Source organism: Vibrio sp. 3-2(1), assembly GCF_963887575.1.
Classification (GTDB): Bacteria; Pseudomonadota; Gammaproteobacteria; order Enterobacterales; family Vibrionaceae; genus Vibrio; species Vibrio anguillarum.
The window spans coordinates 1-85,502 of the sequence record NZ_CAWPGB010000003.1; the positions used below are offsets into that span (position 1 = coordinate 1).

Consider the following 85,502-nt stretch of genomic DNA (forward strand, 5'->3'; position numbering starts at 1 on the left):
GTATGAGGTACATAAATTCACCTAGAAAATCACTGACTATACACACAGCATAGTCAGTAATAATATATTTTCCAGATTTATTTATGTGTGTAAGATGCTTTTCCTACACTAACCTGTCATGGTAACAAACTCTTCACTACCCGTTGGATGTATTGCCACAACTGAATCAAAATCGGCTTTGGTTGCGCCCATTTTCATGGCTACGCCAAAGCCTTGAATCATTTCATCAACCGCAAAACCGATGCCGTGTAGGCCAACAACGGTTTCTTCAGGGCCAGCGCATACTAGTTTCATTTTGCATGGTTGACGGTGAGAGGTGACGGCGGTGTACATGGCCGTGAAGCTAGAGGTATACACTTTGACGTTATCTTCACCATATTGCGCTTGGGCTTCTTGCGTTGTGAGGCCAATTGTGCCGATTGGCGGATGGCTAAAGACCACGGTCGGGACCAGTTTGTAATCCATCTTCGCATTGGTTTTGCCATTAAACAGGCGCTCTGAAAGTTGACGGCCTGCTTTGACGGCAACTGGTGTGAGCTCGATACCGCCTTCCATGATATCGCCGACACAGTAAATGCCCGCGACGTTGGTTTGCTGGTACTCATCAACCTTAATATAGCCTTGTGCATTAGTTGCCACACCCGTTGCTGCTAGGTTTATCGCATCGGTTGCTGGGTGGCGGCCGATTGCCCAAATGAGCGTATCAACGTTTTGGCTTTGGCCATTTTCAAGGTGTAGAGTCAGGCTGCCATCGGCTTCTTTGATCACTTCTTTTGGCACTGAATGAGTATGTAATGTTGGGCCTTCCGCCGCCATGACTTCAGTGAGTGTTTCGATGATCATGGGATCAAAGCTGCGCAGGGGGGATTCTTTGCGCACGTAAAGGTGCGTTTCTGTGCCGAGTGCGTTGAGTACGCCCGCGATTTCAACCGCAATATAACCTGCGCCCACAACCGCGACGCGTTTAGGCTGTTCGGTCAAGTCAAAGAAACCATTGGAATCAATGCCGTATTGCGCCCCTGGGATAGCCGGAATCGTTGGGCGTCCGCCAACGGCAATCAGGATATGGTCTGCCGTGTAGTGTTCACCGTTCACTTCTACGGTTTTTGCATCAACAAAGCGTGCGAAACCGCGGATCACTTCCACTTTGTTATTGCCCAATACGCGGTCGTACGATTGATGAATACGGCCAATATACGCTTGGCGGCTCTCAATCAGTTTTGACCAATCCAATCCTTTGACATCGACATCGAAGCCGTAATCTTTGGCATAAAGGTGCATTGCTTCAGCAATTTGCGCGCCATGCCACATCACTTTTTTCGGAACACAACCGACGTTGACACAAGTGCCGCCAAGGTCTTTGGCTTCAATCAGTGCGACTTTCGCACCATACATTGCCGCGCGGTTCGCTGAAGCGATACCACCAGAGCCACCACCGATACAGATATAATCAAAATGCGTTGTCATTACTTTCTCCATTATTCTTTTTTCATCCTATTTGACCTTGGTTTTGTACAGTGTTGGCAACCATAGCAAGGCGAAAAAGGTTCTCTACTTCTTTGATAGATTGGGTCAGTTTATTCTGGTACAACCCATTCGACTTTAAAATGACCAGTTACCGGGGCAATCGCTTGCTGAAGAAACGGTAAAATTTCCTGCATTTGCCCTTCCAGTGTCCATGGTGGGTTAATCACTATCATGCCTGAAGCGGTCATGCCACGTTCATGGGTGTCTGGCGACACGCCTAATTCAATTTGTAAGATTTTGCGAATACCGAGGCTTGCCAGCCCTTCAAGCAAGTCATCAATGGTGTCGCGATTCACTACGGGATACCAAATGGCGTAGATACCCGTCGCCCAGCGCTTATAACTTTGGGCAATGGCTCTTACGACATCGCTGTACTCTTTGGCCAATTCGTAAGGGGGATCGATCAGCACTAAGCCGCGACGCTCTTTCGGTGGCAGGCTGCCGATTAAGCGTTGGAAACCATCTTCTTTGTAAATCGATACCTGACGATCTCGGTGGAACTCTTGCTCGAGCAACGGGTAATCGCTCGGATGCAATTCAGTGAGCACCATACGATCCTGCGCGCGTAGATGAGCGCGAGCCACACGTGGTGAGCCGGGGTAGTAGCGTAACTCTTCGCTTTCATTGAGCGCTTTTACTGCATCAAGGTAGCTTTGAATGGCGGGTGGCGTTACATTTTGTTGCCAAATACGAGCAATCCCTTGTTTATATTCACCAGTTTTTTCTGACCATTCATGGGTCAAGTCATAACGGCCCACACCAGAGTGTGTGTCATGATAAACAAAAGGCTTCTCTTTTTGCTGTAATGCATTGAGGATAAGGCTTTGTACGATATGCTTTAATACATCCGCGTGGTTGCCCGCGTGAAAACTGTGGCGATAACTTAGCAAAATAGGCTCTCAAAACACCCCAAATGGAGTGTGTTTCATCAATCAAACGTATTGGCTGATTATACGCCACTATTGAAAATTGCTGAACCTACCTATATTTACTATTTCAGATAAACAAAATCGACGGTTGCCGTGAAACAATCAGTGACTGTTGCAGAGAAATGCATCAACGTGCAGGCGCGTCTTAACTTAAAAGGAATGTTTTATGTCTAATCCACTTCTCACTTTCACGGATTTACCGCCGTTTTCCGCCATTAAGCCAGAGCATGTGAAGCCTGCGGTTGAGAAAGCGATAGAAGATTGCCGCACCGAAATTGAAAAACGCCTTGTTGGCAATAGCACCCCAACGTGGCAAAACTTGATTGCACCCATTGAAGAGGTGGATGATCGCTTAAGCCGCATTTGGTCGCCAGTAAGCCACCTTAATTCTGTGCTCAATAGCGATGAACTGCGTGATGCGTACGAAAGCTGTTTGCCGCTGCTGTCTGAATACGGCACTTGGGTTGGGCAACATAAAGGCCTGTTTGAAGCCTATAAGAGCATGAAAGCCAGCGATACTTTTTCCTCGCTCTCTCAAGCGCAGCAAAAAACCATCAATGATGCACTGCGTGATTTTGAGCTATCGGGTATCGGCTTGCCATTGGCAGAGCAAAAACGGTACGGCGAGATCAGTAAACGTCAATCTGAGTTGGGTTCTAAGTTCTCTAATAACGTACTGGATGCCACGATGGGCTGGACCAAGCACATTACCGACGCCAATCAATTAGCGGGCATGCCAGAATCGGCGTTGGCAGCTGCACAAGCGGCGGCGCAAGCCAAAGAGCTCGATGGTTATTTATTAACGCTCGACATTCCTTCTTATCTGCCAGTGATGACTTATTGTGATAACCAAGCTCTGCGCAAAGAGCTTTATGAAGCGTATGTTACGCGTGCCTCGGATCGCGGGCCAAATGCGGGCAAGTGGGATAACAGCGAAATCATCGCTGAGAAGCTCAAACTGCGTCATGAAATAGCCCGTATGCTCGGTTTTAATACCTACAGTGAAAAATCACTGGCGACCAAAATGGCGCAAACGCCCGATCAAGTGTTAGGGTTTTTAAATGATTTAGCCACCAAAGTGAAACCGCAAGGTGAGCGTGAAGTAGAAGAGTTGCGTCAATTTGCGCAGCAAGAGTTTGGCGTGACCATGCTAGAGTTGTGGGATATCGCTTACTACAGCGAAAAACAGAAACAGCACTTGTTTGATATTTCAGATGAAGAGCTGCGCCCTTATTTCCCAGAGTCGAAAGTGGTGAGCGGCCTATTTGAAGTGCTCCACCGCGTATTTGGCATGAGCGTCAAAGAGCGCTCTGGGGTTGATACTTGGCATCCATCGGTGCGTTTTTTCGATATTTTTGATGCGAAAGGATCACTGCGTGGCAGCTTCTATCTCGACCTGTATGCACGCGAACATAAGCGTGGCGGCGCGTGGATGGATGATTGCCGTGGCCGCCGTATCACTCAAAGTGGCGAGCTACAAACACCAGTGGCTTATTTGACCTGTAACTTTAATCGCCCAATCGGTGATAAACCTGCGTTATTTACTCATGATGAAGTGGTCACTTTGTTCCATGAGTTTGGACACGGGATCCACCACATGTTGACTCAAGTTGAAGTGGGTGCGGTATCTGGCATCAACGGTGTACCGTGGGATGCGGTTGAACTGCCCAGTCAGTTCCTTGAAAATTGGTGCTGGGAAGAAGAGGCGTTAGCGTTTATTTCAGGTCATTACGAAACGGGTGAACCGCTACCGAAAGAAATGCTCGATAAAATGCTCGCGGCGAAAAACTTCCAGTCAGCGATGTTTATTTTGCGTCAACTTGAATTTGGTTTGTTCGATTTCACCTTGCACACCACTTACGATCCCGAAGTAGGCCCGCAAGTGTTGGAAACTCTCGCCCAAGTGAAAAAGAAAGTGGCCGTGTTACCAAGCCTTGAATGGAACCGTTTCTCACACAGCTTTAGCCACATCTTTGCTGGCGGTTACAGCGCAGGTTACTACAGCTACTTATGGGCAGAAGTGCTTTCGGCGGATGCGTTTTCTCGCTTTGAGGAAGAGGGAATTTTTAACCCACAGACTGGGCAAAGTTTCTTGAATAACATCCTTGAAATGGGTGGTAGTGAAGAGCCGATGGAGCTATTTAAACGCTTTAGAGGCCGCGAGCCGCAAATTGATGCGTTGTTGCGTCATGCGGGGATCGCCGCGTAGTCACGCGCTTAAAATGCGATGAAGCTCGAATTAGCCCACCTTTGCGGTGGGCTTTTCATTTTTGAATGCCCAGAAAAATGTGATAGAGACGAGCATCTTGCCGCGATTTGAGGTTATAATCTGGGCAATTATGTATAAATAACCAGTAGCTTAGCCATGATGGATCCTTCTCTCTTACTCGACGGTCTCAACGATAAACAGCGCGAAGCGGTTGCTGCGCCTTTAGAAAACTTGCTGGTGCTTGCCGGAGCGGGGAGTGGTAAAACCCGAGTATTGGTGCATCGCATTGCTTGGCTTATCTCGGTTGAAAACGCCTCGCCTTTTTCAGTGATGTCGGTGACTTTTACCAACAAGGCGGCGGCGGAAATGCGTGGCCGAATTGAAGAGTTGATGATGGGCAGTGCATCGGGTATGTGGAATGGCACCTTCCACGGTATTTGCCACCGTATTTTACGCGCTCACTATCTTGACGCTCGCCTGCCTGAGGATTTTCAGATCCTCGATTCTGAAGATCAACTGCGTTTGCTGCGTCGCTTAATCAAAGCACAAAACCTAGATGAGAAGCAGTGGCCTACGCGCCAGGTGTGCTGGTGGATTAACGGTAAAAAAGATGAAGGTCTTCGTCCGAAGCACATCGATGCATACCGCGATCCCGTGACTCAAACCTATTTGCAGCTTTATTCCGCGTACCAAGAGGCGTGCGATCGCGCAGGTTTGGTTGATTTTGCCGAAATTTTGCTGCGTTGCCACGAGATGTTGCGTGATAAGCAGCACATTCGTGAACATTATCAAGCGCGCTTTAAACACATCTTGGTCGACGAATTTCAAGACACCAATAACATCCAATACGCGTGGCTGCGCATGATGGCTGGGCGCGATTGCCACGTGATGATCGTCGGTGATGATGATCAGTCCATTTATGGCTGGCGTGGTGCCAAAATTGAAAACCTCGACAAATTCACGCAGGAATTTCCGAGCGTTAATACCATTCGTTTAGAGCAAAACTACCGTTCAACCAAAACCATTTTGCAAGCCTCGAACGCACTGATCGCGAACAACACCGAGCGAATGGGTAAAGAGCTCTGGACAGATGGCAGCGAAGGCGAGCCAATTTCTCTCTATTCGGCCTACAACGATCTTGATGAGGCGCGTTTTACCGTCAATAAAATCAAAGAGTGGCGAGATAAAGGTGGCGCATTAGAGGATTGTGCGATGCTTTATCGCAACAACGCCCAATCTCGTGTTTTGGAAGAAGCCTTGATTCAAGCAGGCTTGCCCTACCGTATCTACGGCGGCATGCGCTTCTTCGAGCGCCAAGAGATCAAAGATGCGTTAAGTTACTTGCGTTTGATGTCTAACCGCAATGATGATTCGGCCTTTGAGCGAGTCGTAAATACGCCACCGCGTGGTTTGGGTGATAAAACGCTGGAAACCATTCGTTTTGCGGCGCGAGATCGCGGCTGTACCTTGTGGCAAGCGAGCCTTGTGCTGTTGGAAGAAAAAGTGCTCACAGGACGTGCGGCAAGCGCATTAAGCCGGTTTATTGAACTGGTCAATGCTCTTGAAGATGATAGCGCTGAGATGCCGTTACACAGTCAAACCGACCATGTAATCAAAACCTCAGGTTTGTTTGAGATGTATCAGCTTGAAAAGGGTGAAAAGTCCAAAGCCAGAATTGAAAACTTGGAAGAGCTAGTCACCGCAACACGCCAATTTGAAAAGCCAGAAGAAGCGGATGAGATGAGCATGTTGACGGCCTTTTTAACCCACGCAGCGCTGGAAGCGGGCGAAGGGCAGGCTGACGAATTTGATGATGCCGTACAGTTAATGACACTGCACAGCGCGAAAGGGTTAGAGTTCCCGTTGGTGTTTATGGTTGGCGTTGAAGAGGGCATGTTCCCTAGCCAAATGTCGGCCGAAGAAGCGGGGCGATTGGAAGAGGAGCGCCGTTTGTGCTACGTCGGAATGACGCGCGCCATGCAAAAGCTCTACATTACTTACGCTGAAATTCGCCGTTTATACGGTCAGGATAAATACCATAAGCCGTCACGCTTTATCCGTGAGCTGCCAGAAAAGTGCCTTGATGAAGTGCGCATGAAAGCGCAAGTGAGCCGACCAAGCAGTGCCGGGCGTTTTAGTCAAACAGCGGTCAAAGAGAACTTTAACGAGACAGGCTTTAGCTTGGGCGCACGCGTGAAACACCCTATTTTTGGTGAAGGCACCATCATTAATTTCGAAGGTAGTGGCCCGCAAAGTCGAGTGCAAGTCGCTTTTAACGGTGAAGGCATTAAATGGCTAGTGACTGCTTATGCCAAGCTAGAGAAACTATGATCTTCCTTGTACGAAGAAAGGGTACTTTTCTTTGCTGAGATGGTTGGATTGTTCTCCTCCCTCTTTGAGGGGGAGGCAGGGAGGGGGTGTTTATGGCGTTGTTTAAACCAAATACCTAACCTAGTTGTTCAAGATATGAAAGCTGGATAACTCATCTACTTATCCGATCCAAAAGAAAAACCCCGAGGGCTTGCGCCCTGCGGGGTTATAGTCTTACTTGCAGCAATCCAGCTACGAAAGTGCTCCATGCATCAAATCCATGATAGTGGCTGAATTCCGTCAGCTTAATCCGTTCTTCGCCTTCCTAGCGGTGTCCTTGGTGACTTCCTAGTCTGCTAACCATCCACGTTAGCGCGCTTCACTTGTTCCTTGAGCGGTGTCCTTTACATCATCCTGATGTTCAGTCCTTGCCTCGTCCAGAGGTGTCCATTGTCTTTCCTTAGTAGTAACCATCCTAGCTACTATTGCGTCCATTCAATGTCCAATTTGCTTTCCGTGCCGACCATTCATCCTGAGCAGTCGTCTCTTCATCCTGAAGATGACCAATCCGTGGTGCTTTCCTGTTCCGTGTCAGAATCCTTCCGACAAGGTTCATATTACCCATCTCTAATTTATCGGCAATGCTAGAGAAACGCTTTTTTCGCAAAGGGTTTCTCTAGTTGGTTGTTATTTTATTTAAAATCAATTAGTTAAGTTTTTTAGTGTTGATTTTCCTACTCAAAAAGCGATATTTGCTCACTCGTTTGTAAGAGATCTCGCACAAAAATGGGCGCGAATCGCTGCATCAATGGCTAAGGCTAAGCAGCGCTTGCAATAAAATAAGTCCACCGATGAGCGTAAAAATGATGCCACATACCGCATCAATATACACAGTGAGTGATTGCAAACGTTTTTGTAGGCGGGCGGTGGAGAGCATCCACGCCAAGCTTGAGAACCACATAAAAGAGAGCCCCCAAAGAATCAGCAAGGCGATACCTTTACCTGAAAAGGACATCCCCACAGGCACTAAACTCGACATTAAGCTGATAAAAAAGACCAAAGCTTTTGGATTAAAAATATTGGTGATAAAACCGCGGGAAAAGGCTTGGCGTTGATTTTCGATCAGCTTGTCGCGCTCATTGTTGACTCCGACAGCTTGTGGCGATCGCCAGGTGGTGTAGATGGATTTGAGTGCGCCCAAGCCTAAATAGAATAAATACCCCCCGCCGGCCAGTTGCACCATCGCAAACAGTGCGGGTTGTTGATGCACCAAATAGCTTATCCCTGTGAGGCTAAGCAATGAGTGAATGACAATGCCACATGATAACCCTAGCGCAATAAAAACTCCGGTTCTGCGACCGTAACGGGTGGAATTTTGTACCACCAGTGCCACATCTGGGCCGGGGCTTAATAATGCCATAAAATGTACGCCAGCCAATGTGGCCAATATGGAAAGTTCGTTCATGTATTCTCCTCATGTTTTACGGTGAGTATGCGTGGAGAAAACGTGCTTGCCTTGTAAATTTCTGACAGTTTAGTTAGTAAAGTGTGCGATTGATGGCGGAGGGTGGCAGGCCAAAGGTTGCTTTGAACGCCTTACTGAAATGGGCTTGATCATAAAAACCGACTTGATAGGCGACTTCAGTGCTAGAGGTGCCGGTTTTCAACAATTTCATCGCTTGCTCTAAACGTAAACGCAATAACCACGCATAAGGTGTGATGCCCGTTTGCGCCTTGAAATGGCGCTGAAACTGAGTGGGTGAAAGCTGGCAAAGCTGAGCGAGTTGCTCAAGGCGGATTGGTTGGTCGAGTTGACTGAGTACCCACTCTTTCAGCGTGGCGAGGTTGCGTTGGCCAAGCGGTTTAACCTCCGGCAGTTTCAAGTGGCTATAGCGTTCAAGTAAAGGTGTGAACCCTTGGTAGGGTAAGCAATCTTTAGCGAGTTGACTGAGCTTATCCTGTTTCATGGTGTGATGAAGTTGCAGCAGTGAGCAAAAAAGTGGCGCGTCATCGACTATTAACTGCTCAAAACCCAGCACTTGTTCAATCTGCTTGGCTTCTAAGGTTTGCTGTAGCCAAGTGGGCTCAATAGCAAACACTTGCACTTGGTAGCCAGAGCCATTGTGTGCTTGCCCATCGTGCAGTTCATCTGGCGACATCAGAACTACGCCGCCCCGTTGTACCTGATGCCAAGCGCCTTGGTGGTAGAAGCGCTGCGTTCCTTGAGTGATAAGGCCAATATGAATATCAAGATGGTAGTGGCGATCAAACGCAAACTGACGATAGTCTGCATCAATCAGACCGATCGCAGGATAGGCCGTTTGGCTGTAGCTCACTTTATCCATAGAGACCAAAATTTAGGGTTGAATAATGCAAGCTTAGCCAGCCATGTCGCCACTGTCTTGTAAAAAATGATCACAGTGCCCTCGATCGCTTTGACGAACGAGGGGAATAAACAATCCTAATTAAACGGATGCCCGTTGAGCGCGTCGCGCGGTCCGGCCTGTTTTTAAACCATCAAAACTGAACAGCAACAATGCAGCCCAAATAAAGGCAAAAGTAATGGCTTTATCACTAGAGAAGGCTTCACCGTAAACCAAGACAGCGAGCAAAAACATCAAGCTTGGGCCGATGTATTGAAAGAAACCCAGCGTTGAAAGTTTTAAACGCGTTGCTGCTCCTGTGAAACAAAGCAAAGGCAAGGTCGTGATGACGCCAGCTGCGATCAGCAGTAGGTTGAGGTTAAGCGGATTGAGCGCCATATCTGAAGTTGGCGAGCTGGCGATAAACAACAGATAAATCAACGCCGCGGGCAACATTACCAAGGTTTCGATAAACAAACCTGTTTGGGCATCAACCGCCACTTTTTTACGCAGTAAGCCATACAAGCCAAAAGTGGTAGCCAAAGCGATGGCGACCACAGGAATCGAACCAAACACAATTAACTGAATGGCCACACCAATGGTGGCTAGCGCTACCGCGACCCACTGCAGTTTGCGTAATCGCTCACCAAGAAAAAGCATGCCGAGCACCACATTGAGCAGTGGGTTAATGTAATAGCCTAAACTGGCATCTAACATATGATTAGCATTGATCGCCCAGATGAAAATTAACCAGTTCACCGCAACCAGACAAGCGGTGGTCATTAGATAGATCATCTTTGATTTATGAGTAATCACACTGCGTACACTACGCCAGTTGCGGCCAAAATGAAGTAGTGCTGCTAACAAGAAAAACGACCACACTACGCGGTGAGTGAGGATCTCAAGTGCAGGAACATTGTTGATTGCTTTAAAATAGATCGGTGCGATGCCCCACATAGTGTAAGCACCAATAGCGAGTAAAACGCCTTGTCTGGAGCGTTGTTGTTCTTCTGCGGTCATGATGAATTCTCAAAGGAGTGAAGTGCTGAGCCAGCGAAACGATTCGACAGTATATACTGTTCCTCAAGTAAGTTGCAGCTTTGTTAATCAACCGCCTACTCGGGAGTTTGAGTGGCGAATAATGGCCGAGAATCAAGTGATTCGCTTTACCGCTACATTTTGCGGTTTTATTCACCATCGAACCCCACTACAATAAGACGCTTTGCGGTATAGCGGTTGCTCTACCCCTTTTGTTCACCCTTGGAAATTTCATGACCGCAACGTTAATGGCTCAACAAACCGATCCTCAACCTGAGACACCGCACAGTATTTTACAGACTGTGTTCGGTTATCAGTCGTTTCGTGTCGGCCAGCAAGAGGTGATTGACGCTTCGTTAGCGGGGCAAGATAGCTTAGTTATCATGCCAACGGGTGGGGGGAAATCGCTCTGTTATCAGATCCCTGCGTTAGTCAAAGAGGGCATCACTTTAGTCATCTCGCCGCTCATTTCGTTGATGAAAGACCAAGTGGATCAGCTCAAAGCCAACGGTGTCGCGGCTGAGTGTATTAATTCAAGTATGTCACGTGAGATGCTGATGTCGGTGTATAACCGAATGAATGCGGGGCAACTGAAGCTGATTTACGCGTCGCCTGAGCGCGTTTTGATGCCCGATTTCATCGAACGCTTGCAGCAGTTGCCATTGGCGATGATTGCCGTGGATGAAGCACACTGTATTTCTCAATGGGGGCACGATTTCCGCCCTGAGTATGCGGCGTTAGGCCAACTTAAACAGCATTTTTCACACGTGCCTTTTATGGCACTGACGGCAACGGCCGATGACGCCACGCGCGTGGATATTTTGCACCGTTTGCAGTTGCAAGAACCGCATGTCTATCTGGGCAGCTTTGATCGCCCTAATATCCGCTATACCTTGGTCGAAAAGCACAAACCGGTTTCACAGGTGATCCGCTATCTTGATACGCAAAGAGGACATTGCGGCATCATTTACTGTGGCAGTCGCAAAAAAGTAGAAATGCTGACAGAAAAACTGTGCAACAACCATTTACGAGCAGCCAGTTACCATGCGGGTATGGACGCCGATGAGCGCGCTTATGTGCAAGAAGCATTTCAGCGCGATGACATTCAGATAGTGGTTGCTACCGTCGCATTTGGAATGGGGATTAATAAACCCAACGTGCGTTTTGTGGTGCATTTTGATATTCCGCGCAACATCGAATCTTACTATCAAGAGACCGGGCGCGCAGGGCGAGACGGTTTGCCAGCCGAAGCGATGATGCTCTATGATCCGGCCGACATCAGTTGGCTGCGTCGAATGTTAGATGAGAAGCCGGAAGGGCCACAAAAACAGGTGGAAAGCCATAAGTTGGGCGCGATGAGTGCTTTTGCTGAAGCACAAACTTGCCGCCGCCAAGTGTTGCTCAATTATTTTGGTGAATATCGAGATAAACCTTGCGGCAACTGCGATATCTGCCTTGATCCCCCCAAGCATTTCGATGCCACGCAAGAGGCGCAAAAAGCATTATCGTGCGTTTATCGCGTCAACCAAAGTTTCGGTATTGGTTATGTGGTGGAAGTGATGCGCGGTATGCAAAATATCCGTATTCGTGAAAATGGCCACGACAAGCTCACTACTTACGGCATTGGTCGCGATCATAGCCATGATTATTGGGTGAGTATTTTCCGTCAGTTGATCCATAAAGGGTTGTTGCAGCAAAACATTACTCGCAATTCGACCTTGCAGTTGACGGAAGAGGCGCGACCGCTGCTGCGTGGAGAAATGCCATTAGAGTTAGCTATTCCACGCTTAGACACAGCCGCTCGTGCGGCGAAATCAGATAAGTTATCCAACAAAAACTACGACAAACCACTGTTTGCCAAATTGCGTAAATTGCGTAAATCGATTGCTGATGAAGATGGCCTGCCGCCTTACGTGGTCTTTAGTGATGCGACCTTAATTGATATGGCGGAAATATTGCCCACTTCGTACGGAGAAATGTTGGCCGTTAACGGCGTTGGGCAACGCAAGCTTGAAAAATACGCCGACCCATTTTTAGACCTGATTCAGGAGCACTTAACCCACCATGGCTGAGTTCGGTTTAGCTCACAATTTACAAGATGAAGGGCGACTCGTCCTGAGTACACCGCGTTTTGATGTCGATACTTTTCCTGCACTAGGCGAGCGTTTGGTCAAGCAGCTTTCGGCTACAGTGATAGAAAAACAGTGGGATGCGGACATTCACTCATGGTTGATTGATTTTGAAGGTTGCTTACTTTTTCTCAAAGCCGAGCATTACAGCGAGTCGGTTTGGCTTGAAGCACTTGCCATCAAAGAGAGCCAAGAAGAGTTGGCGTTTCTCGCGCAATTATTAGCGCGAGGTTTCTAAGCGTGTAGATCAACTCTGCATATCCGCCTTTTGGTCCTTCATTATTAAGCCACCATTGCTTATGATGAGGCAAACATCAAGGAGGCTGGCGTGAAATTTGAGTCGATTCATCAAGAAGTTATCTCCGTTGAGCGTTTTACATGGCGCTGCTTACGCTATGCGGTGATCGCTGCGTTACTGCTGTTGACTGGCCTCATTCCCGGAGTGGTGGGTTTTGTCTACCTAGCTGATCTCCCGGCGGCGCAAGCGTGGTTGAATGCGCTTTCGATGGTCAGTGGTCTCGAGCTTCCCTACCCGATAATCAATCTGCATCTTGCGCCGAGCTTGCATCTCTTTTTAGCCTTTTACAGCTTATTTATCGAAACTGTCTTTTTCGTTTCATTGGCTACCCTATTTGCACCGATCATTCATCGCGTTTTTCATCGCATGCACCGCATTGAAGAGAGCGATTAGTTCCGTTAAAAGATTTGACGAATATCAGATGAAATGTCTTGGATCAATTGACGCGCCGACTCGTCTCTTTGCTGTACAAGAGTAATAAACAACAGGTCGGTTAGAACATTCTGCGCGGTGCGAGAGGCGATGGATGAGCTGCGATGTTCATTTTCATCGGCAATCGTATCAAAAGAGAGATCGGCTAATTCACGTAATCGATTTTTCTTCGGAGAGGTGAGCGCGATAACGCTTGCTCCTTGCTGCTTGGCCGCTTCGGCGGCAATCAAAATCTCTTTTCTCTCTCCTGAAAATGAAATCACAATTTGAACATCTTGCGCACCCAGCGTGCGTGCGGTGGCGATTTGTACGTGGCTATCTTGTTCTGTGAGCGCTGTGATGCCTAATTTCAGGAGCTTAAAAGCCAAATCTTTTGCGGTGAGCGCCGAGCCGCCGATGCCGATAATTTGCACGCGGTTGGCGAAGTTTATCCACTGTACTGCTTGGTTGAAATGGGGAAATGAAAGCGCGTTGGTGGTGTGAAACATCGCCTCTGTTTTCGCTTGCACCAATTTTTGTGCGATCACCGCCAGTGGGTCGTCAGCCAGAATATTGCTGTGCAGTGGCGTGGTCTGAAACGCCAATTTACGGCCAAGCTCTTCGGCCAGCGCTAACTTAAACTCACTGTAGCCCCTAAAGCCAATTTTCTGGGTAAATTTGACAATGCTCGATTGGCTGACTTTTGCGTGTTCGGCCAATGCTTGGCTGGTGGCGAGCGCGGCTTTTTCTGGATGAGCGATGATCCAATCGGCGATTTGTAATTCACTGCGAGAGAGTTGAGTGCGGCGGCTGACGATTTTATGCATCACAGACATGCGCGATCCTTGTATTTTTTAGAATAAATTATTCCAAATTTAAAATAACGAACATTAGTGTAGTGGCTTGTATTAACTAGCCTTTTGTTCAGGGGCTTAAAAGATGTCGGTGCATTGTAGGCCATTATTCCATGTAGTGACTGGTCAAAGAATAACCTTTGTTGTGATTTTTGTCACTAAAGTGGAATATTTTATTCCATAGAATCGCCCTCAGTTCCGAATTCAAACCGAGAAATAGACGATGAACCTAGACCTAACCCAGTTGGTTACCGAAAGCCGCAACCCTGCCAGTGCTGACATTGACACCCTTTCCACCTTAGAGATGTTGCAAGTCATTAACCATGAAGATCAACTGGTCGCGTTGGCGGTTGAAAAAACCTTACCGCAGATAGCGCAAGCGGTGGATGCCATTACCTTGGCATTTCAAGCGGGTGGACGTTTGATCTACATGGGAGCGGGAACCTCCGGTCGCTTGGGGATTTTAGATGCTAGCGAGTGCCCACCCACCTACGGCTCTGATCCTAAACAAGTGGTTGGGCTTATTGCGGGCGGACACCCAGCAATTCTTAAAGCGGTTGAAAATGCCGAAGACAATGTTGAGCTTGGGCAAAGCGATCTGAAAAATATTAATTTGACCCGCAACGATGTGGTGGTGGGTATCGCCGCCAGTGGTCGTACACCCTATGCGCTAGGCGGCATGGCTTACGCTAAATCACTGGGTGCAACGGTTGTGGCAGTAGTGTGCAACCCAGATTGCGCGATGCAGCACGCGGCTGACATTGCCATTGTGCCTGTGGTGGGCGCGGAAGTGGTCACGGGCTCTTCACGTATGAAAGCGGGCACGGCGCAAAAACTGGTGCTTAACATGTTAACCAGCGGCGCGATGATTCGTTGCGGTAAAGTGTTTGGCAACCTCATGGTCGATGTCGAGGCGACCAACGCTAAGTTGATTCAGCGCCAAAATAACATTGTGGTCGAAGCGACTGGTTGCAGTAAAGAGGAAGCAGAACAAGCACTGAGCGCCTGCCATCGTCACTGTAAAACCGCCATTGTAATGATTCTTGCGGGGCTAAGCGCCGAGCAAGCGACGCAAAAACTGGCCAAGCATAATGGTTTTATTCGCGCGGCACTGAATGATCAATAACCCGACTGGATCTATCCAAGGATGTCCCAATGGCAAAAATAACCTCAAATATGATCGCCAAGCTGCTTAGTGCAGTCGGTGGTAGTGGCAATATCGGTAAGTGTGGCAACTGCATGACGCGCTTACGTTTAACATTAAATAATACGGCATTGGCCGATCAGGCTCTGCTGAAAACCCTTCCAGGCGTAATGGGCGTGGTGGAGAGTGACCAACAACTGCAGATCATTTTAGGCCCAGGCAAAGCGCAAACGGCGGCCGATATGATGAATGAGATGATCGCCAACGGTGACGGTACTGAGACGGATATGGCCGTAACTGCCGATCTATCCGCGATTGCTGCTGAGCAGAAAAAGCAGATGAAGAGTAAACAGACCAGCGGCGTACAACGTTTTTTAAGCAAATTTGCGACCATTTTTACGCCGCTGATCCCCGGTTTCATTGCTGCGGGTTTGTTGCTTGGTTTTGCCACTTTGCTGGAGCAAATGTTCGTTATCGATCAATCGCCTAGCCAGTTTATGCTCGATCTCATTACTTATATGAAAGTGTTTGGTAAAGGGCTATTTGCTTTCTTGAGTATTTTAATTGGTTATAACGCGCAGCAAGCTTTCGGTGGCTCGGGTGTTAATGGTGCCATTTTAGCTTCGCTGTTTGTGCTGGGGTATAACCCAGAGGCGACAACGGGTATCTACTCGGGTATGAGTGAATTCTTTGGCTTCGCCATTGACCCGCGCGGCAACATCATCGGGGTACTTTTAGCCTCTATTTTGGGCGCGCAAGTAGAACGTAAAGTGCGCCAATACATGCCTGATGATTTGGATATGATCTTAACCTCTGTGGTGACGTTACTCATCATGGGCGCGGTGACTTTCTTGGTGATCATGCCGATTGGTGGTGAGCTGTTTAAAGGCATGTCATGGTTGTTTTTGAACCTCAATGATAACCCGTTGGGCGCGGCGTTACTGTCGGGTTTGTTCTTAATTTCGGTGGTGTTTGGTATTCACCAAGGGTTTGTGCCAGTCTATTTTGCGCTGATGGATGTACAAGGGTTTAACTCTCTGTTTCCTATTTTGGCGATGGCGGGCGGCGGCCAAGTGGGCGCTTCGCTGGCACTCTATTTCAAAGCGAATAAAGATGCGTTGCTGCGCACGCAAGTGAAAGGGGCGATCATTCCCGGTATTTTGGGGATTGGCGAACCACTGATTTATGGCGTGACCTTGCCGCGGGTTAAACCGTTTGTCACCGCTTGCATTGGTGGGGCGGCGGGCGGTTTCTTTGTCGGCTTAGTTTCTTACCTTGGTTTGCCAGTAGGATTAAATACGGTGTTTGGCCCGTCAGGCATTGTCGCCATTCCATTGATGACTTCCGAGCAAGGAATTTTTGCTGGGATGATGGTGTTTGTTGGCGGTCTTTTAATCTCCTACACTGTTGGCTTTCTCGCGACCTACTTTTTTGGCTGCAAAGATGTCGATTTAAGCTAATTCACCCCCCCTATGTATGGTATGCAAAATAGTATGCAAAATACCCAAACTCAGAAGTGAGGGTATTGGGTGAAATAGCGCGGCCTTTAGCACATCTTCTTTCTCTGTTGGATGTGTCTAAAGGCCTTTTCTTTGGCCTAAAGAGCATCCACTACGCAAGTTCGCCTATAAAACCACCTGTTTGATGCGCCCATAGCTGAGCATAAACGCCTTGTTGTTGCAGCAACTCTTGGTGTGATCCTTGTTCAATGATTCGTCCTTCATCCAGCACGATTAAGCGATCCATGGCGGCAATGGTTGATAAACGGTGCGCAATGGCGATCACGGTTTTGTTTTCCATCAGCGTTTCAAAATTTTCTTGAATAGCCGCTTCTACTTCTGAATCTAGGGCCGAGGTGGCTTCATCCATGATCAGAATCGGCGCATTTTTTAATAGCACTCTGGCAATCGCAATGCGTTGGCGTTGGCCGCCAGAGAGTTTGACACCGCGTTCTCCCACTTGAACATCGTAGCCAAGGTTGCCATTCTCATCCTGCAACTGCGCGATAAAATCATGAGCATGCGCTTGACGGCTTGCTTCTATCAGCGCCTCTTCCCCGGCATCTGGGTTGCCATACAGAATGTTGTCGCGGATTGAGCGGTGCAACAGAGAAGTATCTTGCGTGATCATACCAATGTGTTGGCGCAGTGAATCTTGGCTGACCTGCGAAATATCTTGCCCATCAATGCAGATTTTGCCGCCATTCAAATCGTAAAATCGCAGCAGCAAGTTAACCAGTGTCGATTTTCCCGCGCCCGAACGACCCACTAACCCCACTTTTTCGCCCGCTTTTAACTCAAAGTTAAGCGCCTCAAACACAGTGTTCTCTTGTCCATAGTGAAAGTGAACGTTATGGAAGCTGATTTGCCCTTGCGTTACTTGCAGCGGCGGCGCATTGGCTACATCCGTTATGGTCACTGGTTGTGACAAGGTATTCATTCCATCCACCACAGTACCGATATTTTCAAATAGTGCGCTCACTTCCCACATGATCCATTTCGACATGCCTTGTACGCGCAGCGCTAATCGCAATCGCAATGACACCGACAGTCACTGAGGCATCGAGCCACAAATTGATTGATAAAGCGGCGATAGAAAACAGCAGTAAATAGTTGATGGCGTCAACACTCCATAACAGGCACGTCACCATGCGCATCTGTTGGTACACGGTGTTCAAAAACCGTTTCATGCTGCTTTTGGCGTACTGCATTTCTCGTTGCGAATGGGAAAACAGTTTCACGGTGGCAATGTTGGTGTAACTGTCGACTATGCTGCCCGTCATAGTTGAGCGAGCATCGGCTTGATCGGTCGCCACTTTTTTCATCTTGGGAATGAAATACAATTGAATGATGATGTAGGCCACGAGCCAAATCAGAATCGGGATCATCAAGATGCGGTCAGATTCGCCCATCATCCAAATCATCGAGACGAAGTAGACCGCGATGTAAACCAGTACATCGACCAGTTTCATCACTGTTTCTCGCACGGCGAGTGAACTTTGCATCACTTTGGTGGCGATCCGCCCCGCGAAATCGCGTTGGAAAAAACTGACGCTCTGTTTGAGTAAGTAGCGGTGGATCATCCAACGTATCGACATCGGGTAATTACCCAGTAGCGTTTGGTGCATGATCATGGAGTGGAAGAAAGCCAGCAGCGGCATAATGACCACCACCAGCGCAGCCATTACCCACAAGCGGTCACTCTGATCAGCCCAGAATGTCGCACGTTGTTGGCTGCCAAGCATATCAACCAATTCACCCATATAGCGAATGAGGGTGACTTCGGCAATCGCCACACAAGCACTGAGCAGTGACATGACCAATAACGGTACTTCAAAACCCCGCGTGTAATGACGGCAGAAGGCTAATAAGGAGTTAGGCGGTTGTTGCGGCTCTTCTTTAGGAAACGCCGTTGTGAGATTTTCAAACCATTGAAACATAGGTGATCAACTTATGGTGATGTGCGAGTGAGATTCATTCTTATTTTTATCTGTTAAATATTGAATTTATCAGTAAAATGACGGGCAATAATAATGATAATAAAAACGTTTCTCAAACTAATTAAAGCAGGAGGTATCCTTTAATGGATCTCATTCGCCCAAGCTTGCTGGGGACAGCAATTCACAACATATTAAAAATCAGCGCATTACCTTGTCTGTTCATGGTTTCGGCTACGGCACAAGCTGAGCAAATACCGCCACCAGTTTTAGACACGATCGTGGTAACGGCATCGGCATTGAAAGTCGATACCCCGACACAAGAAACCGCAAAGTCGGTCACTGTCATTGAACGTGATGAACTGGACCAGCATAACGTACAAAAACTGGATGAAGCATTGCGCTATACGCCGGGGTACACCTCACCTTATGGCGCGGATAACGACGCCGAATGGATGTTTGTGCGTGGTTTTGAACCGAGTGTCTATCTCGATGGTAACCGTCTTTATAAAGAAGGTTTCTTTGCTTGGACGGTTGAACCCTTTGGTTTAGAGCGAGTTGAATTGGTGAAAGGCCCGTCTTCGGTGCTGTATGGTGAGTCCATGCCGGGCGGTATTGCCAACGTGGTGCAGAAAAAGCCGACTGATGGCGCGCAGCATTCCGTATCTCTGTCGGTGGGGAATAAAAATTACCAGCAGTTGGGTGTCGATATTGCCGATTGGGCCAACCAAGATGGCAGCCAGCGCTACCGCTTGGTGGCGATGGTTAATCAAAAAGAGGGTGAATTGGATGGCATTGAGAGCCAGCGCGTTTATGTTGCGCCAAGCTACGCTATCGATTTATCAGATCAAACCACGCTAACGCTGATGGCCACTTTCTTGAAAGATAACGGCGTGCCACAAAACGGTTTCTTCCCAAGCGATGGCACATTAGTGGCGCTGCCCAATGGCGAGACGATTGCGCCTAACCGCAACTTTGGCGAGCCGGATCACGATGATTTCGATAAAACACAACTGTCCTTCGGCTACCAACTCTCTCATCAACTGAACGACACTTGGAGCCTCAAGCAAAACTTCAACTACGCCTATGTTGATCTGTACCTACGAAGCTCTTCGGCCTATCAAAATGCTTGGCAAGACAGCGACCCATACACATTGGCACGTTATACCTTGATCAATGATGGTGATGCACACAGCGTAACCTTAGATAACAACGCCCAAGCACAGTGGCAAAGTAGCCAATTTGAGCACCGCTTACTGACCGGGTTTGACATTCAGTATCACCAAAATAAATGGCTGGGTAATGGCACTGGTTCACAGGTGGGCGTGATCAACAGCCTTAATCCGACCTACGGCAATGTGCCTGATCTCTCAAGCAGCTTGTATGACAATGAGATTGTCAAACAGCAACTGGGTGTGTACGCGCAATATCAAACGAAGTGGCAACAGAAATGGGTTCTGAATTTAGGTGGCCGCTACGACAAAATTGATGTTGAAAGCAAAGGTTTGAATAAAGATGAGCTTGATGATGGCCAACTGTCATTAAACAGCGGTTTGATCTATTTAGCCGATAACGGTTTGTCACCTTATGTGAGCTACTCTGAATCTTTCTATGTGATCAGCAGCTTAGATTTCACCACCAACAAACTCTACAAACCCGTCGAGAGCAACCAAACCGAGGTGGGTGTGAAATACATGCCAAGCTGGCTCGATGGCTATGTCAATCTGGCGTGGTTTGATATCGACCAGAAAAACGCAACTGCCTCTACCGTCGGCAGCAATGGCGCGTTAACCACCAGTCAATCGGGCACAAAAACCAATACGCAAGGGTTCGAAGTGGAAGCTCGCATGGCTGTGACAGAGAATCTGATGCTGAATGCCAGCTACACCTATCTCGATGCTCATACGGGTGAAGGAACGAGCCAGAAGCGCAAGTCGATGATTCCGCGCCACTTAGCGACAGGCTGAGCGAGCTATGATTTTGCAGGCCTTGGGATTGAGGGGCTGACGTTGGGCTCTGGCGTGCGTTATACCGGAACGTCTGTGGATGCCTCGCTCGATAAAAAGGTGCCTGCTTATATGCTGTGGGATGCAATGGCAAGCTACGCCATCAATACACAGTGGGATGTGCAGGTTAACCTCAATAATATTTTGGATGACGAGTCCTTTGCTGGTTGTGATTTCGGAACCTGCTATTACGGCGAATCACGTCGTATGGTGGCAAGCGTGAATTACCGCTGGTAAGTCAGCATGAACTCACCTTCGCTGAAGGTGAGTTTGACGGTTTTTGAACATTCCCGCGCCGGCGGGGATGTGTGTTTTAGGTGGTTCGATTTTTGGGGGAGAGTGATGTTTACCTTATCAAATGTTCAAGTGGTACGCGATGGACGAAGCATTTTATCCATTGAATCACTGAATATTCCCACCACAGAGTTAACTGTGGTACTCGGCCATAATGGCTCTGGTAAATCCACGCTGGTGAGTTTGATTTCTGGTCAGCAAGCACCTGACCGTGGCGACGTGTTACTTAACCAGCAGCCGATTGCCGAGCTCAGCGCCAGAGCGCTGGCTAAAGCGGTGGCGTTTTTGCCACAAAAATTGCCAACTTCAGCGGGGTTAACGGTACGAGAGTTAGTGCGCCTTGGGCGTTTTCCGTGGCGTGGTCCTTTTGGTCGCTGGCAAAATCAGGATGAAGTGATCATCGATCAAGCGATCGCCCAAACCGGCGTCACTGAATTTGCCTATACCTTGGCAGATGAATTGTCTGGCGGTGAAAGGCAACGCGCTTGGGTGGCGATGCTGTTGGCGCAGCAGTCTCCGGTGCTGATTTTAGATGAGCCAACTTCAGCGTTAGATGTGCAGCACCAATATCAGTTAATGGCTCTGCTTGCGCAATTAAACCAAACACAAGGCTGCGGAATTATCGTCATTTTGCATGATCTGAACCTTGCGCTACGTTACGCGACCCACATTGTCGCGCTCAAGCAGGGCAAGGTTGCTTTTGAAGGCGATGCCTCTTTATTGGCCGATGAAGCACGTTTATCGGCGCTTTATCAAACGCCGATCCAACTGCTGGATCACCCAATGTCCAATTCAGATTCTCACACGCATAAGGTCGCGATTGTATGTGCTTAAACCTTGTAAAACGCTGGCTGGTTGTTGGCTTACTCTCTGTTTTTTCGAGTGTCGCTTTTAGCGCGCCATTGACCGTACACGACAGCCGCGGAGAGCAAACTCTACAGCAGCGGCCACAACGTGTGGTGGTGCTCAATTGGGATTTACTTGAGCAAGTGATTGAACTGGGTATCACACCCGTTGGCGCGCCAGAGCTTGCCAGTTATCAAGATTGGGTTGTCAAACCCCAAGTGCCGCAAGGGGTAGAAGATATCGGCACGCGCGTTGAACCCAATTTGGAAAAAATTGCTGCACTGAAACCAGATCTCATTCTCGTTGCTGCGCCGCAGCAAGATTTAATCACACCGTTAGAGCGCATTGCTCCGGTACTCTATTTCTCTAATTTTCAAGCCAATGATAACAGTGGCGCAGTCGCGATTGACCATTTTCGCCAATTAGCGCAGCTCTTTGACAAGCAAGCGCTCGCCGAGCAAAAACTGACCACAATGACGGAACGTTTTGCGCAGTTAAGAGCACAAATTGACATCGCATTTTCTCATCAAACACCCGCGGTGGTGGCGATGCGTTTTGCTAATCCAACCTCGGTGTTCCTTTACGGTGAAAACTCCACCACTCATTATGTGTTGAAGCAATTGGGCTTGCATGAAGCGCTGCCTCAGCCCGCCAAAGAGTGGGGGATTGTGCAACATCGGTTAACGGATCTGCAGTATGTTGAGCAAGGTTATGTGCTCTATTTCTTGCCATTTGCCCAGCAAGCACAGCTAGAAAAATCAATGCTTTGGCAAGCGATGCCGTTTGTGCGTCAAGCGCGAGTGAACTCGGTTGAGAGTGTCTGGAACTACGGCGGTGCGATGTCACTACAATACATTGCAGAAGCGCTGACACGCAGTTTGCTTGAGGTTGCGCCTAAGTCATGAACGGAAAAGTGTTTCTCGCACTGAGTAGTGCGCTGCTGCTTGCGGCGATGCTCAGTGTGCAAATTGGCAATGGCGTTGATCTAGTCACGCAATGGCAACTGTTGTGGGCGCAACGTGAAGCGAGCTCTTTTGCTGAGTTCAATTTCCTATATGGTCAATTGCCCCGTTTGGTGATGACGTTGCTGGTAGGCGCGATGTTAGGTTTGGTCGGCAATGTGATGCAACAACTGACGCAGAATAACCTCACTTCACCATTGACGCTGGGCACCTCATCTGGAGCTTGGCTGGCGCTGATTATTCTCAACATTGGTTTTCCAAGCCTAGTTGCCAGCTACAGCGCGTTGGCGGCAATGAGTGGTGCTTTGCTCGCATTTGCGTTGATCGTGGTTATTGCGGGTGTGCGTAACATGACGGGCTTGCCGTTAATTGTGGCAGGCATGGTGGTGAACCTGCTACTTGGCGCGATTGCGACGGCACTGATTCTACTCAATGAACAATACGCCAAAAACGTCTTCATGTGGGGCGCGGGCGATCTGGCGCAAAATGGCTGGGATTGGGTGCAGTGGTTGCTGCCGCGGTTATCGGTCTCCTTATTGATCTTACTGTTTGCGCCAAGGGTTCTGACGTTATTGCGTTTAGGTCATCAAGGTGCTGCGGCTCGTGGTCTGCCTGTCATTCCTGCATTTTTAATCTTAATGGTGCTCGGGATTTGGTTGGTTTCAGCCTCGATTACAGCGGTGGGCGTCATCAGTTTTATCGGGCTACTCACGCCAAACATCGCCCGTGCTATGGGGGCAAGAACGCCCAAACAAGAGCTCTATTCGAGCTTACTGCTTGGCGCGTTACTGCTTTTATTAACCGATATGCTCGCAATGTGGTTGAGCCTATGGACTACGCAAGTCATCGCCAGCGGTATCACAGCCGCGGCGATTGGCGCGCCCGCATTGATCTGGTTTAGTCGCCGTCAGCTCAAGGCGCAAGATACCTTGACTATCTCACTGCCTCAGTCGCGCGCATCATTAAGCCGTGTCGCATTATTGGGGTTGTTGTTAATGATGCTGGCAGCACTTGGGTTGCATACGTTGTTTCAAATGAACGAACTCAGTTGGCAATTGGCACTGCCAAGCAGCTATCAGTGGTCATTACGCTGGCCGCGCATGCTTACCGCATTGTGTGCCGGTATTGGTCTTGCACTAGCAGGTAGCATTTTGCAACGTTTGATATACAACCCGTTAGCCAGCCCAGATATTTTAGGGGTCTCGTCAGGGGCGACGTTTGCGTTGGTGTTTGCCAATCTCTTTTTAGGTCAAAGCTTGTTAGCCGCTCATTGGGTGACAGCGTTGTTGGGTAGTTTGCTGGTGTTGGCGGCATTAGTTGTGCTGGGTAAGCGCCATCAATACGCCGCGTCGAGTTTGATTTTAACCGGGATAGCCATCACCGCATTGCTTGAATCCTTAGTGCAATTTTGCTTGGCTAAAGGGTCAGAAGACAGTTATCGAATTTTACAGTGGTTGGCAGGCTCAACCTATCGCGTTACGCCTGACCAAGCGTTATTGCTGGCCGTTTTGGTGCTGTTGCTGGCCGCAGCCACCATTGCACTGTCGCGTTGGCTGACTTTAATCTCCATTGGTCGTCGTTTTGCCAGTGCGCGCGGCGTTAATGCGCAAAGCACCAGTTTGATTTTATTGACCATTGTGGCGCTGTTATGTGCGCTGGTGATGGCGACGATGGGGCCAGTGTCGTTTGTGGGTTTGATTGCGCCACACATGGCGATGATGCTAGGCGCGCAGCAAAGTAAAACCCAACTGCTGGTGGCAAGTTTAGTCGGTGCATCATTAATGTTGTGGGCGGATTGGCTCGGACAGGTGATCGTTTATCCGATGCAAATTGCGGCTGGCACGCTCGTGGCGATTCTCGGTGGGAGCTATTTCTTGCTGTTACTGTTGGTCAATCGTTCAAAATAAGCTCAGTCTATTTACCATTGGCATCGATAGTGTGAACGAATAGCCCTGTGTATACAGGGCTTGCGGCTATTTTTTGGTGATTTTATCTAAATAACCCATCGCAAAGGCCGATAAGACAAAGGTAATGTGCAGCAGTAAGTACCACTTGATTTTTTCACTGTCGATATTTTCAGTGTTCATGAAGACTTTCAGCAAATGAATTGAGGAGATGGCGACAATCGATGCCGAAACCTTATTTTTCAACGATCCTGTGTCTAATTTTCCGAGCCAGCCGAGCTTATCATCCTCTTCGGCGATATCAATTTTAGAGACAAAATTCTCATAGCCTGAAAACATCACCATCACAATCAACCCACCAACCAATGAAATATCAATCAAAGAAAGTGTCACTAAAATCAGGCTGACTTCATCGGTGCTCAAGATGTTAGGTAGCAGATGAAACACTTCTTGGAAAAATTTAATGCCTAATGCCAGCAGCACTAAACTTAACCCCAAATAGATAGGGGCCATAATCCAGCGCGCTGAATAGAGTAGTTTTTCGACGATATTTTCCATAATTATTCCGTTTATGATCTCCACGAAGTATGTGGAATAAGGGGTGATAATACTGTGTTTTCTTGTGATTTGGCTACGTTATTGCACAAAGTTTTTGTAGAGCAATATAAGCCAGCCAAGCTGATATTCAAGGGGGCGTGGTACGCGTTTTATCACCATTGCATGATGTTGAAAATATTGTACTGTTTTGTATGGAATTGTCTTGATGTATTTATAAATTCAATAAATGGGTGATAATAAGCGCTCAATTCGAATGAGTGTCGTTCCATACATACTGAGAATCTTAATTTGCGTAATATTCTATTTTTTCACCCATTGAGCTTATTATTGCTGCTTGTCATATCGGCCAGTTCGCTATCGACGGAGTTACCTAAAAGTCATCGCATTCACGAAGGTCAGCTTGAAAACGGCTTAAGGTACCAATTAGTCCATAACACGACACCTGCTCATGCTGTCATTATGCGTATGCGCATTGCGGGTGGTTCTTTAGTCGAGTCAGATCAAGAACAAGGCTTGATGCATCTTTTAGAACACATGGCGTTTAAAGGTTCGGACTCTGTAGCCGAAGGGGAGATGATTCGCCAACTTGAACGCTTAGGACTAAGTTTTGGATCCGATACCAATGCGGTGACTCAATTCAATCAAACCGTGTATGAGTTCAATATTGCTCAAGGAGACTCACAAAAAGTAGCAACTGGTTTGTGGCTTATGAGAGAGATTGCGGATCGCCTTAAGCTTGAGCCAAAGGCGTTGGAGCAAGAAAAACCGGTTGTTGTGGCGGAATGGAAAGAGAGAAATTCCGCTGATGTTGAGAATTATCGTCAACAACTTAGTTTCTTATATCCGAGGAGCCCTTTGTCAAAACGTTTGCCAATTGGTGATCTCGATGTAGTAAAACATGCTAGCTCAGAGCAGTTACGTTCACTCTATCAACGCTTTTACACGCCAGAGCGCACCACAATCATTGTGGTGGGAGACCTTGATGTTGCTCAGGCCGAAGAGCAGATCAAACGACTTTTTTCTAACTGGGTACCTCACCGGGATGCGGTACCGCTACGGGCTGACCATTTGATGTTGCCTGCAGTAAGGACGCACTTGCAAGCTGATGCTTTCTTTGATGCTCGTTTGCCGACCCAAATTTCGCTTGGTGTGATTGCACCACAAGAGCGACAGGCAGATAGCGTTGAAAGTCGCCATGAAATGATCCTTGAATCAATATTGTCGAACTTACTCTACCAACGGTTACTTCCCCATCTGATAGACCAAGAGGGGATAACGAATGCTTTTGTTCATATTGAACAAGATTTCGGTATCGCATCACGGATGGAATTGTCACTGGTAACCTTGCCCGAGCAGTGGCGGCATGGGCTGACATTACTTGAACAGACGGTGCGACAAGCGATTCGATACGGCTTTAATCAGAACGAAATTGATCAAGCGATCAAGGCAATGCATGCTGATTATCAGCAAAGAGAAGCAAGTAGCGATACCTTGCATAGTTTTTCGATTGCGCAAGGCCTAGTGACAAGTGATGCTCAGCAATTTGTCCCGATTGAACCGACGTTCGCGCTTGCTCTTTTTGAAGCTTATCAACCTCAAATCACCGCCGCTCGATTGCACGACCTGCTTACAGAACGTTGGCAAGGTAAGCCGTGGATTTATCTTTCTGGGCCATACCAGGTTGAGAAAATCAATCAAACGCTACTCGATGTATATGAACAAAGCCAAAAACAGCCAGTAGAGCCTTATCAAATATCATCGGTCGAGGCATTTGCCTACCGTGAATTTGGTGAGGCGGGCACGCTCGTTCACGACAAGCGAGATCCCGAAACGGGGATTCGGATGTTGAAATTTGCCAATGGCGTTAAGCTCAACATCAAGCCAACCGAGTTAGAGAAAAACGTCATCTACCTCAATCTTTCATTAGGTTTTGGCGAATATCCATTACCTAGAAAAGAGGGAATTCAGGCACTGTTTAATGATGGCTTTGTTGCTGGTGGGTTAGAGCAGCATTCGTTTCAGCAGTTAATTCATCTCTTTTCTGCTGCCAATGTGACGACGGGGTTCAATGTCGGAACGCTTGGTTTTGCGAGTCAGGATTTCACCAATCAAGCGTCGCTTGACCAACAGTTAGCACTGCAAACGGCATTTTTAACGAGCCCGGGCTGGCGAGAAGAGGGGATGAACCAATTTCGTCAACGAGTACTGGCAGCGAGTAACAGCCAGAACACGACGCCAGAAGAGGCATTTTGGACGGTGTTACCTGAATTATTGCACCCTGACGACCCACGATTTCGTAGCCATGACGAGGAACTGTTAAAGCGTCATTTTTCAGAATTAGTTTCAGTGTTTGCCTCGGCGGTAGATAAAGGCCTTTTAGAAATTGCCATTGTGGGTGATCTTGACGAAGAGAAAACGATTCGATCGGTTGCTAAAACACTGGGCGCTTTGCCGCGTCATCCAGAAAAAGAGCTGCAAGTTGAGCGCGTTGAGTTTCCATCATTGCCTGCTTCACATATTGTTGAGCATCAAGGTTCAGCCAATGCCGCGGCACTGGCTTGGCTGTGGCCAACGACTGATAAGGTGAATGCCGAACACTACGCAAAACTGATGCTGCTTGAAGAGGTTCTCAGTATTTTGTTGACGGAAGAAGTGAGAGAAAAGGCTGGCGCGAGTTACTCACCTTACCCATTTAGCAGCAATGATTTTCTTCCCACAGGATTTGGTTATTTGGGGCTGTTCAGTGTGACAGACACAACGCAACTTAAATTAGTGGAAGAGAGTTTCGATGCGGTATTGTCTCGAGTGAAAGCTGATCATGGCATTGATGCTGATATGTTGCAACGAGCGAAACAACCGCTTCTACAATGGTTAGATAGCCTGCCAGAAAAGAATGTATTTTGGCTTGATATCGCATCGCTAGCTCAAACTTATCCGCATCGCTATAGTCGTTGGCAGGAGGTTCGTCACGCCATCAATCAGGTGAGTACGAATGATCTGCGTCATGTTGCTAATCAATATTTACAAGCAGACAAACGACTGAGTGTTAAGATATTACCCAGCACTACCTCTGCAATCTCAAAATAAAATGAGCCTCCTATCGGGGGCTCATTTTTATGATGAAACTTATCACTTTGTTATATTTTTCTTGGATTAATGTCACTTATTTAAATATGGGTAATATAATGTTCATGTTTAAATTTAATTATAATAAAAACTCAAATTTATCATGTCTTTAATTTATTTAAAAATATTATCAATATAATTTAATGTATTCATGTTGATTATTTGGATTTTAAATAAACATTGATTGTCATTCCAAAAAATATTTTAATCTAAAATTGTTGATGTTAATTATTAACGGTGGTGCTAATAAATATACTGAATATTATAAATTTAATATGAGGGTATAAAATAATGTTTAATCAAAAAAACACGCCAGTCTCAATGGCCGACAAAAACTATTACCGGGTCTTAGGCCTAACCATGCTTTTTTCGGGTCTATTGCTAAACCCAATATCTCAGGCTATTGCTGTTGAGTTTAGCGCGGATGCGGTCGCTGAGTCAGAGGGGCAATGGTGGAGCACTTACACCTTAGCGATTAAAAATACAGGATCAGAGTCAGCGGATATGCGCGATGCGGTCATCGAATTTGTATTACCCGTTGCGATTAACGATATAGGTTGGCAATCATCGGCGCTATCCCATCCTACGTGGAGTTTATCTCATACTGCTCAAGCGGGCGGAATTCTCCATTCAGTGGCGCTTAAATTCCCTGAAGGTGCTTGGGTTGACAGCGTTCTGAATTCCTCAGAGTCACTCTACTTGACGATCGCTTTTGCTGGCTCATTGGAAAACCTGAGTGCTTTTGAAGATTCTGTTATTGTGAAAATGGAAGGGGGCATCACACCACCGCCCGATTTTTCGCTAGATATTCTCTCTCCAGCGCCAAATTCAGTGGTATACACGGGCACAGACGTCAGCATTATGGCTCGTATTGATGGTGAGAGTGCCGGTAAGCTTGAGTTTTGGGCTAACCAAGACAAAATTGCTCAACAACCATTGAAGCAAGGTGTCACCGAATATCAGCAAGTGTGGCAACCGCAAGAGATAGGAGCGGCCTCCATTTCAGTTATCGCGTTCAATGAGGAAGGCGATAAGCTCTCTGAGCAAAGCGTGCCTGTTTCTGTCGAGTCAGAATCGACGGCGCCTAATCCTCCGGTCGTTGAGTTCATTTCCCCAGAAGTGGGATCATCCCACCCACAAGGCACAAGTTTGACGATCTCTGCTGAAGTGACCGATGCTGATAATGATCTGGCTACCGTTAAATTTTTTGCTAATGACACCGAAGTTTGCAGTATCGATGCCAAAACAGAGCAAGTGTTCTCTTGTGACTGGACCCCTCAAACGGCCGGAAGCGCTGCATTACGTGTTGAAGCGCAAGATGATGAAGGCATGTAACACAAAAAAATCTGACGATTACGGTTACTGATGTGAGTGGTAGTTGCGGTGACGTTGCTCAGTACCAAGATGGCGTGAGCTATCAAGTGGGAGATGAGGTAACCAATATTGGCCATATCTACTCATGTAAAATCGCAGGTTGGTGTGGTAACCCAGTATGGACACCGGGTACTGGGCATCCAAATTATCCAGATGCATGGAAAGATGCATGGAATGACGTTGGTGAGTGCGATCCTAACCCTGTTCCTGAAGTGCATGTTCAATCGCCAGAAAATGGACAAAAAATAGCACCCAATCAGCCATTTGAGGTGGTCGTTGAGGCGAGCGACGATACCCAAGTGGCGCGTGTCGATGTTCAATTGAATGGCGAAGTCGTTGCAACATCCACCTCTTCTTCGGGCGATCTCTATACCATCACTGTGCCTGCTCAAGTTGAAGGACAATACACACTTACGGTTGCCGCGTATGACGATCAAGGTGCAAGTGCTCAAACTGCACCGATTTCGATTGCCATTACTGATAAAGATCTGCTGGTGTCACTCTCTTCCCCTGTAGACGGTTCAAGCTTCTTTGAAGGCCGAGCGATCTCAATCAAAGCGGATGCTAAGAGCTATGAAGGCGAGGTGGCGTCCGTGACGTTTATTGCCAACGGCAAGGTGCTGAATCAAGACACCGAAGCACCTTATGAATATGAGTGGATTGGAGCGCAAGCAGGTAACTACGCTATTTACGCAAAGGCGCTCAACAGTGCCAATCAAGAGCAAATGTCAGCCCCATCCAATATTACAGTGAAAGCGAGTACCGGTGGTGGTGGCCTTGCCGATAACCCAGACCGTGCCATTAGTTATCTCACTTCTTGGGGATTAAACGACTATGAAAAACTGTTTAATTCTGAAGGTGACGGTTATTTATTATCGTTTGGTAAATGGGATGCTAGCGGTAACATTACGATTTCTGATGACATGGTAACCCCACCAAGTTACAACCCAGATTGGATGCCATCTCAGTACTTAGCGTGGTCAACCTTAAAACACGATAATAGCAATGTCACCATGATGGTCGCGTTTGGTGGTCAAACTTATGAAAGTATTTGGTCTGCGATTGGTAGCGATGTAAATCGGGAGGCGGTGGCCAATGGCCTCGTTGAATTGGTCAACAAACCCTTCCCTGTCTATAAGAAGAACCTAAAACCAGAAGAGGTAGTGGGTGACTGCCTTGCGACGGGTGGTGATGGCCAATGTGATTACAGCAAGTACCAATTAGCGGGTTATGTGCAAATCGATGGTCTTGACTTCGACTTCGAGAAAGCCGCGCGCATTACCGATAAAGAGAACCAAGACCTAACCGCATTGATTAAACTGATACGCCAAAAAGTGGGAGACAATAAAGTGTTGTCGCTGACCACATACCATGTCGGTGCTGATCCTGTGGCATGCATGGATTCAAGTGTGTTTGAAAATTGTTCTTACGTTGAGCCATCAGGTCGCTCGTCTCACCATGGTGAAGTGATCGATCTGTTACAAGCAACCAAGAACGATTTCGACTTCTTCAACGTCATGACCTATGACGCCAGCCAAAACTTCCTCTACGATGTCGCGATGGCCAATTACGCTCAATACATTGGAGATAAGTCGAAAATTGTTTTGGGCAATACGATCAATAGCCAGTGGGGGCCAAACGGCAATTTTGTGGAGAGCCGTGAAAACAACCTCAACCGTGCCAAGTGGCAAAAAGAGAATGGTTACGGTGGTTTCTTTATCTGGGCGTTGGGTTCAAATAATCAAAGTCTGAGCATGGAACAGCAAGTCGAGTACTTCAACGAAATGATCAGTGTCAGTAAGTAGCCTACATGGTTATTTTGTGAGTTAACTAGATAACGGAAGGCCATGGTGCCTTCCGTGTTTTTATCCATCGTCATCCACTTAATCTGAATCGCCGAAGCTGAAAAACTATTCGATATTTTGGATCTGCTCTCTCATTTGCTCAATCAGAACCTTAAGTTCGACGCCGGAGGCCGTGATGTCGGTGCTGATTGATTTCGAGGCTAACGTGTTCGATTCGCGGTTAAATTCTTGCATCATGAAATCGAGCTTACGGCCACATGAACCGCCTTTCTTGAGCACATTACGTGCTTCTTTGACGTGAGAATCGAGGCGGTCTAACTCTTCGGCAACGTCTGATTTTTGTGCAAGTAAAATCAGCTCTTGCTCGACGCGTGTCGCATCAAGCTCAATCTTTGCTTCTTCAAACTTAGTCAATAGACGTTCACGTTGCCATTGCAGGATTTCTGGCATGCGTGCGCGCACTTTTACTACTTCTTCACTGATCGCCGTCAGGCGTTGTTCGATTAACGCCTTCATGTTGTCACCTTCACGACCACGTGCGTCAATGAATTCAATGATTGCGTCATCAAAGCCTGCTAATAAGGCTTTATTAATACTGTCCATGTCTTGTTCTGGTGTTTCCATTACGCCGGGCCACTGCATGATTTGAAACGGATTAATGCGGCTTAGCTCGCCTGTCATGTGCATTACTTGGTTGGCGGCTTTAATCACTTGATTGGCGAGTGCTTCATTGATATTCAGCTCACTTTTAGCCGCAGGGTTTGCTTCATAACGTAAGTGACATTCTACTTTGCCGCGCGCTAAACGTTGGCGAAAGCGTTCACGCAGTACAGGCTCAAGACCACGAAATTGTTCCGGCAGGCGGAAGTAGGTTTCAAGATAACGTTGGTTTACCGAGCGAATTTCCCATACCGCGGTACCCCAATCACCTTTAACTTCTTTACGCGCGTACGCGGTCATGCTGTAAATCATTGATTTGTCCTTTGCTCACGAAGATGAAATATCAAACGAGAGGTATGTTAGCACTAGCTTCACGCGTGTACTAGGTTCACGCCAATGCAAAGGGTGACCAACCTAGCGTCAAGGCGGCTAATCCGCTATAATCTCGCCCCAATCGATTCCGTCTCACCCGATAAAAGGTAGATGCACTATGCGTCCAAATGACCGCGCGGCCGATCAAATTCGCCCAATTAAAATCACTCGCAACTACACTGCTTATGCTGAAGGGTCAGTATTGGTGGAATTTGGTAATACCAAAGTATTGTGTAATGCCACTGTCGAAGAGGGTGTTCCTCGCTGGTTGAAAGGTCAGGGTAAAGGTTGGGTTACTGCCGAATACGGCATGCTGCCACGTGCAACCCATTCACGGACTCGTCGTGAAGCGACCAACGGTAAACAAGGTGGCCGCACCATGGAGATCCAACGTCTCATCGCTCGCAGTTTACGTGCTGTGGTGGATTTAGAGGCAATGCCAGAGGTGATGATCACGGTTGACTGTGACGTTATTCAAGCGGATGGCGGTACTCGCACTGCATCAATTACGGGCGCAAGTGTGGCACTGGCGGATGCGTTTGCTCATCTGGTTGCTAGCGGTAAATTGAAGAAGAATCCAATGAAGGGCCATGTTGCTGCTGTCTCAGTAGGCATCTTGGGTGAAAACATTTTATGTGATTTGGAATACGTGGAAGATTCTGCCGCTGATACCGATATGAATGTGGTGATGACTGAAAACGGTAAGATGATTGAAATTCAAGGCACCGCAGAGGGTGAACCGTTTAGCCATGAAGAGCTGATGGATTTACTGGCCGTTGCCAAGAAAGGCATCGCTGATATTGTTGAAGCGCAGAAAGCATCGTTATTAGATTGATCAAGTAGCTCCCAGTTGGGGGCTATTTTTTTGCCCGTTTTATTCATTGTATTGTTGTACGTGATGACCCCAACCCTAACCCTCCCCTATAAGGAGAGGGAATGAAGGAAGTGTTCCTAATATCGCCCTTGAGTGGAGGGAATTCATCATCTTAGTACCTCCCCCTTTTAGGGGGAGGCTAGGAGGGGGTTGTTCTTGTTGAGAAAGCGAAATAAACCAAAGTGTATGAGTTAAGAGAGAGAAAATCATGAAAGCATACCAGCGTGAATTTATTGAATTTGCACTAGAAAAAGAAGTCTTGAAGTTTGGCGAGTTTACTTTGAAGTCTGGCCGAAAAAGCCCTTATTTCTTTAACGCTGGCTTGTTTAATACTGGCCGTGATTTAGCGCGCTTAGGGCGTTTTTATGCCGCTGCTTTGGTCGATTCTGGGATTGAGTTTGATGTGCTATTTGGACCTGCGTACAAAGGGATCCCAATTGCGGCTACAACTGCAGTAGCGTTGGCTGATCATCATGATGTTGATACGCCGTATTGCTTTAACCGTAAAGAAGCGAAAGACCACGGTGAGGGCGGTAACTTGGTCGGTAGCGCATTAGAAGGGCGCATTATGCTGGTGGATGATGTCATTACGGCTGGTACTGCCATTCGTGAGTCGATGGAAATCATTCAAGCTAACGGTGCGGATCTTGCTGGTGTTTTGGTAGCAATTGACCGCCAAGAAAAAGGCAAAGGAGAGCTTTCTGCAATTCAAGAAGTCGAGCGTGATTTTGGTTGCGCGATCATCTCAATTGTTAGCCTGACCGATCTGGTTACTTACCTTGAAGAGAAAGGGGCAGATGCTAAGCACCTTGAGGCGGTAAAAGCGTATCGTGCTCAGTACGGAATTTAAGCATCAACTTATTTGCGAATCGTAAAGCCACTTATTGAAAAGTAAAAGCCCCGAGTTTGTCGCTCGGGGCTTATTTGTTATTAGTTTAGTTATTCTAGCGATTAACTTTGATCGCCATGGTGCGAGTTATCGTAAATTTCCGAGCCATCACGCTGCGTTTTCAACAGTGATAAATTCCACATGTACTGTTCTGGGCGTGGTGTGACTAAATCTTCAATCGCCTTATTCATAGCGCGTGCATCTTGCTCTTCATCGCCCGTTGGAAAGTTTTCTAATGCAGGCAAAATATGCACTTCGTACTTACAGGTTTTATCGTTATAAGCAGGCAAAATTGGCACGACTTTCGCCTTTGATAGGCGCGCCATTTTACCAAAACCTTTTAACGTGGCTTTTTCAGTGCCAAAGAATGGAACAAAGACCGAGTTGGCCGGGCCAAAGTCTTCATCGGGCAGCCAGTAGCCTAAGTATCCATCTTTAATTGAACGTACAAACGGTTTTACCCCAGCATCACGTGCAAAAATACGCCCGCCATATTGCATGCGTTGGACGTGCATTAACCAATCACCGATAGGATTGCGCTGTGGCTTCATGATGGTGGTTACTTTATAGCCTTTTGCCGCAAGCATTACCGCAGGGTAATCGACCGCCCAAGCGTGAGGTGCGAGGATGATCACGTTCTCGCCAGCATCTAACAATGGCAATAAGTTCTCTTCACCAATCATGATGCCGCGTTGCTGATTGTGTTTTGTGGAACGAACCAAAAACTCCGAATAACCGAGCATGTATTGTGCTGCTTTGACAAAGGTTTCTTCCAAAATAGCCTGGCGTTCTTGCGGGGATTTTTCAGGAAAGCATTTTTCCAGATTCACTCGCGTGCGGCGTACAACACGGCCGTTTTTACGTACCGCAAAGGTGGATAATTTGCGTGCTAGCCTATCTCGCCATACGGGTGGCATAAAGGCGAACAGAGCGGCAAAGAAGATCCCAATCCAAGTTCCCCAATGTTTTGGGTGTAAAAAAGACCATTGGAATGTGGGGTTGTGCAAGTGTTTGTCTGTGCTGTTTTCGTTGTTGCTCATTGAAAGCAAAACCTTTTTCTAGTTATAAATAGCGAGAGTTAGTTAACGTTTCATCTGGCAAAGATTTAAAACGCTTATGCAGCCACATCCACTGTTCTGGTGCGCGTAGAATCACTTCTTCAACGTATTTATTCATGTAAGCGGCGGCGGCGGTCATGTCATCTTTTGGATAGTCGCCATCAATGGTTTTATCGGCGATGATTTCATATTTTCCGTTGGCGTTTCGAAACCCTGAACCAGGGACAATTGCACATTGGCTAGTATAAGCCAGAATACTGGTGCCTGTGGTGGTACACGCTTCTTTGACCGCAAAAAAGGGAACAAACACCGATTTGTTATGGCCGTAATCTTGATCGGGTAGATAAAATAGGCGCTCGCCCTGTTTGAGTACGCGGATCATCTGTTTAATGTCGGTGCGGTAGATAAGTTTATTGCCATTGCGTGTGCGACCACGGTATTGGATAAATTCATACGCAGGGTTGCTGTGTGGGCGGTAAACGCCATAGCCTTCAAGGCCTATTACACCAAAAGCACGTGCCGTAATTTCTAAATTTAACGCATGTACGCAACACAGCAGTGCGCCACGTTTTTCTTGTTTGAGTTGCAAAAGGGCGCTGACATCTTTCACATCAAGTAGGCGAGCAAAACGCCAAGTCGGCCAAAACCAAGTAATTCCGGTTTCTATCAGTGCCATGCCGGTGTTTTTAAAGTTTTCGTTAACAATATGCTCAATCTCACCTGCACTTTTCTCTGGAAAAGATAGCTGTAGATTACGCGTGGCAATGTGTACTCGCTTGTTAGCAAAGCGCATTCCAAACGCGCCCATGCTGCGTCCTATTTTTAGTAACGCAGAATAAGGAAGCAGGTTGACCACTAAAGCGAGTAGCCCAAAGCTAAGCCACACGCCCCAATATTTAGGGTGCAGTAGCGAGAGGGAAAACTCAGGTTTACCGTATTTTTCTTTGCTCATTACTCTTGATTCTTTCACTGATGATGATTCTTTGTCACGACGGTGGTGGTTTGTTTTTACTGAATCTGAGCGCTTAATAATGCCCAATACTCTTCAAAATTTGCCGTCGGTTGGTATTTAAAGTCAGATCGCACAAAGCGATTTAGGCTTCCTTCCACTTGGCCAAGCAGTTGAGCGGCTAAAATGCTTTCGTCGACGGGGAAGGATTTACCTTCACGCAGTTTACGTTCGCGAAGGATTTGGCGTAGTGACGTTTCTATGCGTTCGAACAGTTGGTTGATCCGTTCACGCAGTCGCTCATTTTCAAACATTAGAGCATGGCCGGATAAAATTCGTGTCAAGCCCGGGTTACGTTCCGAAAAAGCCAAGATAAGCTGTAGCACTAAGCGGATGCGGTTGAGTGTATCTTTCTCTTCATCCAAAATGCGATTAATCCGCGACATTAAAGACTCTTCAATAAACTCAATCAAGCCTTCAAACATCCGTGCTTTACTCGGAAAATGACGGTACAAAGCCGCTTCAGAAACGCCCACTTGTTTGGCTAGCTTTGCTGTGGTGATGCGTGATGCACCATCGTTAGATTCCAGCATTTCAGCGAGTGCTTGTAGAATCTCTTCACGACGATTGATTTTCTTATTGACGGCCATGACCCGATTTCCTTTTAGTTACCACATGCTTGTGAGCAAATATTTATACCCTTCAGATGGTTTGGGTATTGTCCATTAAGCGCAGTAGTTTAACGGACAGTTTTCGGACTGCGTAGCGTAAAAATGAAAATGATTGAACTGGGTGGTGATTTTACCACCCAATAAACGCTATAAACCCTAAAAGAAGCTTAGAACGTCTGTTTGTAGCCTACAGTTGACTCGCGATCAGTTGCATCAGCGCGTGAGCTAATGCAGATTTTGAACTCAAAGGTAATGCTTGCTCTCCGCCTTGCCAATAAACGGTCAGCGCATTGTCGTTACTATTAAAGCCTTGGCCCGCAACAGAAACATCATTGGCGCAGATCATATCCAGTTTTTTGTTGAGCAGTTTAGCGCGGGCATATTTTTCAACTTGCTGCGTTTCAGCCGCAAAGCCTACCGTGAACGGGCGGTTTTCTTTCAATGCAGCTACGCTGGCGACGATGTCGGGATTTTTGACCATGGTGATGAGCATGTGATCGCTCGCATCGGTTTTTTTGATCTTTTGATCGGCGACGATCTCAGGGCGATAGTCGGCTACGGCGGCGCAACTGATGAACACATCATGTGATTGCGCTTGCGCCATCACTTGCTGATGCATATCGCAGGCACTTTCCACATCAATACGTTGTACTTGTGGCGGTGTGAGCAAATTGACCGGGCCACTGATCAGAGTCACTTTCGCGCCCAATTGAGCGGCGGCCTGCGCAATCGCATACCCCATTTTGCCTGAACTGTGGTTACTGATATAGCGAACTGGATCGAGTGCTTCACGGGTTGGGCCTGCGCTAATCAACAGTGACTTACCGGCGAGCAGTGTGTTGTTTGCCACCTCTGTTTGGAAAAAAAACTCGCAGCGCTCAACCAATTGCATTGGCTCAAGCATGCGGCCTGGGCCAACATCGCCACACGCCTGTTCACCAGCTGCAGGGCCCCAAATCATCATGCTTCGACGTTTAAGCGTGGCAATATTCTCTTGTGTGGCGATATTGCGATACATCTGCTGATTCATTGCCGGCGAGACGGCCACTGGCGCATTGGTGGCTAAAATCAAAGTGGTGAGTAAATCATTACCCATCCCTGCGGCGACGCGCGCGATGAGATCCGCAGTCGCGGGAGCCAGTAGGACTAAGTCTGCCCATTTGGCAAGTTCAATATGGCCCATAGACGCTTCGGCGGCTGGGTCTAATAAGCTATCTGAAACTGGCCTGCCAGAGACGGCTTGCATGGTCAGTGGCGTTATAAACTCTTTTGCAGCGTGGGTCATCACCACTTGTACTTGAGCGCCTCGTTCAATCAAGCGACGCGTTAGCTCAGCACATTTATACGCAGCAATACCGCCGCTAATGCCGAGCAGAATCTTTTTTCCTGCCAGTGTTTGCATTATCTTTTCCTCAAAAATTCTGCGCATTATGTTAGCACAACTCTCGCATCGAGTGACCTTATGATCCGCTCAATCCTTTCATATTGGACGAGTGTTTCTGCGTCTTTCATCACTTATCAATTACAAAAAACCATGAATCAAGCCTAAATAAAGAGAAGCAAAGTTGCAGGCTTGGCTATTTCTCTATGTTGTCTGAGTACCTTTAGCCCTAGGAGTGCTTAATGAGCCTCAAATCACTGCCCACAGAATCAATGCCACGCGAAAAATTGCTTGCTCGCGGTCCTCAGGCATTATCGGATGCTGAACTGCTGGCGATTTTCCTTCGTACTGGCACTCAAGGAATGAATGTGCTCGCTCTCTCGGATCTGCTGCTGCGCGAGTTTGGATCACTTCGAGCGCTTTTTTCGGCCAACCAGCAAGAGTTTTGCCGCCATAAAGGGTTGGGCGAAGCCAAATACGTTCAATTGCAGGCGGTGCTTGAAATGACGCAGCGCTATTTGGCCGAAACGCTCAAACGAGGTGGCGCTTTGACTAGCCCAGAGCAAACCAAGCTTTATTTATCGAGTGTGCTACGCGATCGCCATCGAGAAGCCTTCTATATTCTGTTTTTGGATAATCAACACCGAGTGATCAGTGATGAAGTATTGTTTGAGGGGACGATTGACGCGGCCAGCGTTTACCCTCGAGAGGTAGTTAAAAGAGCACTCCACCATAATGCGGCGGCATTAATATTGGCCCATAATCATCCGTCAGGCGTTGCTGAGCCTAGCCAAGCCGATCGCAGAATCACACGCCGATTAACCGATGCGCTTGCGTTAGTGGACATCCGTATTTTGGACCATTTTGTGGTGGGCGATGGCGAGGTAATTTCTTTTGCAGAAAGAGGGTGGATTTGAATCACATTTTAGGTTGTGACTTAAGATTATTCTGGTATGATTCGCGCACTAAATTATCAACCTAAATCAGCTCTGCTTAAAAAAAGATCGCCAAATCCGTAAAAAGGATCTGTTCGGGTCTTGAGCAATGCATGTCAAGTTAGTATAATACGCGACCTTTGATAGCCTTGTATGGATTTTCCATAACGGTTTTTAACCTCAAACTTCTTAATACATCGAGAACGAGGTTCGGCCACCAAGGTTGATATCGAGCTGAAACGATTTGGAGAAGACATTCATGTCCCGAGTATGCCAAGTAACTGGTAAGCGTCCAATAACGGGTAACAACCGTTCACACGCACGAAATGCTACTAAGCGTCGTTTTCTGCCGAACCTACAAACTCATCGTTTCTGGGTAGAGAGCGAAAAACGTTTTGTTAAACTACGTCTAACTGCTAAAGGCATGCGTATCATCGATAAGAAAGGCATTGATGCTGTTCTTGTTGATATCCGTGCACGTGGCGAAAACGTTTAAGAGGAATTGAGCAATGGCTAAAGGCATTCGTGAGAAAATTCGACTAATATCTTCTGCAGGTACTGGTCACTTCTACACAACTGACAAGAACAAACGCAACATGCCAGGCAAATTTGAGATCAAGAAATTTGATCCAGTAGTTCGCCAGCACGTTCTTTACAAAGAAGGCAAAATCAAGTAATTGATTTTACGCTTTGTAAGCATTGAAAGACCCGGCTTTGGCTGGGTTTTTTATTGTCTGGAATTTGTACCCTGCAATGTCAGCTCTCACAATAATGTGCTAAGTTACTCAAAGATAAACTCTTAGGGATCACTTATGCGTATCAATCGCCGCCGTTGGAATAATATTCTTATCTTGGCTGTTATTGCTTTTATTGCCATTTTGAATTTACCCACAGTCATCAAAACTTATCTTATTGAACCGCCTGCTAGCCCTTATCCTTATGTGATTAATCCAAATGCACAGCTGCAAGCACTGCATTTTACTGACTGGTCACTTGAACTGAATCAAAATCGTTGGCGATCAAGCAAAGCAATTTCAGTTGCTCCTGAAATATTGGCACAACGCTGGCAGAGTTTAGTTGGTACAGAAGTAGATGATGCCACTTACGAGTCGCTTGCGTCTCTACTACGTAACCCACAAACCGTGGAGGTGTGGTATCAGGATCGCGAAGAGCCGCAAAGGATAACCTACTACCAAACCCCCCAGTTTTGGTTATTGAAAAATTGGCAAGAGAAATGGGTGGCACTTTCGGTAGAAGAAGCTTTTCTTTTTCCGAACTGAGCCTTTATTTCTCTTTGAGCGTTGAACAAACCAAGAACGAATAACCAATACCCAATAACGACGAATGAAGAATCGAGATGTATCATGCCTGAGTTACCCGAAGTTGAAGTAAGTAAAATGGGGATTAGCCCGCATCTAGTTGGACAAACGATCCAGCAACTGACATTTCGCACGCCAAAATTACGTTGGGCCATCCCTCAAGAGCTGAAACAGTTAGAAGGGCAAGTGATTCGCACCATCTCGCGCCGAGCGAAATATTTGTTAATAGAAACGGACATTGGCAGTGCCATTGTTCATTTGGGCATGTCGGGGTCATTGCGTGTACTCGATTGCGATTTTGCTGCGGGTAAGCATGATCACGTTGATCTCAAGCTGACCAATGGTAAAGTTTTGCGCTACAACGATCCGCGTCGATTCGGTGCGTGGTTATGGTGTGAAAAAGGGCAAAGTCACTCGGTGCTCAGTAATATTGGGCCTGAACCATTAACCGAAGAATTCAGTGCCGATTATATGCTTCATAAAGCGAAGAGTAAGCGTATTGCCGTTAAACAATTTATTATGGAAAACAAAGTTGTGGTGGGGGTCGGTAATATTTATGCGAGTGAATCACTGTTTAATGCGCGAATCCACCCAACAAGACCTGCCAATTCAATCTCAGAGGGTGAGTGGGTTCGTCTCGTGAGCGAGATAAAATCAGTACTGGCGAGCGCGATACAACAAGGTGGTACCACCTTAAAAGACTTTGCTCAAGCGGATGGTAAACCGGGCTATTTTGCTCAAGAACTCAATGTGTACGGCAAAGCAAAGCAGCCTTGCCCTGTGTGTGGTGAAGCAATTGAAGAGCAAAAAATAGCTCAACGAAACACATTTTTTTGCTCTTCTTGCCAAAAGTAGGTTGGACCAATAAGTGTTAGATTTTTTTGCTATGTAGCGCTTTAGCGACGATCTCAGGGACAAATTGATCCACCTCGCCGCCATGAATAGCCACTTCACGCACAATAGTTGAAGAGATAAACGCATACTCTTCAGATGGCGTTAGGAATACGCTTTCTAGCCCTGGCATTAGGCGGCGATACATATTGGTTAAACCAAATTCATACTCGAAATCGACCGTAGTACGCAAACCTCGGATCAGCACATTGGCTTTTTCATTGCGTGCGAAATCGACCATTAACCCTGAAAACCCCTTAGCAGTAACGCTGCCTAGGTGTTGAGTCACTTGGCTGGCAAACGTGACCCGTTCTTCTAAAGTAAACATGGTATTTTTGCTTGGGCTGGCGGCAACCGCGATGATCACCTCATCAAACATGCTGGCGGCACGCTCAATAAGATCTAAATGACCATTGGTGATGGGATCAAAAGTGCCTGGGTAAATAACGCGAGAGATTCTTTTTTGACTCACAACGGAAGACTCATAACAGTTAGCTCGCATTGATAGTAACAAAAAGACTCAAAATAACCTATTGAACTCGGTATGATGTAACCCGCAATAGACAGCGAGACAAAACGAGAGAAGAGACGATGAAGAAGTTGTTGGTGATCCGTAACGACAAAATTGGTGACTTTATGCTGGCATGGCCAAGTTTTGCAATGTTGAAAGCATCGCTGCCTGATTGTCATATTACCGCATTAGTGCCCAATTATACGGTAGCTTTGGCAAAGCTTTGCCCATGGATTGATGCAGTGATGGTCGACCCAACAGATAACGCGTCCTCTGCGCAGAAAAAGCAATGTATTCAAGCGATTAAACAGCAACGCTTTGATGCTTCTATCAACCTATTCTCGACCACTTACAATGCACTATTAGTTTGGAAGTCTCGTATTCCTTATCGTTTAGCGCCAGCGACTAAATTTGCTCAAATTTTTTACAACAAACGAATTAAGCAAAAACGTTCTCAATCGGCAAAACCGGAATATGAATATAACTTGGATTTGGTGCGCGCTTTTTTACATGATATTGGTAAAGAGGTTGTCGAGCCGAGCGCACCTTATTTGCAATTTGACCAAGCGATGCTTGCTGAACAAAAAAGCAAGCTGGCAGCGCAACTTCATCTCGATACCAGTAAACCGTGGGTGTTTGTACACGCCGGAAGCGGAGGTTCGGCGAATAATTTGTCGCTAGAGCAATACACGCAGTTAGTGATGGGGCTTGATGGCGAGAAAGAAATTATCCTCACGGCAGGGCCTGGTGAAGAGGCGAAAGCGGCGCAATTAAACGCATTAATTGTAGAAAAAGGTGGAAGAGCGGCACTGTATGATAAAAATGAAGGGCTTGTTGATTTCTCACGCTCGATTGCTTGCGCTGATATTTTTATAGCAGGCTCAACTGGGCCTTTACATATTGCGGCAGCGATTGATGTACCAACCGTTGGATTTTTCCCCGCCAAACGTTCAGCCACACCACTTCGTTGGCGGCCATTGAACTCACAAGGCCGCCACATTGCATTTTGTCCACCGCAAGCAGCGGACAAAGAAACTCAGGCTGATATGAGCCGCATTGATATTAATGCAGTGTTAGCTGAGCTTAATCCTTGGGTGGCTCAGTACTGGTTCTAACCCATAAATCGGCGTATTTAACAAAGGTTGAGTGCGCCGATAATAAAGAGAGCAAGAAGCCTTGCTTACCATCTAAAAAGCCTGCTTTTACAACGTACATTTTCAAAAAACAGCCAATAGCATGCAAAAGACCTTGGCTAATACTGCTTTTTTTACCGCGTTTTTCTCGTTGTTCCGCCCAAGCTTTAGCATAACCAGCGGATTTTACCAAGTAGTGATGAATATCATTGTAGGTATAGTGAATCGCGTCTCCAGAAAGCTTAGCGACTTTCATTCCATCAGCCACTTCGACTTTTTCGTGTACTAAGGCATCATTGTATTGAGTTAATTGAGTCGGATAGAGGCGTAATACCCGATCAGGATACCAGCCACAATGACGGATATAGCGGCCAAAAACCCAACTTAAACGGGCAAATTGATACAGTGTATTGGGTTTATTAGCAGCGACCGCTTGTTGAATACTATCTTTTAACTCCTTGGTCACGCGTTCATCTGCATCTAACCACAACACATAATCAGATTCGACATAAGACTGCGCTAAGCGGCGCTGTGGGCCAAACCCAGGCCACTGCGAGTTGACAAAAAACTTGTCAGTATAACGGCGCGCAATCTCTTCGGTATTATCACTGCTACCTGAATCTAAGACGACGATTTCATCTACCCATTGATGAACAGTTTCCAAGCAAGCTTGCAGATGTTGCGCTTCATTTTTAACGATCAGCGCAACGGCTAAAGTAGGTTTGCTCACAATAATTCCTCTGAAATTGGGGCTAGCTGAAAATCAGTGACCATTTTATCGAACATTTGGATCACATTGCGCGGTTGAATGCGTTGCATCGCTTGTTTGTCTTTTACGCGGGTACGCCAACTTACTTGGTCTTTCGTTTTACCCGTTTCTGCAAGCAGTGCTTCTTCATAGGCCGACACCACATAATCGCGGTATTGATAAGGCCCAGTACGCAGTGGATTATGGTGTGCATACAACCCCAATACAGGTGTATTCATCGCATTGGCCATGTGCGTTGGGCCTGTATCTGGGGCTATCACTAAATCGGCTAAGTCGAGCAGGGCCAACATCTCTTTAAGCTGGCTTTTACCGACGAGATTAAATATCGGCTGAGTAAGTTTACTCGTTATTTCGGCCGCTAGATCAATTTCAATTTGCGCAGGGCTACCCGCCAAAATGACATGCCAACCGAGTTGTTGAGCATGAGTTATCACTTCTACATAACCTTCAGCGGTCCAATTTTTATAGGCCTTACTCGCGGCAGGAACCACGACTAAATTACGCTTTGAATCTGAAAGTTGCAGCTTAGCCCATTGATGATCAGAATCCGAGTAAGTTAGTGACCACTTAGGTTCTTGCTTTTTGACTCCAAGGCACTCTGCAAACGCGAGTAAGCCATCTAATACATGAGGTGCTTGAGGCGATGTCACTTTTACATTGGTAAATAGGTGTTGGAAATCTTGGCTGCGGGCTACATCAAAACCGAGTTTATATTTAGCCTTAATGCCAAGCGTGGCAATACTGGCGCGAAACGCATATTGCATATGCAATAGGGCATCGAATGATTGCCCTTTGAGTTCTGCCCACAGTTTTTTATACGCTTTCCACCCTTGTTTTTTGTCGAATACAATCACGCTCACATTCGGCAAGTCATTAATCAACTGTGCTTCTAGCTTTCCGGTGATCCATGTGATTTGGGTTTCAGGCCATTGATGTTGAATCGCCTGCACAGCGGCTACTGCATTGCAAACATCACCAATAGCTGACAGTCGTAATACACAAATAGAGCAAGGAGCGGAAGAAAAAAGAGCCATAAGTGACATCGGTATAGAGAAAGTTAGTAAGAATTATGCAGACAGCGCTGATAAATGTAAAATACCAAGAGAAATGGCTGGGTTTAACATCAATATCCTTGGAAGTTTATATGGTGTTTTTATTTTCTAATATAAGAGTTTTGAAATGAAAATTTATGTAATTAACTTACCTTCTTCTGTTGATAGGCGTCAGCAGATATTGGAAGCATTTAATCATATTGATGTTAAGTTTGAGTTTTTTGAAGCTGTCGATGGGCGTAAAGGGCTTCCAGATGATCTGATTGGATTACCTGATGACAAGCACAGAATTTTGTTTAGAAGTCGTCCTCTATCTCCAGGTGAAAGAGGGTGTTACGCAAGCCACTATAAACTTTGGCAAAAATGCGTAGAACTTGATAAGCCTATACTTATTTTAGAAGATGACTGCTTACCAACTGAGCATTTTAAAGAGATATTAGAGAGCCTTCCAACATTACATCAACAAGGATATGAGTACTTACGTGTTGAGAGTCAGCATCAAGAGTTTAAAGAGATTGATTCTTATAAAGATTTGAAGCTAGTGCTTTGGAAAGACAATCGAGCAGGTACTCGTGGTTACAGCATAAGTCCAGAAGGGGCAAAGAAATTGCTGAAGCATAGTGATAGATGGTTATGTGCGGTCGATAATTATATTGGTGAGTCATATAGAACGAAATTGTTGTGTGTTGGTATCCAACCTTACGCTGTTAAAAATGGTGAATCTAGCGAAGTAAGTACCATTCAAAGTGAAACACAATCAAAAGTTCCTATTTTGTATAAACTTTTTCGAGAGGTGTATCGTTTCTATCGTTTTTGTCGATTGTCTTGGTTCTACACTACTTTTCGTAAATATGAGTAGCTCGATTTAGAGGAATGCATTTGTTTAAGCAAATAAAAAGTTCCAATCAAGTTATATGGCTAAATCAGGACCTGCTGAGTGAAGATCCTCGATTATGCTTCAATATAGAATATTGGCAGTATTTAGGAAAAGTTACTGGGAGTGCTACTGGGCGTGGCACAACGTGGTTTGTACAAGCTGAAAAGATAGAGGCTGCACTACGCCATTATAAGCGTGGTGGATTGTTCGGTAAGTTAGTGAGTGACCACTACCTTTTTTCAGGTTGGCAGAAAACTCGCAGTTTTCAAGAATTCGAATTACTTAATACACTGAGAGAGGCTGGGGTGAATGTTCCACGGCCGATTGCAGCGCGAGCAGTGAAGCGCACTTTTTGTTATCAAGCAGATTTACTCAGCGAAAAAATCCCAAAGGCACGCGATCTGGTGTCTATTTTACAAGAACGCCCATTACCGACCGAAATGTATGAAACAATAGGTCGAGAAATCCGCAAAATGCACGATGTACAAGTCAATCACACCGATCTCAATATTCATAACATCTTAATTGATGATCAAGAGAAGGTATGGATTATTGATTTTGATAAATGTTATCAGCAGGGCGGGAATAGCTGGAAACAAGGAAATCTGGAACGATTGAAGCGATCGTTTGAAAAAGAAGTGGGTAAGCGAGGGATTCATTGGTCTCAAAGTGACTTTCTCATCTTATTTTCAACATACAAAGGATAGATATGAGATTTATTGTTAGCCGTTTGCAGCGCTTCCGTGATGTTGTTAGAAGACAGCTAGGCGTTTGGTTATTTGATAAAAAGAAAGTAACCAATTTTGATTTAGTTAATACTAAGAGCATTCTATTTATCCGTAATGATGCAAAACTAGGCGATGCTATTGTTTCTTCTGGGGTGCTCAAGAAACTTAAAAAGTACCGCCCAGAAATAAAAATTAAAGTGCTGACTACCTCTGCGATGGCCCCCCTGTTCGAAGAACATTTTGGTGTTGATCAAGTCGTGCATCTAAGTAAGCGACCATCATACAGTGAAATGAAAGACGTCTGTGAGCAAGTAGGGTCGGTCGATGTAGTCGTTTCTTTAAATCTTGATATGAAGATGAAGGATATTTATTTACTGAACAAGTTAAAGTCTAAAATAAATATTGGCCTAGACTCTAATTTAAATTTGATTAATTTCAATGTTTCTAATGATATTATAAATATGCATTATGCTGATAAGTTTAACTATATTGCGACTCTGTTAGGTATAACTGAACCTGCTGAGAATTATATAGTTCCTCTTGTCCCCTCTTCTATGGAAAAAGCACAAAACTTTTTGAGTGAAAATAATATTGATAAATTTGTGCTAATTAATCCTTTTGGTAGTGGTAGCGAAAGAAAGTTGAACAAGGACTCGGTAAATAAAATCATCAGTGCAATCAAAGAGTGGGATAAGTCATTGAGTGTGGTTCTATTGTCGGCTCCTGATACAAGAGAGCTTTTAGACTCTATGTCCCTTACTACTACAAGCATTAGTCACTTTGATCAGAGTGACTCTATTTATGATGCCATTGCTATTGTCGAAAAAGCGAAGTTAGTGGTTTCTGTTGATACATCAATTGTGCATATCGCATCTGGTTTTAATAAGAAGCAGATTGCAATTTATAAACAAGATAAGGTTAATTTTAGTAACTGGCACCCTAACTCTGAACATGCAAATGTTATTATTGCTATTACAGACATCAATAATTTCGGAGAGGAACAGCTAAAGCAAGCACTAATCTAATTAAATTCTTAGTTCAATGGCTGATATTGTATTCGCTAGTGATCCACGGTTTTTATCAATTACGAGTCGAGCTGATTGTGATTTAGAGTGAAGTACATTTTTATCATTGAATGCTTGAGATATAGATTTTGAGATTGCTTTCGCTGTAGTGACAACCTCTAATCCCTCAGCTTTGATTAGTTGTTCTGTTATATCCGTAAAATTATAGTAACTTGGTCCTGTTAGCACTGGTTTACCTAGGGCTGCAGGCTCAAGCATATTATGACCTCCAACTTTATCACCCAGTAAGCTTCCGCCCATAAAACAAATGTCAGCAGCTCCCATTAGTACTAGCATTTCTCCCATTGTATCACCTAGATACACCTGCACTTCTGGATCAAGTTCAGCCTCTGTTTCTGTTCGTCGCACACTAATAAATTGTGTTTTACACAACTCAAAAACAGCATTAAATCGCTCTGGATGGCGTGGGACAAGAATAAGTAATGCGTTAGATTGTTTTTTCAGAACTTTTGCATGAGCTGCTAACACTTGTTCATCTTCACCTTGGTGAGTGCTTGCGGCAATCCAAATTGGTCGTTCTTTACCTAGTTGATGCCTTAACTGCTGGCCTTTTTCTATGGTTTGTTGATCGATATTGATATCAAACTTCATCGAACCGGTGACTGTCACTTTGTCCGCAGGTAATCCGAGTCGAATGAAGCGCTTTGCATCATCTGGATATTGGCAAAGTACACGCGTTAAGTTAGATGCTAGTAAATTAAAAATCGGCTGAAATTTAGCATACCGTCGACATGAACGCTCAGATAAACGAGCATTAATGATAGTGATAGGAATACCCGCTCTTGCAACAGTATGTAGCGTATTCGGCCAAAGCTCAGTTTCCATGATGAGTAGTTGGCTAGGCTTGATAGCATTTAAAAAACCACGAATGGCAAAAGAGAAGTCAAATGGCATATAGCGATGTTCGGCGATGCCTTGTAATTTAGCTGCTTGTTCTGCGCCAGTAGGCGTTGTGGTGGTAATAACAATCGGCTGATCAGGATATTGTGATTTGAGTTTTTTTATCAATGGAGAAACGGCAAGCGTTTCTCCAACGGATACCGCGTGGATCCAAATCGGTGATTTATCAGTTTCCATTGGCGGAGTAAAGCCAAAATGTTCTTTCCAGCGATAGCCAACAGATGGCTTCCCATCTTGTTTTCTATACACTCTCCACATCAAAAAGGGAGACACAATAGTAAGCAGGAGTGTATATAGCCAACGAATTAACACAATGACCTCATTTATTTCTTAATTAAATCTTCAGGTTTCTGATGAGTCCACTTACCACGAGGTTTATCTAAATATTGAAAATATTCATTGGTAAATGTGCCTTGAATACAAACATGGCGGCGACGACGATATTGAATGGATGCATCTTTTAAAACATCATTGAATACGGCTGGTCCTGTTGTCCCGTAAACTCCTTTTTTAACATCATAGTTCTGGATGTTATATACAATCGTATCCATCACTTTTTGGAAATGAGGGTTTTGTGGTGCTGTCGCTAAAAAGTAATTAGTAATTTCGGTACCATTTTTGATCTTGATATATAACGCGTCATTGATACCTTTTAGCTGCCAACTAAGCGGCCAAACCAGTGTGGCATCAATATCCATATAGATACCACCTTGTTGGTATAAAGTGGTCACACGCCATAAATCGGCTTGAGCAGCACCATCAGTCAACTTCATATATGCATCATAAACTTCTTGTGATGCATTTTTACGTAAATATTCTTCTCGTGCTTCGGTGCTGACATAGCGATAGTCGTAGTTTAATGACATTAAGCGGTTAAATAGATAATTGAGATATACCGGTAGAGTACTGTTATTTGAGTAGTTTGTTTGCCAAATAACTTTAGGCACTCCACTGCTATTTTTTGTTTGAATTTTGGCTGGCGAATACTCGGGAATAGTGAATCGCACTTTGGGAAAAATAAAGTGAAATGGGTATGAAAGCACTTTAAAAATATTACCAATCAACTTGATGGTGCGGTTTGCAACCATAATGGGGAAGTTATTCATAGTGTCTCTTTATTTTGTGTTAATGCAGTAGCCATCTCTGCAATAATTTTTTCGTTACTAGGAGTATCACCGTTCGCATTCATGACAATGCGGTGATCACCTTCTAGTGGAGTGTATCTAAATGGCACGGTTGAGTAGAAAATACCAACGGTTGGTGTATGAGTTGACACCGCAATATTTCTCACTCCCGTATCAGGAGCCACCACTAAGCGTGCCTTGGCAATGTATTCGACTAGTTCATCTAATGGCAGACAAGGCTGAATCGTGAAATTACGGTTAACTTCTAAATGACGAAGAAAATCACCTTTTTCAAAATCATTTTTGCCTTCTAGATAGACATGTTGATGGTTTGGAAAAGTTGTAATTGCGAGTTCAATGAAACTCTTCATTTGCTCCTGAGTCAGAATTTTTGATTGAGTTGATGCGCCATTAAAATAGAGAATGTTAGGTTTGCTTTGCTCTTTATCGTAGAGTTTCAGGTGACTTGGGTACCCAAAATCTAATGGTCTTTGTGGGTTATGTCCGAGCATTTTCAGCATATCGAGCATGCATTCAAGCTCTGGCTGAAAATCGGAGCGAAATACTGCAATATTGTACAGACTTCCACATAGGTAAGGTTTATATGGGAAGCCAAATTTTAGTTTTGCTTTACTGAGCAACGTCATCCAATAAGAACGACTTGTGCCAGCTACATCAAAAATGATGTCTTGTTCTTCCAATTGCGTAAATTGCTGGATTTTCTGCTTCCAGTTCAGTTCATGCTTGCGGTGTCGACCAATCATAAAAATGGTTTCATCAGCGAGATCTGAAGGTGTTCCATATTGATAGTTAGAGACACCCACTAGCGTGATTTTCGCGTTAGGAAAAAACTTTCTCGCTTCAATAAGAAAGGGGCGAACAATGACTTGATCACCTAATGCAGCGTGACGAAAGATCGCAATCTTTTTCACTTTCTCGGGTGAAAACTCATGAGTTAAGTATTTTTTTGCTTGCTTGGATGCATAAGCACCACGTTCAAACCAAAGATGTTGCATCAAGTTTATCCAATAAATTTGTTTACGGCAGCCATTACCAAGTTTGGTGATAGCTTGTTCAAACAGTCAAGGTGCTTAAGTGGACACTCGCGTTTAAAGCAAGGGCGGCATTCTATGTCAGTGTGTATAATTTCGACATTATCTGCCAATGGTGGTGTGTATTTTGGTGAGCTTGAGCCATATATTGCAACAATATTGCACCCAACGGCGGCAGATACATGCATGAGCCCTGAGTCGTTGCAGATGACAGTATGACAAGCCGCAAGTAAATCAACGGCCTCAATTAAGGAGGTTTCACCCGCTAGATCAAAGCATGAGCTTTGTAATTCCTTCGGCAGTGAATTACGAATAGCGTTGGTTACCACTTTATCTTTAGCCGAACCAAACAACCAAACTTGTTGGCCTTTTTCAATCAAAGCGTTGGCAACTTCAGCATAGTATTTATCTGGCCATCTTTTAGCCGGGCCAAACTCAGCCCCTGGGCATAGACCGACAATCGGTTTGGTTGTCGATAAGCCTAGTCTTGACATTGCATACTGTTGAGCTGTGCTATCAATTGAGAGAGAAGGGCGAGGGCAAGTTTCTAGTTGAACTTCACTAAGCATGCTTGTCTTTGAATAGGCAAGGGCAACATAACGCTCAACCATAAACTGAAACACTTTGCGATTTGGGCGAAGATCATTGAGCAAACCATAACGAAATTCACCTTTCCACCCCGTACGAGATGGAATGCCAGCAAATAGTGGAATTAAAGCTGACTTAGCCGAGTTAGGTAAAATGTATGCGTGTGTGTAGCCATTGCGCTTTAACTCTTTGGCCAGTGCCCAGCGGCCTGCGAGGTTAAATGCACCATGCCCGATAGGCATTTCAATCGCACTGTTAATTTCTGGCATACGCTCTAAAATCGGCTTACACCACGCTGGTGCGAGAACATCAATCATCGCAGTAGGGTAGTTTTGCTTCAATGTTGCATAAAAGCTTTGCGACATGACCATGTCGCCAACCCAAGAAGGGCCGATAATCAGAATCTTCATGTTCTGCTGCTCATCAGTTTGGCTGTTGAATGGCATTGTACTTTTCTATACGGACAAGGGCAAAAAAGGTCGCAAGCATAAAGCCATAGAATGCGCTGATTAAGTTGGCTTGTAATGGTGCTTCTGTTAAGCAAAAGAGCATGAACCCAGCGACAAAAACCGCACCTGTGTAACCCCAGAGACTATTGGTTTTCCTATAGTGTTGAGTAAAGACTACAAAAGGTACTGCAAGCATCATAATAATGGCAACTATACCTAATATTCCATTACTCGCGAGCATTTCGAAATATTGGCTATGAGCATGACCACGATTTAAATCTCGAGTGTATTCATTCACTTTACCTTCAGCATACAGTTGTTTATTAAGAGCTTCCCGTTCATTATAAGGTAGACCAATGAATGGACTTTGTTTAAATGCTTCTATTGCTGCTTTCCACAAATAGAGTCGAGTGCCAGTAGATATTGCCGCTTTTATATCCCCGGAAATAATATGAGACACTTCATAAGCTGTAAAATCTATTCGTTGTTTTACTGAATCGGAGTTCCAGTAAGTTGCTAACGATAGAGCAATAAAACCTACAATGACAGTTGATGTTAATTTTAGGTTTAGTTTTTTCCAATTTAGTACGGCACAAAATATTAGAAGTATAGGAATAGCAAAAATGGCACCACGGGTTAAAGTTAACGTTGTTGAAATGATTGAGGCGATAAATGCTAAAAATAATAAGACTCTATATTTGGATTTTTTTATAGATAAACATAAAGATAGAAATGCCAATGAGCATGCCAAGTAACCAAAGTTGATACTAAAGAGAAAACCGTCAACACGGGGCATATTGAGGATGAAAAATTGATAAATTGCAAGAACTAGCGTACCAATAGAACCAACTATTATTCCAATAGATAACCACTCATAGGCTTGTGCCGAGCGGAGGATGAAAGCTTTTCTGAACATTAAATAAATAGGAATACATAGCAATAAACGACTACCGCCTTGAAAGTACCTGAATGTACTGCCATCGACTATTGTGATTGGTAGGCTGGCGAAAAAGTAAGCACCAAGACAGCAGATGATCAGTAAGTCATATTTATTAAAATCACAATGAGTTCTGTTTTTAATTAGGTAGTAAATTGAAAACAAAACAGTAAGCGCGACAACGACAACACTAAAATTATTTGTTGATAGCAGTAATGCTGGCACTAAAAATAATGATAACAATGCAAAATTATTAATGGAAAGGTATTTGTTCATTCGTGGCTAGTTCTCATTATTTCATTGATTTTCTAAACGTATAATTACCACGTACCTTTCGCCACAAGCCAAATACATCTGTCTTCGGAAAAATGGCAATACGTCGGATTTGATACGGATCGTGGTGGACAGCTAAAGGACCACTGTTGGTTGCAACGGCAAATTGATAGCCTAACTCGCGCGCTAAGAGCTTTGAATCTTGATTATGGTCACCATACGGATACGCAAATGAAGTTAACGGTTTGCCAGTGATTGACTCTAGCTCACGCTTGTTCTGCTCAATTTCATTCTTTTGTTCTTCATACGAAAGTTTACTTAAGAATGGGTGGGAGAGAGTGTGCCCACCAATCTCTATGTAGCCAGAATCAGCCATTGCTTTAATCTGCTCGTTAGTCATAAGAGGGAAGGGCTTATCTGGGTTCTCGCTTGCCTCAACATCCCAACGGTTAAATTTTTCACCAGTGACAACATAGACAACGGCTTTGAAGTTATATTTTTTTAATAAAGGAAGCAGAAGTTCGTAATTGTCTTGATACCCATCATCAACCGTTAACATGATATAGCGCTTACTTGGTTCAAGGCGGTGTATCAGCCTTTTATCTACCAAGTCTTTAAACGTCAGAGTCTCAAAGCCCATGCGCTTGAGTAACTTGAAGTGTTTTTCAAGCATATTGATATGAAGATAAGTTCCATGCACACCTTTTTCACTATCATTTTTGATAAAGCGGTGATACATGATGATTGGCATCTCTTTACGCAGTTTTTCAACGTAAACCGTTTGGTAAATATCTTCTATTTGATCGACTATATTCGATAAGCTATAGCTATGCTTAATGATCTCGCTGACCTGTGGTGAGCAGTGCTTCATTTTCAACCCTTGCTCTACGTGTCGGCTAATTTGCGTAAAGTCAATATCGAGATCTTTAGGGCCGATGTCACCGAAATTGCTTGCCATGGCTGCAGTGATATTATTGTCATCGACAATACCAACTGCGCTAGCTTCACCTATTGCTAGTGTGGGTCTTCCACACAGCAAGGATTCCATTGCAACTCTACCCGCACCTATGACTAAGTCTGACTGGGCTAGTATTGAGACAACATCTTGTGAATAACCAAGAAAATGAACGTCAGAAGTAAACTTATCAAAACGCGCTTCAATTTTAGAGCCTGATATGACCTGAATATGGTAGTTCGCTGAGTCTAAACATTCATCGAGTAATCGATAGCAAAGCTCCCCTTTGGGGCCGGTTAACCTACCAATAATACTGATAACAGGTTTGCTATTTTGAGGAGCGTTTTGCCAAGCGAACTCTTGAGTTTCAATACCATTTCGACTAACAATTAGCGAATTTTGTGGAACATCCAATTCAGTAATGAGTTGTTGTTCAATGGCTTCACAAACCGGTAGGGCTTTGTCGCCCATTGCGTGAAATTTCTTGCGAGATGCGTGCACTGGCTGACGACCATGTACTGTTGTAACCATAGGTGTTCCGGTGATTTTACACGCAATATGACAACTCCAACTCGATGCTCTTGAGTGAGCATGCACTAACTGGATGTTATGCTTTTGTATCAGATAAATAAGATAGCCAACGTGCCAAAAACGGCGAGGAATACTACGCTTATTAAAGCGGAGTTTGTAGAATAACCCTTGATGTGACTTGGTTAGGGTGTCTGAAACGTAAAATACACGATGTCCTCTATTTGTCAGTTCATCGCCAACAGTTGTTGCGTACACTTCAGCCCCTGTGACTTCCAACTGGGACAAGGCCATCAAAATATTCATACATTCTCTTTATAGCTTGGTGAACTCTAAAAATGTCCCGCAGCCTTTCCTCTGGAAAAGCGACATTTGGTAAAGAGGGAGAAATATAACGTTAATTTCTCCCTCTTAAAATCACTAAGCGTTAATAATGCTCATATATTCAGCAACACCTTCAGCGACAGTTTTAAATTTGTGATCACAACCAGTGCTTCTGAGTTTACTCAAGTCAGCTTGAGTAAATTCTTGATACGCACCTTTTAAGTGTTCAGGGAATGGAATGGTTTCCACTTCACCTTTACCATGGTGTTTGATAACGGCCTTTGCAACTTCCTGGAAAGATTCGGCATTACCCGTACCTAGGTTATAAATGCCGGATACACCACTGTACATAAACCATAAGTTCACAGCAGCGACGTCACCAACGTAAACAAAATCACGTTGGAAGGTTTCACTGCCTGCAAACAGTTTAGGGTTTTCCCCTGCATTCATTTGGTTGTTAAGGTGAAAAGCAACAGAAGCCATAGAGCCTTTATGCTGTTCACGCGGACCATAAACATTGAAATAACGAAAACCAGTGACTTGAGAAAGCTTCTCGCCATGTTGCTGTGCATCTTGCCAAACGCGGCGTACATAGTTATCAAACTGCTGTTTTGAATAACCGTAAACGTTTAATGCACCTTCGTATTGTTTTTCCTCGACGAATGTGTCGGTATCGCCGTAAGTCGCAGCTGAAGAGGCATACAAAAATGGAATCTCACGCTCTAAGCAGTAATGAAGCAACTCTTTAGAGTATTCATAGTTATTGAGCATGATGTATTTACCATCCCACTCGGTGGTCGCAGAGCAAGCACCTTCATGGAATACCGCTTCAATAGGGCCGAAATCATCACCAGCCATAACCTGAGCAAGAAAGTCATCACGGTCCATATAGTCAGCAATATCAAGGTCGACCAAGTTTTGAAACTTACGACCATTTTTAAGGTTGTCGACAACAAGAATGTCGCTAATGCCTTTTTCATTAAGTGCTTTGATTATGTTGCTGCCAATCATGCCAGCGCCGCCAGTTACGATGATCATAGATTTGTCCTGAATAAATGTTAGCTACATGGGAGTATAACATTTCAAGAAGCATTAGGAAGAGTGGCATAGATGAAGCACCAGCTGGTTGCAGAGTGAGCAATTGCTGTTGTTGATATGTCGGTTTCATCACAGTTATTTCGAGTAGTTAAAAAAATGGAGTTTAGATTGGATAAGATAACGGGCTGTAAAAATGACTTCATTCTGAGTGATTTAAGAGCTCGCTATCTGACTATCGCTACTTTGGTATGATTAAGGTACAATTTCGCCAATTAATGCAGTGACTAACTGCTACACAAGATGAAGTATTATCGTATTGGGGCCATACCCAAGGGCGGTAGCATACCTAAATGTCAGAAAAAAGGGAAATTTGTGAACAAGCATTACCAATCATCCAACCCAAATCCTTCTCACCCACAAATTCCAAGCTTTTATGAGCAGAATGATGAAATTGATCTCAAAGAGCTTTTTATCGCTCTTTGGCAAGGGAAGTGGATTATTATTTTAACTACCTTAGTGTTTGCGATTGGTACTATTACTTATGCGCTAACGGCGCAGGAATGGTGGAGCAGTAGTGCAAAAATTGCGGTACCACAGGTTCAAGATTTTAGGGAATATCAGTCTCAAGTTAAGCAATACCAACCGATTTTTGACGTTTACCAAGAAGACGGTACGATGTTGGTGAATAACTATTTAGATGGTTTAGTTATGCCTCAACAGCTATTTCAGTCATTTGTCATGGCTTTTGAGTCGAATAAAAATAAACGTGATTTTTTAGACAGCAATGCTGTCTTTCAAAATTTCAAGAATAAGTTGGATGCCGATGCCGATGCCGATGAGGCTACCCGTCGTTTATATAATGAATGGTTTAGTAAACTAACTATTTCACAACCTGATAAAAACAATAAAAATATTATTGAGCTAAAGGTTCAGGCAACAACAAAACTAGATAGTTATAATATGTTACAAAACTATATTGATTATATTAGTTATATTGTGCGCTTAGATGCTTTGCAAAACCTAAATGCCATTATTAACACTAAAAAGAATGAGTTATTACAGCAAAAAACAGCACTTTCTTTACAAGCGAAGCAAAACCTTGAAGTTGAAATTCAACGTGCTGAGTATGCACTGCAAATAGCAACAGCAGCAAAGGTTAATACACCAGTACAAAACTTAGGCGAGAAAGAGATTTTTTCAATTAACCTAGGAAGCACTGCCATTGAAGCAAAAATAAATGCGTTAAAAACGATATCAAACTTGAGCGTTATTGAACCGCGTTTACAGCAGATAGACTCAAAACTAACGCTAATTAACGACACAAAAATAAACCCTGGTATAGAATTTGCTGCATTTCAATATTTAGATGACGTGCAAATGCCATTAAACAGAGATAAACCCAAACGAGCACTTATTGCAGTGTTAGGCGCACTGTTAGGTGGAATGTTGGGTGTAGCGATTGTGTTGGTTAGGTTTGCGTTTAGAAGAGAAGAAAGTGCTTAGAGCAATAGCTCCTAGATATTTAAGATCTTTGTTATTCAGGAAAAAATATGAAAATTCTCGTTACTGGCGGTGCAGGTTTTATCGGCTCAGCTGTTATTCGTCACATCATAAATGATACATCTGACAGTGTAATCAACGTAGACAAGCTCACCTATGCTGGAAACTTAGAGTCACTTGTTGAAATCGATTCGAATGAACGTTACGCGTTCGAGCAAGTAGATATTTGCAACCGAACCGAACTTGACCGTGTTTTTGCTGAGCATAAACCAGATGCGGTAATGCACCTAGCTGCTGAATCGCATGTTGACCGTTCAATTACTGGCCCCGCGGCGTTTATCGAAACCAATATTGTCGGAACTTATACCCTGTTAGAAGCGACACGCGAGTACTGGAATACACTTGAAGAACGTGCAAAAGCAGAATTTCGCTTTCACCACATTTCTACTGATGAGGTCTACGGTGACCTTCCACATCCTGATGAAGTGGAAAGTGGGGCTGAGTTGCCAATGTTCTTAGAGACAACATCTTATGCGCCATCAAGCCCATACTCTGCGTCAAAAGCATCAAGCGATCACCTAGTTCGTGCATGGCTACGTACCTACGGCTTGCCAACCATGGTTACCAACTGTTCAAACAACTATGGTCCTTACCACTTCCCTGAAAAATTAATCCCATTAGTAATTTTAAATGCTTTGGAAGGAAAAGCTCTTCCTATCTATGGCAAAGGCGACCAGATCCGCGATTGGTTGTTTGTCGAAGACCATGCAAGAGCGCTCTATAAAGTTGTGACAGAAGGTAAAGTGGGCGAAACCTACAATATCGGAGGCCACAACGAGAAGAAAAACATCGAGGTTGTAAATACTATTTGTGAAATCTTAGACACATTAGTACCTAAAGAGTCAGCATATGCAGAGCAGATTACATATGTACAAGATCGCCCAGGTCATGACCGCCGTTACGCCATTGACTCATCGAAAATGCAACGTGAGCTAGGTTGGTCACCAGAGGAGACGTTTGAAACTGGTCTTCGTAAAACGGTGCAATGGTATTTAGATAATTCTACGTGGTGCCAAAATGTACAAGATGGCAGTTACCAACGAGAGCGATTAGGTGTAGTAACTGGTGAGGTAAAGTAATGAAAGGTATTGTTCTTGCAGGCGGTTCTGGTACGCGTTTATACCCGTTGACTCGCGGTGTTTCAAAGCAACTCTTGCCGATTTACGATAAACCAATGGTGTTTTACCCAATATCGACATTAATGCTAGCTGGCATTAAAGATATTTTGATTATTACCACACCAGAAGACAATGCTGGTTTTAAGCGTTTACTTGGTGATGGCTCTGATTTCGGTATTAACCTTGAGTACGCGATTCAGCCAAGTCCTGACGGTTTGGCACAAGCTTTCATCATTGGTGAAGAGTTCATTGGTGATGACAGTGTATGTTTAGTGCTGGGTGATAATATCTTCTATGGTCAATCTTTTTCGAAAACACTACAAAGTGCCGCTTCGAGAGAGTCGGGCGCGACTGTGTTCGGTTACCAAGTGAAAGACCCTGAGCGCTTTGGTGTCGTTGAATTTGACGAAAATATGAAGGCTGTATCTATCGAAGAGAAACCGGAAAAACCAAAATCTAATTATGCTGTCACTGGCTTATATTTCTATGATAACCGAGTGGTTGAAATGGCAAAGCAAGTGAAGCCATCTCACCGTGGTGAACTAGAAATTACCACGCTTAACGAAATGTACCTTAATGATGGTTCGCTGAACGTGGAGTTATTAGGCCGTGGCTTTGCTTGGTTAGATACAGGCACTCATGAAAGCCTTCACGAAGCATCCTCTTTTGTACAAACCATCGAGAATGTTCAAGGTTTAAAAGTTGCCTGTTTAGAAGAGATAGCTTGGCGTAATGGTTGGTTGAGTGATGAGCAAGTTCTAAAGCTTGCCAAACCGATGATGAAAAACGAATACGGGCAATATTTAACCCGCTTGATTGAAGGTACAATGAAAAAGGTGACTAACTAATGCGAGTACTTATTACCGGTAGTCATGGTCAGGTTGGGTATTGCCTGACTCAACAACTTGCCAAGCTTGAAAACACAGAAGTACTCGCACTTGATAAAGAGCGCCTTGATATCACCAATCAAGATGCGGTAAATACAACAGTGAAAGAATTTCAGCCTACCATCATCATTAACGCTGCAGCACATACAGCAGTTGATAAAGCTGAAGAGCAAGTGGAGCTTTCGTATGCGATTAATCGTGATGGTCCAAAGTTTCTAGCGCAAGCTGCGCAAGAAATAGGTGCTGTGATATTACATATCTCTACCGATTATGTGTTCGAAGGGAATAAACAGGGGGAGTACGAAGAAACTGACCACACAAACCCTCAGGGTGTTTACGGAAAAAGTAAACTTGCTGGTGAACTTGCTGTAGCGAAAGCTTGTGAGAAGCACATCATTCTTCGAACAGCTTGGGTATTTGGTGAAAATGGCAATAACTTTGTGAAAACCATGCTTCGCTTAGGAGCAACTCGTGATGCATTAAGCATTGTTGGAGACCAATTTGGTGGTCCTACGTATGCAGGTGATATTGCTGATGCACTCATTCAAATAGCAAAATGCATTATAAAAGGCGATGAAGTTGAATATGGTATCTACCATTACTCGGGTCTTCCTCATGTGAGTTGGTATGAATTTGCAGAGGCTATTTTTAATGAAGCACACGAGCAAGGTATTACGACAAAAAAACCAAGCTTAACTAGCATTTCGACTGCTCAGTACCCAACACCAGCAAAACGTCCAAGTAACTCGCGACTTAGTACTAAGAAAATCAAGCATGCATTTTCTATTAAAGCAAGTGATTGGAAGGCAGCTCTAAACAACATTAAAGCCTACACGGAATAATAATATGAAAGTAATTGATACTAAAATCCCTGATGTGAAAATTATTGAGCCAACGGTGTTCGGTGATGAGCGTGGCTTCTTTATGGAAACATGGAACCAAGCAAAATTCGAAGAATTAGTTACCGGAAAACCAACAAGTTTTGTTCAAGATAACCATTCTAAGTCGAAAAAAGGAATTTTACGAGGTTTACATTACCAAACAGAAAATACACAAGGTAAGTTAGTGCGTGTTGTTTCTGGTGAGGTGTTTGATGTAGCTGTTGATTTAAGAAAAAGTTCAGCAACCTTTGGGCAATGGGTAGGTGTTTACCTTTCAGCAGAAAACAAGTGCCAACTATGGGTGCCGGAAGGTTTTGCCCATGGTTTTTATGTAACTAGCGATGAAGCTGAGTTTGTTTATAAATGTACAGATTATTATGACCCTTCGAGTGAAGTTTCAATTCTTTGGAATGATCCTGAAATTGGGGTTGAATGGCAGTCAGTAGATGGGGGGGGGCCCCAATTATCTGATAAAGATGCAGAAGGCTTTTCTTTCAAAAATGCGCCTAAATTTGATTAATAGGCAAAATTAGTATCAGGGCTCGCGCATGTTATTGGCGCACTTTCTCTTCGATTTTCGTAATAAAATTTTAAGAAACAGGTTGAACTAGCGAACTAGGCGTGATCTTATACTGTTTATTACAAAGCAGGATAAGCCGAACATGAATTATATGGAATTTAAAGAGCATTTTAGCATATTGAGTGATACCCGGCAGGAAAGAAAAACGACTTATAACCAGGGAAAATTCACGAACATGCCCATGTTTAAAGGGTTCGTGACGTATTGAGTTCTCAATTTTTGAATTTCACTCGTTAGCGTTATCACATAACAATCAATTGCCTGATGATCGATTTGACGATCATTTTCAGTGTTTTCTAATACCTCCATAGATAAATTGGAGGTCCAACAATGAGTAACCAGCACCCATTTATGCATTTTGATGTTATCCCAGATTACCGACAACAAGGCAAAGTCGAGCATAAGTTAACCGATATCATTCTGTTAACAATTTGTGCTATGCTTTCTGGTCAAGACGACTGGAAAGCGATTAGCCTTTACGGTGAAGCTAAGTTGGATTTCTTGAAGCGATTTGGCGATTTTAGTCAAGGCGTTCCCTCAACATCGACAATAGCAAGAACGATGGGAATGATAAGTGCGAGTCGATTACATGAATGGATGAAAGATTGTTGTAAGTTGACCAAAGGTGAGGTGGTTGCCATTGATGGCAAGATAGCACACAGGAAAAATCGCGTGGCAGACAAGAAACAAGACTGGCTCTAACGAACAAGGATTTAAGTGTTCTTTGACTGGCCCGAGCTAAAAAGAATGGGTATTGTTGTTTCTGTGAGACAAGAAGAAGCGGTGGCGAAAGAGTCAGAAATCACGGTGAGATACTACATTAGTTCGAAGGATTTAAATGCTAAGGAATTGTTAAATGCAACGCGTTCACATTGGTTGGTCGAGGCGATGCATTGGTCCCTCGATAACTCATTTGGTGAAGATGCTTGCCGAAAAAGAGCGAAGGAGAGTGCCGAAAATTTCGCAAGGATCAGACAGATGTGTTTAAACATGTTGAAGAGTGAAACGACTTTGAAAGCGAGCATTAAACACAAAAGAGCGATGTGTGCGATGGATTCTGAGTACCTTTTGAAGGTTCTGGCGAGCCTTTATTGACGGGGATGTTCATGAATTTTCCGTGTAGCATGATCCTGATTTCATCGAAAATCAAGCATCTTCAATGATCACGGGTATAGAAATTATTAATATTATTATAGACCGAATTTTACAAATTTTTTTTAAGGTATAAGCTGATGTGTGGCATTTTTGGAATTATTTCTGAATCAAAAATAAATATAAAAGATTTAAACGTACTTGTTAAGCACTCAAAACAAAGGGGACAAGATTCCAGTGGATTGATAACCTTTTCTGACAATCAATATAATGTATATAGAGCTGATTATAATGTTGATAAGTTAAAAAGAAAGGTTGCCTTGGATGAAACGAATGTTATTTTTGGTCATAGTCGTTTAATTACAAATGGTCAAGAAGATAATCAACCTGTAGTCAAGAAAAACCTTATGACAATTCATAATGGTATTATTGTTAATGATGATTCTATTTGGAGTGAATTGTCTAGTAAGCGTGAGCTTAAAATTGATTCAGAAGTTATACTAGGAATAGTTGAAGACGAGCTGGATAATGGTACGCAAGTTAATGATTTATCGAAAAAAGTACTAAGTCGTTGCCTAGGTGTCATCTCATGTGCGTTGTTTATTCCAGAAATTGGCAAAGTCGTTCTTTTTTCCAATAATGGAAGCCTTTATCTTGGAGATAAAGATGGGACGAAATATTTTGCATCAGAATCATATGCACTAAATTTGCTTGGGTGTAATGATGTTGAACAAATAATTAATGAATGTCTTGTTTTAGATATACCGACTTCTAAACAGAGCATGAAAGTACAAGATTTTAAAGGTAGAGAAGTAGATTTAGTTCCAGAGTTGAAATTTAGGCCAGAAGAAGCGTTATTAGAATATCATAAGCATGACCTAAAAAGGTGTACTAAATGTATATTGCCGGAAACAATGCCATATATTAAGTTTGATAATGATGGGGTGTGTAATTATTGTAATAATTATAAGCTACGTAACGTTCCAAAACCTAAAGACAACCTTTTTGAATTAGTAAAACCGTATAGAAGACCCGGTAACCAGCTTGATTGCTTGGTTCCATTTTCTGGGGGACGTGATAGCTGTTATAGCCTTCATTTGATCGTCAACGAACTAAAAATGAAACCAATAACTTATACGTATGATTGGGGAATGGTTACCGATTTAGGGCGAAGAAACATAAGCAGAATGTGTTCGCAATTGGGTGTTGAGAATATAATTGTTGCAGCTGATATTACTAAGAAAAGAAAAAATATTTCCATGAATTTGAAAGCATGGTTAAAGTCGCCACACTTAGGCATGATGAGCATACTCACCGCTGGTGATAAGCATTTCTTTAGATACTTGGAGAGAATTAAGCAGCAAACTGGTATTAATTTGAATATGTGGGGCGCAAACCCTCTAGAAGTAACACACTTTAAAACTGGATTTTTAGGTATAGCACCTGATTTTGCACAAGAACAAGTATATTCAAATGGCTTAATGAAACAGATTCATTATCAGCGTAAGCGTTTTGGCGCAATGATGGACAGCCCAAGCTATTTTAACTCTTCTCTGTGGGATACGTTATCTGGGGAGTACCACCGCAGTTGTACAAAGAAGCAAGATTATTATCAAGTATATGACTACTGGCACTGGGATGAAAATATTATTGACAGTACGCTTTTAAATGAATATGACTGGGAAAAGGCTATTGATACTGATACTACTTGGCGCATCGGTGATGGTACTGCTGCTTTTTACAATTATGTCTACTACACCGTTGCTGGCTTTACAGAACATGATACATTCCGTAGCAATCAAATCCGAGAAGGTGATATTACCAGGGAAGAAGCTCTTGCTTTGGTTGAAAAAGAAAATCGACCTAGATATCCAAATATTCGTTGGTATTTAGATACCTTAGGAATAGATTTCAAAGAAGCTATAGATATTGTAAATAAGATACCAAAAATGTATAAAGTCTAAAATTTAAGTGATATTTATGAATAAGATATTATACTTAACAGTGGTTGATAAAAATAATGAACCAGGTATATACAAGAAAGTTACAGCTCAAACTAAAGCTTTGAGAAAGTTGGGTTGCAAAGTTGATATAACTTACCTAGATGGTGAACAATTCAAGGTCAATGATGATTCATTAGGGAAAGAGAAACAATCACATTTAATTAGGCTGAAGAATCGCTTCGTTTATCCCAAAGCTTTATGTAATTATCTGACCGATCCAAGCAATCATTATGACGTTGTATATATTAGGAAAAGCTTTATAAATGGCTCATTCATAAATGCATTGAAGGTAATAAAAGGGCGAGGTACTAAAGTCGTATTAGAAGTACCTACTTACCCTTACCGAAATGAGCTGAACTTTATAAATAAGGTTCTTTATACATGGGAGTACTGTCACCTTGGAATGCTAAAGGCTTGTGTAGATCTAGTTACATATATTGGTGTCGAAGATCTTGATGTGTTCAATATTCCTAGCATCAGGTTTTATAATGGAATAGATGTAAGTTCTGTGAAAGTCAAGCAGGATAATATTGATAATAAAACAATACGTTTTATCGCTGTTGCTAATTTAGCTGAATGGCATGGATATGAACGTTTTTTTGTTGCAATGGCTAACTGTTCTGAAAATGTTGAATTCCATATCGTTGGAGAAGGGCCTGCTTTGGCTACGTTAAAAAAATCAGCTAAAGAGTTGGGAGTAGAGTCATCGGTATATTTCCATGGTAATAAGTTAGGACGAGAATTAGATAGCCTATTTGACTTATGTCATATTGGAGTCGACTCATTAGCTATGTATAAAGCAAACTTATTCGTGTCCAGTTCGTTAAAGACAAGGGAGTATGCAGCTCGAGGTATTCCTTTTATTTTAGGGTGTGAAGACCGAGATTTTAAAGAGAATTGCCAGTTTGTCTACAATGTACCAAACGATGATAGTGAGATAGATATACAAGATATAGTTAAATGGTATAATTATTCTAATTTTAATAAGAGTATGATTAGAGACTTTGCCCAAGAAAATTTAGATTGGAGCGGGATAATGAAACCTATTAAATCTAAGATTTTTGACTATTAAAGACTTCTTGCAGCGCGCTAACCAATTCGACGGGTACAGAACCATATATTGCATATTATTGATTTATGATGGGTTACGAAATGAGAAAAAAAGTCGCAATATTACAATCCAACTATATTCCTTGGAAAGGTTACTTTGATTTAATTGCTTCTGTCGATGAGTTTATCCTTTACGATGATATGCAATATACCAAAAGAGATTGGCGAAATAGAAACAAAATAAAAACGTCTGATGGAGTGAGATGGTTATCAATTCCTATTGAAGTAAAAGGGAAGTATTTTCAATCCATTCAAGATACTAAAGTCAGTGATAAAATTTGGATAAAAAAGCACTGGAATAGCATTTGTCAAAATTATTCAAAAACAAGATATTTTAGTCACTATAAGTCTTTATTTGAAGATCTTTATTTGGGTAGTACAGATGATTCTCTAAGTGTAATTAATCATAGATTTATTGTAGCAATCAATGAGATTTTAGGTATAACGACAAAACTAACTTGGTCCAATGCTTTTGTATTGACTGATGGTCAAAGTGAACGGCTACTTAAGTTGTGTAAAGACTGTGGAGCCAATGAATATATTAGTGGACCGGCAGCTAAAGACTATTTAGACGAATCATTATTTGAAGAGAATAATATTAAAGTTACGTGGATGGATTATTCTGGATACCCTGAATACGAGCAACGATTTCCACCTTTTGAGCACGGAGTTACCATATTAGATTTAATCTTTAATGAGGGGCCTAATGCTTACAAATATATGAAAGGTGCTAAGAAGTAATTATGGAACTTTCAGTTGTAATACCTGTTTATGGTGCGTGTGAAAGTTTAGATGAACTAATATCTAGACTAACGAGTACATTGAAAACTAAAACAAATGATTTTGAAATTATATTGGTAAATGATGCTAGTCCTGATCGTTCATGGGAAACTATTAAAGAACATGCGTTAATTGAACCACGAGTTAAGGGAATAAACTTATCTCGTAATTTCGGTCAGCATAGGGCTATAAATGCTGGCTTAGCACATAGCCAAGGTAGATGGGTAGTTGTTATGGATTGTGATCTTCAGGACCAGCCTGAAGATATTTGTATATTATATGAAAAAGCATTAGAAGGTTTTGATGTTGTTTTTGGAAAACGAACAGAACGGAAAGACTCGTTTTTAAAGAAGTTATCATCAAAAGTATTTTACCGAGTATATGATTACTTGACTGGCTACATTACAGATCATTCTATAGCGAATTTTAGTATCATATCTAGGAAAGTCGTCAATAGTTATCTTCTTATGAAAGAACAGCACAAGCCTTATGGTTATTTCGTTAATTGGCTAGGCTTCAAACGTGTAAATATTGATGTTAATCATGCTCAAAGGCCACAAGGTCATAGTTCTTATACATTTAAAAAACTATTACAGCTAGCCTCTGATAATATTATTTCTCAATCAAACAAACCACTGAGAATGTCGATAAAATTTGGCTTTTCTATGTCATTATTTTCGATGCTCTACTCCGTTTATCTTGTTTTTCAATATTTAATTAATGATATTCCTGTTGCAGGATGGACTAGTGTTATGGTTTCTATTTATTTTGTATCAGGGATCATTTTAGCAAATTTAGGTTTTGTAGGTTTGTATATCGGAAAGGTATTTGATGAAACTAAAGGGCGACCTATGTATGTCGTGGATGAATTGACTTTCAACAAAGATGATAATTAATAATGAAACTATGCTTTTTGGCCTCGGGTGGTGGGGGGAATTTTAAGTTTTTCCATCTTGCGCAAAAATATTCAATCATAAATAATATAGAGTTATACTTGATTGCAGATAGAGATTGCCCTTCACTACAATATGCAAGAACACATGATATCAAAAACTTAATAATAAATTATCAACAAGATAATAATGAAGATTTAAAAAAAGCACTAAATGATATTAATCCAGATGTCATAGTTAGTAATTGGAATAAAATTATTGATAAGGAGATAGTATCTTTATATCATAACAAAATAATTAATTTACATTATTCTATTTTACCACTTTTCCCTGGTTTAATTGGAGTTGCCCCCATCGAAGCTGCGTATAGACATAACTGCAAATATACAGGTGTAACATGTCATATCGTTGATGAAGGCGTAGATACCGGTGAAATAATAGGGCAGAGTATAGTTAAAATCGACTCTAATATTGATGTGATAATTCAAAAGGTTTTCCGTAACGGGTGCTTAGTTTTGTTAAACAGTGTTCAACTATTAACAGGGAAAACTCTAATTAGATATACTGTAAGAGAGAGTCATGAATTTTCTCCTTCGCTTAATTTCGATGATTCAGATTTTTCTTTGGGTTTTTGGGTTGATTTATCAAAAATATAATTGTGAAACCTTAAAATAAAAGAGTAAAAATGAGTCTAATCCATTTTGTATTGTTGTAAGTGATATTCTTATTGACAGTTTTTTCTTCAAATATTAAATAATGAGTTTGATATGAAATTTTTCAGTAGTCATATATACATATTTAGTATGATTTTTTTTACTGTTTATAGCCAGTTGATTATAAAATGGAAATCATCATTATTAAATGACTTGCCAATTGATAATCTAGATAGGATAATTTTCCTTATTAAGGTCTTATTAAATCCCTGGATTATATCAAGTATCATGGCTACGTTATTCGCAGGTATATCATGGATGTTAGCTATGTCAAAGTTTGAGATCGGCTATGCTTATCCATGGATAAGTTTGAATTTTGTATTAATGTTATTATTTGGTGTGTTTTTATTTGGTGAGCAATTAACAATTAGTAAGGTCATTGGTACAGTAATCATTATTTTTGGTATAACGATTTTAGTTTCGGATAAGTAGATGTCACAAATAACAACTGGTTTAAGAAAGATTTTAAGCTATCCATGGGTTTATGATTTATTACAAAATGTTATGGGAGCTAAATCATTTAGGAAAAAGTTTGTCTTGAACTATTTGAATAGTGACAAGACTATTCGAATACTAGACATTGGTTGTGGAACCGCTCGAATTTTGGAATTACTAAATAACGTAGAGTACGTAGGTTTTGATTTGTCCGAGCAATATATTGCTGAAGCGAAGAAACGGTATCACGGGAAAAGAACGTTTCATTGCGCGTTAGTTACTGAAACTAATGTAAGCAATTACGAAAAGTTTGATGTCGTTTTGGCCTTAGGCTTAATGCATCACCTTAGTGATGAAGAGGTTAAAGCCCTAGCTCAACTAGCTAAAAGTTCGTTAAAAACCACTGGAAAACTAATTACCGTTGATCCTGCTTACTCACCTTCTCAGAATTTTATTTCTCGCTATTTAGTAAGTAAAGATCGTGGCCAGAATGTCCGTGACGAAAGTGGTTATTCTGCGTTACTTAAAGAAAAATTTCAAACTGTAAAGTCCATTGTTAGTCATCAAAAGTGGGTGCCTTATACGCACTGTATTATAGTCTCACAGAATGAAGATGTATGAAAAAAATTCCGTTTAACAAACCTGCCATCACTGGTCAAGAAGAGAAGTATATTTCACAGGCAATCGCTTCTAATCATCTATCTGGTGATGGAGTGTTTACTAAAAAATGTCACCATTGGTTTGAAGAGCATTTGCAGTGTGAGAAAGCACTTCTAACTCCCAGCTGCACAGCTGCGCTTGAAATGTCTGCTATCTTAATTGATATTCAGCCGGGTGATGAAGTAATTATGCCTAGCTATACTTTTGTTTCTACAGCTAATGCTTTTGTTTTGCGTGGGGCTAAGATTGTTTTTGTTGATATTCGGCCAGATACGATGAATATTGATGAACATCTCATTGAAGCTGCTATCACTTCAAAAACAAAAGCTATTGTTCCTGTGCATTATGCTGGTGTGGCCTGCGAAATGGACTCCATTATGGCAATAGCAGAAAAGTACAACTTGTTTGTTGTTGAAGATGCGGCCCAAGCGATGATGGCTAGCTATAAAGGCAAACCATTAGGCACCATTGGCCATATTGGTACCTATAGTTTCCATGAGACTAAAAATTTCACTAGTGGTGGTGAAGGTGGGTTATTGATAATAAATCACCCTGAGTTTGTAGAACGAGCTGAATTCATAAGAGAAAAAGGTACTAATAGGAACAAGTTCTTCCGTGGTGCTGTTGATAAATATACATGGGTTGATGTAGGTAGCAGTTACTTACCTAGTGAGTTACAAGCTGCTTACTTATGGGCACAATTGAATAATTCTAATATTATTAATAATAAACGACGAGAGCTGTGGGATCGCTATTACCAACAACTATCATCTTTATTGACGAATGAAAACATATCATTTGCTAAAGTACCGGAGTATTGTGAGCATAATGCCCACATTTTTTATCTTAAACTCGAGAATGAGCAGGTACGTCAATCTTTGATCGAATATCTTGACTGTCAGGGGGTTAACAGCGTTTTTCATTATGTACCGTTGCATTCATCTGATGCTGGGATGGTATTTGGCTATTTTTCTGGTCATGACCAATATACAACTAGTGAAAGTGAGAAACTACTAAGGCTGCCTATGAATTTTAGCCTAACAACTGAACAAGTAGATTTTATTTCTAATGCTATTTTAGATTATTTTAATATTAAATAGCCATTTCGACTAATTATATTTGGTAATAAAATGTCAAACCATGCAAGACTATTAACGTTAATAATGATGGCAGCGACATCATTTTTTATAATGGCTTTTCAAATTAATTATAATCAATATGGGCTTGATTTTACTGATGAAGGATTTTATCTAAATTGGGTTTCTAATCCATATTTATATCCTTATTCAGTAACACAGTTTGGGTTTGTACTAAATCCTATATTTGAATTTCTGGAACGTGATCTAGTCTTATTCAGAATTGTGAGCAATGTAATATCTTTTATCTTAATGGGAGTATTGTCTTTTCTTTTAGTGGCGCCTAGTTATGATAGTGGGAAAATGTCAAAATCAGAAAGGATTATATTCTCATTTGGTATCAGTAGTATCGCTATAACTTCAGTCGCAATGGGAAACTTGTGGCTAGCCACCCCTAGTTATAACTCACTTACGTTACAGTCAATATTGCTTGTTTTAATTGGATTGTCGACTTTTAGAATTAATCGCTTTCATCCTGTAGCATTGTTGTCGATATCGCTAGGACTAACTGTACTATTTTTATCCAAAGGTACGTCTTTTCTTCTACTATCTATTACAATATTAATATATTTTAGTTGCCTTAAAGAGTTTAAATTTCTAGTCAAAATATTTATATTTAGTATTGTTTTTCTCTTAGCTAGCGCATATCTCATCGATGGGAGTGTTAGTCAGTTTGTAAAAAGAGTCATTAATGGGCTATTGATCTTAAAGGCATTAGGTGCAGGTCATAGTGAAAATTTATTTGCTCTCGAACCTTTGTTATATTCTATTTATGAAGTAAAACTTTTCTTCTCAACTGTGATAATGACTTCCTTTCTTTTTCTTTTACCTAAAATATTTAAGGTTTGGGGAGAAGTGATTTGTTATATACTGGGAACTACTATTGTTATATTTCTGTTAGTTAATGTCGATGAAGGCTATTCTGGTACCGGGTTACAAGGATTGTTTTTACTAGCAGTACCTATTTCTTCGTTATTGTTATTATATGCTTTTAAATATTTATTTAAAAAAAATAGTAATGATATATTACCAATTGACTGGAAGTTATTTATTGTTCTTTTAGTGTCGCCTTATATTTATTCTTTCGGCACGAATAATAATGTTTGGAGTATGGCAGCTGGTGCTAGCTATTTATGGGCATTATCAGGACTCATAATTTTACAAGCATTATCTCACAGAAAGTTAATACCGCTTATCATCGTTAGCCAAGTATTCACCGCATTCTATTTACATGTTTCTGTAAACAATCCATATCGACAAAGTCAACCACTATATATGCACTTGAATAGCGTTCAATTAAAAAAGGATGATATTGAAATTAAAGTGGATGAAGCTACTGAGAGCTATATTCTAGAGTTGAAGGCAACAAGAGAATTAGTTCCCGAAGGCGTACCGATTCTTGACTTTACTGGTAGGGTACCAATGTCTGTTTATTTACTAAATGGAAAGGCAATTGGAACACCCTGGCTATTAACTAACACAAAGAAATTCTTCTTTGAGAATATGAAAAGTATTGATTGTGGTGAGTTGTCACGCTCATGGTTGATAACGGAACCAACGAGTGCAAGGGCATTACCTACAACTTATACAAAATTTTTTGGTAAAAAATTTCCTGAAGATTTTGAACTGATGAAGAAAATAAATATACATTTCGACCATAATGGAAATAGTGCAAATAGTGCTCAGTATTTATATCGACCAAGATATGTTGAAAGCAACTGCGAGTATTTCGATTTAAGTTTTTGATTGTATTCGAAATCAAGTATATATTGAGTTTGTGTTTGAACTATGGTCAGAACTAAGAGATATAATTTAAATAGAGTTTATGTTGATATTATGTTGCTCTATTTGTTTTGGATGTGGATGTATTGTTAATGGCGGTTGTTTTAGTATTTGCTACTTGCTTTTTATCACCGTCGCATCAAATTTCGTTTATACATTGTTTATTTGTATGATAAATAAACAATGTATCCCAAGTATTTAGAGTGAAAATTAAGGTATTTCGATGAGATTTCAAAATAATAAAATTGCAATTATAGGTCAAGGTTATGTTGGCCTTCCTTTAGCTGTTGAATTTGGAAAGGTATATCAAACAATTGGATTTGACATTAACCAGGCACGCATCGAAGAGCTTTCGTCGGGTCTTGACTCTACATTAGAGTGTTCGCCGGAGGAGTTAGCTGAAGCCACACTTTTATCTTACACAAGCCAGTTGTCAGATCTTGTTGACTGTAACATCTATATAGTCACTGTTCCGACACCGATTACTGAAGATAAGGTGCCTGATTTGACACCACTTCAAAAAGCTTCTTCAGCTCTAGGGAGTATTATAAGCAAGGGGGACATTGTCATCTTTGAATCCACGGTATACCCAGGGGCAACGGAAGAGGTTTGTTTACCGATTATAGAAAAGAAATCGGGTTTGAAGTACAACCAAGATTTTTATGCAGGTTATAGTCCAGAGCGTATTAACCCTGGAGACAAGGAAAATAGGCTAACTACGATTGTTAAGATAACTTCAGGGTCAACACCTGAAGTTGCTGATTTTGTCGATGGGTTATATTCATCGATTATTTTAGCAGGTACACATAAAGCACCTTCAATCAAAGTCGCAGAAGCCGCCAAAGTGATCGAAAATACCCAGAGAGATTTGAATATAGCGATCATTAATGAGTTCGCTAAAATATTTAATAAATTGAATATCGATACAGGTGATGTACTTAAGGCTGCTGGCACAAAGTGGAATTTTCTTCCTTTTAAGCCAGGTCTAGTTGGTGGACACTGTATCAGTGTTGATCCTTATTATTTGACCCATAAAGCACAAGAGGTTGGATATAGGCCTGAAGTGATACTAGCTGGACGTCGTATCAATGATGGAATGGGGGAGTATATCGCGACACAACTGGTGAAAAAATTAGCTAGTAAGAGCATACATATCGACGAAGCCAAAATATTGGTTCTGGGGTTCACTTTTAAAGGCGATTGTCCTGATGTACGCAACACAAAAATCATTGACATTGTCAAAGAGCTTAAAGACTTTAACATGTCCGTTGACGTTTATGACAGTTGGGCATCTTCAACAGAAGTACGTAATGAATATGGAATAGAGTTGATTGATAGTTTAGAGCAAGGTAAATATGATGCCGTAGTTCTAGCTGTAGATCACAGTGAATTTAAGGTTATGGGTGAGGAAAAGTTAAGATCTTTTGGTAAAGAAGCACATGTACTATACGATGTGAAGCATGTGCTTGCAGCTGATGAATCAGATATTCGATTATAAGGAACTTTAGGTATGAAAAAATTTGCCCTTATTGGCGCCGCTGGTTATATCGCCCCTCGTCATTTGAATGCGATTAAAGATACAGGAAATCAGCTTGTTGTCGCAATGGATGTCAATGATTCTGTTGGAATTATGGATATGCACTTTCCTGAGTCTGAATTTTTTACTGAGTTCGAAGATTTCTCGGCATTCATAGAAGATGAGGCTATTGCTGGAAATAAGTTAGATTATGTATCTATTTGCTCACCGAACTATCTTCATGTATCACAAATGAAGTTTGCTCTGAAAAACGGCATAGATGTAATTTGTGAGAAACCATTAGTTTTGAATTCGTCCGATATTGACGTGTTAAAAAAATATGAAGATAAATACAACGCGAAAGTTAACAGTATTTTGCAATTGCGTTTACATCCATCAATAATTGCTCTTCGTGATAAAGTTAAAAATGCACCAATAGATGAAATATTTGATGTCGAACTAACTTATATGACATCTCGCGGTAAATGGTATTTAAAATCATGGAAAGGCGTTAATGAGAAATCTGGTGGCGTTGCAACTAACGTAGGAGTGCATTTCTTTGATATGTTACATTTTATTTTTGGAGATATTAAAGAAAATGAAGTTCACTACAAAGATGAGCAAACCGTTTCTGGTTATCTTGAGTATGAGCGTGCTCGTGTAAAATGGTTCTTATCCATCGATGCTAACCACCTACCTGAGAATGCAGTACAAGGTGAGAAAAAAACTTATCGTAGTATTGTCATCGGTGACGAGGAGCTCGAATTTTCGGGAGGATTTACCGATCTTCATACCCAAAGCTACCAAAACATACTAAATGGTAATGGCTATGGTTTAAGCGAAAACCGAGCGGCAATTGAAACTGTTGAAAAAATACGTGACCAAGAGGTTGTTAGCAATCCGAGCCTACATCATCCAATATTAAGAAACTTGATAAAGTAATTATGGAAGTAATTTTCAATTCATGTATACGTACCTTTATTCCTGCGGATATGGCCTAGTTGATTGACTCTAGGTGAGAACTTAGAATAATGCCATGAACCTTCCTTCTGTATCCATTATTAAAGAATGACTGAGAGATATTTAATCGTGAGAAAGATTATAATAGAAAAATTAAATGAAGCATTAGAACAAACAAATGTTGATCTTCAATATACAGATATTGATGACGCACAAGTTTTGTTAGAAAGTGGCTTAGATTCTTTAGGTTTTGCAATTTTAGTTGCCTTACTTGAAGAAGAGTTAGATTTTGACCCATTCCAAGAAATGGAAGATGCAGTCTACCCTATTACGTTTGGTGAGTTTTTGAACATTTATGAAAATCGAACAGAATAATAAAATTTTACACCACTTACAAAAAGTGCCAAGTGGAAGATGCTTTCTTAAATTTGAAAATACGAACTATACGTTTGGTGATATCTTACAATTATGTTCGGAGTTCCGTGAGGAATTTTCTGAATTGGTCGGCGAAAATTGTGCGATTATATCTGATGATAGAGAGTCGTTAGCTGTATATTTGCCAGCAGTTGATAGCATTTGTAATCGTGTTTTTTTGCAACCAACTGAAAATATTGGTGATAGTGTAGAGTTTTATCTATCTGCTGGCATTTCCTATATCATTAGATTGGGCAACTTCTCTGTTACATCAGTTGAGCCGGTGACCGGTTTTCAATATTCTGAAAAGAAAAATGAAAATGTGGCTGACTATATATTAGCGACATCTGGAACAACTGGTACACCTAAATTGGTGTCATATAAGTTAAACTCTTTGACCGCTACGGCTCAGAAAAATATTGATCGTGGTGGGGAGTTCATTTGGGGGCTATCATATGATATCAATCGATTTGCTGGCCTTCAGGTTTATTTACAAGCTCTTGTCGCTGGCTCAACATTAGTTATTCCATCTAAGATTGAATCTATCGACCTATTGGTCAAACTGTACGAGAATAACCATGTAAACTGCCTTTCGGCTACTCCCTCTTTCTGGCGTAAACTATTAATGGTTTCTTCGCACAAGAGTATTCCTCTTAAACGAATTACATTAGGGGGCGAGATTAGTAATCAAGGTATTCTAAATGCCCTATCTAATAGTTTCCCTGGTGCGAATATAATTCATATTTATGCATCAACAGAGGCTGGTGTTGGGTTCGCTGTTAAAGATAAAAAAGAAGGGTTTCCTGCTAATTTCCTCACCGGTGAAAGTACTTTGGCATGCGATTTGAAAATTAAAAATGGTTTGCTTTGGATTCGAAGTCAGCATGGCTGTTCTAATTTTGTTAAAGGTAAGCTGGATTTGGATGCTGATAATTATTTCAACACCGGAGATATGGTTGAAGTTAAAAATGATAGGATCCTTTTTCTTGGACGTGAAAGTGGCTCGATTAATGTTGGCGGCAATAAAGTAATGCCAGAAAAAGTTGAAGCGGTACTTGAAGATAGCCCCTTAGTATCAATGGCAAATGTGTTTGCTAAAAACAATCCAGTGTTAGGATCTTTGGTTTCCGCTGATATTGTTGTATCTGAGCAAGGTAAGGTTATGTCTAGTAAAGAGCTTAAAAAAGAGCTAATTGCATTTTGTCGAGGCAAGCTTGAAGCGTTTGAAATACCGGCAGTATTTAAGCAGGTTGAAGTTATTGGAACTAACGATACTGGAAAGAAAGTTAGGATGAAAATATGAAAAATGTGATTGTAACAGGCTCAGCTAAAGGCCTAGGTTTAGAAATATCAACTCAGTTAGCTGCTGAAGGGTATAATGTCATTGGCATTAGCAGAACGGTGACAAAAGAATACGAAAGTCTTAAAGCTGAATACCCAGAAACGGTGCATTTTTACGAGTTTGATTTCGAAAACACTGAACAAATAGCTTCACTAGTGAAGCGAGTAACAAAAAAACATGGGCGTATCTACGGCTTGATTAATAATGCAGCGCTAGGTCACGACGGTGTTCTGGCAACAATGCATGAATCCGATATCACAGTATTGCTCAAGGTTAACATAGAAGCCCCAATTCTACTGACAAAGTACGTATCGCGATCTATGTTGTTGAATAAAAATGGTAGGATTGTGAATGTTGGTTCGATTATTGGTTCAACAGGTTTCAATGGTCTGAGTGTATACGGTGCAACTAAATCAGCATTATCAGGGTTTACTAAATCTCTGGCTCGAGAACTTGGTAAAGCGCAAATTACAGTAAACACACTTGCTCCTGGCTATATGGAGACTAACATGACAGGTGATCTGAGAGGGGAAAAGCTGGAGAAGATTAAGAGACGCAGTTGCCTTGGCAGGCTTGCGAATGTTTCAGACGCATCCAGTATGGCCGTATTCTTAGTATCAGATAGTGCATCAGGAATTACTGGGTCGACCTTTACTGTTGATGCAGGAAGCACTGCTTAATTCTATTAGGACTTAATTATGAATAATATCTTTTCTCACTCATTGGGCGTACGTGAAATATGTGCATTACTGGAAGACTTTGAATATTTTGGGAAGGAATTTGAAGTAAAATCAATATCAGATATTTCTTTTCCTTTAGAAAATAGTCTTTGTGAGTATACCAAAGGCGATCTGCCTGAAATAAGTGAAAAAGTTGTATTACTAACTCAAAAAAATATTGATGGTTATAATTGTATTGTAGTTAAAAATAGTAAGAAGTGTTTAGTTGATATTATTAGTAAGATTGATTTTAAAAAAATAGAATCAAAAATTTCTGACACAACTAAAATTGGTAGAAATTGTTGTATTGATGATGATGTAGTTATCGGAAATAATACGGTTGTTGAGGATGGTGTAATTATCCGAGGTGGGACGATTATTGGTTCTAACTGTATCATCAGGGCCAATACCATAATAGGTAGTGAAAGTTATTCTTTTTACTATGATGATGAATATCAATCGGTTCCTTCTTTAGGCGGAGTCATAATAAATAATGATGTTGAAATTGGACCAGGTTGCAATATCTCTAGAGGAAACTTCGATAATACTATTATTGGGAAGGGTACTAAAATGGATGCCCTTAATCATATAGCTCACGATTGTGTAATAGGAGATAATTGTACTATTACTGCTTCGGTTGCTTTGTGTGGATATGTGAAAATTGGCTGTAATACTAGGGTTGCTCCAAATGCCTCTATTCTTCAAAGAAAGGTTGTGGGTAATAATGTTGTTATTGGCTTAGGTGCTGTTGTAGTAACAGATGTTCCCGACGATAGTAACTATTTTGGAAATCCAGCAAGAAAACTGCCTAAAAAATAATAATTTATATTTTTGTAGATAATCTCTAATTGTGGAGGCAAATTTAATGCACTTTATCGACTTACAAGCCCAGTACAACCACCTTAAAGACAGAATTGATGAGCGCATCCGTAAAGTGCTTGACCATGGGCGATATATCATGGGACCTGAAGTACATGAGTTGGAGGATAAGCTGGCAGAGTATGTGGGAGTCAAGCACGCAATAACTTGTGCTAACGGGACAGACGCATTGACATTAGCAATGATGGCAATAGGTGTCTCCGAAGGTGATGCGGTATTCTGTCCTACATTTACTTTTTTTGCTACAGCAGAAACGATAGCATATGAAGGTGCAACCCCTGTGTTTGTTGACTCAGACCGTGCAACATACAATATTTGTACGAAAGATCTTGAAGAACAAATTAAGAAAGTAATTAAGGAAGGACTCCTTAAACCTAAAGCGATTATTTCGGTTGATTTGTTTGGTTTACCCGCTAACTATCCTGAGATTACTCTCATCGCTAAAAAGTATGGTCTCAAAGTAATTGAAGATGCTGCACAAGGTTTCGGTGGTACAATCAATGGTAAGCGAGCGGGAAGCTTTGGTGATTTGGCTACCACCAGTTTTTTTCCAGCGAAACCCTTAGGGTGTTATGGTGATGGCGGAGCCATCTTTACTAATGATGATGAATATGCGGAGTTAATTAAGTCTTATAGAGTTCACGGTAAAGGCTCGAATAAGTATGACAATGTTCGTATTGGTATGAATAGTCGTTTGGATACTATCCAAGCCGCTATCTTACTTGAAAAATTAGCCGAGTTCCCAACCGAATTGGTTAACCGCAACATAGCAGCTGAAAACTATAACTCGACTTTGAATCCGGAGTACACCTTACCGTTAGTTCCAAATGGTTATACAAGTTCCTGGGCTCAATATTCTATTCTTGTAGAGTGTAGAGAAGAAGTTATTAAAGAGTACGCTACGAAGAACATACCAACGATGATTTACTATGAAAAATGCTTACACCTGCAAGGTGCATTTGAATACCTAGGGCATAGCGAAGGAGACTTTCCTGTGGCTGAAAGTTTATCAAAAAAAATATTAAGTCTTCCCATGCATGGATACTTGAGTAAATAGATGTTAAAAAAGATTCTTAAAGAAGACTTTTTTAGGAATGTTGGGCTATTAGCCAGCGGTACTGCTATAGGTCAAGTAGTAAGCATAATAGCTCTTCCTTTTCTAACTAGGCTTTATACTCCCGAGAGTTTTGCACAGTTATCGCTATTTCTTTCTTTAGTTGGTATATGCTCTACTATCGCATGCTTAAGATTTGAAATTGCTATTCCACTGTCTAGAAATGAAAACGAAAAAAACGATTTATCCATATTAGCTTTTTTTTCCCTTACCGGGTTTTCTATCACTTTAGCTCTATTGGCCTACTTTTTAGATAATTATGTTGATGATTCAAGGGTCACTCTTGGATTTGTTATTCTTGCTATTTGTACTGTTTTTTTGTTAGGTCTGTTTAACTTGTTAGACTTTCTAGTTGTTAAAGATAAAAATTTCAAACTATCTTCAAAAACCAAAATACTCCAATCATTGGTACAAAACTCCTCGCAAGGTTTATTTGGTTTTACTAAGTTTTCTAGTGGTTTACTAATAGGCTATATATTATATGTGGTTTGGGGTGTTTTTAGTTATAGAAGGTATTTAGGTTTTCTATCGAAAAGAATTTCGTCATTAGATTTTAATAGAATCAAGAAAACAGCAGTTAGCTACAGAAATTATCCGCTTTATTCAACATTTCAATCTCTCTTTAATGTATCGTCTATCCAAGTTCCAATTATCATAATTGCAATATATGGAGTATCTCCTGATGCAGGTTATCTGATGTTGGCTATTCGAATTATACAAGCACCGTTATCGCTTTTATCTAATTCGGTATCTCAAGTCTATATATCAAAGGCACATGAAGAACGAAAGAAAAATAATCTTTATAATTATACGGTTGACATCATAAAGAAATTAGTCAAGCTAGGCGTTTTACCATTAGTTACTATTGGTGTTAGTGCTCCTTATATCTTTCCTTTTATTTTTGGTCCTGAATGGAAGATGGCAGGTGTGTATACACTATATTTAACACCTTGGTTTTGTATGCAATTGATCTCTTCTCCTGTGTCTTATTCAATGGATATTTTATCCAAACAAAAAATAGGAATGGTTTTCCAATTTATTGGTTCTTTGTTTAGAATTATGAGTGTGATTATTCCCTTGTTATACATGAAGGATTGGATGATTATTGGGCACGCAATGTCTGGGTTTGTATTTTATGCAGCGTATCTAATCATTATTATGTTCCTCCTTAATAAAGACCAAAAAATAGTAAGTGTTTAAAAGCTATGAATAACATATTTGAAATATTAACTATTACAGTATTGGTTCTTTTTTTGTCATTAATTTTATTTTATTTTGCTATGGGTTCGTTTAGTCTAACCAAGCTAAATATTAACTCTTATCTTTTCTATAAAGATATAATATTAATGACTCTTATCGGTGTAGTCTTAGTCGCCACCCAGTTTGATTTAATATTTGGGGTTAGGTTTTGGGCTATCACAGGTGACGTTAGTAACGAAAGTCGAAATATTGGTTGGTATGCAATACTCTACTTCTTGATCGCATACCCAATTGGAATGATGGCATCGAATCTTCTATTTAATTACTCAATTAGGTCGAATCAATTTGAACGTTATCTGACTAAAACCGTTCTTAATCCATATCAACTCAGTAACACATCTTTACTGTTGTCATTGTTCTTTTTCTTATTAGTGTCAATAGCATCTCTTTTATATGTTTACATCAGTATGGAGTCTGTACCAATAATTGAACTGTTAAAGGGAGCAAGTTTTTCTGACATTCAGGTATCAAGGACTAATGCCAAGCTTTATTTTTCCGGCTCTCCATTTATTAAAGATATGATAGCTTTGAAGCTGCCGGTCCTAGTCTCGTATGCACTTTATGTAATTATTAAGACTGATAAAAGTAAGTTATCCATCATGCTATTCATTGTTTCATTTGTTACTTCTGTTTTAGCGTTAACATATAATTTCGAAAAGGCACCAGTTATTTTGTATATACTTGGTTTTTTTCTAATTAGTGTTGTCATTAATAATGGAATAAAGTTGAAAACATTAATTATCTTTGGTGGGTTATCATTTTTATTCATGCTTTTACTTTTTATATTTCTTATTGGTCATTCCGATTTTTCTCAAGCATTAGAAAAACTAGGAGGTCGTTTGTTTATAGCTCAAACGTCTGCCATTTTCTTATCTTTTGATTATTTTCCCGATAAGCATGAATTTCTTGGTGGCTTATCAATATCAGGAGTGCTAGCTAAGGTTTTTGGTGTTGAATACTTACGGTATGGTAGGGTGCTGTTTGAGATATATGACTACCCTTCAGTCCTTAATGGTGAGGCTGGATTAATTGTTGGTAACTTCATTTCAGAAGCTTGGGCTCTTTGGGGGATTGGAGGGGTGATACTATCTCCACTCTGGGTTGGATTTTTTGTCGCGTCTATATCGAATCTTATTTTTAGATTACCTAAAAACGCACTTTTCATTGCCTTGTATGCTCAGATTGGTTCTATGTTGTCATTGAATGGCGGCATGGCAGTGTTTGTTAGCATTATTTCATTTCTTATTCCAGTTTTCTATATAGCTTCTATTTTGTTATTTGGTTTTTTTATCCAGAAATTGCTCTTTAGAAAGGAAAGTTCTTTTTGTTGATTTTATGTCGAGAGGTTAAATTTGAAAGTTTCAGTTTGTATTGCAACTTATAATGGTGGGGAATATCTAGCAGAACAATTAAATTCTATCTTCCCTCAATTGGGTACTGAAGATGAAATTATAATTTCAGATGATCATTCTTCAGATAATACAATTGAAATTGTTAAAGAGTTTAATGACCCTAGAATCACAGTGTATTCAAACAATTTAGGTAAAGGATATACAAGAAACTTTGAAAATGCGTTAAATCATTGTTCGGGAGATATCATCTTTCTATGTGATCAAGATGATGTGTGGGAACCAAATAAAGTCGAAAGAATGTCATGTTTATTATCTAATAATGACTTAGTAGTTAGTGATTGCAAGGTAGTTAACGGAAAATTAGAGACAATCCATAACTCACATTTTTCAATACATCAGACAAGCAGCGGCTTCCTGAGGAACTTTGTTAAACCTCGTTATATAGGCGCCTGTATGGCATTCAATCGAAGAGTCTTAGATTGTTCATTACCATTTCCCCAAAAGCAAAAATACTGTGCTCATGATTATTGGATTTCACTAGTCGCAGAAATGAAATTCAATGTCGCGACTTTAGATGAGCCATTGATGTTATATCGACGACACTCTCACAACGCTTCAAGTGGCGGTGAAGTCAGCAAGTTTAGTCTGGCCCACAAGGTGTTGACTCGAGTGTATACGGGGAGCTGTTTGCTTTTAAGGTGGATGCGTTGAGTAGAGTATTAAAATTTATTTGGATGTTGAGAGCCATATTCTATAAGCCGTTTATGCATCGTTTCGGTTGGTTTAGCTATATAGGACCTACGTGTTATCTAAGCGGTGTTAAACACTTCTCTTTTGGGGATAGAGTAAGAATATACCCAAACGCAAGGATTGAGTCTTTAGGTGGTAGTATTGAGATTGGTAACAACGTCTCTATTGGACAGAACCTCCATATCGTAAGCGTCAATAATGTTAGAATTGGGAAGGATACAACAATTTCTTCTAATGTATTTGTTTCTGATGTTGATCATCAATATGAAGCTTTGGGTGTTCATATCATGGAGCAGCCCTTAGATGTCAAAAGTACTCATATTGGTGACAATTGCTTTATTGGTTATGGGTCAGTTATAATGCCGGGCACTATACTGGGGAAGCATTGCATTGTCGGTGCTAACTCTGTTGTTAAAGGTATTTTTCCCGATTATTGCGTTATTGCTGGCTCCCCAGCCCGAATAATTAAATATTATGATTCCAATGAACAATGTTGGGTTCAAACAAGTAGCAAAAAATTATAGGTTTAAGATGAAAAAAAATATTTTAATTACTGGTGGTGCTGGGTTTATTGGCTCAAACTTCGCTGCAAGGCTTGTTTCAGAAGGGCATTCTGTCAAGGTTCTCGATAGCTTATCTCCTCAAATTCATGGAGAAAACCCAAACACCTCTCCTCTTTATTGTTCGTTAGATGAAAAAGTTGAGTTTATCCATGGTTCTGTTACTTCTAGGAGTGATTGGAACAAGGCCCTAGATGGTGTAGACACGATTGTACATTTAGCCGCAGAAACAGGTACAGGTCAATCAATGTATGAGATTGAAAAGTACTCAACATGCAACATTAACGGGACTGCAATATTACTAGATATACTAGCTAACCAAGACCATGGAATCCAAAAAATAGTGATTGCTTCTTCTCGTTCAATTTATGGAGAAGGCAAATATTTGTGTGAAACACACGGTGAAGTTTATCCAACGAGTAGAAATGATCATGATATGACAAGTGGTGATTTTGAAGTTAAGTGTCCAGTTTGTAGTAGTAAGGTTTTATTGTGCCCAACAGATGAAGAGAGTAAGATCCACCCTTCTTCTATTTATGGAATAACTAAACAAGTTCAAGAGCAAATGGTTATGCTTTCCGGGGAAAGCTTATCGATTGCGACCGTTTCTTTAAGATTTCAAAACGTTTACGGGGTTGGTCAATCACTTTCAAATCCTTATACCGGTATATTATCTATCTTCTCAACTCGAATTAAGAATGGCAACGATATTAATATTTTTGAAGATGGACTTGAAAGTCGAGACTTTGTATATATAGATGATGTTGTTGAGTCTATCTGCTTGTCTATTTTTGATGATAATGCAAACGGTCAAATTTTTAATGTCGGTTCTGGTGTATGCACTGATGTACTCACGGTCGCAAATACTTTAAAGAACATCTACCAATCGGACTCAAAAATTGAAGTGTCTGGTAATTATCGATTAGGTGACATACGACACAATTATGCTGATCTAAAGAAAATTAAGAGTAAAATTGGCTTTGAGCCAAAGGTTGACTTTCAAACCGGAATGAAATTATTCACTGACTGGGTAAATAAGCAAAGCGTGCAAGATGACTTATATGAGGATTCTATTGAAGAAATGAAATCCAAAGGATTATATAAGTAATAAATTTATACTAAAGGTTGTTAATGTTAAAAGGTAAGAAGATCCTACTTATTGCTCCATCTTTTTTTGGTTACGAATATGATATCGTAAAAAAAATAGAAGAGTTGGGCGGTGATGTTGATTATTTTGACGAAAGACCATTTGAGTCTTCATTTGCCAAAATAATGAATCGGCTGGATGTTAAATTTTTTATAAGACGTCGTATCGATGCTTATTATGAAAATGTAGCGAATTGTAGTCGAGAGAAAGGTTATGATTACCTCTTGGTTATCTCTCCTGAAACACTAGAATGTAAAACAGTAAAAAAAATTAAAGAGTATAACCCGAATGTAAAAACAATCCTGTATATGTGGGACTCTTTTAAAAACAAAAATGCAGCAGACTTAATTCCTGTATTTGACAAAGTTTTTTCGTTTGATAAATCTGATTGTATTGAAGATGAGCGTATATGTTTCCTTCCTCTCTTTTATAACGATTTTTTTTCAAGTCAACTTAAACAAGATGTAGCTGACGCAAAGTATACAGCTACGTTTATAGGCACTATTCATAGTGATAGAGCTAAACTGGCAAAGAAAATCTTGAATGATATTGAGATGAAGGGATATAAAACGTACAGTTTTTTTTATTGTCCTAGTAAGTTGCTCTTTGTTCTTAAAAAGCTATTTACCGACGAATTTGACTTTTTGAAATTTAAGGAAGTTTCATTTGTTTCAATGTCGAAAGAGGAATTGAAATCAAAAGTTTTGGATTCATCGATAATTATTGATATTCAACACCCTAAGCAGTCTGGGCTAACTATGAGAACAATTGAAATGTTCGGAGTGGGTCGAAAGTTAGTTACAACTAACGCAGACGTTGCTGATTATAATTTCTTTAACAAAGATAATATATTAGTAGTCGACAGAGTTGCTCCTACGATTCCTCAGTATTTTATCGATTTACCTTATGTTAAACCTAAAAAAGAAATACACTATCAATATTCTTTAGCTAGTTGGTTGTCAGTTGTGCTAGGTGTGGAATATGCAGGGCCCGCGCATGTTATTGGCGCACTTTCTCTTCGATTTTCGGAATAAAATTTTAAGAAACAGGTTGAACTAGCGAACTAGGCGTGATCTTATACTGTTTATTACAAAGCAGGATAAGCCGAACATGAATCATATGGAATTTAAAGAGCATTTTAGCATATTGAGTGATACCCGGCAGGAAAGAAAAACGACTTATAACTTCTTCGAAGTGATGTTCCAAGTGGTGACCGCGATGTTATGCGGAATGAAGACTTGGGATGATATTGAAGCATTCGGTGAAGAGAATTTAACGTGGTTTAGAAAATTCAGTGACTATGCCCATGGAGTACCGAGCCATGATACGTTGGCACGCATTGTTGGGTTGATTGACCCCGACGAATTCTCACTGTGTTTTGTCCGTTGGTGTAATGATATTCAGCGCGAAAAAGCGCTTGAAACTCATCATATTGCGATTGATGGTAAGTCCTTGAGAGGAACGTATGATTACAGTAAAAACAAGTGCTTAACCCATATGGTCAATGCTTATTCGGTAGATGCGGGGCTTGTTCTCGGGCAGTTAAAAACCGATGTTAAGTCCAATGAGATTACGTTGATTCCAGAGATTTTAAAGCTAATCAAAGTGAAAGGTCGGGTAATTAGCCTTGATGCTATGGGTTGCCAACGAAGCATAGCAAAAGAGATAGTAGAGCGAGGTGGCGATTACTTAATGTCAGTGAAAAGTAACCAACCGCGTTTACACGCCCTTTTCGAATCGAAATTTGCTTTTGATAAGCTTGCAGAATATGCAGCACAAGCGGTTGAACAAGAAGAGGTAGGTAAGCGAGGCCGCAAGATGGTAAGAACGTATATTACCGTGCCATTTGAGCAAAAATATGGTGACTTTGCTGTAGACTGGAAAGAGCAGGGAAACCGCATGAAAGTCGTTGATATATAAGGGCTGCAAAGATGCTAAGATTCCGCTTTAAACCTATCACTAATCCCAACTATTGAATGTAACCACATGAAAATAAAGATCTGCTTGTAGATCA

General features: G+C 42.3%; 74 protein-coding genes and 3 pseudogenes. 54 read left to right on the top strand and 23 right to left on the bottom strand.

The annotated features are described in order from the left end of the window. Nucleotides 1–108 precede the first annotated feature (108 nt). Both gorA and AACQ79_RS00835 read right to left on the bottom strand, forming a co-directional pair. On the bottom strand, nt 109–1,467 hold the full coding sequence (gene gorA, locus AACQ79_RS00830) for a glutathione-disulfide reductase (RefSeq protein ID WP_170899556.1): 1,359 nt from the start codon (nt 1,465–1,467) through the stop codon (nt 109–111). Nucleotides 1,468–1,577: 110 nt separating this feature from the next. Further along, nucleotides 1,578–2,417, bottom strand: coding sequence for a 23S rRNA (adenine(2030)-N(6))-methyltransferase RlmJ (locus tag AACQ79_RS00835; protein ID WP_170899557.1), 840 nt, complete (start codon nt 2,415–2,417; stop codon nt 1,578–1,580). A gap of 205 nt (nt 2,418–2,622) precedes the next feature. Here AACQ79_RS00835 and prlC point away from each other — a divergent pair, with 205 nt between their 5' ends. Both prlC and uvrD read left to right on the top strand, forming a co-directional pair. Next, on the top strand, nt 2,623–4,665 hold the full coding sequence (gene prlC, locus AACQ79_RS00840; RefSeq protein ID WP_170899558.1) for an oligopeptidase A: 2,043 nt from the start codon (nt 2,623–2,625) through the stop codon (nt 4,663–4,665). A 156-nt stretch (nt 4,666–4,821) separates the two neighbouring features. Then, nucleotides 4,822–6,996: a DNA helicase II gene (gene uvrD / locus AACQ79_RS00845; protein ID WP_170899559.1), complete on the top strand. Its 2,175-nt coding sequence runs from the start codon at nt 4,822–4,824 to the stop codon at nt 6,994–6,996. A 784-nt stretch (nt 6,997–7,780) separates the two neighbouring features. Here the strand turns inward: uvrD and AACQ79_RS00850 are convergent. The 3 genes from AACQ79_RS00850 to rarD all read right to left on the bottom strand — a co-directional run bounded on the left by AACQ79_RS00850 (nt 7,781) and on the right by rarD (nt 10,358). Further along, nucleotides 7,781–8,440, bottom strand: coding sequence for a LysE family translocator (locus AACQ79_RS00850; protein WP_170899560.1), 660 nt, complete (start codon nt 8,438–8,440; stop codon nt 7,781–7,783). A gap of 73 nt (nt 8,441–8,513) precedes the next feature. Then, nucleotides 8,514–9,320, bottom strand: a complete 807-nt coding sequence (locus tag AACQ79_RS00855; protein WP_026028188.1) for an AraC family transcriptional regulator — start codon at nt 9,318–9,320, stop codon at nt 8,514–8,516. A gap of 120 nt (nt 9,321–9,440) precedes the next feature. Beyond that, entirely contained in the window at nt 9,441–10,358 is a 918-nt protein-coding gene (rarD, locus tag AACQ79_RS00860) for an EamA family transporter RarD (protein ID WP_013855691.1), read from the bottom strand. Between the two features lie 251 nt (nt 10,359–10,609). Here rarD and recQ point away from each other — a divergent pair, with 251 nt between their 5' ends. The 3 genes from recQ (at nt 10,610) to AACQ79_RS00875 (ending at nt 13,196) form a co-directional block, all read left to right on the top strand. Beyond that, nucleotides 10,610–12,448, top strand: coding sequence for an ATP-dependent DNA helicase RecQ (recQ, locus tag AACQ79_RS00865; RefSeq protein ID WP_064626057.1), 1,839 nt, complete (start codon nt 10,610–10,612; stop codon nt 12,446–12,448). After that, a complete protein-coding gene (locus AACQ79_RS00870; RefSeq protein WP_013855693.1) occupies nt 12,441–12,743 on the top strand; it encodes a DUF3630 family protein in 303 nt (100 codons plus the stop codon). The genes recQ and AACQ79_RS00870 overlap by 8 nt, the downstream gene beginning before the upstream one ends. Nucleotides 12,744–12,833: 90 nt before the next feature. Beyond that, complete coding sequence (locus AACQ79_RS00875; protein WP_170899561.1) at nt 12,834–13,196, top strand: hypothetical protein; 363 nt, start codon at nt 12,834–12,836, stop codon at nt 13,194–13,196. Nucleotides 13,197–13,201: 5 nt separating this feature from the next. Here AACQ79_RS00875 and AACQ79_RS00880 read toward each other — a convergent pair whose 3' ends face one another. Further along, entirely contained in the window at nt 13,202–14,050 is an 849-nt protein-coding gene (locus AACQ79_RS00880; RefSeq protein ID WP_170899562.1) for a MurR/RpiR family transcriptional regulator, read from the bottom strand. Nucleotides 14,051–14,291: 241 nt separating this feature from the next. Here AACQ79_RS00880 and murQ point away from each other — a divergent pair, with 241 nt between their 5' ends. Both murQ and murP read left to right on the top strand, forming a co-directional pair. After that, nucleotides 14,292–15,194 carry an N-acetylmuramic acid 6-phosphate etherase gene (murQ, locus tag AACQ79_RS00885; protein ID WP_047688473.1) on the top strand — a complete coding sequence of 301 codons (903 nt, stop codon included), beginning with the start codon at nt 14,292–14,294 and terminating at the stop codon, nt 15,192–15,194. 29 nt (nt 15,195–15,223) lie between these two features. Further along, entirely contained in the window at nt 15,224–16,672 is a 1,449-nt protein-coding gene (gene murP / locus AACQ79_RS00890) for a PTS N-acetylmuramic acid transporter subunit IIBC (RefSeq protein WP_017045935.1), read from the top strand. 151 nt (nt 16,673–16,823) lie between these two features. Here the strand turns inward: murP and AACQ79_RS00895 are convergent. Further along, a pseudogene (locus tag AACQ79_RS00895) lies at nt 16,824–18,651 on the bottom strand (ABC transporter ATP-binding protein). A gap of 221 nt (nt 18,652–18,872) precedes the next feature. Between AACQ79_RS00895 and AACQ79_RS00900 the strand changes: the two are divergent. From AACQ79_RS00900 to fhuB, 4 genes and pseudogenes are all read left to right on the top strand, one after another. After that, nucleotides 18,873–20,891, top strand: a pseudogene (locus AACQ79_RS00900) (TonB-dependent siderophore receptor). Nucleotides 20,892–20,996: 105 nt separating this feature from the next. Continuing rightward, on the top strand, nt 20,997–21,782 hold the full coding sequence (locus AACQ79_RS00905; protein WP_170899563.1) for an ABC transporter ATP-binding protein: 786 nt from the start codon (nt 20,997–20,999) through the stop codon (nt 21,780–21,782). Continuing rightward, on the top strand, nt 21,773–22,699 hold the full coding sequence (locus AACQ79_RS00910) for an iron-siderophore ABC transporter substrate-binding protein (protein WP_170899564.1): 927 nt from the start codon (nt 21,773–21,775) through the stop codon (nt 22,697–22,699). The genes AACQ79_RS00905 and AACQ79_RS00910 overlap by 10 nt, the downstream gene beginning before the upstream one ends. Beyond that, nucleotides 22,696–24,663 (top strand): Fe(3+)-hydroxamate ABC transporter permease FhuB, encoded by a 1,968-nt coding sequence (fhuB, locus tag AACQ79_RS00915; protein ID WP_170899565.1) that lies wholly within the window; start codon nt 22,696–22,698, stop codon nt 24,661–24,663. The genes AACQ79_RS00910 and fhuB overlap by 4 nt, the downstream gene beginning before the upstream one ends. Nucleotides 24,664–24,729: 66 nt before the next feature. Here the strand turns inward: fhuB and AACQ79_RS00920 are convergent, their stop codons facing one another. Then, on the bottom strand, nt 24,730–25,218 hold the full coding sequence (locus AACQ79_RS00920; RefSeq protein ID WP_017045929.1) for a TIGR00645 family protein: 489 nt from the start codon (nt 25,216–25,218) through the stop codon (nt 24,730–24,732). Nucleotides 25,219–25,506: 288 nt separating this feature from the next. Here AACQ79_RS00920 and AACQ79_RS00925 point away from each other — a divergent pair, with 288 nt between their 5' ends. Together AACQ79_RS00925 and AACQ79_RS00930 are read left to right on the top strand one after the other, a co-directional pair. Beyond that, the gene (locus AACQ79_RS00925; RefSeq protein WP_170899566.1) at nt 25,507–28,305 is read left to right on the top strand and encodes a M16 family metallopeptidase; all 2,799 of its coding nucleotides are present in this window, start codon (nt 25,507–25,509) and stop codon (nt 28,303–28,305) included. Nucleotides 28,306–28,635: 330 nt separating this feature from the next. After that, nucleotides 28,636–31,523 (top strand): annotated as a pseudogene (locus tag AACQ79_RS00930) (Ig-like domain-containing protein). A gap of 105 nt (nt 31,524–31,628) precedes the next feature. Here the strand turns inward: AACQ79_RS00930 and AACQ79_RS00935 are convergent. After that, the gene (locus AACQ79_RS00935) at nt 31,629–32,495 is read right to left on the bottom strand and encodes a YicC/YloC family endoribonuclease (protein WP_013855720.1); all 867 of its coding nucleotides are present in this window, start codon (nt 32,493–32,495) and stop codon (nt 31,629–31,631) included. A gap of 178 nt (nt 32,496–32,673) precedes the next feature. Here AACQ79_RS00935 and rph point away from each other — a divergent pair, with 178 nt between their 5' ends. Next, on the top strand, nt 32,674–33,390 hold the full coding sequence (gene rph / locus AACQ79_RS00940) for a ribonuclease PH (protein ID WP_017042236.1): 717 nt from the start codon (nt 32,674–32,676) through the stop codon (nt 33,388–33,390). A 247-nt stretch (nt 33,391–33,637) separates the two neighbouring features. Then, nucleotides 33,638–34,279: an orotate phosphoribosyltransferase gene (pyrE, locus tag AACQ79_RS00945; RefSeq protein ID WP_170899567.1), complete on the top strand. Its 642-nt coding sequence runs from the start codon at nt 33,638–33,640 to the stop codon at nt 34,277–34,279. A gap of 101 nt (nt 34,280–34,380) precedes the next feature. Here pyrE and lpxM read toward each other — a convergent pair whose 3' ends face one another. The 4 genes from lpxM to coaBC all read right to left on the bottom strand — a co-directional run bounded on the left by lpxM (nt 34,381) and on the right by coaBC (nt 38,398). Next, entirely contained in the window at nt 34,381–35,358 is a 978-nt protein-coding gene (gene lpxM / locus AACQ79_RS00950; protein ID WP_029189937.1) for a lauroyl-Kdo(2)-lipid IV(A) myristoyltransferase, read from the bottom strand. Nucleotides 35,359–35,380: 22 nt separating this feature from the next. After that, nucleotides 35,381–36,328: an LpxL/LpxP family Kdo(2)-lipid IV(A) lauroyl/palmitoleoyl acyltransferase gene (lpxL, locus tag AACQ79_RS00955; RefSeq protein ID WP_017048263.1), complete on the bottom strand. Its 948-nt coding sequence runs from the start codon at nt 36,326–36,328 to the stop codon at nt 35,381–35,383. Between the two features lie 56 nt (nt 36,329–36,384). Continuing rightward, nucleotides 36,385–36,975 carry a nucleoid occlusion factor SlmA gene (gene slmA, locus AACQ79_RS00960; RefSeq protein WP_013855724.1) on the bottom strand — a complete coding sequence of 197 codons (591 nt, stop codon included), beginning with the start codon at nt 36,973–36,975 and terminating at the stop codon, nt 36,385–36,387. Between the two features lie 208 nt (nt 36,976–37,183). Next, a complete protein-coding gene (gene coaBC / locus AACQ79_RS00965) occupies nt 37,184–38,398 on the bottom strand; it encodes a bifunctional phosphopantothenoylcysteine decarboxylase/phosphopantothenate--cysteine ligase CoaBC (protein WP_069573315.1) in 1,215 nt (404 codons plus the stop codon). A gap of 221 nt (nt 38,399–38,619) precedes the next feature. Here coaBC and radC point away from each other — a divergent pair, with 221 nt between their 5' ends. The 5 genes from radC (at nt 38,620) to mutM (ending at nt 41,486) form a co-directional block, all read left to right on the top strand. After that, complete coding sequence (radC, locus tag AACQ79_RS00970; protein ID WP_010318993.1) at nt 38,620–39,294, top strand: RadC family protein; 675 nt, start codon at nt 38,620–38,622, stop codon at nt 39,292–39,294. Nucleotides 39,295–39,571: 277 nt separating this feature from the next. After that, on the top strand, nt 39,572–39,808 hold the full coding sequence (gene rpmB, locus AACQ79_RS00975; protein ID WP_004397476.1) for a 50S ribosomal protein L28: 237 nt from the start codon (nt 39,572–39,574) through the stop codon (nt 39,806–39,808). 13 nt (nt 39,809–39,821) lie between these two features. Further along, nucleotides 39,822–39,989, top strand: a complete 168-nt coding sequence (rpmG, locus tag AACQ79_RS00980) for a 50S ribosomal protein L33 (protein ID WP_010318992.1) — start codon at nt 39,822–39,824, stop codon at nt 39,987–39,989. A 135-nt stretch (nt 39,990–40,124) separates the two neighbouring features. Beyond that, nucleotides 40,125–40,592: a hypothetical protein gene (locus AACQ79_RS00985; protein WP_013855728.1), complete on the top strand. Its 468-nt coding sequence runs from the start codon at nt 40,125–40,127 to the stop codon at nt 40,590–40,592. Between the two features lie 84 nt (nt 40,593–40,676). Then, entirely contained in the window at nt 40,677–41,486 is an 810-nt protein-coding gene (mutM, locus tag AACQ79_RS00990; RefSeq protein ID WP_170899569.1) for a bifunctional DNA-formamidopyrimidine glycosylase/DNA-(apurinic or apyrimidinic site) lyase, read from the top strand. 16 nt (nt 41,487–41,502) lie between these two features. On the opposite strand, the gene coaD is transcribed toward mutM, so the two are convergent. Beyond that, the gene (gene coaD / locus AACQ79_RS00995; protein ID WP_170899570.1) at nt 41,503–41,994 is read right to left on the bottom strand and encodes a pantetheine-phosphate adenylyltransferase; all 492 of its coding nucleotides are present in this window, start codon (nt 41,992–41,994) and stop codon (nt 41,503–41,505) included. Between the two features lie 119 nt (nt 41,995–42,113). Between coaD and AACQ79_RS01000 the strand changes: the two genes are divergently transcribed. Next, on the top strand, nt 42,114–43,148 hold the full coding sequence (locus AACQ79_RS01000) for a glycosyltransferase family 9 protein (RefSeq protein WP_170899571.1): 1,035 nt from the start codon (nt 42,114–42,116) through the stop codon (nt 43,146–43,148). Here AACQ79_RS01000 and AACQ79_RS01005 read toward each other — a convergent pair. Together AACQ79_RS01005 and AACQ79_RS01010 are read right to left on the bottom strand one after the other, a co-directional pair. Then, nucleotides 43,117–43,902, bottom strand: coding sequence for a glycosyltransferase family 2 protein (locus AACQ79_RS01005; RefSeq protein WP_053309707.1), 786 nt, complete (start codon nt 43,900–43,902; stop codon nt 43,117–43,119). The genes AACQ79_RS01000 and AACQ79_RS01005 overlap by 32 nt on opposite strands. Further along, entirely contained in the window at nt 43,893–44,969 is a 1,077-nt protein-coding gene (locus AACQ79_RS01010) for a glycosyltransferase family 9 protein (protein WP_170899572.1), read from the bottom strand. The genes AACQ79_RS01005 and AACQ79_RS01010 overlap by 10 nt, the downstream gene beginning before the upstream one ends. A gap of 145 nt (nt 44,970–45,114) precedes the next feature. On the opposite strand from AACQ79_RS01010, the gene AACQ79_RS01015 reads away from it, so the two are divergent. The 3 genes from AACQ79_RS01015 to AACQ79_RS01025 are packed head-to-tail and all read left to right on the top strand — an operon-like array spanning nt 45,115 to nt 47,617. Then, nucleotides 45,115–45,846 carry a glycosyltransferase family 25 protein gene (locus AACQ79_RS01015; protein ID WP_168780691.1) on the top strand — a complete coding sequence of 244 codons (732 nt, stop codon included), beginning with the start codon at nt 45,115–45,117 and terminating at the stop codon, nt 45,844–45,846. A 14-nt stretch (nt 45,847–45,860) separates the two neighbouring features. Then, nucleotides 45,861–46,571, top strand: coding sequence for a 3-deoxy-D-manno-octulosonic acid kinase (locus AACQ79_RS01020; RefSeq protein WP_170899573.1), 711 nt, complete (start codon nt 45,861–45,863; stop codon nt 46,569–46,571). 2 nt (nt 46,572–46,573) lie between these two features. Next, nucleotides 46,574–47,617 (top strand): glycosyltransferase family 9 protein, encoded by a 1,044-nt coding sequence (locus AACQ79_RS01025; protein ID WP_170899574.1) that lies wholly within the window; start codon nt 46,574–46,576, stop codon nt 47,615–47,617. On the opposite strand, the gene waaA is transcribed toward AACQ79_RS01025, so the two are convergent. The 7 genes from waaA to rfaD form a co-directional block, all read right to left on the bottom strand. Then, a complete protein-coding gene (gene waaA, locus AACQ79_RS01030; protein WP_170899575.1) occupies nt 47,618–48,889 on the bottom strand; it encodes a lipid IV(A) 3-deoxy-D-manno-octulosonic acid transferase in 1,272 nt (423 codons plus the stop codon). It abuts the gene before it with no gap. A gap of 11 nt (nt 48,890–48,900) precedes the next feature. Further along, complete coding sequence (locus AACQ79_RS01035) at nt 48,901–49,683, bottom strand: glycosyltransferase family 32 protein (protein WP_170899576.1); 783 nt, start codon at nt 49,681–49,683, stop codon at nt 48,901–48,903. Further along, nucleotides 49,680–50,717: a glycosyltransferase family 9 protein gene (locus AACQ79_RS01040; RefSeq protein WP_170899577.1), complete on the bottom strand. Its 1,038-nt coding sequence runs from the start codon at nt 50,715–50,717 to the stop codon at nt 49,680–49,682. The genes AACQ79_RS01035 and AACQ79_RS01040 overlap by 4 nt, the downstream gene beginning before the upstream one ends. A gap of 5 nt (nt 50,718–50,722) precedes the next feature. Next, nucleotides 50,723–51,751: a lipopolysaccharide heptosyltransferase II gene (waaF, locus tag AACQ79_RS01045; RefSeq protein WP_170899609.1), complete on the bottom strand. Its 1,029-nt coding sequence runs from the start codon at nt 51,749–51,751 to the stop codon at nt 50,723–50,725. A gap of 13 nt (nt 51,752–51,764) precedes the next feature. Next, nucleotides 51,765–53,003 carry an O-antigen ligase family protein gene (locus tag AACQ79_RS01050; protein ID WP_170899578.1) on the bottom strand — a complete coding sequence of 413 codons (1,239 nt, stop codon included), beginning with the start codon at nt 53,001–53,003 and terminating at the stop codon, nt 51,765–51,767. A gap of 16 nt (nt 53,004–53,019) precedes the next feature. Beyond that, complete coding sequence (locus AACQ79_RS01055) at nt 53,020–54,789, bottom strand: polysaccharide deacetylase family protein (protein ID WP_170899579.1); 1,770 nt, start codon at nt 54,787–54,789, stop codon at nt 53,020–53,022. Nucleotides 54,790–54,903: 114 nt separating this feature from the next. Further along, a complete protein-coding gene (gene rfaD, locus AACQ79_RS01060; RefSeq protein WP_170899580.1) occupies nt 54,904–55,845 on the bottom strand; it encodes an ADP-glyceromanno-heptose 6-epimerase in 942 nt (313 codons plus the stop codon). A gap of 372 nt (nt 55,846–56,217) precedes the next feature. Here rfaD and AACQ79_RS01065 point away from each other — a divergent pair, with 372 nt between their 5' ends. From AACQ79_RS01065 to AACQ79_RS01210, 30 genes are all read left to right on the top strand, one after another. Then, nucleotides 56,218–57,348, top strand: a complete 1,131-nt coding sequence (locus AACQ79_RS01065) for an LPS O-antigen chain length determinant protein WzzB (protein WP_339366729.1) — start codon at nt 56,218–56,220, stop codon at nt 57,346–57,348. Between the two features lie 47 nt (nt 57,349–57,395). Further along, nucleotides 57,396–58,484, top strand: a complete 1,089-nt coding sequence (gene rfbB, locus AACQ79_RS01070; RefSeq protein ID WP_170899582.1) for a dTDP-glucose 4,6-dehydratase — start codon at nt 57,396–57,398, stop codon at nt 58,482–58,484. Then, a complete protein-coding gene (rfbA, locus tag AACQ79_RS01075; RefSeq protein ID WP_170899583.1) occupies nt 58,484–59,371 on the top strand; it encodes a glucose-1-phosphate thymidylyltransferase RfbA in 888 nt (295 codons plus the stop codon). Before rfbB ends, rfbA begins: the two co-directional genes overlap by 1 nt. Further along, a complete protein-coding gene (gene rfbD / locus AACQ79_RS01080; RefSeq protein WP_170899584.1) occupies nt 59,371–60,252 on the top strand; it encodes a dTDP-4-dehydrorhamnose reductase in 882 nt (293 codons plus the stop codon). The genes rfbA and rfbD overlap by 1 nt, the downstream gene beginning before the upstream one ends. A gap of 4 nt (nt 60,253–60,256) precedes the next feature. Beyond that, entirely contained in the window at nt 60,257–60,811 is a 555-nt protein-coding gene (gene rfbC / locus AACQ79_RS01085; RefSeq protein ID WP_170899585.1) for a dTDP-4-dehydrorhamnose 3,5-epimerase, read from the top strand. Between the two features lie 390 nt (nt 60,812–61,201). Continuing rightward, the gene (locus AACQ79_RS01090; RefSeq protein WP_272870527.1) at nt 61,202–61,573 is read left to right on the top strand and encodes an ISAs1 family transposase; all 372 of its coding nucleotides are present in this window, start codon (nt 61,202–61,204) and stop codon (nt 61,571–61,573) included. 15 nt (nt 61,574–61,588) lie between these two features. Continuing rightward, nucleotides 61,589–61,966, top strand: coding sequence for an ISAs1 family transposase (locus AACQ79_RS01095; protein ID WP_274693729.1), 378 nt, complete (start codon nt 61,589–61,591; stop codon nt 61,964–61,966). 137 nt (nt 61,967–62,103) lie between these two features. Then, entirely contained in the window at nt 62,104–63,927 is a 1,824-nt protein-coding gene (locus tag AACQ79_RS01100; protein ID WP_170899586.1) for a glucosamine 6-phosphate synthetase, read from the top strand. Between the two features lie 16 nt (nt 63,928–63,943). After that, complete coding sequence (locus AACQ79_RS01105) at nt 63,944–65,038, top strand: glycosyltransferase (protein WP_170899587.1); 1,095 nt, start codon at nt 63,944–63,946, stop codon at nt 65,036–65,038. Nucleotides 65,039–65,118: 80 nt separating this feature from the next. Next, nucleotides 65,119–65,817: a WbqC family protein gene (locus AACQ79_RS01110; protein WP_170899588.1), complete on the top strand. Its 699-nt coding sequence runs from the start codon at nt 65,119–65,121 to the stop codon at nt 65,815–65,817. Nucleotides 65,818–65,819: 2 nt separating this feature from the next. Further along, entirely contained in the window at nt 65,820–66,752 is a 933-nt protein-coding gene (locus AACQ79_RS01115) for a glycosyltransferase family 2 protein (RefSeq protein ID WP_170899589.1), read from the top strand. A 2-nt stretch (nt 66,753–66,754) separates the two neighbouring features. After that, entirely contained in the window at nt 66,755–67,405 is a 651-nt protein-coding gene (locus tag AACQ79_RS01120; protein ID WP_170899590.1) for a formyltransferase family protein, read from the top strand. A gap of 111 nt (nt 67,406–67,516) precedes the next feature. Then, nucleotides 67,517–67,894, top strand: a complete 378-nt coding sequence (locus tag AACQ79_RS01125) for an EamA family transporter (RefSeq protein ID WP_170899591.1) — start codon at nt 67,517–67,519, stop codon at nt 67,892–67,894. After that, nucleotides 67,895–68,518, top strand: a complete 624-nt coding sequence (locus AACQ79_RS01130; protein ID WP_170899592.1) for a class I SAM-dependent methyltransferase — start codon at nt 67,895–67,897, stop codon at nt 68,516–68,518. After that, entirely contained in the window at nt 68,515–69,657 is a 1,143-nt protein-coding gene (gene rffA, locus AACQ79_RS01135; RefSeq protein WP_170899593.1) for a dTDP-4-amino-4,6-dideoxygalactose transaminase, read from the top strand. Before AACQ79_RS01130 ends, rffA begins: the two co-directional genes overlap by 4 nt. Nucleotides 69,658–69,687: 30 nt before the next feature. Further along, the gene (locus AACQ79_RS01140; RefSeq protein ID WP_170899594.1) at nt 69,688–71,439 is read left to right on the top strand and encodes a hypothetical protein; all 1,752 of its coding nucleotides are present in this window, start codon (nt 69,688–69,690) and stop codon (nt 71,437–71,439) included. A 259-nt stretch (nt 71,440–71,698) separates the two neighbouring features. After that, the gene (gene tviB, locus AACQ79_RS01145; RefSeq protein ID WP_170899595.1) at nt 71,699–72,973 is read left to right on the top strand and encodes a Vi polysaccharide biosynthesis UDP-N-acetylglucosamine C-6 dehydrogenase TviB; all 1,275 of its coding nucleotides are present in this window, start codon (nt 71,699–71,701) and stop codon (nt 72,971–72,973) included. A 12-nt stretch (nt 72,974–72,985) separates the two neighbouring features. Then, a complete protein-coding gene (locus tag AACQ79_RS01150) occupies nt 72,986–73,933 on the top strand; it encodes a Gfo/Idh/MocA family protein (RefSeq protein WP_170899596.1) in 948 nt (315 codons plus the stop codon). A gap of 147 nt (nt 73,934–74,080) precedes the next feature. Next, nucleotides 74,081–74,326, top strand: a complete 246-nt coding sequence (locus tag AACQ79_RS01155) for an acyl carrier protein (RefSeq protein ID WP_170899597.1) — start codon at nt 74,081–74,083, stop codon at nt 74,324–74,326. Further along, nucleotides 74,307–75,668 (top strand): AMP-binding protein, encoded by a 1,362-nt coding sequence (locus tag AACQ79_RS01160; RefSeq protein WP_170899598.1) that lies wholly within the window; start codon nt 74,307–74,309, stop codon nt 75,666–75,668. The genes AACQ79_RS01155 and AACQ79_RS01160 overlap by 20 nt, the downstream gene beginning before the upstream one ends. Continuing rightward, nucleotides 75,665–76,387, top strand: coding sequence for an SDR family NAD(P)-dependent oxidoreductase (locus AACQ79_RS01165; RefSeq protein ID WP_170899599.1), 723 nt, complete (start codon nt 75,665–75,667; stop codon nt 76,385–76,387). The genes AACQ79_RS01160 and AACQ79_RS01165 overlap by 4 nt, the downstream gene beginning before the upstream one ends. A gap of 18 nt (nt 76,388–76,405) precedes the next feature. Beyond that, nucleotides 76,406–77,245 carry a hypothetical protein gene (locus AACQ79_RS01170; RefSeq protein ID WP_170899600.1) on the top strand — a complete coding sequence of 280 codons (840 nt, stop codon included), beginning with the start codon at nt 76,406–76,408 and terminating at the stop codon, nt 77,243–77,245. Between the two features lie 46 nt (nt 77,246–77,291). Further along, nucleotides 77,292–78,362, top strand: coding sequence for a DegT/DnrJ/EryC1/StrS family aminotransferase (locus AACQ79_RS01175; RefSeq protein WP_170899601.1), 1,071 nt, complete (start codon nt 77,292–77,294; stop codon nt 78,360–78,362). Then, nucleotides 78,363–79,619 (top strand): lipopolysaccharide biosynthesis protein, encoded by a 1,257-nt coding sequence (locus tag AACQ79_RS01180; protein WP_170899602.1) that lies wholly within the window; start codon nt 78,363–78,365, stop codon nt 79,617–79,619. 5 nt (nt 79,620–79,624) lie between these two features. Further along, entirely contained in the window at nt 79,625–81,010 is a 1,386-nt protein-coding gene (locus AACQ79_RS01185) for a hypothetical protein (RefSeq protein ID WP_170899603.1), read from the top strand. A 21-nt stretch (nt 81,011–81,031) separates the two neighbouring features. Continuing rightward, nucleotides 81,032–81,742, top strand: coding sequence for a glycosyltransferase family 2 protein (locus AACQ79_RS01190; RefSeq protein WP_170899604.1), 711 nt, complete (start codon nt 81,032–81,034; stop codon nt 81,740–81,742). Continuing rightward, nucleotides 81,730–82,305 carry an acyltransferase gene (locus AACQ79_RS01195; protein WP_339366730.1) on the top strand — a complete coding sequence of 192 codons (576 nt, stop codon included), beginning with the start codon at nt 81,730–81,732 and terminating at the stop codon, nt 82,303–82,305. The genes AACQ79_RS01190 and AACQ79_RS01195 overlap by 13 nt, the downstream gene beginning before the upstream one ends. Nucleotides 82,306–82,312: 7 nt before the next feature. Beyond that, nucleotides 82,313–83,449: an NAD-dependent epimerase/dehydratase family protein gene (locus AACQ79_RS01200; RefSeq protein ID WP_170899606.1), complete on the top strand. Its 1,137-nt coding sequence runs from the start codon at nt 82,313–82,315 to the stop codon at nt 83,447–83,449. A gap of 23 nt (nt 83,450–83,472) precedes the next feature. Further along, nucleotides 83,473–84,522 carry a lipopolysaccharide biosynthesis protein gene (locus AACQ79_RS01205; RefSeq protein WP_170899607.1) on the top strand — a complete coding sequence of 350 codons (1,050 nt, stop codon included), beginning with the start codon at nt 83,473–83,475 and terminating at the stop codon, nt 84,520–84,522. 76 nt (nt 84,523–84,598) lie between these two features. After that, nucleotides 84,599–85,408, top strand: a complete 810-nt coding sequence (locus AACQ79_RS01210) for an ISAs1 family transposase (RefSeq protein ID WP_170899608.1) — start codon at nt 84,599–84,601, stop codon at nt 85,406–85,408. The last annotated feature ends 94 nt before the right edge of the window (nt 85,409–85,502 follow it).

Bases quoted from the DNA above. Each gene is read 5' to 3' on its own strand.
- gorA (WP_170899556.1), bottom strand. From the start codon at position 1,467: ATGACAACGCATTTTGATTATATCTGTATCGGTGGTGGCTCTGGTGGT.
- prlC (WP_170899558.1), top strand. From the start codon at position 2,623: ATGTCTAATCCACTTCTCACTTTCACGGATTTACCGCCGTTTTCCGCC.
- uvrD (WP_170899559.1), top strand. From the start codon at position 4,822: ATGATGGATCCTTCTCTCTTACTCGACGGTCTCAACGATAAACAGCGC.
- AACQ79_RS00850 (WP_170899560.1), bottom strand. From the start codon at position 8,440: ATGAACGAACTTTCCATATTGGCCACATTGGCTGGCGTACATTTTATG.
- AACQ79_RS00855 (WP_026028188.1), bottom strand. From the start codon at position 9,320: ATGGATAAAGTGAGCTACAGCCAAACGGCCTATCCTGCGATCGGTCTG.
- rarD (WP_013855691.1), bottom strand. From the start codon at position 10,358: ATGACCGCAGAAGAACAACAACGCTCCAGACAAGGCGTTTTACTCGCT.
- recQ (WP_064626057.1), top strand. From the start codon at position 10,610: ATGACCGCAACGTTAATGGCTCAACAAACCGATCCTCAACCTGAGACA.
- AACQ79_RS00870 (WP_013855693.1), top strand. From the start codon at position 12,441: ATGGCTGAGTTCGGTTTAGCTCACAATTTACAAGATGAAGGGCGACTC.
- AACQ79_RS00880 (WP_170899562.1), bottom strand. From the start codon at position 14,050: ATGTCTGTGATGCATAAAATCGTCAGCCGCCGCACTCAACTCTCTCGC.
- murQ (WP_047688473.1), top strand. From the start codon at position 14,292: ATGAACCTAGACCTAACCCAGTTGGTTACCGAAAGCCGCAACCCTGCC.
- murP (WP_017045935.1), top strand. From the start codon at position 15,224: ATGGCAAAAATAACCTCAAATATGATCGCCAAGCTGCTTAGTGCAGTC.
- AACQ79_RS00905 (WP_170899563.1), top strand. From the start codon at position 20,997: ATGTTTACCTTATCAAATGTTCAAGTGGTACGCGATGGACGAAGCATT.
- AACQ79_RS00910 (WP_170899564.1), top strand. From the start codon at position 21,773: ATGTGCTTAAACCTTGTAAAACGCTGGCTGGTTGTTGGCTTACTCTCT.
- fhuB (WP_170899565.1), top strand. From the start codon at position 22,696: ATGAACGGAAAAGTGTTTCTCGCACTGAGTAGTGCGCTGCTGCTTGCG.
- AACQ79_RS00920 (WP_017045929.1), bottom strand. From the start codon at position 25,218: ATGGAAAATATCGTCGAAAAACTACTCTATTCAGCGCGCTGGATTATG.
- AACQ79_RS00935 (WP_013855720.1), bottom strand. From the start codon at position 32,495: ATGATTTACAGCATGACCGCGTACGCGCGTAAAGAAGTTAAAGGTGAT.
- rph (WP_017042236.1), top strand. From the start codon at position 32,674: ATGCGTCCAAATGACCGCGCGGCCGATCAAATTCGCCCAATTAAAATC.
- pyrE (WP_170899567.1), top strand. From the start codon at position 33,638: ATGAAAGCATACCAGCGTGAATTTATTGAATTTGCACTAGAAAAAGAA.
- lpxM (WP_029189937.1), bottom strand. From the start codon at position 35,358: ATGAGCAACAACGAAAACAGCACAGACAAACACTTGCACAACCCCACA.
- lpxL (WP_017048263.1), bottom strand. From the start codon at position 36,328: ATGAGCAAAGAAAAATACGGTAAACCTGAGTTTTCCCTCTCGCTACTG.
- slmA (WP_013855724.1), bottom strand. From the start codon at position 36,975: ATGGCCGTCAATAAGAAAATCAATCGTCGTGAAGAGATTCTACAAGCA.
- coaBC (WP_069573315.1), bottom strand. From the start codon at position 38,398: ATGCAAACACTGGCAGGAAAAAAGATTCTGCTCGGCATTAGCGGCGGT.
- radC (WP_010318993.1), top strand. From the start codon at position 38,620: ATGAGCCTCAAATCACTGCCCACAGAATCAATGCCACGCGAAAAATTG.
- rpmB (WP_004397476.1), top strand. From the start codon at position 39,572: ATGTCCCGAGTATGCCAAGTAACTGGTAAGCGTCCAATAACGGGTAAC.
- rpmG (WP_010318992.1), top strand. From the start codon at position 39,822: ATGGCTAAAGGCATTCGTGAGAAAATTCGACTAATATCTTCTGCAGGT.
- AACQ79_RS00985 (WP_013855728.1), top strand. From the start codon at position 40,125: ATGCGTATCAATCGCCGCCGTTGGAATAATATTCTTATCTTGGCTGTT.
- mutM (WP_170899569.1), top strand. From the start codon at position 40,677: ATGCCTGAGTTACCCGAAGTTGAAGTAAGTAAAATGGGGATTAGCCCG.
- AACQ79_RS01000 (WP_170899571.1), top strand. From the start codon at position 42,114: ATGAAGAAGTTGTTGGTGATCCGTAACGACAAAATTGGTGACTTTATG.
- AACQ79_RS01010 (WP_170899572.1), bottom strand. From the start codon at position 44,969: ATGGCTCTTTTTTCTTCCGCTCCTTGCTCTATTTGTGTATTACGACTG.
- AACQ79_RS01015 (WP_168780691.1), top strand. From the start codon at position 45,115: ATGAAAATTTATGTAATTAACTTACCTTCTTCTGTTGATAGGCGTCAG.
- AACQ79_RS01020 (WP_170899573.1), top strand. From the start codon at position 45,861: ATGCATTTGTTTAAGCAAATAAAAAGTTCCAATCAAGTTATATGGCTA.
- AACQ79_RS01025 (WP_170899574.1), top strand. From the start codon at position 46,574: ATGAGATTTATTGTTAGCCGTTTGCAGCGCTTCCGTGATGTTGTTAGA.
- AACQ79_RS01035 (WP_170899576.1), bottom strand. From the start codon at position 49,683: ATGAATAACTTCCCCATTATGGTTGCAAACCGCACCATCAAGTTGATT.
- AACQ79_RS01040 (WP_170899577.1), bottom strand. From the start codon at position 50,717: ATGCAACATCTTTGGTTTGAACGTGGTGCTTATGCATCCAAGCAAGCA.
- waaF (WP_170899609.1), bottom strand. From the start codon at position 51,751: ATGAAGATTCTGATTATCGGCCCTTCTTGGGTTGGCGACATGGTCATG.
- AACQ79_RS01050 (WP_170899578.1), bottom strand. From the start codon at position 53,003: ATGAACAAATACCTTTCCATTAATAATTTTGCATTGTTATCATTATTT.
- AACQ79_RS01055 (WP_170899579.1), bottom strand. From the start codon at position 54,789: ATGAATATTTTGATGGCCTTGTCCCAGTTGGAAGTCACAGGGGCTGAA.
- rfaD (WP_170899580.1), bottom strand. From the start codon at position 55,845: ATGATCATCGTAACTGGCGGCGCTGGCATGATTGGCAGCAACATAATC.
- rfbB (WP_170899582.1), top strand. From the start codon at position 57,396: ATGAAAATTCTCGTTACTGGCGGTGCAGGTTTTATCGGCTCAGCTGTT.
- rfbA (WP_170899583.1), top strand. From the start codon at position 58,484: ATGAAAGGTATTGTTCTTGCAGGCGGTTCTGGTACGCGTTTATACCCG.
- rfbD (WP_170899584.1), top strand. From the start codon at position 59,371: ATGCGAGTACTTATTACCGGTAGTCATGGTCAGGTTGGGTATTGCCTG.
- rfbC (WP_170899585.1), top strand. From the start codon at position 60,257: ATGAAAGTAATTGATACTAAAATCCCTGATGTGAAAATTATTGAGCCA.
- AACQ79_RS01090 (WP_272870527.1), top strand. From the start codon at position 61,202: ATGAGTAACCAGCACCCATTTATGCATTTTGATGTTATCCCAGATTAC.
- AACQ79_RS01100 (WP_170899586.1), top strand. From the start codon at position 62,104: ATGTGTGGCATTTTTGGAATTATTTCTGAATCAAAAATAAATATAAAA.
- AACQ79_RS01105 (WP_170899587.1), top strand. From the start codon at position 63,944: ATGAATAAGATATTATACTTAACAGTGGTTGATAAAAATAATGAACCA.
- AACQ79_RS01110 (WP_170899588.1), top strand. From the start codon at position 65,119: ATGAGAAAAAAAGTCGCAATATTACAATCCAACTATATTCCTTGGAAA.
- AACQ79_RS01115 (WP_170899589.1), top strand. From the start codon at position 65,820: ATGGAACTTTCAGTTGTAATACCTGTTTATGGTGCGTGTGAAAGTTTA.
- AACQ79_RS01120 (WP_170899590.1), top strand. From the start codon at position 66,755: ATGAAACTATGCTTTTTGGCCTCGGGTGGTGGGGGGAATTTTAAGTTT.
- AACQ79_RS01125 (WP_170899591.1), top strand. From the start codon at position 67,517: ATGAAATTTTTCAGTAGTCATATATACATATTTAGTATGATTTTTTTT.
- AACQ79_RS01130 (WP_170899592.1), top strand. From the start codon at position 67,895: ATGTCACAAATAACAACTGGTTTAAGAAAGATTTTAAGCTATCCATGG.
- rffA (WP_170899593.1), top strand. From the start codon at position 68,515: ATGAAAAAAATTCCGTTTAACAAACCTGCCATCACTGGTCAAGAAGAG.
- AACQ79_RS01140 (WP_170899594.1), top strand. From the start codon at position 69,688: ATGTCAAACCATGCAAGACTATTAACGTTAATAATGATGGCAGCGACA.
- tviB (WP_170899595.1), top strand. From the start codon at position 71,699: ATGAGATTTCAAAATAATAAAATTGCAATTATAGGTCAAGGTTATGTT.
- AACQ79_RS01150 (WP_170899596.1), top strand. From the start codon at position 72,986: ATGAAAAAATTTGCCCTTATTGGCGCCGCTGGTTATATCGCCCCTCGT.
- AACQ79_RS01160 (WP_170899598.1), top strand. From the start codon at position 74,307: ATGAAAATCGAACAGAATAATAAAATTTTACACCACTTACAAAAAGTG.
- AACQ79_RS01165 (WP_170899599.1), top strand. From the start codon at position 75,665: ATGAAAAATGTGATTGTAACAGGCTCAGCTAAAGGCCTAGGTTTAGAA.
- AACQ79_RS01170 (WP_170899600.1), top strand. From the start codon at position 76,406: ATGAATAATATCTTTTCTCACTCATTGGGCGTACGTGAAATATGTGCA.
- AACQ79_RS01175 (WP_170899601.1), top strand. From the start codon at position 77,292: ATGCACTTTATCGACTTACAAGCCCAGTACAACCACCTTAAAGACAGA.
- AACQ79_RS01180 (WP_170899602.1), top strand. From the start codon at position 78,363: ATGTTAAAAAAGATTCTTAAAGAAGACTTTTTTAGGAATGTTGGGCTA.
- AACQ79_RS01185 (WP_170899603.1), top strand. From the start codon at position 79,625: ATGAATAACATATTTGAAATATTAACTATTACAGTATTGGTTCTTTTT.
- AACQ79_RS01200 (WP_170899606.1), top strand. From the start codon at position 82,313: ATGAAAAAAAATATTTTAATTACTGGTGGTGCTGGGTTTATTGGCTCA.
- AACQ79_RS01205 (WP_170899607.1), top strand. From the start codon at position 83,473: ATGTTAAAAGGTAAGAAGATCCTACTTATTGCTCCATCTTTTTTTGGT.
- AACQ79_RS01210 (WP_170899608.1), top strand. From the start codon at position 84,599: ATGAATCATATGGAATTTAAAGAGCATTTTAGCATATTGAGTGATACC.